This is a genomic window from Blastocatellia bacterium, assembly GCA_016713405.1.
In the GTDB taxonomy this organism is placed as follows: Bacteria; Acidobacteriota; Blastocatellia; order Chloracidobacteriales; family JADJPF01; genus JADJPF01.
Genome location: JADJPF010000011.1, coordinates 1 through 115343, shown reverse-complemented (window position 1 = coordinate 115343; position 115343 = coordinate 1). Strand labels below are relative to the sequence as shown.

96 protein-coding genes and 6 pseudogenes (1 of these 102 running past the window's edge) are annotated in these 115343 nt (G+C 34.7%); 43 read left to right on the top strand and 59 right to left on the bottom strand.

What is annotated here, in order from left to right; all coding sequences use genetic code 11:
• Both IPK14_15170 and IPK14_15165 read left to right on the top strand, forming a co-directional pair.
• On the top strand, positions 1 to 1234 hold the 3' portion of the coding sequence (locus IPK14_15170; GenBank protein ID MBK7994666.1) for a replicative DNA helicase. It extends 1403 nt beyond the left edge of the window; only the last 1234 of its 2637 coding nucleotides appear in the window; its start codon lies beyond the left edge, outside the window; the stop codon is at positions 1232 to 1234.
• Positions 1235 to 1516: 282 nt separating this feature from the next.
• Positions 1517 to 2377, top strand: a complete 861-nt coding sequence (locus IPK14_15165) for a zinc metalloprotease (GenBank protein MBK7994665.1) — start codon at positions 1517 to 1519, stop codon at positions 2375 to 2377.
• Positions 2378 to 2457: 80 nt separating this feature from the next.
• Here the strand turns inward: IPK14_15165 and IPK14_15160 are convergent, their stop codons facing one another.
• From IPK14_15160 to IPK14_15145, 4 genes are all read right to left on the bottom strand, one after another.
• Positions 2458 to 3546: a serine/threonine protein kinase gene (locus IPK14_15160; protein MBK7994664.1), complete on the bottom strand. Its 1089-nt coding sequence runs from the start codon at positions 3544 to 3546 to the stop codon at positions 2458 to 2460.
• A gap of 18 nt (positions 3547 to 3564) precedes the next feature.
• The gene (locus IPK14_15155) at positions 3565 to 4113 is read right to left on the bottom strand and encodes a sigma-70 family RNA polymerase sigma factor (protein MBK7994663.1); all 549 of its coding nucleotides are present in this window, start codon (positions 4111 to 4113) and stop codon (positions 3565 to 3567) included.
• Between the two features lie 119 nt (positions 4114 to 4232).
• Positions 4233 to 5372, bottom strand: a complete 1140-nt coding sequence (locus IPK14_15150) for an SDR family oxidoreductase (GenBank protein ID MBK7994662.1) — start codon at positions 5370 to 5372, stop codon at positions 4233 to 4235.
• A 186-nt stretch (positions 5373 to 5558) separates the two neighbouring features.
• A complete protein-coding gene (locus tag IPK14_15145) occupies positions 5559 to 8567 on the bottom strand; it encodes a TonB-dependent receptor (protein ID MBK7994661.1) in 3009 nt (1002 codons plus the stop codon).
• A 586-nt stretch (positions 8568 to 9153) separates the two neighbouring features.
• On the opposite strand from IPK14_15145, the gene IPK14_15140 reads away from it, so the two are divergent.
• Positions 9154 to 10965, top strand: a complete 1812-nt coding sequence (locus tag IPK14_15140) for a VWA domain-containing protein (protein MBK7994660.1) — start codon at positions 9154 to 9156, stop codon at positions 10963 to 10965.
• A 46-nt stretch (positions 10966 to 11011) separates the two neighbouring features.
• On the opposite strand, the gene IPK14_15135 is transcribed toward IPK14_15140, so the two are convergent.
• The 11 genes and pseudogenes from IPK14_15135 to IPK14_15085 all read right to left on the bottom strand — a co-directional run bounded on the left by IPK14_15135 (position 11012) and on the right by IPK14_15085 (position 22924).
• Positions 11012 to 11689, bottom strand: a complete 678-nt coding sequence (locus tag IPK14_15135; GenBank protein ID MBK7994659.1) for a hypothetical protein — start codon at positions 11687 to 11689, stop codon at positions 11012 to 11014.
• Positions 11656 to 12363 (bottom strand): hypothetical protein, encoded by a 708-nt coding sequence (locus tag IPK14_15130; protein ID MBK7994658.1) that lies wholly within the window; start codon positions 12361 to 12363, stop codon positions 11656 to 11658. The genes IPK14_15135 and IPK14_15130 overlap by 34 nt, the downstream gene beginning before the upstream one ends.
• 210 nt (positions 12364 to 12573) lie before the next feature.
• Positions 12574 to 13167: a hypothetical protein gene (locus IPK14_15125; protein MBK7994657.1), complete on the bottom strand. Its 594-nt coding sequence runs from the start codon at positions 13165 to 13167 to the stop codon at positions 12574 to 12576.
• A 44-nt stretch (positions 13168 to 13211) separates the two neighbouring features.
• Positions 13212 to 14690 carry a serine/threonine-protein kinase PknK gene (locus IPK14_15120; GenBank protein ID MBK7994656.1) on the bottom strand — a complete coding sequence of 493 codons (1479 nt, stop codon included), beginning with the start codon at positions 14688 to 14690 and terminating at the stop codon, positions 13212 to 13214.
• Between the two features lie 157 nt (positions 14691 to 14847).
• Complete coding sequence (locus IPK14_15115) at positions 14848 to 16182, bottom strand: glutamate-5-semialdehyde dehydrogenase (GenBank protein ID MBK7994655.1); 1335 nt, start codon at positions 16180 to 16182, stop codon at positions 14848 to 14850.
• Between the two features lie 35 nt (positions 16183 to 16217).
• Entirely contained in the window at positions 16218 to 17390 is a 1173-nt protein-coding gene (gene proB / locus IPK14_15110; protein ID MBK7994654.1) for a glutamate 5-kinase, read from the bottom strand.
• A gap of 19 nt (positions 17391 to 17409) precedes the next feature.
• Positions 17410 to 18228 carry a pyrroline-5-carboxylate reductase gene (proC, locus tag IPK14_15105; protein ID MBK7994653.1) on the bottom strand — a complete coding sequence of 273 codons (819 nt, stop codon included), beginning with the start codon at positions 18226 to 18228 and terminating at the stop codon, positions 17410 to 17412.
• Between the two features lie 70 nt (positions 18229 to 18298).
• Complete coding sequence (gene sat / locus IPK14_15100; protein MBK7994652.1) at positions 18299 to 19453, bottom strand: sulfate adenylyltransferase; 1155 nt, start codon at positions 19451 to 19453, stop codon at positions 18299 to 18301.
• A gap of 32 nt (positions 19454 to 19485) precedes the next feature.
• The gene (locus IPK14_15095; protein MBK7994651.1) at positions 19486 to 20502 is read right to left on the bottom strand and encodes a hypothetical protein; all 1017 of its coding nucleotides are present in this window, start codon (positions 20500 to 20502) and stop codon (positions 19486 to 19488) included.
• A gap of 79 nt (positions 20503 to 20581) precedes the next feature.
• Positions 20582 to 21907 carry a hypothetical protein gene (locus IPK14_15090; protein MBK7994650.1) on the bottom strand — a complete coding sequence of 442 codons (1326 nt, stop codon included), beginning with the start codon at positions 21905 to 21907 and terminating at the stop codon, positions 20582 to 20584.
• Positions 21908 to 22074: 167 nt separating this feature from the next.
• Positions 22075 to 22924, bottom strand: a pseudogene (locus IPK14_15085) (SDR family oxidoreductase).
• A gap of 44 nt (positions 22925 to 22968) precedes the next feature.
• Between IPK14_15085 and IPK14_15080 the strand changes: the two are divergent.
• The 3 genes from IPK14_15080 (at position 22969) to IPK14_15070 (ending at position 26005) form a co-directional block, all read left to right on the top strand.
• On the top strand, positions 22969 to 23568 hold the full coding sequence (locus tag IPK14_15080) for a class I SAM-dependent methyltransferase (protein MBK7994649.1): 600 nt from the start codon (positions 22969 to 22971) through the stop codon (positions 23566 to 23568).
• A 35-nt stretch (positions 23569 to 23603) separates the two neighbouring features.
• Positions 23604 to 24584, top strand: coding sequence for an aldo/keto reductase (locus IPK14_15075; protein MBK7994648.1), 981 nt, complete (start codon positions 23604 to 23606; stop codon positions 24582 to 24584).
• A 209-nt stretch (positions 24585 to 24793) separates the two neighbouring features.
• The gene (locus IPK14_15070) at positions 24794 to 26005 is read left to right on the top strand and encodes a protein kinase (protein MBK7994647.1); all 1212 of its coding nucleotides are present in this window, start codon (positions 24794 to 24796) and stop codon (positions 26003 to 26005) included.
• Positions 26006 to 26046: 41 nt separating this feature from the next.
• Here the strand turns inward: IPK14_15070 and IPK14_15065 are convergent, their stop codons facing one another.
• From IPK14_15065 to IPK14_15055, 3 genes are all read right to left on the bottom strand, one after another.
• Positions 26047 to 26874 carry a metallophosphoesterase gene (locus tag IPK14_15065; GenBank protein ID MBK7994646.1) on the bottom strand — a complete coding sequence of 276 codons (828 nt, stop codon included), beginning with the start codon at positions 26872 to 26874 and terminating at the stop codon, positions 26047 to 26049.
• A gap of 91 nt (positions 26875 to 26965) precedes the next feature.
• Positions 26966 to 27370: a peptide-methionine (R)-S-oxide reductase MsrB gene (msrB, locus tag IPK14_15060; GenBank protein ID MBK7994645.1), complete on the bottom strand. Its 405-nt coding sequence runs from the start codon at positions 27368 to 27370 to the stop codon at positions 26966 to 26968.
• Positions 27371 to 27394: 24 nt separating this feature from the next.
• Entirely contained in the window at positions 27395 to 28597 is a 1203-nt protein-coding gene (locus tag IPK14_15055; GenBank protein MBK7994644.1) for an MFS transporter, read from the bottom strand.
• A gap of 212 nt (positions 28598 to 28809) precedes the next feature.
• Between IPK14_15055 and IPK14_15050 the strand changes: the two genes are divergently transcribed.
• The 9 genes from IPK14_15050 to IPK14_15010 all read left to right on the top strand — a co-directional run bounded on the left by IPK14_15050 (position 28810) and on the right by IPK14_15010 (position 37682).
• Entirely contained in the window at positions 28810 to 29259 is a 450-nt protein-coding gene (locus tag IPK14_15050) for a universal stress protein (GenBank protein MBK7994643.1), read from the top strand.
• A gap of 69 nt (positions 29260 to 29328) precedes the next feature.
• Complete coding sequence (locus IPK14_15045; protein ID MBK7994642.1) at positions 29329 to 30255, top strand: universal stress protein; 927 nt, start codon at positions 29329 to 29331, stop codon at positions 30253 to 30255.
• A gap of 243 nt (positions 30256 to 30498) precedes the next feature.
• On the top strand, positions 30499 to 31743 hold the full coding sequence (locus IPK14_15040; GenBank protein ID MBK7994641.1) for an HlyD family efflux transporter periplasmic adaptor subunit: 1245 nt from the start codon (positions 30499 to 30501) through the stop codon (positions 31741 to 31743).
• Between the two features lie 39 nt (positions 31744 to 31782).
• Positions 31783 to 32448: an ABC transporter ATP-binding protein gene (locus tag IPK14_15035; protein MBK7994640.1), complete on the top strand. Its 666-nt coding sequence runs from the start codon at positions 31783 to 31785 to the stop codon at positions 32446 to 32448.
• A 47-nt stretch (positions 32449 to 32495) separates the two neighbouring features.
• Complete coding sequence (locus IPK14_15030) at positions 32496 to 33746, top strand: ABC transporter permease (GenBank protein MBK7994639.1); 1251 nt, start codon at positions 32496 to 32498, stop codon at positions 33744 to 33746.
• Entirely contained in the window at positions 33743 to 34951 is a 1209-nt protein-coding gene (locus IPK14_15025) for an ABC transporter permease (protein MBK7994638.1), read from the top strand. The genes IPK14_15030 and IPK14_15025 overlap by 4 nt, the downstream gene beginning before the upstream one ends.
• Positions 34952 to 34978: 27 nt before the next feature.
• On the top strand, positions 34979 to 36373 hold the full coding sequence (locus tag IPK14_15020) for a sigma-54-dependent Fis family transcriptional regulator (GenBank protein MBK7994637.1): 1395 nt from the start codon (positions 34979 to 34981) through the stop codon (positions 36371 to 36373).
• Positions 36370 to 37095 carry a PAS domain-containing protein gene (locus tag IPK14_15015; GenBank protein ID MBK7994636.1) on the top strand — a complete coding sequence of 242 codons (726 nt, stop codon included), beginning with the start codon at positions 36370 to 36372 and terminating at the stop codon, positions 37093 to 37095. Before IPK14_15020 ends, IPK14_15015 begins: the two co-directional genes overlap by 4 nt.
• Before the next feature lie 104 nt (positions 37096 to 37199).
• Positions 37200 to 37682 carry a GHKL domain-containing protein gene (locus IPK14_15010; GenBank protein MBK7994635.1) on the top strand — a complete coding sequence of 161 codons (483 nt, stop codon included), beginning with the start codon at positions 37200 to 37202 and terminating at the stop codon, positions 37680 to 37682.
• 4 nt (positions 37683 to 37686) lie between these two features.
• Here the strand turns inward: IPK14_15010 and IPK14_15005 are convergent, their stop codons facing one another.
• The gene (locus IPK14_15005) at positions 37687 to 38169 is read right to left on the bottom strand and encodes a hypothetical protein (GenBank protein MBK7994634.1); all 483 of its coding nucleotides are present in this window, start codon (positions 38167 to 38169) and stop codon (positions 37687 to 37689) included.
• Positions 38170 to 38357: 188 nt separating this feature from the next.
• Here IPK14_15005 and IPK14_15000 point away from each other — a divergent pair, with 188 nt between their 5' ends.
• Both IPK14_15000 and IPK14_14995 read left to right on the top strand, forming a co-directional pair.
• The gene (locus IPK14_15000) at positions 38358 to 39431 is read left to right on the top strand and encodes an energy transducer TonB (GenBank protein ID MBK7994633.1); all 1074 of its coding nucleotides are present in this window, start codon (positions 38358 to 38360) and stop codon (positions 39429 to 39431) included.
• Between the two features lie 317 nt (positions 39432 to 39748).
• Positions 39749 to 40591, top strand: a complete 843-nt coding sequence (locus IPK14_14995) for a DMT family transporter (GenBank protein ID MBK7994632.1) — start codon at positions 39749 to 39751, stop codon at positions 40589 to 40591.
• A 9-nt stretch (positions 40592 to 40600) separates the two neighbouring features.
• Here IPK14_14995 and IPK14_14990 read toward each other — a convergent pair whose 3' ends face one another.
• On the bottom strand, positions 40601 to 41482 hold the full coding sequence (locus IPK14_14990) for an ABC transporter substrate-binding protein (GenBank protein ID MBK7994631.1): 882 nt from the start codon (positions 41480 to 41482) through the stop codon (positions 40601 to 40603).
• 158 nt (positions 41483 to 41640) lie between these two features.
• On the opposite strand from IPK14_14990, the gene IPK14_14985 reads away from it, so the two are divergent.
• A complete protein-coding gene (locus tag IPK14_14985) occupies positions 41641 to 42858 on the top strand; it encodes a thioredoxin family protein (GenBank protein MBK7994630.1) in 1218 nt (405 codons plus the stop codon).
• Positions 42859 to 42958: 100 nt separating this feature from the next.
• Here IPK14_14985 and IPK14_14980 read toward each other — a convergent pair whose 3' ends face one another.
• From IPK14_14980 to IPK14_14965, 4 genes are all read right to left on the bottom strand, one after another.
• Positions 42959 to 43579 carry a hypothetical protein gene (locus IPK14_14980; GenBank protein MBK7994629.1) on the bottom strand — a complete coding sequence of 207 codons (621 nt, stop codon included), beginning with the start codon at positions 43577 to 43579 and terminating at the stop codon, positions 42959 to 42961.
• Positions 43580 to 43637: 58 nt separating this feature from the next.
• Entirely contained in the window at positions 43638 to 43970 is a 333-nt protein-coding gene (locus tag IPK14_14975) for an STAS domain-containing protein (GenBank protein MBK7994628.1), read from the bottom strand.
• A complete protein-coding gene (gene dauA, locus IPK14_14970) occupies positions 43957 to 45480 on the bottom strand; it encodes a C4-dicarboxylic acid transporter DauA (GenBank protein ID MBK7994627.1) in 1524 nt (507 codons plus the stop codon). Before dauA ends, IPK14_14975 begins: the two co-directional genes overlap by 14 nt.
• A 318-nt stretch (positions 45481 to 45798) precedes the next feature.
• Positions 45799 to 47730, bottom strand: a complete 1932-nt coding sequence (locus tag IPK14_14965) for a PAS domain S-box protein (GenBank protein ID MBK7994626.1) — start codon at positions 47728 to 47730, stop codon at positions 45799 to 45801.
• Between the two features lie 221 nt (positions 47731 to 47951).
• Here IPK14_14965 and IPK14_14960 point away from each other — a divergent pair, with 221 nt between their 5' ends.
• The gene (locus IPK14_14960; GenBank protein ID MBK7994625.1) at positions 47952 to 48956 is read left to right on the top strand and encodes a hypothetical protein; all 1005 of its coding nucleotides are present in this window, start codon (positions 47952 to 47954) and stop codon (positions 48954 to 48956) included.
• Positions 48957 to 49060: 104 nt separating this feature from the next.
• Here the strand turns inward: IPK14_14960 and hpnI are convergent, their stop codons facing one another.
• The 5 genes and pseudogenes from hpnI to hpnJ form a co-directional block, all read right to left on the bottom strand.
• The gene (gene hpnI, locus IPK14_14955; GenBank protein MBK7994624.1) at positions 49061 to 50224 is read right to left on the bottom strand and encodes a bacteriohopanetetrol glucosamine biosynthesis glycosyltransferase HpnI; all 1164 of its coding nucleotides are present in this window, start codon (positions 50222 to 50224) and stop codon (positions 49061 to 49063) included.
• A 41-nt stretch (positions 50225 to 50265) separates the two neighbouring features.
• The gene (locus tag IPK14_14950) at positions 50266 to 50643 is read right to left on the bottom strand and encodes an EamA family transporter (protein MBK7994623.1); all 378 of its coding nucleotides are present in this window, start codon (positions 50641 to 50643) and stop codon (positions 50266 to 50268) included.
• The gene (locus IPK14_14945) at positions 50636 to 51130 is read right to left on the bottom strand and encodes an EamA family transporter (GenBank protein MBK7994622.1); all 495 of its coding nucleotides are present in this window, start codon (positions 51128 to 51130) and stop codon (positions 50636 to 50638) included. Before IPK14_14945 ends, IPK14_14950 begins: the two co-directional genes overlap by 8 nt.
• Before the next feature lie 16 nt (positions 51131 to 51146).
• Positions 51147 to 52020: pseudogene (gene hpnK / locus IPK14_14940) on the bottom strand (hopanoid biosynthesis-associated protein HpnK).
• A 64-nt stretch (positions 52021 to 52084) separates the two neighbouring features.
• The gene (gene hpnJ / locus IPK14_14935; GenBank protein ID MBK7994621.1) at positions 52085 to 53542 is read right to left on the bottom strand and encodes a hopanoid biosynthesis associated radical SAM protein HpnJ; all 1458 of its coding nucleotides are present in this window, start codon (positions 53540 to 53542) and stop codon (positions 52085 to 52087) included.
• A gap of 138 nt (positions 53543 to 53680) precedes the next feature.
• Between hpnJ and IPK14_14930 the strand changes: the two genes are divergently transcribed.
• The 4 genes from IPK14_14930 (at position 53681) to IPK14_14915 (ending at position 58153) form a co-directional block, all read left to right on the top strand.
• Positions 53681 to 54340 carry a hypothetical protein gene (locus IPK14_14930; protein ID MBK7994620.1) on the top strand — a complete coding sequence of 220 codons (660 nt, stop codon included), beginning with the start codon at positions 53681 to 53683 and terminating at the stop codon, positions 54338 to 54340.
• Between the two features lie 61 nt (positions 54341 to 54401).
• The gene (locus tag IPK14_14925) at positions 54402 to 56060 is read left to right on the top strand and encodes a PAS domain S-box protein (protein MBK7994619.1); all 1659 of its coding nucleotides are present in this window, start codon (positions 54402 to 54404) and stop codon (positions 56058 to 56060) included.
• Between the two features lie 88 nt (positions 56061 to 56148).
• Positions 56149 to 57618: an NAD(P)/FAD-dependent oxidoreductase gene (locus tag IPK14_14920; GenBank protein ID MBK7994618.1), complete on the top strand. Its 1470-nt coding sequence runs from the start codon at positions 56149 to 56151 to the stop codon at positions 57616 to 57618.
• 157 nt (positions 57619 to 57775) lie between these two features.
• Positions 57776 to 58153, top strand: coding sequence for a hypothetical protein (locus tag IPK14_14915; protein MBK7994617.1), 378 nt, complete (start codon positions 57776 to 57778; stop codon positions 58151 to 58153).
• A 114-nt stretch (positions 58154 to 58267) separates the two neighbouring features.
• Here IPK14_14915 and IPK14_14910 read toward each other — a convergent pair whose 3' ends face one another.
• Both IPK14_14910 and IPK14_14905 read right to left on the bottom strand, forming a co-directional pair.
• Entirely contained in the window at positions 58268 to 60910 is a 2643-nt protein-coding gene (locus IPK14_14910) for an ABC transporter permease (protein MBK7994616.1), read from the bottom strand.
• Positions 60911 to 60939: 29 nt separating this feature from the next.
• Complete coding sequence (locus IPK14_14905) at positions 60940 to 61272, bottom strand: PadR family transcriptional regulator (protein ID MBK7994615.1); 333 nt, start codon at positions 61270 to 61272, stop codon at positions 60940 to 60942.
• A 169-nt stretch (positions 61273 to 61441) separates the two neighbouring features.
• Between IPK14_14905 and IPK14_14900 the strand changes: the two genes are divergently transcribed.
• From IPK14_14900 to IPK14_14875, 6 genes and pseudogenes are all read left to right on the top strand, one after another.
• Positions 61442 to 64762, top strand: a complete 3321-nt coding sequence (locus IPK14_14900; protein ID MBK7994614.1) for a CHAT domain-containing protein — start codon at positions 61442 to 61444, stop codon at positions 64760 to 64762.
• A 128-nt stretch (positions 64763 to 64890) separates the two neighbouring features.
• Positions 64891 to 66903, top strand: a pseudogene (locus IPK14_14895) (SAM-dependent DNA methyltransferase).
• 42 nt (positions 66904 to 66945) lie between these two features.
• Positions 66946 to 68200: pseudogene (locus tag IPK14_14890) on the top strand (AAA family ATPase).
• Between the two features lie 32 nt (positions 68201 to 68232).
• The gene (locus tag IPK14_14885; GenBank protein ID MBK7994613.1) at positions 68233 to 68499 is read left to right on the top strand and encodes a hypothetical protein; all 267 of its coding nucleotides are present in this window, start codon (positions 68233 to 68235) and stop codon (positions 68497 to 68499) included.
• Positions 68500 to 68759: 260 nt separating this feature from the next.
• A complete protein-coding gene (locus tag IPK14_14880) occupies positions 68760 to 69011 on the top strand; it encodes a hypothetical protein (GenBank protein MBK7994612.1) in 252 nt (83 codons plus the stop codon).
• A 4-nt stretch (positions 69012 to 69015) separates the two neighbouring features.
• Positions 69016 to 72030, top strand: a complete 3015-nt coding sequence (locus tag IPK14_14875) for a type I restriction endonuclease subunit R (protein MBK7994611.1) — start codon at positions 69016 to 69018, stop codon at positions 72028 to 72030.
• Positions 72031 to 72082: 52 nt separating this feature from the next.
• Here the strand turns inward: IPK14_14875 and IPK14_14870 are convergent, their stop codons facing one another.
• The 3 genes from IPK14_14870 to IPK14_14860 form a co-directional block, all read right to left on the bottom strand.
• Complete coding sequence (locus tag IPK14_14870; protein ID MBK7994610.1) at positions 72083 to 72304, bottom strand: hypothetical protein; 222 nt, start codon at positions 72302 to 72304, stop codon at positions 72083 to 72085.
• A 116-nt stretch (positions 72305 to 72420) separates the two neighbouring features.
• Positions 72421 to 72798 carry a hypothetical protein gene (locus tag IPK14_14865; GenBank protein MBK7994609.1) on the bottom strand — a complete coding sequence of 126 codons (378 nt, stop codon included), beginning with the start codon at positions 72796 to 72798 and terminating at the stop codon, positions 72421 to 72423.
• A gap of 58 nt (positions 72799 to 72856) precedes the next feature.
• Positions 72857 to 73531 carry a VTT domain-containing protein gene (locus IPK14_14860; GenBank protein ID MBK7994608.1) on the bottom strand — a complete coding sequence of 225 codons (675 nt, stop codon included), beginning with the start codon at positions 73529 to 73531 and terminating at the stop codon, positions 72857 to 72859.
• 166 nt (positions 73532 to 73697) lie between these two features.
• Here IPK14_14860 and IPK14_14855 point away from each other — a divergent pair, with 166 nt between their 5' ends.
• Positions 73698 to 74645, top strand: coding sequence for a site-specific DNA-methyltransferase (locus tag IPK14_14855; GenBank protein ID MBK7994607.1), 948 nt, complete (start codon positions 73698 to 73700; stop codon positions 74643 to 74645).
• A gap of 10 nt (positions 74646 to 74655) precedes the next feature.
• Here the strand turns inward: IPK14_14855 and IPK14_14850 are convergent, their stop codons facing one another.
• Positions 74656 to 76440 (bottom strand): hypothetical protein, encoded by a 1785-nt coding sequence (locus tag IPK14_14850; GenBank protein MBK7994606.1) that lies wholly within the window; start codon positions 76438 to 76440, stop codon positions 74656 to 74658.
• 264 nt (positions 76441 to 76704) lie between these two features.
• Between IPK14_14850 and IPK14_14845 the strand changes: the two genes are divergently transcribed.
• Complete coding sequence (locus IPK14_14845; protein MBK7994605.1) at positions 76705 to 77025, top strand: AbrB/MazE/SpoVT family DNA-binding domain-containing protein; 321 nt, start codon at positions 76705 to 76707, stop codon at positions 77023 to 77025.
• Between the two features lie 41 nt (positions 77026 to 77066).
• The gene (locus IPK14_14840) at positions 77067 to 77462 is read left to right on the top strand and encodes a PIN domain-containing protein (protein MBK7994604.1); all 396 of its coding nucleotides are present in this window, start codon (positions 77067 to 77069) and stop codon (positions 77460 to 77462) included.
• A 28-nt stretch (positions 77463 to 77490) separates the two neighbouring features.
• On the opposite strand, the gene IPK14_14835 is transcribed toward IPK14_14840, so the two are convergent.
• From IPK14_14835 to IPK14_14755, 17 genes are all read right to left on the bottom strand, one after another.
• Complete coding sequence (locus IPK14_14835; protein ID MBK7994603.1) at positions 77491 to 78663, bottom strand: hypothetical protein; 1173 nt, start codon at positions 78661 to 78663, stop codon at positions 77491 to 77493.
• Between the two features lie 15 nt (positions 78664 to 78678).
• The gene (locus IPK14_14830; protein ID MBK7994602.1) at positions 78679 to 78894 is read right to left on the bottom strand and encodes a hypothetical protein; all 216 of its coding nucleotides are present in this window, start codon (positions 78892 to 78894) and stop codon (positions 78679 to 78681) included.
• A gap of 31 nt (positions 78895 to 78925) precedes the next feature.
• Positions 78926 to 79945 (bottom strand): alpha/beta hydrolase, encoded by a 1020-nt coding sequence (locus IPK14_14825; GenBank protein MBK7994601.1) that lies wholly within the window; start codon positions 79943 to 79945, stop codon positions 78926 to 78928.
• Between the two features lie 92 nt (positions 79946 to 80037).
• Positions 80038 to 81252: an aminotransferase class I/II-fold pyridoxal phosphate-dependent enzyme gene (locus IPK14_14820; protein ID MBK7994600.1), complete on the bottom strand. Its 1215-nt coding sequence runs from the start codon at positions 81250 to 81252 to the stop codon at positions 80038 to 80040.
• Positions 81253 to 81277: 25 nt separating this feature from the next.
• Entirely contained in the window at positions 81278 to 82792 is a 1515-nt protein-coding gene (locus tag IPK14_14815; protein ID MBK7994599.1) for an aldehyde dehydrogenase family protein, read from the bottom strand.
• Between the two features lie 22 nt (positions 82793 to 82814).
• Entirely contained in the window at positions 82815 to 83108 is a 294-nt protein-coding gene (locus IPK14_14810) for a hypothetical protein (GenBank protein MBK7994598.1), read from the bottom strand.
• Between the two features lie 136 nt (positions 83109 to 83244).
• Positions 83245 to 83691: a hypothetical protein gene (locus tag IPK14_14805; GenBank protein ID MBK7994597.1), complete on the bottom strand. Its 447-nt coding sequence runs from the start codon at positions 83689 to 83691 to the stop codon at positions 83245 to 83247.
• Positions 83692 to 83699: 8 nt separating this feature from the next.
• Entirely contained in the window at positions 83700 to 83984 is a 285-nt protein-coding gene (locus IPK14_14800) for a hypothetical protein (GenBank protein ID MBK7994596.1), read from the bottom strand.
• Between the two features lie 225 nt (positions 83985 to 84209).
• A complete protein-coding gene (locus IPK14_14795) occupies positions 84210 to 87833 on the bottom strand; it encodes an IPT/TIG domain-containing protein (protein ID MBK7994595.1) in 3624 nt (1207 codons plus the stop codon).
• A 122-nt stretch (positions 87834 to 87955) separates the two neighbouring features.
• Positions 87956 to 88447, bottom strand: coding sequence for a methylated-DNA--[protein]-cysteine S-methyltransferase (locus IPK14_14790; GenBank protein MBK7994594.1), 492 nt, complete (start codon positions 88445 to 88447; stop codon positions 87956 to 87958).
• Positions 88448 to 88463: 16 nt separating this feature from the next.
• Positions 88464 to 89876, bottom strand: coding sequence for a DNA-3-methyladenine glycosylase 2 (alkA, locus tag IPK14_14785; GenBank protein MBK7994593.1), 1413 nt, complete (start codon positions 89874 to 89876; stop codon positions 88464 to 88466).
• A 130-nt stretch (positions 89877 to 90006) separates the two neighbouring features.
• Positions 90007 to 91788, bottom strand: a complete 1782-nt coding sequence (ptsP, locus tag IPK14_14780) for a phosphoenolpyruvate--protein phosphotransferase (protein ID MBK7994592.1) — start codon at positions 91786 to 91788, stop codon at positions 90007 to 90009.
• A complete protein-coding gene (locus tag IPK14_14775; protein ID MBK7994591.1) occupies positions 91778 to 92062 on the bottom strand; it encodes an HPr family phosphocarrier protein in 285 nt (94 codons plus the stop codon). The genes ptsP and IPK14_14775 overlap by 11 nt, the downstream gene beginning before the upstream one ends.
• Before the next feature lie 36 nt (positions 92063 to 92098).
• Positions 92099 to 92503 (bottom strand): PTS sugar transporter subunit IIA, encoded by a 405-nt coding sequence (locus tag IPK14_14770; GenBank protein MBK7994590.1) that lies wholly within the window; start codon positions 92501 to 92503, stop codon positions 92099 to 92101.
• A gap of 83 nt (positions 92504 to 92586) precedes the next feature.
• Complete coding sequence (locus tag IPK14_14765) at positions 92587 to 93393, bottom strand: CbbQ/NirQ/NorQ/GpvN family protein (GenBank protein MBK7994589.1); 807 nt, start codon at positions 93391 to 93393, stop codon at positions 92587 to 92589.
• Between the two features lie 104 nt (positions 93394 to 93497).
• Entirely contained in the window at positions 93498 to 95069 is a 1572-nt protein-coding gene (gene murJ, locus IPK14_14760; GenBank protein ID MBK7994588.1) for a murein biosynthesis integral membrane protein MurJ, read from the bottom strand.
• Between the two features lie 92 nt (positions 95070 to 95161).
• Positions 95162 to 95614, bottom strand: a complete 453-nt coding sequence (locus tag IPK14_14755) for a hemerythrin domain-containing protein (protein ID MBK7994587.1) — start codon at positions 95612 to 95614, stop codon at positions 95162 to 95164.
• Between the two features lie 148 nt (positions 95615 to 95762).
• On the opposite strand from IPK14_14755, the gene IPK14_14750 reads away from it, so the two are divergent.
• Complete coding sequence (locus IPK14_14750; GenBank protein MBK7994586.1) at positions 95763 to 96197, top strand: hemerythrin domain-containing protein; 435 nt, start codon at positions 95763 to 95765, stop codon at positions 96195 to 96197.
• A 46-nt stretch (positions 96198 to 96243) separates the two neighbouring features.
• Positions 96244 to 96804, top strand: a complete 561-nt coding sequence (locus IPK14_14745) for a Uma2 family endonuclease (protein MBK7994585.1) — start codon at positions 96244 to 96246, stop codon at positions 96802 to 96804.
• A 63-nt stretch (positions 96805 to 96867) separates the two neighbouring features.
• Here the strand turns inward: IPK14_14745 and IPK14_14740 are convergent, their stop codons facing one another.
• The 4 genes from IPK14_14740 to IPK14_14725 all read right to left on the bottom strand — a co-directional run bounded on the left by IPK14_14740 (position 96868) and on the right by IPK14_14725 (position 100394).
• Positions 96868 to 97221, bottom strand: a complete 354-nt coding sequence (locus IPK14_14740; protein ID MBK7994584.1) for an OsmC family protein — start codon at positions 97219 to 97221, stop codon at positions 96868 to 96870.
• A gap of 160 nt (positions 97222 to 97381) precedes the next feature.
• The gene (locus IPK14_14735) at positions 97382 to 98740 is read right to left on the bottom strand and encodes a TonB-dependent receptor (protein ID MBK7994583.1); all 1359 of its coding nucleotides are present in this window, start codon (positions 98738 to 98740) and stop codon (positions 97382 to 97384) included.
• Positions 98710 to 99945 carry a hypothetical protein gene (locus tag IPK14_14730; GenBank protein MBK7994582.1) on the bottom strand — a complete coding sequence of 412 codons (1236 nt, stop codon included), beginning with the start codon at positions 99943 to 99945 and terminating at the stop codon, positions 98710 to 98712. Before IPK14_14730 ends, IPK14_14735 begins: the two co-directional genes overlap by 31 nt.
• Positions 99918 to 100394: a carboxypeptidase regulatory-like domain-containing protein gene (locus IPK14_14725; GenBank protein MBK7994581.1), complete on the bottom strand. Its 477-nt coding sequence runs from the start codon at positions 100392 to 100394 to the stop codon at positions 99918 to 99920. Before IPK14_14725 ends, IPK14_14730 begins: the two co-directional genes overlap by 28 nt.
• A 151-nt stretch (positions 100395 to 100545) precedes the next feature.
• Between IPK14_14725 and IPK14_14720 the strand changes: the two genes are divergently transcribed.
• From IPK14_14720 to IPK14_14695, 6 genes are all read left to right on the top strand, one after another.
• A complete protein-coding gene (locus tag IPK14_14720) occupies positions 100546 to 102489 on the top strand; it encodes a serine/threonine protein kinase (GenBank protein MBK7994580.1) in 1944 nt (647 codons plus the stop codon).
• A 27-nt stretch (positions 102490 to 102516) separates the two neighbouring features.
• Complete coding sequence (locus IPK14_14715) at positions 102517 to 103446, top strand: site-specific DNA-methyltransferase (GenBank protein MBK7994579.1); 930 nt, start codon at positions 102517 to 102519, stop codon at positions 103444 to 103446.
• A 104-nt stretch (positions 103447 to 103550) separates the two neighbouring features.
• The gene (locus IPK14_14710; protein MBK7994578.1) at positions 103551 to 104159 is read left to right on the top strand and encodes a serine/threonine protein kinase; all 609 of its coding nucleotides are present in this window, start codon (positions 103551 to 103553) and stop codon (positions 104157 to 104159) included.
• On the top strand, positions 104141 to 104281 hold the full coding sequence (locus IPK14_14705; GenBank protein ID MBK7994577.1) for a hypothetical protein: 141 nt from the start codon (positions 104141 to 104143) through the stop codon (positions 104279 to 104281). The genes IPK14_14710 and IPK14_14705 overlap by 19 nt, the downstream gene beginning before the upstream one ends.
• Positions 104282 to 104330: 49 nt before the next feature.
• A complete protein-coding gene (locus IPK14_14700) occupies positions 104331 to 105704 on the top strand; it encodes an AAA family ATPase (protein MBK7994576.1) in 1374 nt (457 codons plus the stop codon).
• The gene (locus IPK14_14695) at positions 105677 to 106306 is read left to right on the top strand and encodes a hypothetical protein (GenBank protein MBK7994575.1); all 630 of its coding nucleotides are present in this window, start codon (positions 105677 to 105679) and stop codon (positions 106304 to 106306) included. Before IPK14_14700 ends, IPK14_14695 begins: the two co-directional genes overlap by 28 nt.
• On the opposite strand, the gene IPK14_14690 is transcribed toward IPK14_14695, so the two are convergent.
• Both IPK14_14690 and IPK14_14685 read right to left on the bottom strand, forming a co-directional pair.
• Positions 106307 to 106834 (bottom strand): HD domain-containing protein, encoded by a 528-nt coding sequence (locus IPK14_14690; GenBank protein ID MBK7994574.1) that lies wholly within the window; start codon positions 106832 to 106834, stop codon positions 106307 to 106309.
• Positions 106828 to 107076: a hypothetical protein gene (locus tag IPK14_14685; protein ID MBK7994573.1), complete on the bottom strand. Its 249-nt coding sequence runs from the start codon at positions 107074 to 107076 to the stop codon at positions 106828 to 106830. The genes IPK14_14690 and IPK14_14685 overlap by 7 nt, the downstream gene beginning before the upstream one ends.
• 211 nt (positions 107077 to 107287) lie before the next feature.
• Here IPK14_14685 and IPK14_14680 point away from each other — a divergent pair.
• The 3 genes and pseudogenes from IPK14_14680 to IPK14_14670 all read left to right on the top strand — a co-directional run bounded on the left by IPK14_14680 (position 107288) and on the right by IPK14_14670 (position 110861).
• Positions 107288 to 108818, top strand: a pseudogene (locus tag IPK14_14680) (RtcB family protein).
• An 821-nt stretch (positions 108819 to 109639) separates the two neighbouring features.
• Positions 109640 to 110407: a hypothetical protein gene (locus tag IPK14_14675; protein ID MBK7994572.1), complete on the top strand. Its 768-nt coding sequence runs from the start codon at positions 109640 to 109642 to the stop codon at positions 110405 to 110407.
• A 262-nt stretch (positions 110408 to 110669) separates the two neighbouring features.
• Positions 110670 to 110861 (top strand): hypothetical protein, encoded by a 192-nt coding sequence (locus tag IPK14_14670; GenBank protein MBK7994571.1) that lies wholly within the window; start codon positions 110670 to 110672, stop codon positions 110859 to 110861.
• 542 nt (positions 110862 to 111403) lie between these two features.
• On the opposite strand, the pseudogene IPK14_14665 reads toward IPK14_14670, so the two are convergent.
• Positions 111404 to 113455: pseudogene (locus tag IPK14_14665) on the bottom strand (recombinase family protein).
• Positions 113456 to 115343: the final 1888 nt, after the last annotated feature.

Here is a 115343-nt window from a genome sequence, read left to right as displayed (position 1 = left end):
AATAGATGGTTGGAAACGCCTTGATGAGCTAGATACTACCAGTCGCATAGCTTTGCCAAGACAACTTCCAGAAACAAATATTAAAAGCATGACTGATGCTGAACTAGCTTTGTTAGGTCACTTAATAGGTGATGGCTGTACTCTGCCGCGTCATTCAATTCAATATACAACTAAAGATTTTTCTTTGGCAGAAATAGTAGTTAATTTAGCTAATCAAGTTTTTGGAGATAGCCTTGCTCCTCGTATCAAAAAAGAGCGCACTTGGTATCAAGTTTATTTATCTGCAAAAGAACGACTTACACATAATAAGCGAAACCCTATTGCTGCTTGGCTAGATAAATTAGGAATATTTGGGCTTAGATCATATGAAAAGAAAGTCCCTAAAGAAGTATTTGCCCAGTCCACAGAAGGTATTGCTTGTTTTTTACGTCATTTATGGTCAACTGATGGGTGTATTAAGTCTTATCCAGAAAAAACTCATTATCCTAGTATCTACTATGCTTCTAGTAGTTTTGAATTATCAATTGGCATTCAGTCACTTTTATTGCGTTTAGGTATAAATGCTACTCTATCTTGTCACGCTCAGAAAAATAAAGGTCGTGATCAATATCACGTAACAATAAGTGGTAAAGCTGAAATTGAAACATTTCTAAATAAAGTTGGGGCAATAGGTCAGGATAAACCATTACATTCAAAAGTTATTTTAGAGCAGTTAGCATGTCAGCCTGCTAACACAAACCGAGATACTTTACCTGCTCAAGTTTGGCAACAACTAACGCCATCCATAACATCTTTAGAAATATCTCATAGACAACTACAAGCATCTTTGGGAATGGCTTATTCTGGCAGAAGCCTTTATACACAAAACCTTAGCTGTGAAAGAGCCTCTAAAGTAGCAAAAATAATTCAATCTGAAGAATTATCTATTTTGGCTGAAAGTGATATTTACTGGGATAAAATTGTTTCAATTGTGCCTGATGGCATCGAAGAAGTTTATGATCTTACAGTTGATGAATTACATAATTTTATATGTAATAATACATTAGTACATAACAGTATAGAGCAAGATGCTGACCTAGTTATGTTTATTTATCGGGATGAGGTCTATAACCAAACAGAAGAAAATCAAGGAGTTGCAGAAATTATCATTGGTAAACAAAGAAATGGGCCTATTGATACGGTTAGATTAGCTTTTATCAAAAACTACACTCGTTTTGAAAATCTCTATCAGTAAATTTACTTCTAAAACTTAAGCTGGAAAAAAGTAGGAAAATCCTGGAAATTTTCTGTCCACTTTTTCGCATCCTTGCGCCTTACATATCAAAAGCTAAAACACAGCTTAAAAATCTTATATAAAAAAGGCTTATCAGAAAAGGAAATCAAAATGACAAAATTTAAAGTAATGGCAATTCTTGTAGCAGTATTATTAACAGCAGGTATTTTTTTAACAACTAATAGTCAAGCAACTCCTAATGCTCAAGGCCCTGCAATGGGTAGTGAACCTACTACAGGTGAAATGGAAGATCCAAATGAAACCGTGCCATTTACTTTAGGCGACACAGAGTATGTAAACCAACGTGCATTTGTAGAAAGTGGCCGCCGTTGTGGTTCATATCTTAATCCAATCAAAATGGAAGCAGCCGAAAAAGATTTTCAAATCAAGTTAGCAGCATTAACTGAAGCTAACGGTGGAATCCTTCCTCAAGCTCCAAGAACATTTAATGTTTATTGGCATACAATCACCAAAGGATCAGGTGCGGCTAATGGTGAAGTAACAGCAACCCAAATTCAAAACCAAATCAATGTGTTAAATGCCGCTTTTGCTTCTACTGGTTTTTCTTTTAAGTTAACTAGCACTGATACTACAGTTAATAGTACTTGGTACACAATGACTCCAGGCTCAACGGCTGAAAAAAACTGTAAAACAGCCCTGCGTAAAGGTCAAAAAGGAGACTTAAATATTTATACAGCTAATCCAGGTGGAGGATTACTTGGTTGGGCAACATTTCCATCAAGCTATGCAGGCAGTCCAACAGATGATGGGGTAGTTTTACTTTTTTCATCTCTACCAGGAGGAAGTGCAGTGCCATATAACCTAGGCGATACAGGCACACATGAAGTAGGCCATTGGGCAGGACTTTTTCACACATTTCAAGGGGGCTGTGCAGCTAATGCTACAACAGGTGGAGATAAAGTAGCAGATACACCAGCAGAAAAAAGTGCTGCTTTTGGTTGTCCTACTGGTCGGAACACTTGTTCTAGCGCAGGTGTAGACCCAATTAAAAATTTTATGGACTATAGCGATGATTCTTGTATGGATCATTTTACTACTGGTCAAGCTACTAGAATGAATGACCAATGTAGTATCTATAGATAAAAGTTACGAGTAACAACCCTCTCAAACACAAAAATAAAAACAGGTCAAAAGCCTGTTTTTTTGTTTTGGCTAAATATCAATTACAAAATACTCTTAAATGCTTTAAGTAATTCATCTGCGCTTTGATATCTGTTTTGTGGAATGGTTATAAGAGCCTTTTGCAAGATTTTGTCTACTTCTTTAAATAAATTAGGTTGTAAAATGGATGGAGCAATAAAATTTCCACCCTTTACTTTTTTTGTAATTAGTTCTTGAAAATCACTGGTTAAAATAGGTAATTGTCCTGTAATCATTTCATAAACAATTACACCTAAACTGTAGATATCTGATGTCTGACTAAGATTATAGTTCATTAATTGTTCAGGAGACATATAGTTAGGTGAACCAATTATTGCTTCTTTAGATGTTAAAGCTTCACCCTCATTAGTAATTTGTCCATCAAATTCAAGTAATTTAACAATACCAAAATCTGCTAGTTTTATTATTTCCTTTCCATCTTGTTCACCAATAAGAACATTAGAGGGTTTGAGATCACGATGTAAAATTTTACGTTTATGAGCTAACTCTAAAGCACTGCATAAGGGTTCAAGGATTTCTACACACCTGCTTAAAGGTATTGGTGCAAATTCTTCTATGTAATCAGCTAAGGTTTTAGCCTTAAGGTATTCCATTACTATAAAAAATATTCCATCCTTATTTTGGCTAAATTCTAGGACTTTAACTATATTTGGATGAGACAACACCCAACCAACCCTAGCTTCGCGGCGAAAGCGTTTTACAAACTGTGCATTATTCTTAATAGCTGGTGGCATTATTTTAATAGCTACTTGATTGCCTAATAGCAGATGTTTACATCGAAAAACCGCACCCATTCCACCTGTTCCTATTAATTCTTCTATTAGGTAAGTATGATTAAATTCTGTACCTATCAGGGAATTAAAAAATTGGTCATTAGGGTTTTTTGCTTCTACCAAAATAGTTGTTTCTATAGGCTTAGTTTCTGATAGAAAATCATCTGCGCTTTCATGGTGGAAAAGTAAAGATTCTACTTCCTTACGTACAGCTTCATCTTGGCAATTATTTTTAAGATAAATTTTTGCTTGAGCAGGCTCTAAGTCTACTATTTGCTCAAATAGCGACTTAATTTGTTTCCATTGTTCAGTGGTCATTGATAATTACCTAGATTCCTAACTTAATTCCCTATGTAGCCAGGCCTTAGCCATTGCCCAATCAGTTTTAACGCTAGTTGCAGAGATTCCCAAGATAGCTGCGGTTTCTTCTATTGTTAAGCCACAAAAAAAGCGTAGTTCTACTATTTTAACTTGCATTGGGTCTATAGTTTCAAGTTTGCTAAGAGCTTGTTCTAAAACAAGTAGATCTATATCTTGAGTCATAATGCTTTTTGCTATTCCTGTTAAAGTTATAGCAAAAACTTCACCTTGGCGTTTTTGAGCATTTTTCTTACGAGCATAATCTACAAGCACCCGCCTCATTGTATTAGCAGCTATTGCCATAAAATGGGAACGGTTGGCAAAATTATTATTATCTTCTAATAAGCTTATAAATGCTTCGTTAATTAATGCTGTTGTTTGTAGGGTATGATTACTTCTTTCTGCTCGAAGATAATGATTAGCTAGTCTGTGGAGTTCTTTATAAATTATTGGTATTAATTCTGATAAAGCTTCTTGGTTCCCTTTCTGCCATTTTTCTAATAAAATAGTGACGGTATTAGACATTTCTAGTTTCTCTCAAGGGTGTTTTGTTAAATTAAGATAGAGGTCAAGCGCAGCACTTCCTATAGTAACTTAGTAGATAGATATTAACAAAACATCTTTTGCAAGGCTAAAAATTATTGTCAACGAAATTCTTTTTTTAAGGCATAACGAACTACAACAGGTAAATAGTCCCGAAAAGCTGGACAGCTAATTTTTGTATTTGATAAGGCTTTTCTAGTAGCACTATCATCAAAAACTTTTTCTGAAATTATATAAGGCATATGACGTTGGATTTGTTGCCAGGCACGGTGAAAAAGCTGTTCTGAACGCTTACGCATTGTGCCTTCCATATTTTCTATTAAGTTTGGTGTAATAATTTCTGGACGTGCTATAAGCTCTTTACCTATTTCTTTATTATAATCATTAAACTCTCTAATACAGCTATCCACCATTTCATACATATTAATGCTTTTATCAGGGCCTGCTGTTAAATGAAAGGTTTGATTAACAGTATTGGCTTGTTGAGCAATAGCAACAATTGCATCACAAACATAATCTATTGGAACAATATCTAGTTTTAATTCTGGTTGGCAAGGTAGAAAAGTTAATTGTCCAAAATAAATCCATTTCATCGGTTCATAAATTACATAAAAATGCGGGGTACGACCAGAAATAGAATCTCCAGCAATAATGCTTGGTCGATAAACAGTAATAGGTAATTCATCAAATGCTTTCCTTAAAAGCATTTCAGATTCATATTTTGACTGTTCATAGGTATTAAAAAAACTTTGTTCACAATCTAGTTCTGTTTCTTTGACTATGCCAACTCTATTACCAGCAACATAAGCTGTAGAAACATGGTTGTATCTAACTAAGTGTCCTAGTTTTTTTACCTGTTGAGCAAAACGTAAAATATTTTCTGTTCCAACATAATTAATACTTCGAGCTTTCTCTAAAGGCTGGTCAAATCTTGTATTAGCGGCAGAATGATAAATTTCATTTACTTGACTAGCTATAGTGTTATATTCGCTTCCAAGACCTAAGTCTTCTTTTTCAATATTTCCAGCTAATGCAACCACTCTATTTTTATCTTTTGAGTCAATATCTATAAAATCTAATATTTTTTCTCGTCTACTTACAAGTTCTATTTCATTTTCTGCTCTTAGCAAAATATAAATTATCGATTCTTTGTATTGTTTTAGTAGCCGTGGAAGCAATTCTCCAGCTAAAAACCCACTTGCCCCTGTAAGAAGTATTGCTGGCTGATTATTATTTAACATAAGACTTAAGTATTTCCTAGTAATATTCTCTAAAGTAGAAAATATTTATAATACATATTTTGATTTTGGCAAAGTCAAGTTAGTTAAAACACCTTAGTTATCTAAAAATAAATTTATTTTAGTAATGAAAAAAGTTAGGGTAGCAGCATTTTGCTACTACCCTAACTTTTTGTTTAGATAAACAAATTAAAATATATAACGAACACCAACTTGAGCTTGGAAAGGAGAACCAGCAGAGTTATTTAGAAGATAGCGTCCATTATTGTCACGTAAGCGACGGAAATTGATATTTGGTGCAACTTGTACTAATTGACCATTTTGCACAATGGTGCCTGGGCCAAATACTTGGTTAGCACCACCTACTTGAACATTATCAAACCCAAGTAAGTTAAACATTTCAATTGAAAATAAAAGTCGGCCACGTTCATTAGGAACAACAAAGCCTTTTTGCAATCTTAGACTGATATCAGAAAAACTAAAATTGCGGAAAGTGTTACGTTTAAACTCTTGACCATTGATAATGGGTCTTTCATTAATAGCAGTATCTCTATTTAAGTCAGTACCTACAAGAGCAGAAAAAGGTGTTGCAGAAGTAAAACGAGAAGTTGCAGAAATTTCAAACCCATATGGCAAACTATAAAGACCATTTAAGGTTAGTTGATGACGTTGATCTATGTTTGAGAAGTTATAATCATTTCTCAAATTAAATGGATCAGCATATTGTAAACCTGCAAAGTTACGTTCATTGTCATCATCAGAATAGTTTGTTGACAAGGTGTAATAAGTATCAAATACAAATTTAGATTTGCGTACATTAAGCGAGAAAGTAACAGCACGATAAAGAGAACGAGCAGAAGATTGTTGTGAGCGAATTAAAGCAAATCTTGGGTCTGGACGTGGATTAGAGAAAATACGACGACCTGTAGGATCAATAACTGGAGGGCCTAAGTTAACATCTAGCAAGCGTTGCAATCTTGTAGTATTAATATAAGCAAAATCAACACCAGCTAAAATTCCTGGAGCTATTTGATGTTCTACACCAGCATTAAACTGTACTGAGCGTGGATTTTGGAAATTTGGATCAAAGAAAGCTACAGTTAAAGCACTTGTTGGCCCGGCAAAAAGCTGTCTAAATTGTGCTTCACTAAAAATAGGTAGATTCCCTAGGGGCGCAGTGCTAAGATTAATTCCAACACTGTTAAAAGCACTAGCAATGCTAGCGGCCCCGTTTAAGGTGACACCAAAACCTACATCTAAATTACCACCATTATTAGTAATAGCTTGGTTATAAAGTAGTAGTGGGGTACGGCCATAGAAGAGACCACTACCAAGACGAACCACAGTTTTACCTTTATTGCCTACATCCCATGCAATACCTAAGCGAGGAGCAAATTGATTAGTTTGATCTGCAATTGTAGTTGCTTGAGGAGCGCGAAATTGAGGGCTAGTAGCAGGTAGTAAATCTGGGTTATAGTTAGCTTCATAACGAAAACCTGGTGTAATAGTAAGTCCTGGCAATGGTCGCCATTCATCTTGAACATAAATTGCTAATTCTTTTTGAGATGCAGCAAATGCACCACTACCAACAAATTGGCGAAACTGTCCTGGTCTACGTGCAATGAAATCTGCTAGAGTATCAAAACGATAAACACCACCAGCATCACTACGGAAAGTTTGATCAACAAAAGCTCGGTTAAAGTCAAACCCAAATTTGAAAGTATGTTTACCAGCAACTAAAGAGATGTTATTAGTTACTTGATAACGATCATCAAATTGTTCAACAGGTAAGAAGGCTCTTCGTCCATAAATAGCAACATTTGCACCATTATTACGAACTGTTACTTCAGGGCCTGTTCCATTATTCTCACGTGGTCTTTCTTCACGAGCAAATTGGAAGCGGAACTCATTTAATAATTTGCTAGAAATTATTGATGTTAGTTGAGTTACTATTGTATAGGTTCGATTTTTTTCTGTCCCATTGTTAGAAAGTGCATTAATTGTAGTGGCTTGGAGTAAGTCACCAACAGTTGTAGCATTTTCTGCATTATTATTACTATAATTAAAACGAGCAGAAAGGTTATTGTTGGTAAGTAGCTGATGATCAACACGTCCTAAAATAACCTGAGAATCATTAGTAGTGCTAAAATTTTCTTCTGGAGCAACACCTATAAGAGCTTGTCCGCCAGCAGTATTACGAACATTTTGAGTATCTAAGTTAGGAAAAAGAACTCTTACAGGTTGATTTACTTTTTGAAAATCAAAAGCACTAAAGAAAAAAGTACGATTCTTAACAATTGGGCCACCTATTGAACCACCAAATTGTTGTTGACGAGCTAAAGCTTGACGTTCAAAAGCATCTTGTGCAGTTAAGCCTTCATCACGGATTAAATAAAAGGCTGATCCATGAAAATCATTTGTACCAGATTTGGTAATAACATTAACAACACCGCCTGTTGAGCGTCCAAATTCAGCAGAGAAAGTATTACGAGCAACTTGGAATTCTTGAATTGCTTCTTGACTAACTGTAGGAGCAAAGCCAGAACGTTCCCCGCCACGAATACCACCAAAGAATGGTTGGTTATAGTCAGCACCATCAATGTTAATATTTATATTAATACCACGTTGTCCAGAAACAGAAAGACCATTACGAGTTGGTTCAACAGAAACAGCAGGAGTTAAGAGCAAGAAATCTTGGAAACGACGGCCATTAGCAGGTAAATCACGGATTTGTAGATCACCAATAACTTCTTGTGCAGAAGTACGACTGGATTCAATAGTTAAATCTGAGCCTGAGTTAACTTCAACTACAATACTAGTATCTGCTACATTAAGGCTAAAATTAGCATTTATAGAGCTTCCTAAAGTAACAAGCACATTCTGCATTGCAGAAGAAAACCCTGTTATTTTGACAGTTACTTCATAGGGCCCGGCTGGAACCAATGGCACAATATAAATTCCTGCATCATTTGTTACAGCTTCCCTAGTATAGTTTGTATTTACATTACGGACGGTTACTTCGGCTCCGCCTAGAGCAGCACCCGTTGTATCAAGTACCTGTCCTGTGATCTGACCGCCTGTTGCTGAAGATTGTGCAAAGGTATTTCCCTCTAACGCACAAAATATCCCTAGTAACAAAGCGACCGATACAGCTAAACGTATTAGGGAGCTAATCCCCCAGAGGTTAGCTGGTACCATAGTAAGTCCTCCTCCTCTAAAAAGGTAGAGTTAATTTTTATTTGTTTCATTGGAAAAATTTAAGATTTTTTTGCCAATATGTTTGATTAAAATGCGAAAGTCTGTTGCTATTATATTAATATCCATTGCAAAGGTCGAGTAACAAAAACGCAACATTACATAAATTTTTCGGCAAATCATTAAGAAATTGTAAATTAGGTAATCAAGTTAGGCGGATATTACTAGTAAGTTTAGTTGGTATACTATTAGTTATACTAATAAAGAGTTTATAGAGAAGATTTAGATTTGTTTTTGATTTATCTTTTATGAGGGAAGCTAAGTTGGTGTCAAAACTGCCGGGTTGTTTTGAGACCAACTCAGTAACGATATGTTAAACCTCTTGTCAATTAACGCGAAAAATTTTTGGAAATTGGGGAGTAAATCTGGAAAAATTTTCCAGATAAATTAAAAAACTTTTTCCTATATTAAATTTTTCCTAAAGAGAATAATTTAACATAGCCCAAAGCAACTTTTTTCTGTTACTTTAGCACTAAGAATTCTAAACCTTTACCCAATCCCTAAAAAATCCCTACTTTTTGAGGTTGTTATGCAAAAAAGTTGGTGGCCTATTCTTTCTTTAGTAATTAGCCTTACAATTTTATTTCCTTCATTTCTTAACCCAATTAATGTTTTAGCTCAGTCTCGCAAGGTGACTAAAACTAGTAAATTTACTCTTACATTACCTGCCTTAAATCTACTACGTGTAGAAAACCAAATAGGAAATATTAAAATCTCTGCTGGACAAAATAATAGTATAATAGTGCAAGCTATTTATCGTAATAATTCTAATATAGTTATTAAGGAAAAAGAGATCTATTTAGAAAAAGAAAGTGATCAAATTTACCTTAAAACTTTACCTAATCAGTCAACTAACCCTATAGATATAGAAGTATTAGTACCTGAAGGAATGAATTTACGATTATCTAGCAGTACAGGAAATATAGATGTTAGTCTAGCCGTTAATAGCTTAGTAGCAAATACTAGTAAAGGTAATATAAGCTTAAATTTACCTGAAACAATAGATGCAGATATTTCTTTAGCAAGTGGTTCTGGAATAGTTCGAGCAGAAAATTTACTTAAAACAACAACAAGTGCTACTAATTCTCCTACACGTTCTTTTTATAAACGTTTAGGCAAAGGTGGAGCAATAATTTCTCTTATTAGTGAACAAGGGAATATTACTTTAAGCAATAGTTATGTTAAGTCAAACAATATAGCTTCAACAAATACAACTCCAAGAAATATAAATTCAACACCTGCTAATATTTCTATCAGCAAACTTCCTTCGGATTCAACTGCAAACACCTCCACAAAACCTAGTCCAAAACTAGATGATGATTCTGCAAGTATTGTTGGCACAAATAAACCTAATAAAATTACAAAACCTGAACTACGTCGTAATGATGCAACAGATTCAACTTTAGCAAGCAATAGCAGTTCTTCTATTGCAAATAGTAATGATGGCAAAGATGCTAATAATGATGACGTAATTAGAATTGAATCCGAATTAGTAACACTTAATGCTAGTGCGGTAAATTCTTTTGGACAGCCTATAACTAATCTTACAGAAACAGAATTTTTACTTTACGAAGATGGAATAGAACAAGAAATAGTTCATTTTCAATCAGTTAATACCCCATTTAATTTAGTATTACTAATTGATTTAAGCGGTAGTCTAAAAGAAAAACTTAAGCTTATTCGTAAAAGTGCTTGGTCATTTATTCAAGCTACTCGTCCAGAAGATAAAGTAGCAATAGTTACTTTTAGTGGTTCAGCACGCTTAATTTGCCCTTTAACCAATGACCGAGAGCTTTTAAGACAAAAAATTGAAAGTATTAAAGATGCTGATGGTGGAACAAACTTTTATGATGCTTTAGAGCGTTCTTTACTTTGGTTACTACAACAAGCTCAATCAGAACGTAACTCAATTGTAATAATGACAGATGGAGTAGATAATGCTCTGCCCGGTGTGCCTGGCCGAGGTTCATTAATTGGTTTTAATGAACTGCTGGCTAAAATCCAGGAATCAGACACAATAGTTTTTCCTATTTATATTAATACCGAAGAAGAAGTAATAAATGAAACTGGTTTAGATGTTTCTGAAGCTTATTACTTATCCCGAGAACAATTAAAAACTTTATCAGATGCTACAGGTGGAAGTATATTCTATGCTAATAGACTAGAAGATTTGTCAGGATGCTATGAAAAAGTAGCAGCAGAACTTCGGACAATTTATAGTTTAGGTTATTATCCAACTAATTCAGCACATGATGGAGCTTTTAGAAAGATTCGTCTAAAAGCAAAGAAAGACAATGTTAAAGTAAAAACAAGGCGTGGATATTATGCAAAGAAATCTTAAAATAGTGGCAGCGCAGGCATCTTGCCCGCAGAAATCTTAAAATAAGTTAGCTAAATATTTGGGCATAAGCAGTATAGACTTCCTCTTTATTTTCCAGGAATTTAGCTACAGTATCTGGACTATCTAGCTCTTGTTTTAATCTATTGATCACGTCTATGGCTCGAACCATATGTTCAAGAGCTAGTGTTTCTTCTGCTTGTTTTTTTAGACATTCAGCTAAACCAAAATGGATCCGCCATTGAACTTCTAAAAAAGGAATAGTTTCTGATATTTTTAAGGCGTTTCGATAATTGGCTATAGCATTTTCAACAGAACCTACGCTAGCTTCAGCATCAGCTAAAATTATTATGCCTTCACAATAAGCAATCATCTCTTTTTGTTTAGCTAAACCATTAGTAATTTCCCGTAATTTATCTAAAATAGATGGGTCAGGCTCTATCATAAGATCTAATTTAGCAAGCTCTTTTGATACTGTTAATTGCCCCATCTTATCGTAAGTTTCCTGCATAATAGAAAAACTACGAGAAAGCATTTCTTGAGCTAGCTCAAAGTTTGGCTCTGCACTACGTAAATAACTTCGTCCTAATACATAATATTGATAGCCTTCCCAGTTACGCCAGCCATAGTTATGAGATATTTTAATTCCTTCATCTGCCAGGTCTTTTACTTTAGAAAGATTATTTTCAAAATCTAGTGACCAGGTAGAAAAAGTAAAACCTGACATTGTGCAAAAGGATCAGAAGCAAATTTAGCTAAATGATGTGCTTCTTCAATATAGCTTCTGCCTTTACGCCACTGTCCAGTAATATGTAGTAGATTGCCTAGTGTAGATAACGAGCGAGCTTGTAAGGATATATCTCCAGCTTGTTTAGATAATTCAACAATTTGTTGGAAAAGTGTCAAGCTTTCTGAAATAGGAGTAATACGAACTCTACACCATGCCAGATAAAACATCATATATCGTACACATTCTTCATCATTAATCTGACGTGCCAGTACTAATCCTCTGGAACCCAGGTTAAACCCTTCTGTGTTACGACCTGTCCAAAAACATAATTCTGTTAAAACCAAATATAATTGGGCTTGAAGTTCAGGAGCATTTAAGCGTTCAATAAATTCTTTTACATCTTCTGCTTCTGTTTGTGCTTCCTTAAAATTACCTAAACGCATTAAAGCAATAGCTCGTTTAAGCCTTGTTTGACCTGTCAAACGTCGATAATTTGTTACATTTATACTAGTATCTGCTTCTTCAGATAAACGATTTAAGGCTTCTTCTGCATAACGAGAAAGCCTAACGACTTCATCCATAGCCTGTTTACTTAAAGCTTGTTCAATTGCCGTTGAGCTATGTTTTAGAACCGCTTCCCATTCTCCAGCAGAATAAAAATGATAAGTCAAAGCACTACTAGTTACTTCTGCTTTTCCTACATTGAGTTTAGCTATTGCTAAAGCTGCACGAGAATGAAGCCTCCTCTTTTGTCTCTTAGGAATTTCATCATAAATAACTTGACGAATAGTTGTATTGTAAAATTGGTATTCATCCTTATTTGTTTCTTCATCATCTTGTAATAAAGCCTCTTTTACAGCCCTATTTAATAACTCTTCAAGCTAATTTTCATTAATATCTAAGATCAATTGCAGAAGTTCAAAACTAAAATTATCTCCAATTATTGCTGCTGCTGCTAATACTTCGCGTAGTTGTTCACTACAAGCTTCAAATTTATAGCGCACTACATTTGTCACCGTATCAGGTAATTTTACCTCATCAAATCCACTTCCATACCAAACAGAATTTTGAAAAACTATTTTTTGGCTACTCATTAGTAGCTTAATTACTTCTATTAAGTATAAAGGATTACCTCCTGTTAACTGATAAAGTATATCTACATCTTTTTGGCTAACTTCAATACATTGAAATATAGCTTGAAGTAAGGTATTAACTCCTTTTTTATCAAAAGGATGTAGTTCCATTTTCTCATAATGAATATATTGTGCTTGTTTAATTAGCCAAGAGCGAAAAGGATGTGTTTTAGATTTAGTTTCTTCTGAATGAGACCCACCTATAAAATAAAATTTACGTGTTTCTGTAGTTCTAAGTAGATAGCCTACGAACTCAAGACTTAAAGCATCTGCCCACTGTATATCATCTAGGATCATTACAACAGTACGATTTGGGGCTAGTGAAGTAAAAGTACTAGCCAAACTAGCAAAAAGTTGCCATTTTTCTTGACTATTAGTCTCTGGAACTAAAAGTTTACTATCTCTTTTGCTGAATTAGCATTAATAACTGAACTAGCATTAATAAAAGGATTAGGCATACTCTTAAGCAATCCTGTAGAAACTAATCCTGTTAATAACTGCTTAAATGTTCTTAATGGTTCATTAATACTACCACCATAATCAAAAAATTTACCTAATAAAACTACTGCACCTTGTTCATTTGCCCAATCTCTAAACCTGGTTAGCAGTTGTGTTTTCCCAAGTCCAGGACTACTAATAATAAACATTGGGTTTGCTCTACCCTCACAAGCTTGGAGAAATCCATCTTGTAGCCTTTTTACTTCCTGTTCTCTTCCAATATAACAATTAAAATTTGGCTCTAGTTGTGATGCTACTCTTGTTCGTACAGATAAAGGATCTTCTACCCTAAAACCTGCACTGGAAGTAGATAAAATAGCCCCTTCATTAAGTGAATTAAATAAACTATCAATTAATTCTCTGGCTGTTTGATAGCGTTTAATAGGTGTTTTCTCTAAAGACTTTAGTATAATATTATCATATTTACCTAGTAATTTTGGATTTCTCTGGGATGGTGGGTCTGGATCTGTATGAGCATGAGCCATCATTACTTGCATACTACGCTCAGATTGAAATGGTAATGTGCCTGTAAGCATTTTATAAAGTACTACTCCTAGCGAATAAATATCTACACTATGAGTAATAGGTTCGCCCAACACAGATTCAGGTGCCATATAAAAAGGTGTACCAAAGATTTGCCCTTGTTGGGTTAAAGAAACTGCTTCCTGTTCATTAGCAGCACTAAGACGAGCAGTACCAAAATCTAAAACTTTTATCTGCTCCTTACCTCCACTATCTCGGCAAAGCATTAAGTTTGCAGGTTTAATATCACGATGAATAATACCTAAGCTGTGAGCTATATCTAAGGCTTGTGCTACAGGATATAAAATTTCCCAAGCTCTTTGAGGTGTAACTATAAGTTTTTCAGCTAAATATTGTTCTAGGGTTTGTCCTTTAACAAACTCCATAACCATAAAAAACAAACCATCTTCTGTACTATTAAAATCATAAACAGCAACAGCATTTGGATGAGCCAAACGACGGACGGCTTGAGCTTCACGACGAAACCGGGCAAGCATTACAGAATCCTGGGTATGTTCCTCAGAAATAATCTTTAATGCAACTGTGTCACCTATTCCTAAATGTCGTGCGCGAAAAACTGCGCCCATTCCACCTTGGCCTAACTTTTCTTCTATTTGGTATGTACGGTTTAATACTTTCCCAATTAAACCAGTCCAAATATCTGGTTTTTCTAATTTATTTTCTTTATTTTCTTTATTCTCTTTGTTTTCTTTGTTCTCTTTATTACGTAAGGAAGGACGAATAGAGTTATCTCTTGGAGCAATATCAACTACAGTAGTTCCATCAGCAGGACAGAACTTAGTATTATCCGGCCATTGTTTGCCGCACAAGCTGCAAACTTTCATCTGTATGACTCCAAAAATGAGATTTATATTTACTAATTTTTTAGACTTAAATTTTACAAAAAAGGCTAATCGACATAACTAAAGTGTTATTAGGAATCTTTATATATTACTCGCCGAAAGAGTAGCAGACAACTGAAAGCTTGCAAGAGAAATCTTCTTATTTTTGTAAAATTTTATGCTTAAACTCTCTAGCATTAACTCCACTATAAGTAGCAACTATTTGTCCCGATCCATAAAGCTTATATTTATAGGAAACAAGTCCTTCAAGTCCAACCGGGCCACGCGCATGAAGTTTACTTGTGCTAATACCTACTTCTGCACCAAACCCATAACGAAATCCATCAGCAAATCTAGTAGAAGCATTATGATAAACCCCTGCTGAATCAACACTATTTAGAAACATTTCTGCTGTTTGTTTATTCTCGCTAATGATTGAATCTGTATGAGAAGAACCAAAATTATTGATATGATCAATGGCCTCATCTAAAGTATTAACTATTTTTATTGATAAAACTAGATTGCAATACTCTGTTTTCCAGTCTTCAAGGCTAGCTTCCTTTATTTCTAGTCCTTTTAGTAACTCCTTTGTTAATAAACAAACTCTTAACTCAACATTTGCAGCTAAAAGCTGATCTGCTAATTTTGGTAATATATCTCTAGCTATGTCTTTGTGAATAAGCACTGTTTCAACAGAGTTACAAGCTGATGGATATTGAGTTTTTGCATCATTAACTATACTAATAGCTTTTTCTATATCAGCATCTTTATCAATATAAATATGACAAAGTCCTTCAGCATGCCCTAAAACTGGAATACGGGTATTATTTTGGATATATCTAACAAGCTCATTTGAACCACGAGGAATAACTAAATCAACATAAGAATCTAGTGCTAGGAGTGCGTTTATTTGCTCGCGTTCTGTTACTAACTTAACGCTAATTGTTGGTATTTCTGGAAACTTGTCAAGTGCTACTTTTATTGCTTTTACTAGTGCTAAGTTGGAGTTGGCCGCTCTTCGTCCACACTTTAAAATAACTGCATTACCTGACTTTAAGGCTAAAGCACTAATTTGTGTTACTGCATCTGGCCTGGATTCAAATATAACTAGCAAAACTCCTAGAGGGCAACTTACTTTTTCTAGTTCCAGTCCATCATCCATCAAGGTTCTAGCCAAGATTTTTCCTGTAGGGTCATCTAGTGCAGCAACAGTTCTTACACCTTCAATCATTCCAGCTAATTTAACTTTATCTAATTTAAGCCGGTCAAATAAGGATTTAGCTATCTTACCGCTGGCAACTAGGCTACTAGCCTCTTTTTGATCCAACTCATTAGCAGCTAAAATTTCATCCTGTCGCTTTTCTAATTCTTGAGCAATAGCTAATAAAGCTTGATTTTTTACTGAAGTATTAGCTACAAGTAATCGACGAGAAGCTATTTTAGATTCCTTTGCTATTTTGCTAACTTCATCTGTAGCTAAATTAGGTGTAGTCATTATAACCCCTTATAAATCATAATATTAATAACTAACTAGCTTAAAATAACAATATTATCTCGTGTTATTAAAGCATCATAATTTTTTTGTGCTACTAAATATTCAATCTTATCTGACTGGATACCAATTAATTTTTTTGCTTCCTCACTAGAATAATTAACTATTCCACGAGCATATTCTAAACCTGACTCATCAGTAATACTTACAACTTCTCCACGATCAAAATTGCCTTCTAAATAAACAACTCCAGCAGGCAGTAAAGATGCTTTTTTCTCTAATAACGCACTCTTAGCACCACTATTAGTAACAACTGTTCCTGTAATTGTTGAAGCAAAAGCTATCCAACGCTTTTTACTAGATAAATGACTAACAGGTAAAAAAACTGTCCCAACAGCCTCTCCTGCTAATACTCTATCTAATATTCCTAAAGCTTTACCATTAACAATTACTGCTAATCCACCAGAGTTTATAGCAATTCGAGCAGCTTCTATTTTAGTTTTCATCCCACCCCTACCCCTAAGACCAGCACCCTCAGCTATGGCTTCAATTTCAGGTGTAATTTTAGGTACTACAGGAATTAATGTAGCATCTTTATCTTTTGTAGGATTACTAGTATATAGTCCATCAACATCAGAAAGAATAATTAACATATCAGCAAAAATTTTACTCATTACCAAAGCTGATAATTTATCATTATCTCCAAAAACAGGTATTTTTCCTTGCTCTGCTGTTACAGTTCTTTCTAGTTCTAAAGTAGAAACCGTGTCATTTTCATTAATAATGGGTACTACACCCATTTCAAGTAGCTTTAATATGGTATCTCTAAGATTTATATAGCGAATCCGATTAGTAAAATCATCTTCTATAAGAAGTATTTGTGCAGTTATTACACCTAATTTTTCAAAAGCATCTTCATAAACTGACATTAAGCGGCTTTGTCCAATAGCAGCACAAGCTTGTTTTAATATTAATTGTTTTGGTTTTTGAGGGAGTTTTAAGCGTTGCGCACCTAGCCCAACCGCACCAGAGGATACAATCAGCACCTCTTTATTCTGCTTACGTAGGTTTGCAACAGATTCTATTAAGTTATAAATACGCCCTAAAGCAATTGTGCCATCATCCCGCATAATTACATTAGTACCTATTTTTATTACTATTCTTTGGGCATTGGTAATATGTTTTCTTATTGCTTCATCTAATTTATTCATATTAAGTTAGTTAACTGTTTTATTTTCCTAAATCTCCTGCTACTTTAGCGGCTGTTTCAACACCTCGTGCTAGTACAGAACGAATACGTCCATCTTCTAAAGCTAAAATACCAGCAATAGTGCAGCCAGCAGGAGTAGTAACATCATCCTTTAATGCTGCTGGATGCTTGCCTGTAACTAAAACCATTTCTGCCGCGCCTAAAGTCATTTGTGCAACTAGCTCTGTAGCAATACTTCGCGGCAAGCCTCTCATAACTCCGCCATCAGCTAAAGCTTCAATAATTATATAAATAAAGGCTGGCCCGCTTGCAGAAAGTCCTGTAACTGTATCCATATGTTTTTCTTCTAATTCAGCAAAACGCCCCATAGTAGAAAAAATTTCTTTTGCCAATGCTACATGCTCATCTGTTGCTGTAGTTCCTTTTGAAACAACTGTCATACCCTTACCAATAAAACAAGGTGTATTTGGCATTGCTCTTAACACTGGGCAATCTGTTCCTATAATATTTTCTATAAAATTTGTTTTCGTTCCAGCAGCAATAGAAATAACTAATGGATTATGCTTAAGCGCAGATTTTGAAACTAAAGAATTTGCTATTTTTTCAATATCTTTAGGTTTAACAGCCAAAATAACAATATCTGCTTTTTCTGCTACTGCTATATTATCTGTTAAACATTCAATTCCAAGTTCATTTTTAACCTTTTCTGCGTGGGCTTTTGTACGCACAGTAGCGCAAATTTGGTTTGGCTCAACCACTTTAGAGCGCAACAGTCCATTTACTACAGCACGTCCCATTGTCCCTAAACCCAATACAGCTATATTTTTATCAGCTAACATTTGTTCTCCTAAAAACTAAAGTTGTATTAATTAAACTTTTTTTAAATTTAATTAATACAACTAAAAAGTATTACTGTTTCATTGAATCTATTAGAATTTGTGCGACTTCTGGACGGGTAAATTCTACAGGTGGAATTTCTCCTTGTTGCAACATATCTCTTACTTTAGTTCCGCTAAGGAAAACATGATCATTGCTAGTATGTGGACAAGTTTTAGCCGAAGCCATTGCACCACAACGACGGCAAAAGAAAGTATGGTCAAAAAACATAGGTGTAATTGCTAGTGCTGCTGGGTCAAACTCATCAAAAATATAATGAGCATCATATGTGCCATAGTAATTTCCTACGCCGGCGTGATCTCGGCCAACAATAAAATGTGTACAACCATAATTTTTACGCATAATTGCATGAAAAATAGCTTCTCTTGGCCCTGCATAACGCATTGCTGCTGGTAAAACAGAAAGCAAAGTATGTTTTGCAGGATAGTAATTTTCTAGTAAAACTTCATAACAGCGCATCCGAACATCTGCTGGAATATCATCAGATTTTGTTTCCCCAACAAGTGGATGAAGTAACAACCCATCAACAACTTCCATAGCACATTTTTGAATATATTCATGCGCACGGTGTACAGGGTTACGTGTTTGAAAAGCAACTATTCTACGCCATTTCTTTTCAGCAAAAGCCTGTCGGGTTTGTGTTGGAGTAAGCCGATATTCTGGAAAAGAGACATTTAGAGGATGATTTACAACTTTAACATCTCCTGCTAGTAAAACTTCGCCTTGTTTATAGAGCGCGTTAACACCGGGATGTGCTTCTTCTGTTGTGCGGTAAACGTGTTGTGCTTCTTTTTCCTTATCATAAGTATATTTTTCTGTAAGCGTTAATACTGCTAATAAATGCTCTGAAGTTTGATAAAGAGCTATTTCTTGACCTTCTTTATAGCCATCAGCAACTTCTTTGCTAGTAGACAAAGTTATAGGGATTGTCCAGGGCAAACCAGATTTTAAGTGCATATTCTTACAAACACTTTCGTAATCTTGTTGACCCATAAAACCTGTTAAAGGTGAAAATGTGCCAATAGTAATCATTTCCAGGTCTGATACTTCTCTAGCATTTAAGACAATTTGCGGCATATCTTTAGCACGAGAGATTAAGTCTTGTCGTTCTTCGCCCACTACTTCTCTATTAATTAGTTGTCCCCCGTGAGGTTTAATTGTTTCCATTTACTTGCAACCTTCCTTATTAATATTATCTATTAAGAATATTTTCTTATTGGCATTTTTATAAAAGGCCAATAAGCTTTTACAAATAATTTCGCAGGCTCAAACGCTTCTGCAAAACCAATATTTTCAACTGTTTCTGTTTCTAGCTCTAGTTTTTGTGATGCTAAAAATCTTAGGTAAAAAGGCCCTTGGTCAACTTTGTAGGTTTTTTCTATATTTATAATTAAGTTTGTTTCCTTAGAGTTAAGCTTTATTTGGGAAAAATATTCTACTCCCATCAAATCTTTCTTTGGCTTAAATTGATATATAGCTTGATTACAATAAATTGTTTTACCCTCATCATTTAAAACCATCAAAAAAGCTTCTGGCTCATTATTATTTTCAATAATGTAGTAAATTACTGTTTGCTCTTTGGGATGAACACGTCCCCAATGCCATCTTTTCATATCCTTGTGCATTGGTTGAGAGCCATAATTGTGATCATGATAGCCAATTGCTTGCAAAGCGATTTTACGTTTTTTAATTAATCCAGTAATAGTCAACTCTCCGTGAACTTGGCAGCGAGGCGCGACACAATTCCAAATATGTTCACTTGTTTTTGACGGCCAATTTATAGAAGGGAAAAACTCTGGCTTAAAAGCTATTTCTCCCTCTACTTTTCTACCCCAAAGAGCTAAATCATTGATTTTAATCAAAAAACCTTGCTCTTGATCATAAGTTAGTAAATTATTTCCTACTTTGACATCCACTTTACTTTCAGAAGCAAAAAAATTTTTACTAGTATATTCACTTAATATATAGGCTATGGGGCGAGCATTTTCATAAAGACAAAAGTAAAAAGCTACATGGTTGCTAGGATCTGCTAAGCCTTTTCCTTCCTCTAATTGGACAATTTTTTCATTATAATAAGGAGAAAAAGGTAGACCATAAAAAAAAGTGACTACAAAACTATAACCATTATCTGCAATGGCATCAAAATACCACCATTCATAAGAACTATTGCCTAATTTATGCCAAACATCATCACTAAGATCAGAGATAATTTTCATAAACAAATTAAGAAGATAAAAGCCTGTAAGAATTATTTCTTACAGGCTTTTAAGCAAAATCTTTATTTAACTTAATAATTTATAAGCTAGAACCAGCACTTGCACTTTTATGATGTACTGGTGTTTCTGATGGTTTAACAGCCTTTTCATCTTTAGCTGTTGTGGTTTGACCATTAGATTTTAATACTTCTAAAGCTTTCTTTAACTGAACATCATCGGCTGTAGGCTTTTCAATAGGTAGTTGTGGGCTTTCTACTTTAGCTTGATCATCTTCTTCTGCTTCATTATCTTCTGGTAGAATTTCTTCTGCTACAACTGCTTTTGCTTCAACTGTTGGAATAATTCCTGGGCTTTCCTTTAGAAAAGCTACCCCACTTGGATCAGCATATCTACTAATAGTTAGTAACATTGCAGAGCCATTTTTTAATTCAAATAATTTCTGTGTTGAACCTGCTCCAAAAGTCTTTTCACCAACAAGTTCACCACGTTTATTTCCTAAAATCGCGCCTGCAATTACTTCACCTGCATTTGCTGTACTACGATCAACTACTAAAGCAATTTGACCATTAAAAATAGCTTTGCTTGCATCAGCTTCAAAGGTTTTTTCTACAGCATTTTTATGGCCTATAACTTTTGCAAGTGTACCAGATTTAACAAATAAATTTGCTACCTCTACACCTGTTTCAATCGAACCATTAGCAGCACCACGCAAATCTAAAACTAGCTTTTGCATACCTTTACTTTGAAGTTCTGCTAATTGTTTTTTAATTTCTGCTGCTTTGCCATCAGCTAAAGAAGTAACTTTTAGGTAAGCAATGCCTGATTCTAAAATATTAGATTCAATTGCAGGTTGGTTTACAACTGCACGTTTAATTTTGGTTTTATAGGCACGGCCACGACGAAAAACTTTTAATTCAAGTTCTGAAGCCGCTTGTCCTGATAATAGTTCTTCTGCATCATATAGGGTGATATCTCTAGTCGGTAAAGTATCAATATACTCTATAAAATCTCCTGCTCTTAGTCCGGCTTGCTCTGCTGGTGAGCCTTTTAAGGCAGAAACAACATAAATATAGCCTGATACTTTAGAAATAATCATACCTGCGCCAGCTAAATCTGTACGGGGGGAATTAAATTTCTTTACTTGTTCTGGACTTAGGTAAGCACTATAAGGGTCTAACCCATCAGCTAAACCACGTAATGCACCGATTTTAACTTTTTCTAAATCTGGCTCATCAACATAATCACGTACAATATGACGTAGGACTTCACTAAAGATCCGCATTTGTACATAAGGATCCCCTTTAGCAAAAACGTCCTTATGAACTGAAAGAAAGCCGCCAACTACAGCATAGAATGCTATGGCAGCCGATAAAGCAACAATAAGAAGTTTTCCTTTTAGCGACATTCGCCCCCCTAAAGAAAATAGGTTTTTAATTATCAAAATTAATATAAGTTTTTGATGCAGTTATCAAATAAGCTGTTGTGCTTAATTTGGTAGAGTGCTGCCCTGATAATACACCATCAACAAGCTTAGCTGCAAGATTTGAAAAATTATTAATTTCCTACCTGTCCTTATAAAGAGCTATCCAAATTAGTTAACTCTTTGCTAAGTTGCCAAAGCCTTTTAGCTATCCCTTCATCATAAGAAATAGGTTTAGAGTTATGTTGCTTTTTCTTAATAAAATATTTGCCTGTCACCACTTGAACTTCTGTAGAACTAGCTAAATAAATGCTAGTTTCTGCTCCTTCTTTATCACTAATAGAAAATATTTTTAAGTATAGTTGTATAAGCTTTCCAATTAGTCCTTTATTATTTATTCCAAAATTTGTACCTACTACCCCAGGATGTAGCGCGTTAGCAGTAATTTTTGTTTTAGATAATTTTCGAGCTAACTCATAGGTAAATAACACATTAGCTAATTTAGACTGGCAATAAGCTCCCCAACCAGAATATTTTTTCTCCTTGTAAGTTTTCAAAATCAATATTTCCATTTTCATGCGCTACAGAAGATACATTAACTACTCTAGCCGCCTGACTAGCTTTTAAGCTATCTATTAGTAAATTTGTAAGTAGAAAATAATTTAAGTGATTTAAGGCCCAGGTCATTTCAATATTATCTGGGCTTAACTCACGAGATAAAAATAAGCCTCCTGCGTTATTGACCAGTACGTCTAGCCTAGGGTAGGAGCCAGTAAATTGTTTAGCTAGTTTATGAATTTCTTTTTGACTAGTTAGATCTGCTGCAATAAAATCGACTTCGCTATTAGCAGTAAGTTTTTTAATTTCTTCTACAGTAGAAGCACATTTTTCTTTACTTCGGCTAACTATAATAACTTTTGCACCTTGTTTAGCTAAACTTTGAGCCGTTACTTTTCCAATTCCAGATGTAGCTCCGGTGACAAGACAAATTTTTTCTGCCATTGGTTTAGAAGAAGAACTCATAAAATTTTCCTGAATTAATAATTATGCACCTAGTAAATACTCTTAACTCATTATCAAATCATCCTGATAAATTAAAGTGGGATCAAAAATATTTAGCTACAACAAAAATTAATTTTCTACCCCACCCAATTTTAGATGAGTTAACTAAATTATCTTTACCTTCGGCACCTGTTCTAGAATTAGCTTGTGGATTATCTGGCAATGTTTTATCACTAGCAAGCCTAGGCTACAATGTTGTAGGAATAGATATTTCCGAAGTAGCATTGCAGTTACTATCTAAAGTCGCTAGGGAAAAAGTTTTAGAGTCAAAAATAACACTTTTACAAGCAGATTTGTCCCACTGGCAAGCGGAAAAAAACTCTTTTTCGCTAGTTTTGGGACTAAAATATTGGGACAGGTCTTGTTTTCTATCTGCTTGTAAGTCAGTAATTAAAGGCGGTTTTATTGCTTGGGAAACTTTTAATCAAAAACATTTGTGTTATCATCCCTCCTTTCGTTCTGAGTGGTGTTTAGAAGGTGATGAACCAAGAAAATATTTGCCAAAAAACTTTTCTGTATTGATAGAACAAGACATTGATAATGGGCAAAATGCTACTCGTCGTCTAATAGCAAAACATTATTAAACTAATAAATACTCTTAAGGAGCAATATTAAAGCTATGAAATATATGAACTTAGGGCGTTCTGGTTTGCAAGTCTCTAGAATTTGTTTGGGTTGTATGACTTTTGGTAGCAAAAAATGGCGCGAATGGGTACTAGAAGAAGAAGATTCCCGCCCTATTATTAAAAAAGCTTTAGATTTAGGAATTAACTTTTTTGATACAGCTAATATGTATTCTCTAGGTGTAAGCGAAGAAATTGTTGGACGTGCCTTAAAAGATTTTGCCCATAGAGATGAAATAGTATTAGCTACAAAAGTATTTTTCCCTATGAATGAACTTCCAAATCAAGGTGGGCTGTCTCGTAAACATATTTTTGCTTCTATAGATGCTTCTCTTAAAAGACTAGGAACAGATTATGTAGATCTTTATCAAATTCATCGTTGGGACTATAACACACCAATTGAAGAAACTATGGAAGCACTTAATGATTTAGTCCGGGTGGGAAAAGTCCGTTACCTTGGAGCTTCTAGTATGTTTGCATGGCAATTTGCCAAAGCAATTTATCTGGCTAAATCAAAAGCTTGGAGTAATTTTATTAGCATGCAAAATCATTATAATTTAGCCTATCGTGAAGAAGAAAGAGAAATGCTTCCTTTATGTAAAGAAGAAGGTATTGGAGTCATTCCTTGGAGTCCGCTGGCTAGAGGAGTGCTTTCTGGAAATCGTTCTAAAGATGGTCAAAGTAAAACCCTTAGAGGAGAAACAGACGATTTTTCTAAAAAACTTTATAATCTTGCATCAGACTTTGATATTGCAGATAGGGTAGCTCAAATAGCTGCAAATAAAAATGTTAGCCCAAGTCAAATAGCAATTGCTTGGCTTCTAAACAAACCCTCAGTTGTGTCACCAATAATTGGAGCAAGCAAAGTATCACAGCTAGAAGACATTGTAGCTTCCTTAGATATTAGTTTAACAAATGAAGAAGAAAGCTTTTTAGAAGAACTATATCAACCCCATAATATTTTGGGACATAGTTAATCAATTAATTTTTATTTAACAGCTTGATTTTTTGCCTTAAATTGTGCATTCATGGTGTTAAACAAAAAATCCAAAACTGGTAAGATCAAAAAATCTTCTGTTATCAAAAATTTTCAGAAAAGCTAATTTTTTCATATTTTTACCCAGTTAAAGCTTATGTTATACTCTGACATTTAAATCAACTTGAGCTATCAAGGAGTTTATCTTTAATGACTGAACAAACTGAACAACTAGCAAGCGGCAGTGTCCTGGCTAACAGATACACTATAGTAAAATGGCTTGGTGGTGGTGGGATGGGCAATGTTTATCTTGCAACGGACAAGCATTTAGCTGAAGCTCAACGCGCTGTAAAAGAAATGATAGGCAAATTTCCTGATGAAGCATCCCGTAAAAAAGCTGTAGAAGACTTTAAACGTGAATCTAGCGTACTTTCAAACTTAGAACATCCATCTATCCCTACAGTTTTTGACTACTTTGCTGCTGGAGAAGGCCGCTACTATTTGGTCATGAAATACATCCAAGGCCGGGATTTAGAACAAGAATTAAAATCCTCAGAAACCGGCTACCTACCTGAAGCTATCGTAGTTGATTGGGCCATTCAGCTTTGTGATGTGTTTGATTATATTCATAACCTTGATCCTCCTATTATTTATCGTGATATGAAACCTGCTAACGTAATGCTAGATACTAAACTTAAGAGGGTTATGCTAGTAGACTTTGGTATTGCTCGAACAGTTACACCGGCTCAAAAGAATGTAACTGCAATTGGAACAATGGGTTATGCACCTCCAGAACTTTTTGCAGGCAAAGTTGAACCTCGTTCAGATCTTTATTCACTTGGTGCAACAATGTTTCATCTGTTGACAGGAGAAGATCCACAATCAAATCCTTTGCTACTTTTTGACTTTTCCCGTTTTCCTCGACCAATGCAAATTAATCCTAAATTAACTAAAGGGATTGATGAAATAATTGGTAAATGTGTTTCACATAAACCTGTAGATCGTTTTAAGTCTGCTGCTGAAATGAAAAAAGCCTTAGAAAGACATAGGTATAATTTAGAAAATGCAGAAATAATTACCGAGGAAAAACCTGTAGAAGGGATGCTTAAAATTATTCATAGCATTTCTGGTGCTTCATTTTCCTTTTATATTAAAAAGGAAGCTAATTTAATTGGTCGTAATGATCCTGCTCGTGGAATTACTCCAGAAATTGACTTAGGACAATTTGATAGCTCTGGTAAAATTTCCCGTCGCCATGCAATGGTTCATTTTGATGGTAAAGATTTCTTTATTGAAGACTTAGGGAGTGCTAATGGTAGTATGTTAAATGGTGCAGTTTTACCAGCACAACAACGTAAAAAACTTAATCCAGGGGATCAAGTTTATTTAGGTGAAACAGTTCTTGAATTTACATTTAAGTAATTATATTTGGTTATTATAGCAATAATAAAAAAGAGTAGTAATTAGTTACTACTCTTTTTTATTGTTAAAATTGTCACTTCTGGTGGAACACAAAATCTTATAGGAATAATACTAGTACCTACACCACTACCTACAAAAAGATTTTTGTTATTTTCCTTAACATGCCCAATAGCATAGCGTTCACCATATTTAGAAGGAACTATAGGTCTACCCAATAAAGGAAGTTTTACCTGTCCACCATGAGTATGACCAGCCAAAGTTAGGCTTATTTGCTCTGGAACTTCAGGAAAAATATCTGGATTATGTGTTAAAAGCAAAATGGGGTTATCGTCTTTAGTTTCTTCTAAAGTCTTATTTAAGTCTACTTTTCTTGTCCAAAAATCTGCTAGACCGGCTAACCAAATATTTTTTTCATTTTTACTAAAACTAATTGAACTATTTTCTAAAACAATAATTCCAACATCTTGCAAAGCTTTTCTTACACGTTCTCCGTTATACCACCAATCATGATTACCTAAAATAGCTACTATTTTTTCTGCCTTTAAGCCTTTTAATAGTTCTGCAATTGGTTCAGGCTCAATAAATTGGCCTCCTTTTACCTTTGTACTTACTAAATCTCCTAGAATTAGTACTAAATCAACTTTTTCTTTATTCGTTTCTGCTACTAAAAAAGAGAGTTTTTCCAAATTTATATGAGGTGAACCAACATGCAAATCTGTTAAAATAGCGATTTTTAAGCCGTCATGTTCTTTATGCCAATTCTCTAGCTTTATCTCAACTTTTTTAATTGCCAAACTATTAGGCTCAAACCAAAATGCCCAACTAGCTAAGATAAAACCTAATAAAACAAAGATTATTATAAATACCATAAATAGTTTTTTAATCCTTATTCTAATTAACTTTTTCTTAGTTAAAATTTCTAGTAGTTCATTTTTAGTTAACTCATTAGCCATAAACAAGTTAGTCTGATTTTTTAGGAACAAATTTTAGAGACACAGAATTAATACAATAGCGTAAAAATGTAGGTGCTGGGCCATCTTCAAAAACATGCCCTAGATGAGCATCACATTTGCTACAAGTTATTTCTTCTCTAACCATAAAATGGCTATAGTCTTTTTCTACATGCACACTGTCTTGTGTAATAGGCTGCCAAAAACTAGGCCAACCGCTACCAGAATTATACTTAGCATCAGAATTAAATAATTCATTACCACAACAACTACATAAATAAGCTCCTTCAGCTTTATTATAGTAATATTCCCCAGAAAAAGGTGGTTCTGTGCCTTTTTTACGACAAACTTGGTATTGTTCAGGGCTTAATTCTTTTTTCCATTCAGAATCTGATTTGTTAATTTTATCAGACATAAGTAACTTACTCCTTAAAATTAATTATTTTTTTCCTTGAGCAATTTTCATTGCTTCAGGTAAACGTCTTAGATAAAGCATTGCTAGGGTGCCTAGTATTGGGCCTGGAGCTAGTATAACAAAGGCATATTGCCAGCCAACAATTTTTTCCAAAACTCCTACTAATTTAATAGAAACCATAGTAAGTAAAAAGCCTAGGCAAGTTTGTAGTGTCAATGCAGTCCCAATATATTCAGCCTCGCCAAGTTCAGTAACACAAGTAGAAAACTGTGCTGAATCTGCCACAACACTAGCCCCCCAAATAATAGCCAGAATTATTAGCCAAACAGGATTAGCATTAAAAAGTAGTCCAATAGTTAAACAACACAGTCCGCTAATTACCATAGCTAAAGAAGTTACTAAAGTTCTACCAACTCTATCAGCTAAAAAACCAGCCCCAACACAGCCTAAAGCACCGGCCCCAATAACTAAAAAAGACCCATATTCGGCCCATCTGTTTTCTTGTCCTTGAAAACTAGCTCTTAACATTATTGGCAACCAAGTCCACATTGCATAAAGTTCCCACATATGACCCAAATAGCCTAAGTTCGCTAGTCTAACACCTCGATTACCAATAATTTTTCTTACTTGCTTAAAATCAAATTTTGCTGGAGCTAAAGCATAAGGCCCATCAGCAACAAAAAATAGTACAATCAATGCCCCAAAAGCAGCCAAGAAAGAAACCATCACTCCATTATGCCGCCAGCTTTCAAACCCTATAGCATTAATTAGATAGGGAAAAGCTTTTCCTAAAGTTAAGGCTGCAATTAAAACTCCAATAGCTAAACCTCGCCCAGCACGAAACCAACTTGCCATTATTTTCATTGCTGGCGGGTAAACTCCAGCTAAACAAACTCCTGTTAAAAACCTTAGCATTATTGCCAAACTAGCATCATTAGCAAACAGAGCTAAAACAAAATTAAAGCTTGCTCCAAGTAAAGCACTAATAACTAGAAAACGACGAGTGTTAATAATGTCTGACAAGTTAAATAAAGCACTAAAGAGCGTTCCAACAACAAAACCAAGTTGTACTGCTAAAGTTAGCCATGTAGACTGAGATTCTGTAAGCTTCCATTCAATTTGTAAAGCAGGCAACATAGCAGCAGTACTAAACCAAAGCGTCATCCCTAGAAGCTCTGCAATTGATAGTAAGGCTAAGGTTTGCCATTGTTTAGTATTTTCACTCATAAATGTTTTATAAATTGGGGAATTTTCCGCAGCTACTAATTGCGAAATTTTTCTTGAATAAAGATATTTGCGCATTATAACTCAGTTAAGTAGTTGTTTTAAGTCTTGGCATATATTTTGCTGAAAACTAAGTTAATAAAATTAGATAAAATTAGGGTCAATAAACTTAACAGTGCTAAAAACCTGATTGCACTAACAATTAAGGAGTCCTTATGGCAGTTTTAATTGCTACGGATGGATCCCCTTGTAGTGATCTTGTTATTGAAAAAGTAGCTATGCGTCTATGGCCTATTGATAGCGAGTTTCGTATCATTTCTGTACTTGAACATTCTGCACTTGGTTCAATTAGTGTTGGTGAGTATTCTTTAAAACTCAGTGAAATGTGGGAAGAAGTACGAGCTAGTACCAAACTTATTGCAGAAGCAGCAGCAGATACTTTATCTAGTAAAGGATTGAAAGCTTCTTATGTAATTTGTGAAGGTATTGCAGCAGAACAAATCATTAATGAAGCAAAAGAATGGGGAGCAGATTTAATTATGCTTGGAACTCATGGAAGAAAGGGACTAACTAAATTCTTACTTGGTTCAGTTGCTCAAAAAGTAGCAATTCATGCTCCTTGTTCAGTTGAAATTGTTCGTAAAGTGCAAACACCCACAAAATAACCTCCGACCTAATCATATAACCTAAGTAACTAAACCATTTAATTAATAAGAAAGGCTAAGGGTAAAAATATGAAAATCTTAATTGGCTATGATGGATCGGAAGCTTCTACAGCAATGTTAGATGATTTAAGACTAGCAGGTTTACCTAATGATACAGAAGCATTAGTTATAGCTGTTGCAGAAATGTGGCTGGTTCCACCGCCTAGCTATGGACTAGCACAAACAGAGTTTACAGATACTTTTCAACTTGATGTTCGATTGGCAACAGAAACAGCAGAAAAAGCTGTAGAGCGACTAAAAACATTATTTCCTGGATGGACAATTTCACTAGAAACGGCTATTGGCGCACCTGCTAGAGAAATTCTTAAAAAAGCGGAAAGCTATCATCCAGATCTAATTATTGTTGGTTCACAAGGTTTATCAGCAGTTGGAAGATTTTTTCTTGGCAGTGTTTCACAAAAAGTAGCTACAGAGGCTCATACTTCTGTTCGCATTGCTCGCGGACGTGTTCAAGAGAGTGATGAGCCTGCAAGAATTGTTATTGCTGTTGATGGCTCGCCTGAATCAAATGCTGCTATTCGCTCAGTTGCAAATCGCAATTGGAATAAAGGCTCTGAAGTAGTTTTACTAACTGCTACTGGAAATATTGAGCCTAAAGACTATAAAGCTATTTTAGGCTTTGTTGATTCTTCTGACTCTAAACCTGAAGTTAAGGCTGAAGCTGACCAATTATCTAGCATTAAACAAGTGCTAGAACAAGCTCTTGAAGCTCAGCTAAAAGCTAACGGATTAAGCGTTTCTACTATAATTAGAACAGGTGATCCTCGTAAAGTTATCTTAGAAGAAGCAGAAGGTTGGGGTGCAGATAGTATTTTTATTGGCTCAAGAGGCTTTGGTAAGATTAAAAGATTACTTTTAGGTAGTGTTTCTACTGCTATAGCTTCTCGCGCTCATTGCTCAGTTGAAATTGTTCGTCTACCAGAAGAAGCTAAATAATCATTTGTTTTATTATTCTGGGAGTGCGGGCATCTTGCCTAAATACAAGATGTTCGCACTTTAGAATAATAATCATTGTACGATTGCGTACATTTTTTTGACCGGATCTGTACAACTTAAAATCAAGTAATTACTAGAACTGCTATTAAATCCATTAGTTACCCTTTGGTACACACCTTGCAGTTATTATCAATATCTCTATAAAAATTTTTATTTTTATTTAACTTTGCGGAGATATTAACAATGGATCTTCCACTTGATCAAGACTATAAAAGTAGGCAAATAGCGCGTCAAATCCTAGGTTCTTTACTGGTAATTTCTTTAGTAGTAGGAATTTTTTCTTTTGCTTGGAATTGGCTTACACCTACGATTAAACGTGTCCGCATCCGTACAGCATCAGTTGATCGAGGTGCGATGCAGTCAACTATTAGTGCTTCAGGTGTTATTTTACCTGAATTTGAGCAAGTTATTTCTAGTCCAATTGATGCTAGAGTGCTAAAAATTCTTAAACGTCCCGGAGATAAAGTAGCTAAAGATGAAGCGATTTTACAACTAGACACTAATGCTTCTATTTTAGCTTTAGAAAAAGTTAATCAAGAACTTTCCTTAAGAGAAAATCGACAAGAAAAAGCTAAACTAGCATTAAATGAAAAAATTAGCCAACTTCAAAGCCAAGTAAAACTTAAAGAGCTTGATAGAGAAGCCTTAAAAAATCAAGCCCAACAAAACCAAAAACTCTTCCAGCAAGGTCTTTTAGCAGAAAATCTTTATAGACAATCAGAACTTTTAGCCGCCAAAGCATCAATTGAGCTAGAGCAACTAGAAGAAGCAAAATTAAATGCACAACAAGCAAATAACACAGAAATAGCTGGCTTAAAGTTAGAAACCGACATTTTAAGAAAAGAGCGTGACGAAGCAACACGACTCTTAGAACTTGCTACAACTCGTGCTAACAGCGATGGAGTAATAACTTGGGTTGTACTAGAAACAGGTGCAACCATCCGCAAAGGTGATGTAATTGCTAGAATTGCCGACCTAAAAAGCTATCGTGTTGAAGCTACTACTTCAGATATTCATGCCAAAGAAATTTCAGTTGGACAAAAAGTTAAAGCAAAAATAAATGATGATTATTTGTCAGGCTTTATTGCTAGTGTTTTACCAACTATTAAAGATGGTGCAATTACTCTAGCTATTAGTTTAGAAGATAAAACTAGCTCGCTACTACGTGCTAATTTAAGAGTAGATGTCCTAATAATTGCTAGTGAAAAAGATAGCGTTTTAAGAATAAGAAAAGGCCCATTTGTTAATGGTGATGGCAAACAAAATGTTTTTGTTGTTCGCGGCGAACTTGCAATAAAAGTGCCTGTCACAATTGGAATAGCTAATTTTGATACTTATGAAGTAGTAGACGGCTTATTAGAAGGTGATGAAGTAATTATCTCTGATATGCGCGACTACCTACATTTAGCAGAAGTAAAACTAGAGTAAAAACAACCTCCAGCATTATTAAATTAGGAGATTAATTAAATGATCAAATTAGAAAATATTGAAAAAGTTTACCGTACTTCTCGCGTTGAGACTGTAGCCCTGATGAATGTTAATTTAGATGTTAAAGAAGGCGAGTTTATTTCTGTAATGGGGCCTTCGGGCTGTGGCAAAAGCACTTTGCTAAATTTAATAGGGCTGCTAGATGCTCCAAGCAAGGGGCAAATTTTTATCAATGAAAAGGCTGTAACTAGCTATCAAGACAAGTATTTAGCTAATGTTAGAAATCAGGAAATAGGCTTTATTTTCCAAAGTTTTCATCTAGTTAATGACTTAACCGTAGTTGACAACGTAGAAATCCCTCTGCTTTACCGTAAACTTTCTAACTCACAACGTCGGCAAATGGCACTTAAAGCTTTAGATCACGTTGGTTTAAGCTCACGGGTTTTTCATTTTCCTTCCCAACTTTCAGGCGGACAACAACAACGAGTAGCAATTGCAAGGGCAATTGTTGGACGACCTAAAATTTTACTAGCCGATGAGCCAACCGGAAACCTTGATAGCAAAATGGGTGAAGAAATTATGAATTTGCTGATAGGTCTTAATGAAGAAGAAAAAACAACTATTGTAATGGTTACTCATGATAAGCGTATGGCGGAAAGAACTAAGCGAATTGTACGCATTTTTGACGGTCGCCAAGTTAGCTAACCCTTGATTATTAAACAAAATAACAAGAAATATAAAGAGAGGCAGAAATGTTAAAGAACTATGTAAAAATTGCTTTTCTAGTGCTTAAACGAAGAAAATTTTTTACTTTTATTAGCCTATTTGCTATTAGTTTTACTTTGGTAGTTTTAATTGTTGTTAGTTCAATTTTTGACCATGTGCTTGCACCAATGGCTCCAGAAATAAATAAAGATCGTAGTTTAACAATGTTTTTTGCTGAAATTAAGGGAAAAGACTCCATTTGGAATGGTAATCCTGGGTATAAACTGCTAAATGATTATGCTAGAAACCTGCCAGGTGTTGAGTTAATGAGCATTCATTCAGAATCTAGCCCAGCAATTTCTTATGTACGAGGTCAAAAAATTGTTTCTGCTCTTAAACATACAGATGGAGAGTATTGGAAAATACTACAATTTAAGTTTTTAGCTGGAAGCCCAATCACAACCGAAGATGAGAAAAATGCTAATTTTGTTGCAGTAATAAACCAAAATACCCAAGAAAAGTTTTTCCCTGGTCAAAGTGCTGTTGGTCAACAAATAGAAGTTGATGACCAAAAATTTCAAGTTGTTGGTGTGGTGGAAAATGTCTCTCAACTACATAATTCAGCTTATGCAGATATTTGGGTGCCACTATCTACTAGTAAAAATGCTGCTTATAAAACTGAATTAATGGGTAGTTGCATAGCTACTCTACTAGCAAAAAGCAGGGCTGATTTTCCAGCAATAAAAGCTGAAATTGCTGCACGAATGAAAACAGTTGAGTTTCCTACAGAACTTAAGAAGGAATACGAGCAAATAAGTTGCTTTGCTGATACAGCTTTAGAAGTTCTTTCTAGAGAAGCTTTCAATTCTGTAGAAGCTAATCCCAATCCAAGCCGTTTTATAGGCATTTTGCTTGGCCTTATGACTCTATTTATGCTACTGCCAGCAATTAACTTAATTAATATTAACGTTAGTAGAATCTTAGAGCGAGCATCTGAAGTTGGTGTACGAAAAGCTTTTGGGGCTTCGTCTCGAACACTTGTAGCACAATTTATTACAGAAAATTTGATTTTAACCTCCCTAGGTGGTTTGCTAGGTTTTGTTGGCTCAATGTTAACCTTACAGCTTATTAACCATAGCTCTATTATCCAATATGGAAGTTTCCAAGTTAACTATAGAGTTTTCTTTTATGGAATAATTATTACAGTATTTTTTAGCTTATTTTCTGGAGTTTATCCAGCTTGGCGAATGTCTAAACTTAACCCTGTAGAAGCGTTGAAAGGCGGTAGTTTAAGATGATTAAGCAACTTTTTAAGATTGTTTGGAATAGAAAACGAGCTAATTTTTTAATTATATTAGAAGTTTTTATTTCCTTTTTAGTAGTATTTGCTGTAATGGCGTTTGGAGTTTACTTTGTAGATATTTATACTTATCCTCTAGGATTTACTTATCAAGATGTTTGGTCAGTTAGAATAAATAGAGGTGCATATAGTTCAGATGAGGATAAGCTTAAACAAATAGAAGTAATTAAACAGCTTATGCAATCAGCAAAAGAATTTTCAGAAGTTGAATCAATTGCAGGTGTTAATACAAATGTTTTTGACAATAGCGAAAGTATATCCTCTTTTGATTATGCAGGTAAAAAGCATGAACCATCTGTAAATTTTGTTACAGATGATATGGCTAAAGTCTTGGATATAAAACTTTTAGAAGGTAGATGGTTTAGTAAAGATGATGACGCAGAATCTACAATACCAATAATAATTAACCAAAAACTAAGCCAAGAGCTTTTTGCTAATGAATCTCCTATTGGTAAAGTTATAAATATGGGATCAAAAGAAGAACTTTATAAAATAGTGGGTTTAGTTTTAGATTTTCGAGACGATACAGAACTTGTAGCTCCAAAAAGCTACATACTTATACGCAATAATATCAACATCAAAGACGCTTCAAGTATACGAATGCGATTTGTACCAAATTTTATTATTAAACTTCGTCCAGGAACAACCGCAGCTTTTGAAGAAAAACTAGCAAGAAATTTTCTTTCTATTGCTAAGGATTGGTCTTTTAATATACAAACACTAGAAGACTTGCGTAATAAAAAAATAAAGGGGATTTTATCGCCAGTTTTAGCAGTTGCTATAGTTGCAGTTTTTCTAATGATCATGGTTGCATTAGGGCTTAGTGGAGTGCTTTGGCAAAACGTCACTCAACGAATCAAAGAAATAGGCTTACGTCGGGCCAATGGTGCAACAAGAGGAAAAATTTATTACCAAATTCTAGGAGAATTGCTAGTAATAACTTCTATTGCCTTAACAGCAGGCACTATAATTGTGATTCAGTTTCCGCTGCCTGGCTTTTTTGATTTTGTTACAGCTAAAGTTTATATAATTACAATTTTGTTGTCCTGTGGAATAATTGCTTTATTAACTATTATTTGTGGATTATATCCAAGTTCTTTAGCAGCACGTATTCCACCAGCAGAAGCACTACATTATGAATAATTTTAATTATTTATATTAGGTTTATTTATGAATAAGACAATTTTGATTATAGATGATGACCAATCTGTAACCACGTCTCTAGCATTATTGCTTAAACAAGCGGGTTATCGCTCAAAATCTGCCTATTCAATAAATGAGTCATTAGAAAAACTTGATAAAGAAAAATTTGACCTTGTTTTACAAGATATGAATTTTTCACGGAAAACCACTGGTGAAGAAGGCTTAGACTTACTTTCAGAAATTAAGCTTAAGTATCCTTCTTTACCAGTAATTTTAATGACTGCTTGGGGTTCAATTTCTTTGGCTGTAAAGGGAATGCAGGCAGGAGCAACAGATTTTATTACAAAACCTTGGACTAACCAGCAATTAATACAATCAATTAGAACTGTTTTAGAACTCGCAGACGCAAGCCGAGAACCGCTAAAGAAAAAAGCCATTAGCCGAGAGGAGTTAGCCGCTAACTATAATTTAAGCAAGTGTTTAGGTGAAAACACTGCTCTATTGCAGGTGTTAGAAATCGCTAGCCGAGTTAGTGCTACAGATGCTTCAGTTTTAATTACAGGTGAAAGCGGAACAGGCAAAGAAGTTTTAGCCGAAGTCATACATCAAAATAGCAATCGCCGCAATAAGCCTTTTATTAAGGTTAATTTAGGAGCAATCCCAGTTACACTTTTTGAAAGTGAAATGTTTGGACATGTTAAAGGTGCTTTTACTAGTGCGATGCAAAACCGCAAAGGACGTTTTGAGCTAGCTGATGGAGGAACAATTTTTTTAGATGAAATTGGAGATTTAGACCCTAATTCACAGGTTAAACTGTTACGCGTCCTCCAAGATCGTACCTATGAAGTGTTAGGATCAAGCCGAACACAAACCGTAGATGTAAGAATTATTGCTGCTACTAACCGACCTTTAACAGAACTAGTAACTAAGGGGCTATTTCGAGAAGATTTGCTTTATCGACTAAATTTAATTTCACTGCATTTGCCTGCTCTTCGTGAACGATCAGACGATATTGCACTGCTAACAAAGCATTTTATAAAAACAATTGGAGCAAATTACTATCGTGCAGATTTAACAGTTAGCCAGGACGCGCTTAAGTGGCTTCAAGAACTGCCTTGGCCGGGAAATATTCGCCAACTGCGCCATGTTATTGAGCGAGCAATTTTAATCACTAATAATCAAACCTTGCAAAAAGAAGATTTTGCTTTTTCCTTAGATCTTGAACAACGTGAACTAGAAAAAGCAAAAACTAGCGATGCGTTGCCAGATGTTGGAAGTATGACTTTAGATGAAATAGAAAAAGCAATGATACTAAAGAGCTTAAAACATCATTCAGGAAATATTTCTAAAACTGCTGAATCTTTAGGGCTTACAAGAACTTCTTTATATCGCAGATTTGAAAAATACGGGATTAAAGTTTGACGCTACGCACCAAATTTATTTTGTATTTATTGCTACTTCACACTGTCTTTGTCGGGCTGTCTTTAGCCGTCTTTTTCTTCTACCCTATTTGGCTATTTTTCCTAGAAAGCTTATTTTTAATCACCCTACTTTATGGATTGCGCTTAATTAACTCTTTTTTTGGTAGCTTAAATTTAATTAAAACAGGAACAAAATTTATTGCTGAACAGGATTTTACATCTCGTTTTCCTGAAGTTGGACAAGAAGAAATTGACCAGCTAATTAACGTTTATAATAAAATGATTGACCAACTAAAAAATGAACGAATTCAACTACAAGAGCAAAACTTTTTTTTAGATAAAATTTTGGCTGCCTCGCCTTCAGGAATTTTAATTTTTGATTTTGATGGAAAAATTAGTTCTGCTAACCCTAGTGTAGAGAAGATTTTACAAAATGCAAAACAAGATTTAATAGGAAAAAGCTTAGAAGAGCTAAATAAACCTTTTTGCCAAGTTTTACCAGAAATAGACACCTATCAAGCCAGCATTATCTCTTTAGCCGCAGGTAGACGTATTAAATGCCAACGTCTAGAGTTTTTTGACCGAGGTTTTCCAAGACATTTTTTCTTACTTCAAGAGCTAACCGAAGAATTACAACAATCAGAAAAAGCAGCCTATGAAAAGCTAATTCGTATGATGTCGATGAGGTTAATAATTCAATTGCTGCAACAAATTCGCTGCTAAATTCCTGTCTTAATTATAAGGATCAATTAAATTTAGATGACCAAGAAGATTTTGAAACAGCATTAAAAGTTATTATTTCCCGCACTGCACAACTTAACACTTTTATGAATAGCTTGGCTGAAGTTGTACGCTTGCCTAATCCAAAACTCTCCGCCACAAATGTTAAAGAACTGCTAGAAACCCTAGAAATTCTTTTGCGCTCAGAATGTCAAAAACGCTCTATTGATTGGCATTGGGAAATAGTAAAAAATCTTAAGCCTGTTGAAATGGATAAAATTCAAATGCAGCAAGTTTTTGTTAATATCTTAAAAAATGCTATTGAAGCAATTGAAAACAAAGGCTCTATTACAATTAAATTAGGTGAAAATGATCAGGGCAGTTTTGTCACGATTATTGACACTGGCAAAGGCATTTCATCTGAAGTACAAGCAAAGCTTTTTACTCCATTTTTTACTACTAAAGACAATGGTCAAGGAATAGGTTTAATGTTAGTAAAAGAAATACTAAGCAACCACCATTTTAGCTTTTCTTTAGAAAGCGATATAGGCGGGCCAACACAATTTACAATATTTTTTCAAAACCATTAACTTGCTAGCTGTTTGGTATTTTTACGCCTTTTGTATATTTTTTCCAAAAATCAGATTTATAAATTTCTACATCTTTTTTCATAGGCTTGCCCTTAAAACTTTCTAATATATCGCCTGATAAAAGTCTTCCATCTATAGGGCAAAGAACTTCATCAGTAGACTTTGCAAATGTAAAAATTTCTGTGCAAGAAATCGTTTTTTCATCTTTTTCATGTGTTTGCATTTCATGGTCATTAAGGCCATCAAAAGTATATTTGTACTCACTTTGACAAATTATTTTTTCTGTGTCTTCTTGATAAGTTCCAAGATAGCCAACAACTTTTTTTATATGATCTCCCCAGTCAGAAGAATAAATTTCGGTAAAAAACTTAAATTTACCTTGGTGTTTATTTTCTGCTTCAAGCTCTAAATAAACCTGGTCACAAGCATTTTTTGTTGGCTCATTTTCTGGAAAATATCTAACAATTGCATAAATTTGTTTGCTCATAATTTAATTTTTCCTAATTGATTTTACTCTTATCTAATTAAATACAATATTTTAGAAGAAACTTCTAAGATTTTCTGGAAAATTTTAAGATTTTTCTTTAGAAGTTGGGAACAAAATTTTTCTCTTGGTGTCTGATCAACCCAAACAACAAAGCAATATAATTTTAATTAAATGTGGAGTAAGTCTTTATGCAAAAACTATTTGTACTATCTTTTGTCGCTATTATATCAGTATTTTTCTTTCAAACACTTTCATTAGATATTGTTAATGCAGAAACTAAAACTGCTGCTACACAAAGCATTATCCGACGTTCAGAAGGTGTATTACGCGGTAGTGCCTTAAATAGAACCGCGCCAGAATATCCAAGAGTCGCCAAGGAACAAAATGTTGAAGGTGATGTAGTTATTGAAATTACCATTGATGAAGAGGGCAAAGTTAGCAATGCACGTGCAATGTCAGGTCATGAATTATTAGTTGATGCTGCACTAGAAGCGGCTAAACAATGGACATTTAAGCCTACTAAATTAAATGACCAAGCTGTAAAAGTATCAGGAATATTAACATTTCGCTTTAAGCTAGGTAGTTTAGCTGAAAGTACAACTACACTTAGTTCTGATGCAAGCCAAACAGATGAAAATATTGTTAAGCGTTCTGAAGGTGTAATTCGCGGACTTGCTACAAATAGAGTTTCGCCAGAATACCCAAAAGAAGCTAAAGAACAAAATGTTGAAGGCGATGTAACAGTTCAAATTATTATTAATGAAGAAGGCAAAGTTGTTAGTGCTAAAGCCTCTTCTGGACATGAATTATTACAAGATGTTTCTGTTACTGCCGCTAAGGGATGGACATTTAAGCCTTTTGAATTAGATGGTAAAGCTGTAAGAGTTTCTGCTGAATTATCATTCCGCTTTAAGTTAGGTTCCTTACAACAAGATTTAGCATCCAAGGGCGTAGATATACCTATGCCAAGCATTATCCGACGTTCAGAAGGTGTTTTACGTAGCAATGCAATAAATAAAGCCTTGCCTCAATATCCTGCTGTAGCAAAAGCCGCAGAAGTAGAAGGTGATGTTGTAGTAGAAATTACTATTGATGAAGAAGGCAAAGTTGCTCTTGCGCGGGTTGTTTCAGGTCATCCATTGCTACAAGCAAGTGCTATTGTTGCAGCAAAAGAATGGACATTTAACCCTACTTCAATAGATGGTAAGCCTGTAAAAGTCTCTGGTGTACTAACATTTCGTTTTAACTTAAATAACAAATAAATACTCCATAAACTAAATAAAATGTAAGATCTCGAACCTTAAACTCTAGCGGGGCGACATAGTTTTTTCTTAACATTAAATGACTATGCACGCCCTGTTGGGCTTCAGAATTCAAAATATTAATTTATTTAGTTTACGCTGTAGTTAGTATTAAATCTTTTTGGCGGATAAAATAGTTGCTTCTCAACATAGAAAACCTATATAAAACTACATTTTAAAATAGATAAAAATGTTAATCTCTATATAGGAAAAGCCTTATTTCAGACCAAAAACAAAATAATATTCCTTTAATTGCTTATTTATCAGTAACTTTTGCTATGCTAGTTTTTGCAGGTGAATCTATTTCCTTAAGACTAGCAGCTAAAGCAAATTTCTCTACAGGGCTAATAGCTTTTGCTCAATGTACAATGGCTGCCATTATTCAAATATTTTTTGGTGGTAGATTTTCTAAAGTAAGTTGGAAAGCCTGGTGGCCTGCGCTTACGCTTTCTGCCCTAAGTGGTTTATCATTTTATTTAGCAATTCGTGTTGCTCCAGTAGCTTTAGTAGGCTTAATTGAGCCGCTTTCATTACTACCTTTAATGTTTGCACATCGTTTTATACAAGAACGTAAATTAACAGCTAAAGCTCTTATTTTTCTGGTGTTACTCGTGATAGCAAGTTGTGCTACAGTTGGACAGTGGCCCGAAAAACTTTCTACTTTAGCAATTTTAATTAGCTGTGTTGGAATTGCTAGCACAGGTCTTTCGCTTGTTGCAGGTGAAGTTGTTAAAAAAGATGCTATTCCTTCTTTTGTCTTAGCAATGCAAACAGTTTTAGCAATTCTTTCTGCAATGCTAGTAATTTTCCTAGGCAACTCCTCTTTAGGTGGTCAATCTAGCAATTGGCTAGGAAGTTTAGCTGTTGGTGCAGTTGTTGGTTTAATAGTTAGTTTAGCTGTTAGCTCTTTATATTATGGAATGCAACATTTAGGAGCGTTAAAGGCTGGAACAATTAAAATTCTCCGGCTTCCTGTTGTAGCTCTTTTTGGATACATTCTTATTAATGAAAAAGGGAGCGTTGCAAGTGCTATTGCATTAGTAATGGTAGTAATTTTCTCTATTCTAACTATAAGATTTAGCAGTAACACATCAATTAAAGCTTCAATTAAAACCTCTTAAATTTTCTATTTACAATTTTTTTGATGCTAGAAATTCTTTTACAACTTCGCCTATATCTTTATGGTCAATATCAACCAAACCATTAAGCTTTTGAATTTCCTTTTCGCTAATTTTTCCTGCTAATTTATTTAATATGTTTTGCAACTCTGGAAAGCGTTTTAGAGTCTCCTGATGGACAACCGGCACGGCTTGGTAGGGTGGAAAATAATTTTGGTCATCCTCTAACATAAACAAATCCAGGCTAGCAATTAGTCCATCAGTTGAATTACCAGCAATTAAATCTACCTGTTTTTCAGCTAATGCTCTGTAAGTCAGGGCCAGATCCATTTCTTTTGGTGCTTGCTTAAACTTCAATTGATATTTTGCAGCAAAGCCAGCAAAACCATCTGCACGGCTTACAAACTCATAACCAAAGCCTGCTTGCCAGTCAGAAGTATATTTTGCAGCTTGTGAAATAGTAGTTAAATTAAGCTTTTTCGCCTCTTCGCCACGAATCAAAATAGCAAAAGTATTGTTAAAACCTAAAGGCTCGGCCAATGTAGCATTAAATTTATTTTCATAGGCTTGTTTTGTGGTTTGATAAACCATTTTTGGGTCAGTTTGTGCAGGTTCTTGTAGAATTGCCATTAAAGCTGTCCCAGTATATTCAGGATAAATATCAATTTGATTAGCAATTAAAGCTTGATGACAAACTAATGTCCCACCTAAATTAAATTTTCTGCTAACTTTTTGTCCTGTGCTAGATTCAATATGTTGCGCTAGCAGTTCAGCCAAAATAATTGATTCTGTAAAATTTTTTGAGCCTATAATCAAATTTTCTTTGCCACCACTTTGACAAGAAAGAATAAAAATCATCAGTAAAACTAATAGTGAATAAAATACTTTTTTCATTTTTTAAGTAATCCTAGAAAAATGTTGTAATTATTTATACCAATCTATAATAAATCAATACATTATAATTTGGGTATGGTAATTTCCTAGTAAAATAATGAATATTTTTTAGAACTTCTGAGTTTAATGACAACAATAAACAAGAAAGAAGGATAAAAATGAAATATTTGCTACTAACAATTCTCTTTTTAATCTCTTTTTCCCTATCTACGTTTGCACAATCTCCATTTTACAGCTTAGATTTTGATAAAGCTTGCTTAAAAGCTAAAGAAGAAAAAAAGGTTGTGCTTATAGACTTTTTTACTACCTGGTGTGGCCCTTGCAAAAAATTAGATGCTACAACCTGGAAAGATAAAGATGTAATCAACTGGTTAGAACAAAACACCATAGCATTAAAAATAGATGCTGAAAAAGAAGAATCTCTAGCCGAGCGTTATAAAGTCTCAGCTTATCCAACAATTGCTATTATCAGTCCTGAAGGCAAATTACTAGATTCAATTGTTGGTTATCGTGAACCCACCGCCTTTTTATCTAATGCTAAAGATGCTTTAGCAGGAAAAACCGCTTTAATTAAAGCAAAAGAAGAATTTATACAAAATGCTAATGATCCTTCAATAAGAGACAATTATGCAGGAGAACTTGCTAGAGTTGGTCAATACGAAGAAGCTTTAACCCATTATTTATGGTGTTTTGATGAAGGGCTAAAGCATGAGCCAAATTATGCAGGTGTGCGTACATCATTTTTACTTAGTTATATTGCTAAATTAGGTCAAAAATATCCTCCAGCTTCAGAAGCTTTGATTGAACGTAGCAACAAAGCAGAAAAACAGTTAAATGATGTTCAAAAGATTGAATCTAATGAAACTCTTCTCTTCTTAGCATATGATTTTATCGCTATTAACAAATACTTAGGCAAAGATGGCACTGATCGAAACTTGTCATTTTATACAAAAGTTAAACAAAACAATCAAAAATTGCTAGAAGCTAGTTTGCTAGACAGTTTATTAGATACTTTGTTAGAAGCTAAACGCTACAATGACATTGTAGAAAGTGCAGGAAATACTCTTGAAAAAATAGAAAAAAGAATAGCTCTATATAGTAGATCATTGGAAGCTTATAAGGAAATGGAGAACAAATCAAAATTAACAAAAGAACAACAAGATACACTAGCTTCAAACTTAAAAAGATTGACAACTCGTGAGAGCGTAAAATACTTTACGGCTTTATTAGGTGTTAAAGACTTAAAACAAGCTCAAACTGTTGCAGAGAGAATAATTAGTTTTGATTCCAGTAAAGAAACTTTAGCTTTACTCGCACAAAAAGCCACTGAATTTGGGCAAACAGAATTAGCCAATCAAATTTCTTCTAAAAATTAGCTAAGTTATTAGCAGCTAATAAACTTTTTCCATCCATATAGCTTACTTTTGATATAAGCTATATGGATGGAAAAAAATAAATGACAGACAAAATTATTTTTTAATTATTCTCTCCTTCATTATTATTTATTTTATGGCCTATTCTTTCATCTACTTTTTCTACCTTTCCATCTAATCCCATCAACAGCATTTCCACATCAAGATCAGGATGTTTTTCTTGAATTATATCTGTTAAAGACTCCATTTGCTCTTTATGAATAGACTTTTCTTTATCTGGCTCTTTATCTAAAGCTTCATAGCCTAAAATTACTTTATATGCTCCACAATCTCTATGATCCATAACAATAACTTTATGGATGTGGTGTAAATTAATGGCTACATCTACTTGATCTAAAAAAGTTTGTTCCCAAGTAGGAAATTTTTTATTGTGCGCACCTAAAGAAGCACCAGCTAGCATTACATGATCATAATGGTGTGAGAGTCCTCGACTAGTCATATAGTTTTCTGTTTCATTAGTTAACCTGTAATCAATACAACTTAGTAGTAAAGCTTCTGTATTTCCTGTTAGTATTAAACTAGAAGATTTTGCTTTAATTGCTGATAAAGTTTCTGCCTCATCAACTGATACTTTATTAAAACTAGCTGCTTTGCTACTTATTCCCATAGAAAAAAGTAAAAGCAAGCCTAGTCCTAATGCAAGATTTTTTAATTGTTTATTCATACCCTTATTTCTCCTGCGATATAACTTTTTTAAATACTTGCAAATTTTTTAGCAGTTTCTATATTTTACTAGTTTCTAAATAAGATATACCTTCTGTTTTTTGTTCTGTTTTTGAGTTTATATTTTTAGAATAAGCCCATGCTTGTTCTAAAGCTTTACTAAATTTTCTACAAATAAAGATACTGTTTTCTTGATTATGTATTCCTGCTTTAGCTAATACAGATGCAGGTTGTTTTTTTACTCCTGCAATAATAACAAACACACCTTTTTCTTTAAGTAATTTTAAGACTGACTCTAAACTAACTAACCCTGTTGCATCAATTATTTGAACAGCACCTATATAAAGTATAATTATTTTGGTATTTTGACCAATAACATTAATAGTAGACATAGCTTTTTGTGCTGCACCAAAAAAATAGTATAATTTCATAAAGTATGGTATTAGGTGGGAGCGGTTCTTTTAGTCTAGAACTTTTTTCAGCAAAAATATTAACTTTTGAGGTTTCTGCCATCCGGTGCATAAATACTAGTGCAGATAAAACTAAACCTACACTAACACCTATAACCATATCAAAAAACACAGTCAAGAAGAAACAAATTAATAAAACTACTATATCACTACGTGGGGCAATTTTAGTTATATGAACAAAATGTTTAGCCTCGCTCATATTCCAAGCAACAAGCAGTAATAATGCGGCTAGGGAAGCCATTGGTAAATAAGCAACTAAAGGCGCAAGTAGTAAAACGGCTAAAAGAACAAAAACTGCGTGTATAAAAGCTGCAATTGGAGAACGACCACCAGAACGAATATTTGTAGCTGTTCTAGCTATTGCACCTGTAGCTGCAAATCCACCGAAAAAAGGGCCAACTATATTACCTATTCCTTGTGCTAGTAGTTCTGAATCAGAGTTATGCTTTTTATTAGTCATACCATCAGAAACTACCGCAGATAAAAGAGATTCAATTGCTCCTAGTACAGCTATAGCAAATGCAGCGGGAAGAAGTTCACGAATTAAACTTAAGGAAATACCTACAGCTTGACCATCTGCCCCCGGCAAATGCCAAGGTAATAGCGGCAGTGGTAATGCTCTAGGAATTCCTGCATATTCAATACCTGCTATAGTGTAAGAAAACCGCGTTCCAATAGTCGCCACATCAAAGCTAGGAAAAATTTTCTTTAAGATGAGCGCGATAATTGCAGCAAAAGCCATTGCTACTAAAGGTGATGGAATTGTTTTATTGATTTTCGGCCAAAGTAGTAATATTGATAGTGTTATCAGACCTATAGCAAAATCTGTTAGTCTTATTGTTGGTAAAGCAGTTATTAAAGCCAAAACTCTCTCAGGAAAATGTTCTGGCATATTTTTAACTGTTAAACCAAGAAAATCTTTTAATTGAAGTACTCCTATAACTACACCTATTCCAGCCGTAAACCCTGTAGTTACTGTAGTTGGAATATATTCAATAAACTTCCCTAGCCTAGCTAAAGAAAAGCAAACTAGTATAATTCCAGCTAGCAAGCTAGCTAATACAAGCCCACCTAAGCCATATTTTATTGTGATTGGGGCAAGGATAACGACAAAAGCCGCTGTTGGCCCAGAAACTTGAGTTCGTGAACCACCAAGTAAACTTATTACTGCACCAGATATTACAGCCGTATAAATCCCATATTGCGGAGGAACTCCACAAGCAATAGCTAAAGCCATTGCTAAGGGTAGAGCAACTATTCCTACCACGATACCAGCTAAAATATCTGTTTTTAATTCTTTAACCGTGTAACCTTCTTTCAAGGCTTCCTGTAAGGCATAGGCAGGTTTTAGTTTATTATTTTCATTTTTTTCTTCTGGAATTTTGCTAAAACTTAACTCTGTTTTATCTTCCGCTTCAAACGATATATCCATAAATACTCCAAGCTACCATAGCATTTTCTCTAGCTCATTAAAAAATTTAATTGTTAGAATTATTTATCTTCGGTTTGGTCGAAAAATTAAGATAGGTAGATTTGGCAACTTGTTGATAAAAATGCGGTTATATTTACTATTACTAGGCATAATTTTCTACTAATTAAAGCTTAATTCTACTAATTAAATTTTAGTAGTAAACCAAAGCAATAGTAACTTTTTAGAAAATTTTAGGAAATCAGATAAAAACAGTTTTTTTAATAAGATTTTAGGAAAGAAGAAGGTAAAAATTTTACCCTTGTTTATTAAAGCAAAATTTTAAGTTAAAAGCTCATTTGTTATAGCATAACGAACTATTTCAGCATTGTTTTTTAACCCTATTTTTTCTAGTAATTTACTACGATAGGTACTAATAGTTTTTATACTTAAACGCAGTTCCTTTGCTATTTCTGTTAGATTTTTTCCTGAAGCAATAAGACAAAGAATTTGAAATTCTCTATCTGATAAATTTTTGTGTAATGGTTTTTCTGTATCAGCTTTTAGCTCAAATATTAATTGTTCAGCTACAGACTCACTTATATATTGGCCCCCTTCAGCAATTTTTTGAATTGCTTGAATTAATTGTTCTGGCGCACTTTCCTTGTCTAAATAGCCCGCTGCACCAACTTTTAATATCCTTAAAGCATAAGCTTCCTCTGTTTGTGTACCTAAGATTAAAATCGGTAATAAAGGAAATTCTACTTTTATCTGTTTAAGTAAATCTAAACCATTTTTACCAGGTAAAGATATATCCATTACTAGCATATCCCAAGGATAATTACGTATTTTTTGCATTAATTCTTGACCATTGCTTGCTTCACCTGCAACAACTATGTCTGGAATCTCTGCTAAAATTTGTTTTAAGCCTTCTCTAACAATTGCATGACTATCAGCAATTAAAATTTTAGTAATTGCCTTTTTGCCTTGTTTGTTGCTAGTAGTTAAAGGAAAAGATCTTTTTGTATTTTCTGAGTCAATAGACAAAAAGCTTTCTTTATTAGCTTTTTTAGGTAAAGCAATGGAAATTAGCAGAGTTAGTTTTTCGTCCTGTTGCTTGATTTCTACCTTACCCCCTAATAATAAAGCTCTTTCTTGAACGCTAAATAAGTCTAAAGAAAGATTTGTTTGTTTTGAAAAATCAAAATTACTGCTTGTTAACTCAAGGAAAAGAAAGCTTAAATCCTCTGATTGATAAATATTAATATCTATTTGATTTGTTAGTCTAGCTAAACTACTTAAGCTTTCTTGTAAAATTCTAAAGACAAAAATTGAATAGGCTGAATCTAGTATTATTTCTTCAGGAATATTTAGATTACATTCTATATTTGTATTTTTTTGAAATTGTGTAACTTCCCATTCAATGGCACTTGTTAAACCAAGGTCATCTAGTGCTTTAGGTCTTAATTCTGTAGATATTTTATCTACTGTTTGCAAAGATTGTTCAATAAGAGCTTTCATTTTCTCAACTTTTTTTTGTAATAGCTCTTGGTTAGCACCTAATTTTTTATATAGCCAAGCAAGTTCCATTTTTAAGGCTGTTAGGACTTGCCCAATATCGCTTTGGATTTGACGAGTTATGTTTGCTCTTTCTTCTTCTTGAAGTGCTTGTAAATTTCTAGAAAAAAGCCGCAATTTTTCTTTAGTTTGTCTAAGCTCACTTTCTGCCTTTTTGCGTTCTGTAATATCTCGTGCAATGGTTGATGCTCCAATAATCTTGTTACTAGCGTCTTTTATTGGAGAAACTGTTAAAGAAACAAATATTTCCTTACCATCTTTACAAATTCGAGTAGTCTCAAAGTGTTTAACTTGTTGGCCTTGGCGGATTTTTTCCAAAATTTCTATTGCTTCATTAGCTCGATCTTTTGGAGCTAAAATAGCTATAGATTTACCTAATATTTCGTCTGTATTATATCCATAAAGCTTTTCTGCTCCAGGATTCCAATTAGTTATCACACCTTCTAAAGTTTTACCTATTATTGCATCTTCTGAAGATTCAACAATTGCAGCAAGTCGAGCTAGGTTTTCAACAATTGTTTGTTCAGTTGCAGAGCCTTTTTTTATTAGCTCAAGTAACAAAAGATCTTGTATTGAAACCACTGCGGCAAGATCTTTGTCATGTTTATGAAGAACAATTCTTTCTAGCCCAAAAGCTACTTTATAAAGATTTTCTATAGGCTCAAAACGAGCTTTGCTTATTGGTAGTCGTATCATAATTTTATAAAACCTTAAGTTAGAATTATACAAAATATGTATTTTATATAAAAAGCTATAAAAAAAATATGTTTCTAATACTATAGGTGGAAATAAAGTTGTCCCGGTAAAACTATGATAGTTTTTTTTATTTTTTTACGCGTCAACAAGCAAAGGGAAATATCTATAGAATATTTACAAACACAACAATTTTTAAAAAGGCGTGTAAGAAAGGGAAAAGTATGTTTAAGTCCGTTAGTTTTGAAAACATAAAATATGTTTTCTTTTATTTTTGTATTGTTATATCAATAATTTTTGTTCAATTTAAGCCGGCTGTAGCACAAATATCTGATAGCTTTGACACCCTGCTAAATGTAGAAGTTGTAGAAGTAAAAGATCAAAAGGCTTTCTGCAAAAATGGAGTTGTTGTTGATTTTTCTGAGATTAAAAACCAACGTCCTGTTGAAGTTAGAGATATATTAAGAGCAACTGGTGTATTTACTTCTACAGAAACATTCCCTAGCTTAATTAAAGCTGATTGGACACGTGTAGAAAAACGCCGAGATATTACTTTTCTTGGCCCCATTCAAAAGGTGGTTGAAAAAGGCAGTAATCAATTAGAAATAACCATTTTTAATCAACCAATAGCTATAAATAAAGATGTATTTATGGCTGCAAATTTAAAGCAAGGCACTATAGTACTTATCACTATAGAAAATACTCCTCAAGGATTTAAGACCATTCTTGTTGATAACTTTAGCGTAGGAAAGTTAGTTACATTTGGAGGAAGAATTACTGCTATTTCAGGAAATACAGTAACACTTGAAGGAGGCTTTACAAGCACACTTTCACAACAAGCTGTAGATTTTCTTAAAATAGTAAATTCATTTACCATTGGAGCCAAAATAAATGGTGTACTAGAAAAAGCACCAAAGAAAAATAAAGTATTAAAATTTATGGGGGAAGGATCTAAATTCCCTGGGCCAATTCCAGAAATTATTACATCCTCATTGCGTGGTAGAATTCAAGAAATTGATATAGTTAATAGCACTATTACTGTTTTTAACCAGAAGTTAAAAGTCCCTTTTTCTACTCCTATTATTTCTGGTACAAAAAATATTATTCTTGAAGATATAGATCTAAACAGCATTGAAGGTGCGTTTATTGATCTAGGTCAATTTGGAATAGGAAATAGTGACCTTCTTGACTACTCTATAGTAAGAAACATAAATATTATTAACAAATAAATCATATGTTTAGATCGTGTTACAAAATATTTATAAAATTTATTAATGGGTAAAACTATATTAATTCCTTATCCTTGCTTTTTTGTAACACGATCTAAACAAAACTACTTTTTATCTGCCGAAACTAATCGCCCTCCACTTGTTAAATAAAATTTATCTCCTCGCCAATAAACTGTCCTCCCAACAAAGCTAGCCGCCCAAACTAAAAAGCTAAATAAATCCCTAATAGGTAAAAGGTAAAAATAACGTTTTATTCTATGATCGCCTAACCAAGTCCCACCAACTAACCACGCAGCTAAAGACCTTACAATTAAAGCTAGTAGCGCGACTACCCAAGCTAAATAGCTATTTACAAAACCTAGTAATAAAACTAAGGAAAAAAATGTTGTAAAAGTAAAAACCAGTCCAACATAACCGCCTGGACGAGAAAACTTAACTCCTCTAGCCCAACGAATTTGATGCTTAAGAAAATCACTTAGCTTATAATTCGGTAACACGGTATCAACTACACATTCAGATAAATAAACTTGATAGCCTGACTTAGCTGCTAAATTACCTATTAAAAAATCATCTGCTAAATAATCAGCAATAGCCGCAAAACCACCAAATTTTGCTAAAACCTCTTTTTTTATTGCAATCGTTGAACCAAGAGCAAATTTAATCCCTTCTAATTGACGTGCCGTTAAAACACCTAAGATAAATTCCCCGGAAATTCCTAAACCTTCCATCAAAGCAGCAAAATTAGTGCTACCAATTGCACGATAAAGACAAGTAACCACACCTATTTTTTCATTTTGCAATGGTGAAACTACTGTTTTTAGGTAATCTTTTGGGACAAAAATATCGCTATCACTTAGTACTAAAATTTCATTTTCTGCACACCCTAGCATATTATTTAAGTTACTAACTTTAGCGTTAATGCCTATGCTGATTTCGCTAATTACAAGTTTTATTTGAAGTTGTGGAAATTCTGTTTGTAGCTGTTTAATTAAATCTATTGCAGGGTCGGTTTTATCACGAACACCAAAAATAATTTCATAATTTAAATAATCTTGATTACAACAGCTTACCCAACAATCATAAGCTCTTTCATCTATCCCGCGAACAGGTTTTAAGATAGTAATAGAAGGTGTAAAAGTAGAGTTTTCTAATTTTTTTTGTGAGTTAAAAAATTTTGCGGCACTATAAATGCAAATTAAGTGGTAAATAGCAGAAGCAGTTACAAGTAAAATTAGAGTCCAAAATAAGATCAGCGTTAGCCAGTTCATTTGTTTAAGTTATTGCAAGCAATATGCTTGCGCTCCCAGCCTTATATAACAAGAAAAACTACACCAAGGCAAACAAGTAGCGTTCCCATTAACCGCCCTCGGTCTATTTCTTCGTTTAAGTAATATTTTGCCCCTACTGTGTTTACTACATAGCTAAGTGCTGTAGCAGGACTAACTAAGCTAATTGGGGCCCAGGATAACACTGTAAGCAGTGAAAAAAATGCTACAGCCATACAAGCAATTCCACTTATGACCCAAAGATTGGTCAATGTACGACGAGCAACACCTAGCAGCACCTTAATTTTTAGCGTGTCAACTTCGCCAACTTGCTTCATTCCACGACTAAGCAAAATATCTCCACAAGAACCACCTAGGACAATTATTATAATTAATACTATAGTTTCTACAGGTTTAACCATTTCCAGCATTATCAGCTATCCCCTCGGTAGAAGTTTTTTGATCTGTTCGGGCCTGACCACGCGCTACAAGCAAAACTCCAAAACAAATTAGCAAGATCCCAAACCAACGTCTGCCAGAAACCTCTTCTTTAAGCATTAACATAGCTAAAACAGCAGTAATAATGTAACTAAAAGAAGTGACAGGCAAAACATAGCTAAGATCAGCACGAGAAAGCAGGGTAAGAAAAAGCACAAAGAAAGTGGTTTGCAGGGCTAAACCTAATAAAAAGTAAATATTTGTAACCGTAGCCATCGGCCAAGCCCCATAAATTGCCCAATCTGGATTAACAGTTGCAACAAGTCCCATTAAGTGAAAACTTAAGCCGCTAGCTTGTGCCATATCAAAATTAGTCATTAGCTCAGCAACTTGTTTCATTCCACGAGTTAACAAAGCGTCCCCAAGCGAGACAGTAAAAACAGCTATTATTATTATTGGGAGTAATTTCATGCTTAATTTTAATTACTTAGGCAGAAAATTTTCTGCTTATTTCCTTCTCAAGGTCAAAATAATTGATTAGCTCAAAGGCGTGATCTTTTAATTTAGCTTGTACTTTTTTACTTAGCAATGCGGCTAGTTCGGCTCCACCACCTAAATTTGTAGAATTACCAGCTAACTCTTTTATTTCAGGGTGACAATAAATTTCATTTATTTCTGTGTTAATTTGCGGGAGTAGTCCTAGCCAAAAATCTTCTGTCATTGCACCACTTTCTAATAATCCATAAACCCTTTGTGTTGTAGCAAATCCACGCCCTTGCAGTTTACTTTTGGCACTTTTACATAGAAGGCTAAAAACTGTCCACCAAATTAGTTTCATCGCTAAATTACGACGGCGCAAGCGCAAAGTATGTTTTAAGGTTTCTTGCGGTAATCTAACACGCTTTACTTTATATTTTTCTGCTGCTTCAACCAAAATAGAAAAACTGTTGGGTGCATATGTAAATGCAAATGCCCATCAATATGTGAAAAGGAAGACCTGTGCTAGCAAATTTTTCCACTTGTGCATAAATTTCTTTTCGTAGTTCTACTTGAGCAGCAGAAGAAAAATAATATTTAACTCCTGTAGCAAAAGGATCTGTTGGAAAATTACCTGATTTATCAACTCAATTTGGGATTTCATTATGAGGCAAAACCGAACGCCCACAAATTACCACTAAGTGTAATCCTACGGCTAATTTAGGGTGAGCGCGAGCAAGTTTAACTGCTTCATCAAAGGCTGCTTCACCAACCATTAAACTACAACTAGTTAAAATTCCTTGCTCAAAGGCTTGAATAATTGCTTGATTAACTGCTATGGAGTAACCAAAATCGTCAGCATTGACGATTAATTTCTTTTGCATCTTGTAACTATAATTGGATAAAGAAGTAGAAAAAGACTTCTTTCTACTTCTTAGATAAATTTAACTAAACACCTTTATGTGAAGTGCCAATTTGAGCTTGTTGGGCTTTAACAAACTCTTTTCGTTTAGAACGTAGTTGTAAAAATTGTTTTGCTTCCTTATAAAGTCGGCTGCGTTCATCGCTATCAAAAATTGCTTTGCTGACAATTCGAGCAACTACACGAGGACGAAAATAATATTCATCATAAAAACGTTCTACTTGGCGCATAATTTCGCCGCGAGTAATTCCTGGAAGTTCTGCGTGTGGTAGTTGATGGCCTTCGTCGTCAGTCATTTCATTTTCAATTAAAATGCCTTTTTCCTTCCATTCATCATACATTTCTGTGCCTGGGTAAGCGTGGGCAATAGAAACTTGGATGGTTTCGCAGTCAATTTCTTTTGCAAACTTGATAGTTCTTTCAACTGTTTCTTTAGTCTCACCTGGCAGGCCAAGAATAAAATCGCCATGGACAACTATGCCAAGCTTTTTACAGTTTTTCATAAACTTGCGAGCCATTTCTACATTTGTGCCTTTTTTAATATTCTTAAGAATTTGATCATCGCCTGACTCAAAGCCAACAATCAAGAGCCGACAACCTGCTTCTTTCATAGCTTTTAGTGTTTCATAATCGGTATGAACGCGAGATGTACAAGACCAAGTAAATTTTAGCGGCTTAAACTTTTCACAAATTTCTAAAACTCGTGATTTACGCCAAGCAAAAGTATCATCATCAAAGAAAATTTCCTTCATATTTGGGAAAAGTTCAAGAGCGCGTTTGACTTCTGCTACCACATTATCAGAACTACGAGTGCGCCAAGGATGTCCGCTCATAGTTTGAGGCCATAAACAGAAAGTACAAAGTGCAGGACAACCTCGCTCAGTGTAAAAAGCAACGTAAGGATGGAGTAAAAACGGGACATTGTATTTGGTAATATCCATATCACGAGCATAAATTTCCGTTGCAAAAGGTAGCTGATCTAGGTCATGAAGCGGTGGACGGTCTGGATTATGAACAATTTCATTATTCTTAATGTAGCTAACACCTTGAATTTCTTCTAATGGCTTGCCAGCAGCAAATTCTGTTACACTAAAGTCAAACTCTTTGCGACATACAAAGTCAATCGCAGTAGTAGCGCGTAAGGTTTCTTCAGGTCTAACAGTTACGTGTGGCCCAACAAAAGTAATTTTTTGATCCGGTTTATTTGCCTTCATCATCTCAGCCATTCGGATATCATTATGAATTCCTGGGGTGCTAGTAAAAACTACTACAAAATCATAGTCTTTAGCTATTTCCAAGGTTTCTTTCATACTTACGCCGTGTGGGGGAGCGTCTAACAATCGGGACTCAGGAATCATTCCTGCTGGATAGGCTAACCATACTGGATACCAAAATGACGCTATTTCGCGTGTTGCAGGCCATCGGGAACTAGCACCACCATCAAAGTTTTCAAATGAAGGTGGATTAAGTAATAAAGTCTTCATAAATCTCCTTACCGTCGCATTTTACCTAGCTTAGTTTTCAAGAATTTTCTATTTTCTTACTTGGCTTATCTTGAAGTATAATCGTGCTATCTTAGCACAGTTGTTACAATAATTAATCCAAGTTAAGAAGAGAAAAAAATGCAATCTTTTAAACAAGTTATTATTTCTATATTGGCAGTTTTAGTCATTTTAGGCTGTAGTTTAGTAAAAGGACAAGCGAGTTCTCCAACTTCACCACAGGAGATCTTAACACAATTAAATCAACGATTTACAGCTATAAAAGATTATCAATGTCAAGTTGTAAGCACTAAGTATAAAAATGGAAAACCAAAACAAGATGGTCATAAATATTATTTTAAGAAGCCTCAATTAATTCGACTAGAAGTAAACATTGGCAAAGATAAAGGCGCGGTGGCTGTTTATAATAAAGCTGGTAAGGTACGCGCTCATGCTGGTGGTATATTAAGTATTATTACAATTACAATGGAACCAAATGATAAAAGGTTACAAGATGGTGATGGAGGCACCTTTGTTACTAGTCATTTAGGAGGAACAATTAAAGATATAGAAAAGGCTGTATCTTCAGGAAATGCAACCCTTAGTCAAGTTAAACTAGACCGCGACTATTACCAACTACAAGTTGATCGCAATAACAGACGAGATATTATCTTGATTGACACTCAATTAATGTTACCAATAACCTGGGACACTTTTATTGATGGAAAGTTAAACTCTAAAACCGAATGGAAAAGCTTGCAAGTAGATATTGGTGTGGCAGATTCACTTTTTAACCTCTAATTTTGGTGTGGCAGATTCACTTTTTAACCTCTAATTAAAGTTTTTTAGTAAGTAAAAGTATTTGAAAGAAATAAGTAAAAAATTAAAGCAGGATTTATCTAGTTCTAGCAATGTAAATATAGGTTTGCAGGTTTCTAAAGAAGAAATTACTGCTGCCTTAAATGGACTTGTTAGGGATTTTCTCCCACCAGCAACTTTTATTCTTAGCTTACTTTATGTAGTTTTTGCTGTAGGTCATATTTTTGTACTTCCACCACCTATAAATAAATGGCTTTTTTCTTTAGCAGCATTAACAGCAATTACTTTTATAAGTATTAGCACTTACAACAGAAAAAAAACTCTTTCCTTAAATTTAGTTAATCCTCTTTGTTTTCTTATTGCTGCTATGATGTCTATAAATAGCACAATTCATATTTATTTAGTACAAGAGGCACAACAAACAACTAATTTTATGTTGTTAGTTATTGGTATAGGTAGTATTTTTCTTTCTGTAAGATGGTTTGTTGGAACTTTAATTTTTGTATTAGGTAGCTGGGCCGGTGTAGCTTATTTCTCTACTCCTTCGCCCTATTGGGTGCATTTTGGATTTGCTTTGTTTGCCTCCGTATTCTTATCTATAGTAATGTTTAGAACCAGACTTATTAATTTTACTCACCTAGAAACTTTACACATTCAAGACCGCTATCGCCAAAAATTATTAGTTCTTAAACAAGGTGAACTGGAACAAGTCCTAAATTCATTAACTACTAGTGAAGCTTATACAAGATCAATCATTAATAATATGCTAGTTGGCCTTGTTACTTTATCAAGTCAAGGTTGTATTGATTCGTTAAATCCAGCAGCAGAAAAAATGTTTGGCTATCAAGCAAAAGAATTAATTGGTCAACACATTCAAGCACTTTTTTCTAAACGCTCTATAGGCAGTAGTCTTGAAGATTTTCTTAAAACTTATCTAGGTCGTATTACCGAAATAAATGCTATAAAGAAAGATGGAAGTATTTTTTTGGCAGAGTTCTCCCTTAGTGAGTTTCGTGTAGATCATAATATTTACTATAGTGGTCATCTTAGAGATATTTCTGAGCAAAAAGAGGCAGAGAGAGCAAAAACAGAGTTTGTTGCTACAGTAAGCCATGAACTTCGCACGCCTCTAGCCTCTATTTCAGGGTCTTTAAGCTTATTATCAGCCGGGTTTTTAGGTGAGCTTTCTATAGAATCACAAGAAGCAGTAGAAATTGCAGAACGTAACAGTAAAAGGCTACTTAACCTAATTAATGATATTTTAGATTATGAACGACTGGAAAAAGGCACTTTGGAGATGCACTTTGAAGAAGTATCCATATTATCTATAGTTTCACGTGCAATAGAGACTATTAAGGTAGTTGCAGAAAAAGAAGAACTTAAAGTAGAAGCACATATTTCTGACACTGTAGTTTATGCAGATGAAGACCGTTTAGCACAGGTTTTAGTTAATTTATTGTCAAATGCAATAAAATTTTCTTTACCAAATGGCAAAATTGTCGTTTCTTCTCAACAAGTTAACAATAAATTAGAAGTAAAAGTTATAGATTTTGGTCGAGGTATTCCAACTAATTTTCATGGGCAAATTTTTGAACGTTTTAAGCAAGTAGAAGCAAATGACTCTCGTAAAAAAGGTGGAACGGGCCTTGGACAAGCAATTTGTAAAGCAATTATTGAAAAACATAATGGTCAAATCGGGTAGAAAGCCAGGAAGGTCAAGGAAGCACATTTTGGTTTTCTCTACCATTAAAATAATAACAAAATAACAGCTAATTTTAGGAAGTATAACTATGGATCAATTAAAACATTTTCAAGTAGCAATTATTGGTAGCGGTTTTGGCGGACTTGGAACAGCAATTAAACTTAAGGAAGAAGGAATTGATGATTTTGTAGTCTTAGAAAGAGCCAATGATGTAGGCGGCACTTGGCGAGATAATAGTTATCCAGGCTGTGCTTGTGATGTGCAATCTCATCTTTATTCTTTTTCCTTTGCTCCTAATCCTGATTGGAGTCGAATGTATTCACCTCAAGCAGAAATTTGGGCTTATCTACGCCGTTGTGCTGAAAACTATAAAATTTTGCCTCATATCTGGTTTAGTCATGAAGTTACAAAAGTTTTTTGGCAAGAGGAAAGAAAACATTGGCTTATAGAAACTTCCCAAGGTTCGCTTACAGCTAATATTTTAGTAGGTGCTATTGGGGCTTTATGTGAACCATCGCTGCCAAATTTAGCTGGTTTAGAAAATTTTCAAGGAAACCATTTTCACTCTGCAAGGTGGGATCATAATTATGATTTAACTGACAAAACTGTTGCTGTAATTGGCACTGGAGCATCTGCAATTCAATTTGTCCCAGCTATTGAACCTAAAGTTAAAAAACTATATTTGTTTCAACGCACTCCACCCTGGGTTATTCCTCGTCATGACAGAGCAATAAGCGATTTTGAGAAAAAACTTTTTAGGCAATTCCCCTTTACCCAATATTTAATGCGTATGCTAATTTATTGGATACGCGAAATTTACGTTATTTATTTTCGTAATCCTTGGGTAATGAATATAAATGGTTTTATTGCTGTAAATCACCTAAAAAAATCTATCCAAGATCCACAATTAAGAGAAAAACTTACGCCTAATTATGTAATAGGGTGCAAAAGAATTTTAATTTCTAATGATTACCTTCCATCACTTGCCAAACCTAATGTTGAAGTAATAACAGAAGCGGTTAAAGAAGTTGGTCAAGATTCAATTACTACCAAAGATGGAACAACTAGAAAAATAGATACAATTATTTTTGCCACAGGTTTTCATGTAACAGATTTGCCTTTTGCCGATCATATTTATGGTAGAGAAGGAAAAACCCTTGCTCAAACTTGGCAAGGTAGCCCCAAAGCTTATTTAGGAACGACTATTTCAGGCTTTCCAAATTTCTTTTTGCTACTTGGCCCAAATACTGGATTAGGTCACACATCTGTTGTTTATATGATTGAAAGTCAAATTGCACACGTCTTAAATGCAGTTCGCTATATGAAAAAGCATAGTGTTGCAACAGTTGAACCCCGCAAAGAAGCACAAGATGAGTTTGTTTCTGAAGTTGATAAAAAAATGCAAGGGACGGTTTGGACTGCTGGCAGATGTGCTAGTTGGTATCTTGACCCTACGGGCCGTAATTCAACGCTTTGGCCCAGTTTTACTTGGAAATTTAAACAGCGCGTAGAACCATTTAACCCTGAAGAGTACCTAGTTAATAGTAAGGGGAAATAATGTTATTTTTCCTTTTTGGCGATAAAAAAAGCTGTTTATCGATACAAGTTAAAAAATATAGCCCGCTATACTAGACAATCATTACCCGTCTAAGTAGACTACTGGCGACAAACAACTAAAATACTTTATAGCCAATTCTTTAAGGGGAGAACAAATTATGATAACCATCAAACTCAAATCACTAAAAAACTTAAAAACTATAGCTCTTGCCGCAGTAATGATGCTTGTTATGACAGGTTTTTCTGTCAGTCATGCCAAATATGCTAAATTTATGGAAGAATATTCCTTCACAGTGACTAATAACACTGGTAATACAATTAAGAAGATTTTAGTGTCTGAAGATGGTAGTGATTATGGTTATTTTGATATTGGAAGCGGGATAAAACCCGGTCAAACGGTCAAATTAGTTTGGGATCAATCTACTAATGGTGAAGCTTGTGATCAATATGTTAAGGCCGTTTATGATGATGGTTCAGAATCAGAAGCAGCTAAATTTAATTTTTGTGAAAATGGTGTTGACTTAGAGTTTGATTAATTATCTATAACTGATTCAAAACAAACATTTTCTATTAATTTTCAAACATTGAGTAAAAATTAAAGGCTAAGTAGATAATCTTAAACTACTTGGCCTTCTTAGTTTTAGAAACAACTAATCACAACGAAGTGCAATTATTGGGTCAACTTTTATTGCTCGCCGTGCTGGTAAGTAGCTAGCAAGTGTTGCAATTAGAATTAAAAATAGTGGGATTATTATGTAAGTAATTGGATCTGTTACACTTACTTGATAAAGCAAACTACCAAGTAATTGACTTAACCACCAAGCAACAGTTAAACCAATCACTACACCTATAAAAACTAGCTTTAAGCCTTGTCCAATAACTAGTTTTAAGATATTTGTCTCGCTAGCACCTAAGGCGAGACGCAGTCCTATTTCTTGTGTACGTTGGGCAACTGTATAAGAAAGCACTCCATAAACTCCTACAATTGCAAGAATTAAAGCCAACATTGCAAATAAACTAAATAAAAACATATTGTAGCGAGAACGTGCTAGCGTTGTGGCAACTAACTCTGACATAGTTGTAATGGCAGAAGTAGCCTGATCTTTATCTAGCTCATAAACGGCTTGGTTAAAGGCTGAAACTAGTGCAAATGGGTCGCCTTTAGTTTTTAGAACAAAATCCATACGATATTGTGGGTGTTGTGGAAAAGGCATATAAATATCAAGACGTGTAGCTTCCCATTCACGGTATCGGACATCTTTAACCATTCCAACAACTTCCATCCAAGGGCGGTTAGATTCTGGCGGGCCAATTTTTAGCTTTTTGCCTATAGGGTCAAGACCGGGCCAATACTTTTTAGCTAGCGATTCACCAATTATTACAACATGTGGGCTATCTGCTTTATCTTGCTCAGTAAAATCACGTCCTTTTAAGAGTTGAATACCCATAGTTTGAAAATAATTTGGGCTAATGGTTTCAAAATTTGAAGGAGGGTTATTTTTATGTTCGTTTAAGCTTTGCCCTTCAATACTAAATGGATAATCCCATCCTACAGTTCCAGACAAAGGACGCATTAAAACACATCCAGCAGACTCAACATTAGGGAGAATCTTTACCTTTTCATAAAGCTGTTCAAAAAAGATCCTTTTTTTATCTTTGTCAGGATATTTTCCTTGATTAAGAGCAACCCTTAAAGTCAATATATTCTTTGGGTTAAAGCCAGCATCAACATTTTGTAATTTATAAAAGCTTCGTCCCATCAAACCAGCACCAACCATTAAAATAACAGCAAAAGCAACTTCAATAACTACCAAATAATTTCTAATTTGATGAGTCTGTGCGCTTCCTAAAAGCCTTGTCCCACTTTCTTTAAGAAATTCGTTAACATTAGTTTTAGCCGTTTGCCAGGCTGGGACTAGTCCAAAAATTATTGAAGTCAACAAAGAAGTTAAAAAAGTAAAACCTATTACTTGAAAATCTAGTTTTACATCTGCAATCCTAGGAATATCTGCTGGTGCTAATCCAACTAAAGCTTTTATTCCAATAAAAGCTACTAATAGCCCTATTGTTCCACCAATTAAAGCTAGCAATAAACTTTCTGTTAAAAGTTGTCTAATTAAGCGAAATCGCCCCGCGCCTAAAGCAACCCGAACAGCAAATTCACGTTGACGACTAGCCGCCCTAGCCAATAACAAATTGGCTACATTAGCACAAGAAATTAGCAAAACCAGCCCAACAGCACCTAGCATTACTAAAAATGCTTGCTCTGTACTACCAAATATTACTTTAGTTAAAGGAATTAAAATAATACCAAAACCTTTATTTTCTTTTGGATATTCTTGTCCAAGACGTTCTGCAAGTGTATTCATGCCAGCTTGGGCTTGGCTAAAACTCATTCCAGCCTTGATGCGCCCAATTGCTCTTAAAACTCGAAAATCCCGTTGCTCCGTCCATCCATCAGGGCTAGGTGTTAGCGGCGACCAAAGTTCAACACCGCTTGGAAAATCAAACTCCCTTGGCATTACTCCAATTACTGTCATTGGTTCACCTTCAACAGTAAGTTTTTGACCAATGATTTTTGGATCTCCTCCAAATTGCCTTTGCCAAAGTCCATGGCTAATAACTGCTACTGGTGCTGCTCCTTGACGCTCATCTTCTGCTGTAAAATCACGTCCTAAAGCCGGGCTAACTCCTAGCAAAGAAAAGAAATTAGCCGAAGTAAAAACACCTACTACTTGTTGTGGTTCTTCTCTACCCGTCATTGTCCAATCAAAATTAACCGAAGGTAGCACAGCAACTTGCTCAAAAACCTGATTTTGTTTTTGCCAATCTAAAAAATTTGGATAAGATGTCTCTACTTGTTCGTGTCCAGTGGTTAAATTTGTCTCCCAAAGCATTACTAAATCTTCTTGTGCCTTAAAAGGTAGTGGACGCAGTATTACATTGTTAACAATACTAAAAATAGCACTTGTAGCACCAATTCCTAATGCTAAAGCTAAAATAGCAACAAAAGTAAAGCTTGGTTTATTAGCTAACATACGTAAGCCGTAGCGGAGATCTTGATAAAAATTTTCTATCATTTCTATTCCTTTTGCTTCTCGGCAATCGCTTTTTACCTTTTGCAAATTCCCAAAACGCCGCATTGCATCTGCTTTTGCTTCTTCAGCACTCATTCCAGCAGCAATATTATCTTTAATGCACATTTCTAGATGAAATTCTAATTCTTCATCAATTTCTTGATGCACTTCATCTTTTTTCAAAAAGCGTTGCCAGAAGTTTTTTATACTAAACATAAAGTTTATTCTCCTAGGGTGCGCTATTTTTAAGCTGTTTGCATAACCTTAGAAATTGCTATAGAAAGTGCTTGCCAACTATTAATTTCTACTTCTAATTGTTGTTTACCTAAAGCAGTTAGCTGATAGTATTTTGCCCGACGATTATTATCAGAAAGTCCCCAGGACGATGAGATCCACCCTTTTTGCTCCATTCTATAAAGTGCAGGATAGAGCGAACCTTCTTCCACTTTTAGAACATCTTCAGAAATTTCTTGTATTCGTCTTGCAATTGCATATCCGTGTAACTCATTACGGGAAAGTACCTTTAATATCAGCATATCCAAAGTCCCTTGCAAAAGCTCTATTCTGTTATCAGACATTGGGGTGGCCTCCTAGAATATCTAGGGGAAATATGACAAAACATACCTAGACTGTCAAGGGGAAAAATTTCTAAGGGTTTTCTTTGGAACAAAATTTAGAAAATGGGTGTCTAGTGAATCTATAAAATTGACAATTTTTTAATAAATCAAAATTTCAAGGGGAACTGTTATGGCCGCAACAAACCTTGGTTTTAAGAAAGTTCTATTTAAAAACAAGTTAGCATTTATTTATTTAAGCTTTTCCATTGCTTTAATACTCTGTTTTTCAACTAATTATAATGCTGCTACTAATGTGCAAAGTCCTCGTCTTCTAGAAACTAATAAAGCTATTGAAGAAAAGTTAACCTTTAAGGAAAAGCATGTTTATAGAGTAGCTTTAGCAAAAAAAGATTTTCTACTTGTTACTTTAGAGCAAAAAGGAATAGATGTAATTATTCAAGTAATAGACCCTAATGGACAAAAGCTAGCCGACGTTAACAACCTATCAAGCCCTTTAGGTCAAGAAGCGTTGGTAATGATTGCAGATCTTGAAGGCGATTATCAGTTGATAGTAAAGGCAGCGGATGAAAAAGTATCTGTTGGGAGCTATGAAATTAAAGTTCAGGAAAAACGCCCATCAACCCAAAAAGATGCTGCACTATTAGAAGGGCGTGAATTACAAGCAACAGCAGATTTTCTTTATGCACAAAATACCAAAGAAAATTTTCTTGAAGCTCTAAAACTTTATCAACAATCTGTAGAGCTTTTTCAACTAGCAGAAGATAAAAAAGGCCAAGCTAGTTGTTTGCGAGGTGTAGCACTTTGTTATTACTCGCTAAATGAAAACTTAAAATCAATAGAAAATTATGAAAAATCCCTCGCGCTTTGGACTGAACTAGGCCAACGCTATAGCCAAGCAGCAACTTTACTTGCAATTGGGGGTGTTTACTACATTATAGACGACTATCAACTTGCACTTAGTTACTATGAACAGGCTCTACCAATTTGGATAGAAATAAAAGACCGATATGGTGAGGGCTACACTTTAGCAGCAATTGGTAACGCTAAAGTTTCAACAGGCGATTATTTCAAGGCTGTAGAATGTTATTATCAATCCATCCAAGCTTATCAAGACTTATCTAACTTAAACGCAGAAGGCACGGCTAGATTTAGTTTAAGCAATGCTTTTTATTTGTTAGGTGAATTAAACGAATCTTTATCTAACTATCAGCAAACTCTAGCACTTTTCCAAACTACCAAAGATAAAAAAGGCCAGGCTAGCACTTATACAAACTTAGGCTTAGTTTATGCAGGGTTAAAAAATAAAGATTTATCCTTAGACAATTATAATAAAGCAATAACACTTTATCAAGAACAAAACGAGCCAATAGCAGAAGCTTTTACTAGGCTTGGTGTTTCTGCATCACACTTACTTTTTGAAGAACATGACAAGGCTTTAGAAGTTGGCAATCAATCCTTGGAAATCTTTCTAAAATCTAAAGATAGACGAGGTGAAGCTATTGCATTAAGCAATATTGGGCGAGTTTATTTTGCTTCTGGAGATAAAGAAAAAGCTAAGGAAAACTACCAAAAAGCAATTGATATTTTTCGCTCTCTAGGCTATCGCAGCGGTGAAGCAGCAATGCTTTATGGGCTAGCGAGTGTTGCCCTAGAGCTAGGAAATATAAATGAAGCTCAAAGCCAGATTGAAGCAGCACTTAAAATTGTTAATTCTTCTACTCTAAAAATTACTGAGCAAGAAATTAAAGAATTTAATTTTACTGCCCTACGTAGCTATTTTGATCTTTATATTGATGTTTTAATGCAGTTACATAAAAATAACCCTAATGGAAGCTATGATTTACAAGCATTCCAAGTAAATGAACAAGCTCGCGCAAGATTTTTACAAGACATTTTAACCAGCATTCGCCCAACAATTAGCGGAATAGATTCACAACTTCTAGCTAAAGAACGTAAAGTTAACCAATTAATTAGAAATAAAACCCGTAGCCAAATGAAGCTTTTAAGTGCTGAATATACAGCAGAACAGCTAACAAGTGTCTCTAAAGATTTAGAAAAATTTGCTAAGGAATATGAAGTAATCCAAGCTGAAATTAAAGAAAAATATCCGCGTTATGCTCAACTGATGTATTCATCGCCAATAGCAACTAAAGACCTACAACAACGCTTAGGCAAAGATACTATTTTATTAGAATATTGGCTTGGTCAAAAATACAGCTATCTTTGGTTGGTAACACCTGACAAAGTAGAAAGTTTTGAACTTCCTGCACGTTTTGAAATAGAGCAACAAGCTAATAAATTTCATCAACTTTTACGCGCTCGTAATGACATAATTCGCTATTACAAAGGAAAGCCTATAAATCAATCTACTACACACAACTTAACAAAAGACCAAATAAAAGATTTGGCTAAACTTTTAGCAGAAGGAAAATCATTAAATAAACCTTTATCGACAGAAGAAAAAGATGCCCAAGCAGCAGAATTAGCTAACACATTAGGACAAATTTTGCTCCAACCTGTAGCAACAAAACTAGCAAAATCAAAGCTTTTAATTGTTGGCGAAGGGGCTTTGCATTTTATTCCTTTTGCAGCATTGATTAATCCAGGAGATGAAACTAAAAAAACGCCGCTTTTGGTTGACCATGAAATAGCCTATTTGCCAAGTGCTTTATCATTTATTGCTTCACAAACTACAAATAACGAGCGTAAAAACTTAAAGCCTTCTGTAGCAATTTTCGCTGATCCAATACTTTCAGTTGTAGACAACAGATTAAGTAAAAAAGCTCTAAAAGATAAAGAAGAAAACCAACAACCACCAAGTATTTTGGTATCCTTAAAAGATCCTGCTCGTCAATCTGTAGAGCTAGCTTACCGAGCAGCAGAAGACACAGGAATACTAAATGAAGACTACCGCATTCCCCGTTTGCCAGTTGCCGCACAGGAAGCCAAACAACTTGCAACTATTTTAGAAAAGCCAAAAGAAATCCTTGAAACTGCAATGACTCGTAACATCTTGTCTAGCGAGGAGTTAAAGCAATATTCCATTTTGCATTTTTCTAGCTATGCTTTTATTAATAGCAAACATCCTGCAATTTCAGGTCTTGCACTCTCGCTTTTTGACACAGTTGGCAAGGAACAAGATAACTTCTTAAGACTAAAAGACTTATATAACTTAGAGCTACCTGCTGATTTGGTAACTTTTAGTGCTGGCGGGACAACCCTAAATGGAGAAGTAAGAGCAGAAGGATTTTATGCTCTAAGTCGGGGTTTAATGTATTCTGGTGTATCTCGTACAATGCTAAGTTTATGGACGGTTAATGAAGATGCTCGTGTTGAATTAATGAGCAAGTTTTATCAAGAACTGCTAAAACAAAAACAATTAAAACCTTCTGTAGCTTTGCGTAATGCCCAACTAGCCATTTTAGAAGATAAACGCTGGCAATCACCTTATTATTGGGCTGCATTTATGGTAGTAGGTAACTTAGACTAATTAATTTCAAGTCTATTTTTTTAATATTTCGATGGAGTGTTGGCATTTAAGCTATTCTTAAAATGTTTAGGGCAATATAATATTTTTACTTCAAAGAAAATATTCCTAAAAATAGAATAAGAGCGCAAATGTCAACACCACAAGAACTTAGCAATTTTATTTAGCAAATAGCCGACCTTCTACGCGGACCCTACCGCCCACCACAATATGAACGTGTAATGCTGCCTTTAACCGTGCTACGCCGTTTTGACTGCCTACTTGAATGCACCAAAAACCAAGTCTTAAACACCTATGAACGCTATAAAACACAAGATAAATTATCTGATTCACTAGATTCAATACTTAATAAAATTACTGAGCAGAAATTTCATAATCGTTCACAATTAAGCTTTATCAAGTTAAAAAATGACCCTGACAACATACAAACACATCTTGTTAGCTACATTAATGGGTTTTCTAAAAATGTTCGTGATATTTTTGAATATTTTAAGTTTGCTGATGAAATCCAGTTAATGAGTGATGCTAATATACTGTATTTAGTAGTAAGCAAATTTTGTGATGTTGATTTACATCCTGACAAAGTAGACAACATTGCTATGGGATTGATATTTCAGGATTTGATCCGTCGGTTTAATGAACAGGCCAATGAAACAGCAGGTGATCACTTTACCCCGCGTGAAGTTATTCATTTAATGGTAGATATTCTTTTTACCTATGATGATGATTTTTTAACAACTCCATTTATGGTACGAACAATGCTTGACCCTACTTGTGGCACAGGTGGAATGCTAGCAGAAGCACAAGAATATTTAAGTAAATATAACCCTGAAGCAATACTTCAAGTTAATGGACAGGATTATAATGGTCGAGCTTATGCTGTTGCTGCTTCAGATATGCTTATCAAAGGAAGTAAAAACAGCCAAATTAAGTTTGGAGACTCATTAATTGATGACAAGTTTTTTGGAGAAAAGTTTAATTACCTAATAGCTAATCCTCCATTTGGCGTAGATTGGAAAAAGCAACAAAAAGAAATTGTTCAAGAACATGAAAAGCTTGGGTTTGCTGGGCGATTTGGTGCAGGGTTGCCACGTGTAAATGATGGCTCATTGCTATTTTTGCAACATATGATTTCTAAGTTTGAAACTTATGATCCAAGTCCAGAAGACCCTAAAAACCGCAAAGATGGTTCACGCCTAGCGATTGTTTTTAATGGCTCGCCATTGTTTTCTGGTGGTGCTGGTTCGGGTGAAAGTAATATTCGTAAATGGATTATTGAAAACGATTGGCTAGAAACCATCATCGCGCTACCTGAACAAATGTTTTATAACACTGGCATTGGAACTTATATTTGGATAGTAACCAACCGCAAAGAGCCTCAACGAAAGGGCAAGATCCAATTAATAGATGCTCGCGCACGCTGGAAGCCTATACGCCGCAGCCTAGGAGATAAACGCCGTTATTTAGGCGAAGATGATATTGAAACAATTGTTAAAGAATATGGAAATTTTGCTGAAACAGAAACTTCAAAGATTTTTGACAATGCTGAGTTTGGCTATACTCGTGTAACAATTGAACGTCCAATGCGCTTACGCTTTCAAATTACACTTGAGCGCAAAGCCCAATTTTTAGACCAAGTTCCACATTTGCTAGATGATATTCAAGCAATTGACAAAGAATTAGGGCGAGAAGTTTACTTAAATTGGAACGAAGTCCAAGAGCGAGTTAACAAGGTTTTGTCTAGCCATTCATCAAAATGGCGTGCGCCAGAGCAAAAGTTTTTCCGTGCTGTTTTTGCCGAACGCGACACAGAAGCCGCGCCCGTAATTTTCAAACGTGAAACAATCAAAGGAAAAAAACAACTAACAGAAAAAGATCCCTCTAATAAACTATCTAATGACTCTCAACAACAGGTTATTTATGAACCAGATAAAGAGTTAAGAGTTTTTGAGAACATATCATTAAAAGAAAATATAGAAGATTATTTTTCTCGTGAAGTATTACCGAGTTTGTCAGACGCTTGGATAGATCATACAAAGGATGTTGTAGGCTATCAGATAAACTTTGACAGCTATTTTTATGATTACGTTCCAGCGTTGCAAAATACAAGCTCAAGTTCTTTAAAAAGCCTCAAATACCATTGATGGCAAAGAGCTAAAAACACGTATTGCTATAGAGGAAACAAAATGATTGTTAAACAATTACGGTTAACTAATGTTCGTGTTTTTCGTGAAGCAGAATTTAATTTTCAACCAGGATGAACTTGCTAGTTGGGGTCAATGGCGTTGGCAAATCAACTGTTTTGGATGTGTTGCGTATATTGTTTTCACAAATATTGTATTCTCCAGTTATGCCAAGACTTCTAAGGTTCAAAGGATAAACCTATTAAATTTAAAGATAGTGACATTTCTGTAAATTCTATAAACAAAGGTTTCTTGAGACTAACATTGTTTGTAAGATTGGGCAAACAAAGTTTGAATATCCAGGCAACTATTACAAAAAATCTTATGTTGCTTACACACAAGAAGAAAGACAAAAAAAAGCCCTAGCTAATAATGGCTCAATAAGTGTTGATTCAATGGAAACTCTTGAAACTGAAATACAAAAACAAACTTTATTAGCTATATTTTTCTCTCCTCATCGCTCTATTCTTAATTCAACTAAACTACAACTAAAAGATGATATATCTCCTGCACATGCTGAAGCACTAGAAGCAAGACAACTTAAACTAAAAGACTTTGTAGACTGGTGGCAAGCTCGTAAAAAACTAGCTGAAGAAGGTTTAGGATCAGGCCAAACAATATTAAATGCCCTAGAGCAAGCTGTTACAGAATTTCTTGGTTGTTCTAATTTACACGTTGATGAGAAAAAGAAAACTTTGTTATTAGAAAAATCTGGTGTGACACTAGATGTAAAACAGCTTTCAGATGGTGAACGAGGCGTTTTAGCCTTGGTGTTAGATTTGACCAAGCGTTTAGCCGAAGCTAACCCCTATTTGGAAAACCCTGCCAAAGGGGGAAAAGCCGTTGTGCTGATTGATGAGCTAGATTTGCATTTACATCCAAAATGGCAAAGAACTATTGTTGATCAGCTAACTAAAACATTTCCAAATTGTCAGTTTATTGCTACCACACATTCACCCCAAATTATTGGTTCTGTAGCACCAGAAAATGTTATTTTGCTTGAAGCTGGAAAACCACCAGTTCCGCCAAACCAATCACTAGGAATGGACACTAATTGGATACTTAAGTTCTTAATGGAAACAGATGAGAGAGATTCTAACTATGAATTGGAACTTGAAAAAATTGCAGAAATGATTGAAGCTGAAAATTATGAGATAAGCACAAAAAGAATTGATACTTTGAGAGAACAGATTGGTGAATTTCAGAACTTGTAAGATTGCAAACTAGAATAACCCGTCTTAGTTTATTAAAAAAATGAAACGAATAAAAAAAAGTAAAAGCCCCAAAGAGTTGGAAAAGTGGAAACATGAACAACAAAAAAAAGGCTTAAGTTGTTCATATGATAACATGGAAAGATCTGTTAAAAATGTAGTTCACAACAGTTTAATAAAAGAACAAGGAAGCATTTGCTGCTATACAGGAATACGTATAAGCGTTGACTCATCTCATATTGAGCATTTAAAACCACAAACTATTTGTGTTGGTAATGAAGATGTGGAATACAACAATTTGTTAGCTGCCTATCCGCGCCCCGATCCTAGAAATCTAGTACACTAGATTGCGACTTTGGAGCGCGTAAAAAGGCTGATTGGTTTGATGAAAATCTGCTTATTCACCTTTTCGATCCGATTGTGAAAAACATTTTACTTTTGATTTAGAAGGAAAAATTGCTGAAGATAATGAAGAATAGAAAAAAGTAAAGATAGAAGTCTTCAATAAAACTAAGAAAGAAGCAAAAAAAGTTAGAATTAAAAAAAAAAGTTAGCGGCTATGAGTGCTAAAAAGAAGAAGACAAACCAACAAAAGAAACTGTAAAAATGTTAGGACTTAATAATAAAATTCTTATTTCAATGAGAAAAAAGGCTATAGATGAGTTTCTTTTTCCAGAAGAAGAAGAATTTTCTGAATCAAAAGCAAAAATGATGTTAGAAAATATAATGAATAGAGATAATCAAGGAAATTTTCGCCCTTACTGTTTCGTACTTTTTCAAGCTTGCCAAATATACATTAAGGAACTTAAAAGAAGCCGTATTAGACGAACTTCCATTCATCGACAAAATCAAGATTAATTTTATGCAAGATAAAACTAGAGAAATAGCTTTTGAAAGTGTGATTGAAGCTGATTTGTTGGCTAGTGGATATGTTTCTCTTAAATCAAAAGACTTTGATAAAAAATTAGCTATTTTTCCTAGTGTGGCACTAGATTTTATTCGTAATTCTCAACCTAAAGAATGGCAAAAATTAGAAAATTTGCTTGGCAATAATATTAATAAACAAATCTTAAGCGACTTATGCAAATGGATGGATACTTATGGAAGTTTGGCTACGCTAAGACATGGCTTTAAGTGCTATGGTCGGACAATCAAAGTAGCTTTTTTTAAGCCTGCACACGGGCTTAATGCCGAAATAAAAAAACAATACGATTCAAATCAAGTTGGAATAACTCGCCAGCTACATTACAGCGAAAAAAATAATAATTCTATAGATGTAACTTTAAGCATCAATGGCATTCCTATTATTACTTTAGAGCTTAAAAACCCAATGTCAGGCCAGACGGTTGAAGATGCAATTACACAATACCGAAAAGATCGTGACCCACGAGAACCTATTTTTGAATTTAAGCGACGTACTTTAGTACATTTTGCTGTTGATACAGAAAATGTCTCAATGACAACTAGGTTGGCAGGTAGCGCGACCCAGTTTCTACCGTTTAACAAAGGCTTAAACGGTGGTGCAGGTAATCCAATTGACCTACAAGGCCGCAACTACCGCACAGCTTATTTATGGGAAGAAGTGTTGGAACGTGATAGCTTGATGGATTTGTTAGCCAGATTTCTACACGTTGAAATTAAACACGTTCGCAATGATGAAGGCCAAAGGTCAAAACGTGAGGAAATGATTTTTCCTCGCTACCATCAATTAGAAGCTATAAGAAAACTTGTTGAAGCAGCAAAAATTGATGGTGTAGGACATAATTATTTAATTGAACACTCAGCCGGAAGCGGGAAAAGTAACACTATTGGTTGGTTAACCCATCGCTTATCATCGCTACATGACGATAAAGACCAACGTATTTTTGATAGCGTTATTGTAGTTACTGATCGAACAGTTTTAGACCAACAATTACAAGATACAATTTATCAATTTGAACATCGCCAAGGTGTAGTGCAAAAAATTGACGAAGATTCACGCCAACTTGCTGAGGCTTTAGAAAGTGCAGTTCCAATCATTATTACAACTTTACAAAAATTTCCTTTTGTTACAAAACACTTGCAAAAAATGGCTAAAGAACGTGGTGAAATGGGCGGCGGAGTTCTACCAACAAGGCGTTGTGCAGTAATTATTGATGAGGCTCATAGCTCACAAGCAGGGGAAACAACTACAAAGCTAAAAGGTGTTTTAGGCGGCGAAGAATTAGTAAAAAAAGCTCAAGAACAAGCCAAAGAAGAAGGCGAAGAAAATATAGAAAAGCTATTTCGCCAGATGGCTGAACGTAGCCAACAAGCTAATCTAAGTCTTTTTGCTTTTACTGCAACACCAAAATATAAAACGATGGAAATATTTAACGAGACTTTTCACCTCTACACTATGCGACAAGCAATTGAAGAGGGTTTTATTATGGATGTGCTTAAAAATTACACTACATATAAAACTTACTATAAATTGCTTAGAAAAAGTGAAAAGGATCTCAATGTAGAGCGACGAAAAGCGGCTAAATCCCTAGCTCGATTTGTTAGGCTTCATCCATATAATTTAATACAAAAAGCAGAGGTGATGCTTGAGCATTTTTATTCTGTAACACGCCATAAAATGGGCGGTAGAGCTAAAGCAATGGTGGTAGCAAGTTCAAGGCTTGAAGCCGTGCGTTATAAACAAAATTTTGACCGCAATATTATTATTAAAGACTATCCAATAAAAACATTGGTCGCTTTTTCTGGTGTAGTAGAAGATGATGTAGTGCCAGGAAAAACTTACACTGAAGAAGCAATGAATAAAGGTATTAAAGAAAAAGAGTTGCCAGAAGCCTTTGCAACACCACTTTATCAAGTTTTGTTGGTTGCAGAAAAATATCAAACAGGTTTTGACCAACCATTGCTACATACAATGTATGTGGACAGAAAGCTTGGAGGGCTTCAAGCTGTGCAAACTTTGTCGCGGCTAAATCGCACCCATCCATTAAAGGAAGATACTTTTGTACTAGATTTTGTTAATGAAAGAAAAGAAATTCAGGAGGCTTTTGCACAATATTATCAAGGTGCTGAAATGGGCGAAGAAGTAGAGCCTTCAAAAATGTACCAAATTAAAGCAGAGTTAGATCAAGCCAATATTTATCTTAAAGAAGAAGTGCAAAGGTTTGCAGCAATTTATTACAAACCAACACAGCGTCAAACAGCCTTAGATCATCGCTCTATGAACGCAACACTTGATCCAGCAGTTGACCGTTTTAGAAATTGGCAAAAAACCGATGAAGCAGCATCAGACCTTTGGCGAAGCAAAATTAGTGCTTTTAGAAATTTATATGTTTTTCTAAGTCAAATTATTCCTTATCAAGACTCAGACGTAGAAAAGCTTTACACTTTTTTGCGCTATCTTGTTGCCAAATTACCAAGACGTAAAAGCCAACAAGCTTATCAATTTAATGAAGAAGTTCAATTGCAATATTATAGGCTACAAAAAATTAGCGAAGGCTCTATAAGCTTAATTGATCATAAAGGACACCCTTTAGATGGCCCAACATCGCTAGGCAGTGGTATTGTAAGAGAAGACTCTATAACTTTTTCGCGCTTGATTGATCAAGTAAATGAGCGATTTGGTACAAATTTTAATGAAGCTGACCAATTATTTTTTGATCAAATTGTTGAAACAGCAATAGAAAAAGAGGATTTACAAAAAGCAGCTAAAGTAAATCCTCAAGATAAATTTGCTTTATTTTTTAGCACCATGTTAGAAGATTTGATTGTTGAAAGAATGGATCAAAATGTAGATATTTTTGTCCGTTTTATGAACGATTCCAACTTTCAAAAAACTGTTTCTAATTGGTTAACAGCTAAAGTTTATGAAAAACTGCTAGAAGATGATAAAAAATAAACCCATCCTTTAAGTTTTTAAGCTCTTAGAGCAAACAAGTTTTTTGTGTAGACTACCAGCCTATTTCAACTAAAAGCTTGCCGTTTTTAACCGTTACAGACTTTAGAAATGTGTTAACAGCTTTATCCATAGCGGTTTCATTTTTTAAGGGGATAGCCTTTTCAGCAAGTTTTTCAGACATTTTTTTTTCTGCCATTTGTTTAATAGGCTCATTTAGCTGATCAGGAAGTTTGTCAAAATCTAATTTGGTAATTTTTGCATTGCTTAAGCGCATTACTTTTTCTTTTGGGTCATAAGTAATACTTACAAAAACGGTTGCTGTGCCTGTAAAAGTAGGTTTTGGCGGTGCTTCAGGTTTCTTTTCTGCTACTTTTTCTGCTACCTTTTCTGCTACAGCAGGAGCTTTTCCTGGTTTAGGGGTTTTCCTGGCAAATCAGGTGCTTTTTCTGGTTTGTCTAGTTTTGCTGGTTTATCTGGTAAATTTGGTTTATCTGGCAATTTTGGGCCATCGCCAGCAGGCACAGCCAAAATATCTACTTTAAGCCCTATTTGGTCTTTTCCTTCTTCAAGCAGTACAGTTGGATTGCTAACAGTTAACTCTACAGGTGATTTTTCTTTATCTTCACTACCTGGTTTAAGTGGAAATTTTCCTTCTATTTCTTTTTGAATTTCTTCTTTGGAAAGCTCAAAGGTAAAAGAAAGAGGTTTTGAACAAGCTACTATCAGTAAAAAAACAAGAATTAACGAAATTTGTAAAACTCGTGTCATAAAATATCTTCTCCATTAAATTTTTAAACATTTTTCACTTAGTATTAATTCCGAAATATTAATTTTTCTCTGTTTGAACTTCACCTTGAGCTTGGGCTTTTTTTAATGCAGCACGTTCGCGTAAATATTCAATAACTGCTGGCAAAATAGAAATAAAAACTACAACAATAATTACAGTTTCAATTCTTTTAGTAATTTCTGGAAAAGCTTTTCCTAGAAAATAACCTAGTAGGGTCATACTAAAAATCCAGCCAATTCCACCAAAAATATTATAAGTAGCAAATTTTCTATAAGGCATTTCTGCCGCACCTGCTACAGTAGGCGCAAATGTCCGAATAATTGGCACAAAACGAGCTAGCACAATGGTCTTACCACCGTACTTATCATAAAAACTTTTAGCCTTCATTAAATGCGCTTTCTTAAAAAACATTGAATCTGGCCGCGAATAAAGCGTCTGGCCGGCTTTGCGACCTATTGCATAGCCGGTTGCATCCCCAAGCACAGCAGCAATAGACAAAGTAATTAATACTGTCCAAATATTTGCATCTAAACGACCTAGAGCAACAAAAATCCCTGTAGTAACTAGTAAAGAGTCACCAGGCAAGAAAAACCCTGCTAAAAGTCCTGTTTCGCTAAAAATAATAATAATTAAAACAAGTAAACCACCCGTAGTAACTAGATATTCCACATCCCGCAGTTTGTGAAATAACTGTATTAAGTCATTAAAATCCATACTTTCTCCGAAAAATATTTGTTAGGAAATTTATTGAAAAGATTTCATAGGTTAACACGAACATTAAGAATAGAAAAACTGGCTTAAGACAGAAAAAACCTATTGTAGGCTTAAAACACTTTTTTGCTAAAATTTCATCATTAAATTTAGGAGATTTTCAAAAATAATGTTAAAGCTAAATAAACCAAAAGCCCCAAGAAATAGGACTATTGAGCTAACTATTAATGAAAAAGAATTTTATAAAAAACAACTTTGTTTGCTCTCAAGTAAAACTACTGTTGATAAAATAATTAATCAAATAATTAATCAAAATAGTTTTATTGCAATGGATTACTTGCCTGAAAATTCTGTTGATTTGCTATTTTTGGATCCCCCTTATAATTTAAGTAAAACTTTTAATAGCAATTCATTTAAGGAATGTTCTACCAATGAATATATAGAATGGTTTGAAAGCTGGTTTGTTAAGCTGCTTAAAGTTCTTAAATCTACTGCCTCGGTTTATATATGTGGTGATTGGCGTTCAAGTGCTGCAATTTTCTTTGTTGCAGAAAAATACTTAAAAATGCGTAATCGTATTACTTGGGAACGTGAAAAGGGACGAGGAGCAAAGGCTAATTGGAAAAACTGCTCGGAAGATATTTGGTTTTGTACTGTTTCAGACAAATACACTTTTAATGTTGATGATGTAAAAATGAAAAGAAAAGTAATTGCCCCATACAAAATAGAAGGTAAGCCTAAAGATTGGCAAGAAAGCGAAGAAGGAAATTACAGGTTAACTCATCCTTCAAACCTTTGGACAGATTTATCCGTCCCCTATTGGTCAATGCCAGAAAATACTGATCACCCAACACAAAAGCCTGAAAAACTGCTAGCTAAAATAATTCTGGCTAGCTCTAATCTAAATGACTTAGTTTTAGACCCATTTCTAGGCTCTGGCACAACTGCTGTTGTAGCAAAAAAGCTTGGACGTAATTTTATAGGCATTGAACTAGATGAAACTTATAGTTGTTTAGCTCAAAAACGTTTAGAGCTTGCAGAAATAAATAACTCCATCCAAGGCTACAAGGATGGAGTTTTTTGGGAAAGAAACACTTTTTCAAAGCAAAAAACTTAGGTAAGTTTAATTATCTCCAAAAATAATGCCAATTGTAATCAAAAGTAATATTTTTTCCTGGCTCAAGTGTAGTTTTCCAACTAATTTTTCCTACACCATTAAATCTATTCCACCAGGACGGCCAATTATAAGAATAATTGTTATAGCCCGATAAACCTAAAAAACTATCATCTTCTAAAACATTGATAGCTTTAATTTCACCTGTATTTGAAGCACTGTCAACATTACCTAATACATAACGAGTTATCTCTAAGTAAACAGGCTGTTTATAAAGATTTGTCAAACTTACAGAGCTAGCTATATCACTACGACTATAATCATCACCATTCCAACGCACTGCATTTGGAGTCCGTTTTGATTCAGTTTCAGTCTTTTTAGCTAAAATATTGATGGCTTTGGTAATCTCTAAATCTGTAGTTGCACCAATAGAAGTATAAGTAAGTAATCCTTCTGCTAATACTGAATCATTAGAAGTAATCAAGGCTGGTGCTGTAGTAAATGGATGTGTCCCATTATTAGTAATTCTAATTTTATGTGTTGCTTTTGGGGTTTTCATTAGCCGAGCAAGTTCTAATTGTTGTTGGCTACTTATATTTCTAGATAGTTCTGAAGGTGGGGAAAAAGGTAAATCGACTACGTAAACATCTTTATACTTAAAAGTTTGTTCTGCTAGAGTGACAACCATTCTTTCACCTCTTTTTAAGCTAATATTTTTAAGCTTAAATACAAAAAGATCTTCTGTTTGTCCTGCGTTTTGAAAATCTGGGCCAAGATCCCCTGTTTGAGTGCTAGAATTAGTCGATTGATTTGTAATAATACGCTGGGTAGTTATATCATTATCTCGACCATCAAAAGAAAAGTTATTGCTGCGAGTAGCATTGCTATAACCATCTCTCCGGCTATTATCAAAATAGTTTGAAAGTTGAGCAATAGATTGTTGTAAGGACATTGGGTCAAGGCTGTTTTCAAAAACAAATGTTGGAACTCCTACCACAAGATTAACTGATACATCATTTAGATCTGCTAATTCATTTAGCAATGTAGCTTGAAGTTTAACTACTGCATTTCCATTTCCATCTAAATTAACTCTATAACTAGGAATCCAGCGAATACCTTTTTGTACATAAACCAAACCCACTTTAGCCGAGGGAGCAAGTTTTTGCTTTCCCCAATCAAGTTTTAAGGACATTTGGGTACGCAGTTCTTCTTCTGTTAGCTTAGTATTAAATGGATTTTTGAAAGTAATATCTTGTATTTGACTGATAGATAAGACTTTAACACCATTATTTGTTTTTAATAGAACTAAACCAGACTTTTGAGCTAATTGTTCTGGGGTATTAACACTTGAAGTTGCAGCAAGCTCTTCTGATGTACGTGTAGGAATACTTAATATAGTAGCTTGATATTGAATAGGATCTTTATCCTCAACCCCCTTTTCTGTAATTAAAACTTCTGAGCCTATGTTAGCGGCTATTAAGGACTCAATATTAAGCGCAGTTCGTTCAACAGAAATCTTTCTAATTCCAGTGCTTACACCAACTAATTTAGCATTTGGATCAATTGAATAAGGCCAAAAAGTCCCTAAAATAGGATTAGGTATATAATCTAGTACCACATTTCCATTGCTGTCGGTTGGCAGATTTTCTTCGTGCAAAACAAAAACATGCCCGTCTTTGAAAACAGAAATTTCTTTGATAGAAATTTTCCGCGAATCAGCAAAAGCATTAGTAATATTTGCTAAATTAATTATTAGGACAAGGATAAATAAAAATAAGTAGCTAGAGAATTTTTTCATAACTGACTCCTAAGCTTAAGTTTACTTACAGAACATTATGAGGAACTATAAGGTTGTATTTTGTAACTATCAAACAAGTAATTTTTTGCTAGTCTTTAATTTTAATCTCAACATACCTTCAATTGTAAGGTTAAACCCAAGAAAATAGCTTATAGAAAAAGGAATATTTCAAAATGTTTGCCCTTTAATGTTTATTCTTTATAATAAATTTCATTAATTAGTTTGTTAGATTATCCAAATTAGAAAACAAAGTAGGAGGAAATTATGAATCTTTCCAAAATAAGCCAACGCCGTCAAATTACAATCCCAAAAGATATTTTTGAAGATATGAATTTTCATGAAGGTGATTATGTAGAAATAATTCGCGCTAATGATGATGAATTAATACTTAAAAGAAAAAAAATTATTGATATAGCCAAACAAAAAACTCAACTTGTTTTTCCTCAAGTTCCTTCTTATGAAGAGAGAATGCGTTTACTCAAGTTATTAGAAGCTAATGCAACTGATGATAGCCAAGATATAGATTTAGATTTTATTAGAGCTTCCCGCACTAGTAAAGATTCTACTATTTCTTTTGATGAGTAAACACGAAATATTTATTAGATACAAATCACTGTTCTTATATTATGAATGGAACCGCCAAAAACCCTTTGTACCATAAGTTAGAAGAAATAAATACCTTAGCAAAATATAAAAGTATAATTTCTACACCTATTTATATGTGTGAAGTTAGTTTAAGTGAACTTTGTTATGGAGCAGAAAAATCTTCCATTTCTTCTAACATCTATAACCGCATTGCTACTTTTAGAGCCTTAGTTCCTTGCTTGTCTCTAACAACTGATTGTTGGGAGTTACATGGCAAAGTTAAATGGAACATTAAAAAAAGTGGAAAAAACATAGCTGATTTTGACCTTCTTATTGCTTGTGTTGCCAAAACTTATAGTTGTATTCTTGTAACTAATGACAATAACTTTAATAACCTTCCTTTAGGCTTTATTCAAGTAGAAAATTGGGCTAACTAACTAAAAAGATTCCTTTTCTAGCTTTATCTTACTTAATATTTCCTGCTAATATTTTGGCTAACTTAATTGCAGGGTCTTTTTTATCGCCTTCCATTACTCCACCAACATTTTTTCCTTTAATGAAAATTACATAATGAGAGCCATAAGCCTCTAAATGGTAGGTTTTAGGGTCGGCTGAAACTTCATTGAATTTACCAAAGGAAGACATAGAATCTTGGTATTGTTTTACTATTTCTTCAGCTTTATCTGGACTAGCGTTTTCCATAGTAAAAGCTGTTAATTCTACACCATCAATTTTATAACGTGCAGAATAGACATTCTTAAAGAATGCTTGTCCAAAGGCTGAATCAGGAATAATTGTAAAAGAATTGGCAACTTGGTTGTCTTTTGGAAGCGGGTCAGCAGTGGCTAAAGCATCTTTGCTTTCTGGAAGTTTTTCTGCAATGGTTTTAGCAATGGTTGTGGCTGCTTGTTCTGTAGACTTTTCGCTATCAGAACCAATTACACGAACATAATATTTTCCTTTCCAAAAAAACGCGCCATTGCTTTCAGTATAAGCATCATTACCAATTTTTGCCGAGTTAGGATGTGCAGGACGTTCGGCAGAAAACACGCCTAAAGCACTTTTAGGTGAAGTCATATCATAGAGTTCAACTTGAATAAAACGGTTAGCATCTGCATCAGCAACAAAATCAGCCGCTACAAGTAGTTGAAATTCATAGGATTTATAGAGATTTTCCCGTCCATCTACTTTGTCATAAAGATTTTCTGTAGTAAAGCGTTCTAGCTGGCCTCGACGTTTCCAGGCTAGGCCAGCAATTTCAGCCGGAACAAACTTATCTTCTTCATTAGATCCAGCATTTGTGCTATTTGCATTTGTGTTATTGCTAGCTTCACCTTCATAGCTACCTTCCGCGCCTGTAGGCTCACCATCTAAGGAAGCCGCCCGACGATTGCCGCGACGCTCTCCACCGCTAACTTGTACACCTTCTTTTTCACCTTTTTTATCAAGTAGTTCTGGGTCTAGGCGAAAAAGATCTGGATTATAGCGGCGACCTGATACATTAATAGTTACACCAATACCTATAACAATTACTAAAATGACATAACGTATAAGTTTTTCATTACGTGGTGGAGGATTAGGACGTAAATATTTACGTTGTGGGATTTTTAATTTTTTTCTTAAGTCATTCCAGTTCATTAAATTAGCCCCTTCCTAATTTTTAGCAGCCGGCTTTTGAGGCGGCTTGATTTTTTCCTCTATTTCTACTAAACGTTTATTAAAAGTAGCTAAAACTTTTCTAATTGGCTCAGGTAAATCTGTACAATCTTCACAAAAAAATCTAGTTGCATGACTATTTTGCACAGCATAATCATACATTTTATTACAACATTTACAACGCCGACGTTGCTTGATATCTTCATCGCTCATAAAAATTTATCTCTTTTCGCTTAAATAAAAACTAATCTTCTATTAACCCAATATAGACTTCTCCACAACCACCATCTAAATATCTATATAATTTTGCTTGCTTTGATGAATGCTTACAATCAAATTTATACGGCATTTTTTCAAAATCAAATAAATAGTGAGCATTTAGCAAATGGCCTTTTCTATTATTTACATAAACATCCCCTTCAATTTTTACCTCAAAGAAATCATTATTATTTACCAGTAATGTTGGAACAGCTAATAGTTTATTACCCCAAGTATCTGTTTTTCTAGGTTTTTCAGTTCGTAAAACCCCTAGTTTTGCTACTAGATCTTGTTTATTAACAAAATGCTCTAAATAAGGTTTGGTGGTGGTGCAAAAATTTTCAACACATTTAGCCATTGTTGCCATTTCATCAGCAGGACAAGCAAAAGTGTAGATTTCTAGTTTACGAAGATATTTTTGATACTTTTTAGCTAGTTTTTCTAATGCTGCTGCAACAATTATTCCTCCTTGAGAATGAGCAATAACTATTACTTTTTCTTTTTCTTTTAGAGCTTTAGCCAGATTTTTCCTTACATATTTAGCAGGTTCGCTAGTCCATTCTAAGGTTCTGTCAAAAATACATTCTATTAAATCCATTCCTAAACCATTAGTTGGATTAAATAAAACCGTGATAGGCCGCTTAAATAAGTCCCTCAGCCTTTTACCATTCCATTTAGCCACTTTTTCATTAGTTGCAACTCCATTAACAAAAAACCATGCTTCTTTGTTTGCTGTTTGGGCGGAATCATCACATTTAATATAAATACTCTTAGGCTCTTTAAATTGTAGTCTAGGGATTAAAGCATCCTTTAAGTAGCTTCCCAGCCTACTTAATTGTCTGAAATTATCTTTCTTTAGGATTTTGTATTCTGAGCGAGGTGCGTTACAGTGCCAAGTGTTAGTTTCACCAAAAACTGCGGTTATATTCTTCCAAGGGCGTAGCGAAACGCTATCACTAAAAATCAATATATCTCTAAGTAAATCTTGAGTTTTTCTAATTAACATAACTTTTTATTTGGTAAGTAATTGATTAAAAAACAACTAGCCGCCAACAAAAGGCAGCTAGCTTATAAACAAAAATTAAAAACTTAAGTTTTCTAGCCAACTGCACCTTTGCGGCGATGTTGCCAGTTGTGAACAAACTCTGCTACTCGGTCATAAACCGTGTTTAGCACATCTAATTCTGGTAGATAAACTATTCTAAAATAGCCATCTTTAGGATCCATACCAAAACCAGAGCCATGAACAAATAAAACGCCTGTTTCACGTAGCAGGGACAAAACAAATTGCTCATCTGTAGCATCACCAAGATTTTCCATTTGTGCCATTAAATAAAATGCTCCTTTAGGGATAGTGCAGTTCATACCTTCAATAGCATTAATTCTTTGGCAAGAAAGATCTCGTCTAGCTCTAAAACGCGCCATCACATCATCTAAATAAGCATGATCGCCGTCTAAAGCCGCAGCGACGGCATGTTGTGGAGGTCGTGCGCTACAAAGGCGAGCATCAGCCATTTTGTTAATTCCAACTCTTAAGTCAGTCATTAAATGAGGATTGGAAATTTTCATCCAACCAACTCGCCAACCTGGAGCTAAATAAATCTTGGACATACTTTCAAAAGTAATTACAGGAACGCTTTCATCAACTAGGCTAGCAATTGGCGGGGCTTGTTCCTCATAAGTCATACGCCAATAAACTTCGTCTGCTAGGATAAGCAAACCTGCTTGATTAGCTACATTAAGCACTTCTAAAAGATTTTCTTTGTTATAAACTGCGCCTGTTGGGTTGTTTGGATTAATAATTACAATTGCACGGGTTTTGTTAGTGATTAAGGCTTTTATATCGTCAATAACTGGTTGCCAATCATTTTTAGGGTCAAGTTTATAAGAGACTTCTTTTGCTCCAAGTTTGGCAAGTATTGCTGTATAAAGTGGATAGCCGGGAGAAGGTACTAAAACTTCGTCGCCTGCTTCAAGCATTGAGCTAAGTACAATGTCTGCTGCTTCGGATGCTCCAGAGGTGATAATTACATCATCTGGAGACATTTTAACTCCTCGTCTGACTGCTTCACGGGCTACAGCTTCGCGGGCTGATGGAATACCTGGCGAAGGGCCATAACCATTATTTCCATCTCGCAAAGCTTTTTCTACAGCTTCAACTAGATGTGGAGGTGTGCTAAAGCCATAAGGAACCGGATCACCAACATTAAGATAAAGAACTTGACGACCTTCGGCTTCTATTTTTTTAGCTTCGCCAACAATATTACGGATGGCGTAAGTAAAATTTCTTGTACGTGTTGCAGCTTTAATCATTGTACTTAAACTCCTAACTTAAAAATTAATTTTGCCAATCATCGATTTGCGCTTTTTGTAATTTGCCACTGTAATCAATATAAATTGACTTCCATTCTGAAAACAGGTCTAAAGCAGCCGTGCCAGCTTCACGATGACCATTACCAGTATTCTTTGTACCGCCAAAAGGCAAGTGAACTTCTGCGCCAATAGTAGAAGAATTGACATAGAAAATTCCTGTGTACATATCGCGCATTGCAATAAAGGCTCGGTTAACATCTTGGGTATAAATTGCAGCAGATAAGCCAAATTCTACACCATTGCCGATTTCAATTGCATGTTCTAATGAATCACAAGGAATTACAGAAACAACTGGGCCAAAGATTTCTTCTTGTGCAACACGCATTTTAGCATCAACATCACCAAAAATAGTAGGCTCAACAAAATAACCATATTTATGGTCTTCGCCGGTTAATCTATTTCCACCTACAACCAATGTAGCTTTATCTTCGTTTTTGCCAATTTCAATATATTTCAACACTGTATTCATTTGATTTTCATTGCAAGACGGGCCGACTTCTACAGATTCATCTAGCCCATTGCCAACTTTTAATGTGCGAGCGCGAGCAGCAAATTTTTCTATAAATTCTTTATAGACTTTTTTATGTACAACCACACGACTTGCAGCAGTGCAACGTTGTCCAGTAGTTCCAAAGCCGCCCCAAATCGCGCCTTCAACCGCTAAATCAACATTTGCATCATCTAAAACTATAATGACATTTTTGCCGCCCATTTCTAAATGACAATGCTTAAAGTCTGGTGCAGCGGCTTCGGATACAACCCGACCGACTTCTACAGAACCAGTAAAAGAAATTAGACGCACATCTTTGTGTTTCATTAAAGGCTCGCCAACAGCACGACCACCACCATTAACTAAATTAACTACGCCTTTTGGCAATCCTGCATCGGCTAAGGTTTGCACTAAATTAACACTAGAAAGCGGAGTATAAGTAGCAGGTTTAATCACAGTAGTGTTACCACAAACTAAAGCAGCCATTAGTTTCCAGCTAGGTATTGCCATAGGAAAATTCCAAGGTGTAATCATCGCGCAAATTCCTACAGGTTGACGAATGGACATAGCAAATTTATTAGGCATTTCAGCCGGAGTAGTTTGACCATAAAGCCGACGACCTTCGCCACCCATATAAAAAGACATATCAATAGCTTCTTGAACATCGCCACGAGTTTCTTTTAGCACTTTGCCCATTTCGCGGGTCATTTCGCGGGAATAAGCTTCTTTACGTTCTAATAAAAGTTGTCCAGCCTTAAAAAGTATTTCGGCCCGTCGTGGTGCTGGAGTGAGTCGCCAAGAGTTTGCCGCTTCTTTAGCGGCAGCAACAGCCATATCAACATCTTCTTGGTTAGAATCTTGAAAACGTCCAATTAATTCGCGGGTGTCAGCAGGGTTAATATTATCAAATGTATTTCCTGATTTAGATGGCACCCATTCGCCATTAATATAATTATTATAAGTTTGTACTGCGGATTTTTCCTTAGACATAAAAACTCCTCTAAAATATAAATTATTTAACTTCGGCTGCTGCATTTTGTAATTTATGGCATTTTATACAGGAAAACTTAATATCTTGCCATTTTTCTGGGTGAGTAGCTTTAATTCTTTTATCTGGTTCATTTAGCCCTGTTTTAGGGTCATGACATTCTAAACATCTTTCACGTGGTGTTAGATCTTTAATGCCTTGATGTTGTGGAATTGAAAGCAATGTAGGTTGTGGATGTTTACCTTTAATGGAAAGAATTATTAGGAAAGAAACTACTGCAATACAAATCGCAGCAAAAAGCAAGTCTCGCTTTTTCATAAAAAACTCACTAAAAATTTTATTATTTGTTGAAAAATCGAAATTTATCAGCAAAGCCTTGGAGTGTCAAGCCAAGGGCGAATATCACACACTAAGTAATATTGATTAGCATTAGTTCTGGTGAGCTTATTTTTGCTTAACTAGCCTTCTTTTCTTGCTCCAATTGTTGAACACGCTCATCCAACCATAAAATATCACTATTCAAATCACCAAGAGCTTTTTGGGTGAATCTACGTTGGTGATTAAATTCTATGATAAACTTATCAAATTTGGTGTTCAGTTCTTTAATACCATTATAAGCACCATTTATGCTAATTGTGTCTATTTCATCACTATTCTTAAGATATTGTACATCAGATTTAATATCAGCTATATCTTCTTTAATTTGGGCAATGTCTGCTATTGCTCCATCAACTTTAGTTTCTAGCTTGCCAATATCGGCTATCGCTCCATCAACTTTAGTTTCTAGCTTGCCAATATCGGCTATCGCTCCATCCACTTTAGTTTCTAGCTTGCCAATGTCTGCTATTGCTCCATCCACTTTAGTTTCTAGCTTGCCAATGTCTGCTATTGCTCCATCCACTTTAGCTTCTAGCTTGCCAAGCTTGCCAATTCTAGCTTGCCAATGTCTGCTATTGCTCCATCCACTTTAGCTTCTAGCTTGCCAATATCGGCTATCGCTCCATCCACTTTAGCTTCTAGCTTGCCAATATCGGCTATCGCTCCATCCACTTTAGTTTCTAGCTTGCCAATATCGGCTATCGCTCCATCAACTTTAGCTTCTAGTTTAAGCTGGTTATCCTCTAGCTTGGCTTGGCCTGTTTTTATTTCCTTTATTTCGTTTATTAGTAATTGAAACATTTCTTCTACAGTCATAGTGTCAACTTCCTATATCTTTGCTTGCTCTTATGTAATGGTATCTTACCAAGATACTTTGGAATTGTCGATAGCCTCCCTATATTAATAAACACTTAGGTTGCCCATTTTTTTATTACCAATAACGAGTTTAAAAAATTTTAGCCTAGAGATTTGATTCTCTAGGCTAGCAGGCAAAATGCCCTTATTAGGGGTATGTTTTAAGTTTCACTCAAGGAAAATATACTAATTGGCTAGCTTAACAAATCTAACAGAAGCAAAGAAACCAATATTCTTGACAACATAAAAATTACCTTTTTTATCAACAGCTATCTTAGAAGCAAAGCCTAGGCCAGCTTTTGTAGCTAACCCTTCATCACCTTTAATATCGATTTCACCATTACCAGCTACAGTATTAATTATATTTGTTGTAGCATCAATACGACGCACTTTAACACCAAACAAAACACCAGAAACTGTAATATTATTTCCTACTGCAATAAAAAGATTTCCTGCCAAATCAAAGTCTAAGCCATTAACTATACCTAACCCTGCTTGGCTCACCAGCCCACCATCGCCAGACATTTCGCTAGAATCCTTACCAGCAACAACAACTATATTACCTGTTTTTGTATCAAGTTTTCGGATAATACCTTTACCTTCAGCGAGTAAAATGTTATCTGATTTATCAATAGCTATTTTGGTAAATGGAGCAAGTTGACTGGAAACACTAGTAATAATATTTGTTTTTGCATCGATTTTACGTAAAGATCCTGTAGATGTAACTATGTAAATGTTATTTTGGCTATCTACTGCAATATCAAAGATAGAACTAATACTAGCTTGTAAGGCATTAGCATTATCGCCAGAATCCTTTTTTCCACCTTTACCAGCTATAGTAGTAATAATGCCTGTATTTAGATCAATTTGACGGATGCGGCTGCTAACAGCAAAACGGTTATCTGCAATTAATAATTTATTTGTACTAGTAATAGCTAAAGCTTCAGGAACAGCAATAGCGTTAATAGCTAGCCCTCCATCACCTTCATCAACAGTATTACTAGTATCTTTACCTAGAATAGTGGAAATAATTTGTGTGTTTGGATCAATTTTCCTAACTAAACCATTGACAGGATCTGCCAAATAGACAGCATCATTTGGAGCAACAAGAATATCCCTAATAGAGCCAATAGAAGCAAATTGTGCAGCAATATCATCACCAACTAAATTAAACTTCTTATTACCAGCAACCGGAGTTGCTTCACCACTGCTTAAATTAAGGCGATAAGCAAATTCTGAACCTATAAAAAATAAATTGCCTACACCATCTAAACTTAAAATTCCTGATAAGTTGACATTACTCAGGATAGGAAAATTACTAAGTTTAATGTCTATATTTCTAATAATACCTGTATTTAAATCAACTTGTGAGATTGCTCCTAAAGCTTTTTTGCTACCATCCTCTAATTTTATAAGTGGCCCTCCATCCAATATAAAAAGCTTACCATCATTAGTAGTTATTGCAGATCTAGGAGAATTTAACCCTACTTTAGTAGCTAATTTACCATTTCGTTTATTGAAATTCTTAACACCATTACCAGCTATAGTGTTAATAATTCCAGAAGAGTTAATTTGTCTAACACGTCCACTAGTTGTTTCTGTAATAAAAATATTGCTATTGTTATCTACATCCACATCTACAGCAGTCCCAAAACCTGCTACACTAGCTGGGCCACCATCACCACTAAATTTATTTGAGCCATTTCCAGCAATTGTTGTAATTATTCCCATGCTATCAATACGACGTAGACGAGTTTCTTCTAAAACTAATAAATTCCCATCATTGTCAAAAGCTAGATCTTTGAGATCATTAAATCCTGCTTGTATGGCTGGGCCTCCATCGCCACTAAAACGCCTTCCTTTTGCACCAGCAATTGTTGTAATGACATTAGTTACACTGTCTATTTTCCTTACACTTTGTGTTAAAAAATCTGCTACTAGTAAATTGCCTGATTTATCAACAACTATACTAAATGGAAGGAGTTGAGATGTAGTAGCTAAAACACCATCTTCTACAGATGAACCGCTACCAGCAATTGTAGTAATTACACTTGTTTGTTTATCTACTCGACGAATGCTTGTAGATTCAAAAATAAATAAATTGCCATTGCTATCTGACACTACTCCTTTTGGTGCAATTAGGTTACTTGTAATAGCTAAACCTCCATCGCCAGTAAAGATCTGACCACCAGCAATTGTAGTAATTTCACCAACAGCCAACATAGATACTGGTTTAGATGTTATATCTAATGGACGTTGTGCGAGTCCTCCACGAGTTAAAACAGAAAGTGTTAATTTACCAGGTATATCTTGTGCAACTGCACGAAAGCGAATTTCAGTAGCACTAATAACTTGAACATTTGTAATAGCTTTTCCACCTAAAACCACTTGGCTTTCTGGAGCAAAGTTTTTGCCAGTTATTGTAACTTCCATATCTTCACTTAAATTAATTTGAGATGGACTAACTGATTGAATTTCTGGGGCAGCAACAGAAACAATGCTTAATGCTTCTGTTTCATTAGCCCCACTATCTAAAACAAAAGCTTCTGAGCCTTTTATAGTAACGCTAATAGGTTGTTGAAATGAAACTTCAGGCTGTGCAAGTTGAATAGCTTCAGTTGAACCAGAGACGACTATTTGAACACTTTTTTTATCAACTACATAAATATTACCTAATCCATCAGTGCTAACAGATTGTGGAGTATCAAAAAGAAATCCTTCGGTTGATTCAGCAGATAAATTACTTGTTTGGCTGCCACTTGCTACGCCTAAAGTAGAAACCACTCCAGTAAAAGCACCTTCTTGGCTACGAGTAAGTTCAATTAAACGTACTCGGTTATTATCTTGATCGGCAACAACAAGTATCTGTCCATTATTATTAAGTGCAATGCCTGATGGACGATGAAATTTTGCACTACGCCCAACGCCATCATTTAACCCAATTTGACCCGGCTCACCAGCAACTAAAAAAAGCTTTCGTCTAGCAAAATCAGCAAAATAAATTGCATGGTTATCCGTATCAGCAATGTAGAGATTACCCCCACCATCAGTAACAACTCCCCTTGGACTACTAAGCAACACATCATCAAAACTAGTTGCACCATTAGCATCAAACATTGGTAGTCCAGGTGAACCTTTGCCTAAAATTGTTTCTACTTGTTTATTAAAAGCTATTCTGCGAACGCTATGATTAAGAGTATCTGCAATATAAATTCCACCATTAGCATTATTATCTATACCAATAGCGGTTGGCCCGGCAAATAAAGCTTCTTTAGTTAAACCATTAAGATTTCCTGCTACACGAGGTTTACCAGCATATAATTCTAGCGGTGCAGTTAAGGCATCATCAGCCCTTAAAATAACATTTTGTAGTGGGTTGGAAATATAAACTCCGCCCTGTGAATCAAGTTTAGTGTCACCAGGAACTTTAGCACCTTTTACTTTTTTTATTTTTGCTACTGCAACAAATACTGAAGAAGTTGCGCCCCCGCGCTGTGCTGTTATAGTAGCAAAACCAGACTTTATACCAAAAACTTCTCCTGTAGTCGGATTTACTTGAGCAATATCTGGACTACCTGATTGCCAAGTAGTACCTTCACTAGCATTATTACCATCATTATCTACAGTAGTTAAAATAATACGATTTCCTTCGTTAACTACAGGATTACGCTGTTTTATACGAAAGGGGTTTTCGGCAGCTTTTGAAGTAAAGAAGTTTTTAGTATTCGTAGTCAAAGAAAAATCGCTGGAAGCTAAAGAAATAAATGATGTTATTAGCAGTAGAGAAATAAAAAAAAGCTTTTTATTCATAAACTTTTTCAGACCTTTTAGACAAAATTCTTGGTATTTACTAGATGACGCGCAAAAATTACAAAAATTCTATCATTTATTTTCGGAAAATTTTCCTAATTAGCCCTAAAACTAATCTAGGTTTACCATAAAGCTTTTTGTCTTGAATTTTCCAAATCAAGTAATGCTTTTTTTCTTGGTAGTCCACCACCATAACCCGTAAGACTACCATTTGCACCAATAACACGATGACAAGGAACTATTATAGAAATTGGATTACGTCCATTAGCTAAACCTACGGCACGAACAGCTTTAATATTCCCTATACGAATAGCTAGTTCTTTATAAGAAATCGTTTTGCCATAAGGAATTTTTGTTAATTCTTGCCAAACTTGTTGTTGAAATTTTGTCCCTAACATTAAAATTGGTAGATCAAATTCTGTTAACTTACCTTCAAAATATGCTGTAAGCTGCTCCACAACTTTAGGAAATGGCTCAATGCTGTCATTTGCTACCCATTCAAGACTGGTTGGATCAGCATTGTAAGATTCCATATATAAACCTGTTAAAGAATTTCCATCAGAAGTAAGCAAAATTTTTCCTATCGGACTATTAAAATAACTGTAGTAATTCATATTTTTCCTTTCTAGCTTAAACAAGTGAATGCCAAAGATGTATTGCAGCATAAGCACGCCAAGGTTTCCATTTTTCAGAAAGTTCTAAAACTCGCTTGGGGTTGCGTTCATTAAGAGCTTTATAAATCCCTAAATCCGTATGAAGAAAAGCATCAGGCCAATTAAGCACCCTCATTGCAATATATTGTGCAGTCCATTCTCCTATGCCTGGCAATTTTTTTAATTCAGTTATAGTATTAGCAATATTTACTCCTGGCTCTAGGATAATTTCTTTTTTTACTATGGCTTGAGCAAGTGCCAAAATAGCATTTGCTCGTGAAGCAATTATGCCTAGGTTTGTAAGTTCTGTTACTTGAAGACTTGCAATTTTGTTTGGAGTTGGTGATAAGTGAGTAAGATGCTCAAATGAGGTTTCTAGCTTTTCGCCAAAAGTATTAACAAATCTTCTAGCTAGTGTTGTGGCAGCCTTTACACTTACTTGCTGCCCTAAAATCCCTCGTACCGCTATTTCAAAACCATCAAAAGCCCCTGGTACACGTAGCCCAGGATCTTTAGCAACCTCGCCTAAATGGGCCGCTATTTGTTGTGGTTCAGTACCTAGATCAAAAAGCCTTTTAACACGTGCAAGCACTTGTAATAATACTGGAGCAAGTGAAGTTGAAAGTGAAACTAAAAGCACAAACTCATTTTCAACAGGTTCAACCTTAATCCAGCCACGATATTTTTTATAAGCAACTGTTCTTAAATAAGAGTTATTTTCTATTAATTCAATCCCGCTTAAAGACCGTTCGGAAAGGAATTTAAGCAATGCTTTCCAGTTAAACGGGGGACGATAAGCTAACTCACAAACTAATATTTCATTGTCAATTTGATCTGACCTATTTTTACGTAAGTTAGTTGGATTAAGATTATATTTTTCCTTAAAAAGAGTGTTAAAACGTCGAAGGCTATTAAAACCACTAGCAAAAGCTATTTCTGTGATCGATAAATTAGTATCAGTCAACAAACGTTTAGCAAACAAAAGACGTTGTGTCTGAGCTAATTCAATTGGAGAAACTCCAAATTCACTTTTTACAACACGTCGCAGATGTCTAAGGCTAATGCCCATTTCCATAGCCAATTCATCTAAAGGTTTTTCTACAAGTTCACCATCTTCAATGCGACTAGCAATCATGCTAGCTAGTCGATTGATAGCATCAACATGAGCCTTTCCCGGTGCTAACTCTGGGCGACAACGCAAACAAGGCCGATAGCCTGCTTTTTCAGCCGCTGCTGCACTAGGAAAAAATGTGCAGTTTTGCGCTTGTGGAGTTTTCGCTGTGCAGACTCTGCGACAATAAATTTTTGTGCTTGATACACCAACAAAAAATATTCCATCAAAACGGCTGTCATGCGTTAATACAGCTTTGTAATAACCATCAAAATTCATTTCCATAACTTTATTTCCTGCCTCTTTACTTATGGAAGCAGTATAGATTATTAATTTATTTTTTACTGGCCGTAATCGGACTTGGAAATAAATTTTCCTGGAAAAAAAGTAATTTTGTTTACTAGTAAAATTACTTTAGATTTGCATAAAAAGAAGGGAATCGGCGAGCAAGTTCTTCACAAATATATTCTTCTATTTCTTGAGCTAATGACATTTGCAAAGCTTTTTCAAAAATTTCTTGCGCATCGCTAAGTCTAATAGCTTTTATAGCATCTTTAATTAAGGGAATTGCAGCAGGTGTCATGCTTAAATGTTTAATTCCTAAGCCTAATAAAACTACTACATAGATTGGGTTTGAGGCCATTTCACCGCAAACATCTAGCAAAACCTTACGTGCTTGTGCAACTTTTGCCACCCACATCAATGATTGAAGTACAGCAGGATGTAAAGGCTGGTAAAGATAAGCTACTTGTTTATTATTACGATCTATTGCTAATAGATATTGAATTAAATCATTAGTGCCTAAGCTTAAAAAGTCAGCTTCTTGGGCAAGTTGATCAATAATCATTACTGCTGATGGAACTTCTATAGTTACACCTAATTTAATATTTTGGTCAACTTCAACACCTTTGTCTGTAAGCTCTGCTATTACTTCATTAATAATTTTACGAGCATACCGAACTTCACTAGTAGATGTCACCATTGGTAAAATTATTTGTACATTTTTACGTTGTGAGGCTCGCAAAATCGCACGAATTTGAGTGCGAAACATTGGTTGGTTTTTTAGTGCTAGGCGAATACCTCGAAGTCCCAATGCTGGGTTAATTTCAGATTCTATTCCAGTTAGCGACATCGACACTTTATCTTCACTAAGATCAAAAGTTCGGATTGTCACCCCATTTTCTGCCGTTGATTCAGCTAAACGTTGATAAATTTGGTATTGACCATCTTCCGAGCCTGCTTGAGGAAGCATATTTGTAAAAATAAACTCTGAACGAAATAGGCCAATTCCTTGCGCTCCATAGCGTTTTACTGCATCTAGTTCAGAAAGTAACTCAACATTAGCCCTAATGGTTATTTCTTCCCCATCAGCGGTAATTGCTGGTCGACGAGATTGAGCAAGTAAAGTGTTGAAATTTCGTCGTTTTTGTTCTTGAAAAGCACGATAGCGTTTTATTGTTGCTTCTGTAGGGTCAAGAATTATTAGCCCTGCGCCGCCATCAACAATAGCTGTGTGGCCTGTTATTTGACCATGTTCGGAAAAATCTACTCCAACAATAGCAGGTATTCGCAAACTACGAGCAATAATTGCTGTATGTGAAGCCCAACTTCCTGCATGTGTCACCATTGCAATAATATGGCGCATATCAAGTTCTGCTAGTACGCTAGCAGGTAAGTCTTCCCCAATAACAATAGAGTTAAGAGGCAGGCGGTAACTATTGCGTTTGCCTAACAAAGCATCTGTTAGACGACGGGCTACATCCTCAATATCACTACCACGTTGGCGCAAATAACGGTCAGAAATAGAAGCATAAGCAGCTAGAAAGCGATCTAAGACTACTTTAACTGCCCATTCAGCATTAACAAACTGTTCTGTAATGGTTTTTTTTATGTCTTTGAATAATGCTTTATCTTCTAGCATTAAAAGATGAGCATCTAAAATATAGGCGTGTTGACTGCCTAACTCCCTTTCCATTCTCGCTTTTAGTTCATTTAACTGTTGGCGGGCAATTATAACAGCACGGTTTAACCGACGGATTTCTTTATTAACCTGTGCTGGCTCAATATGTTGAAGTAGGGCCTGGTGTCCTTGAGAGTCCAAATATAGTATTGTGCCAATAGAAATCCCTGGACTAATAGCTAGTCCATGTAAGGTAATTTCCTTAGAAAATTCTCTTGCGCTAGAAGACATCCCCTTCTTCCCCAAATTTATTATTAATTAGGTCACAAAGTGCGCGTAAAACTCGCTCCTCGTCTTCGCCCTCGGCAGAGATAATTAATTCTGTCCCTTTAGATGCTGCTAGTAGTAATACACCTAAAATAGATTTACCGTCAACTGATTGTTGATTATCTGCTCGTGCAAGCTTAACTTCTGCTTTATATTGATTAGCTAAATTAACTAATCGTGCTGAAGCACGAGCATGTAATCCTAGACGATTAATTACCGTAACATGTCTTTGTTGCATAGCTAAATCTTATTACATTTCCTTTTTTTACTTTATTTAGCGTTTTGGTGCCATTACTTCACTAGCAATATAAATATTTTTCTGTCCCTGTTCTCTTACTTTTCCAGCTAATATGCTTAAGCTTTCATCTTTTTGCTGACTAGCTAATTTTATTATCATAGGTAAGTTTACACCTGTAATTATTTCTACTTTACCAGGTTGGGAAAAAGTCATAGCAACATTAGTAGGTGTGCCTCCAAACATATCTGTAAGAATTAAAACCCCGCTACCTTGATTTACTTTTTTTATTGCTTGTTCAATTTCCTTTAATCCTTGCTCTAATTCATCATTCCATCCAATAGAAACAGCAATAATATGTTTGATTTCGCCAACAATCATTTCTGCTGCTGTCACCAACTCTATAGCCAAACGGCCATGTGTAACAATAATGCCTCCAACCATTTACTTTCTGCCTCGTAATTTTAATTTATTTTGCTAACAATAAGTCTTTTAGGCTATTTCCTAATAATAATATTACTATTTTTCTAAATTACTGTTGTAACAATTTCTTGAATACTTCGTTGTAACTCTTTGTCATCAGTAATTGGACTAACTATCGCTACTTCACAAGCAACTTCCGCGCTTATTCCTCGGCTAATAAGCTGAGCAGCATAAATTAGTAGTCTTGTAGAAATACCTTCTTCTAGTCCATGACCTTTAAGATTACGCACCTTTTCGCCTATTTTAACAAGGTCGCGGGCTGTTTGTTCATCAACTCCACCTTCGCGGGCAACAATTTCCATCTCTATGTTTGCAGGTGGATAATCAAATTCAATACTTACAAAACGTTGTCTAGTAGATTGTTTTAGGTCTTTTAATACACTTTGATAACCTGGATTATAGGAAACTACTAAAGAAAATTCATCAGGAGCCGTTAAAATTACAGAACGTTTTTCTACAGGCAAAATGCGTCGATCATCTGTAAGCGGATGGATAAGTACAATAGTATCTTTACGAGCTTCAACAACTTCATCTAAATAACAAATTGCACCGTGTTTTACTGCTGTAGAAAGTGGCCCATCGTGCCAAACCGTTGTTTCACCCTCTAAAAGAAAACGTCCAACTAAGTCCGTAGCCGACAAATCTTCATGACAAGCAACCGTAACTAAAGGACGTGACAACTTCCAAGCCATATATTGAATAAAGCGGGTTTTTCCACATCCTGTTGGGCCTTTTAAGAGTATAGGCAATTTAGCTTGATAAGCAGCAGTAAATATTTCTACTTCGTTTTTAACAGGTAAATAAAATGGTTCATCAATAATGTGATATTTCTCAATAGCTTGTTCTCTCATGCGTCCAATAATAGCAGATAAACATCGATCAGCAAAGAAGATACAGCTTAATTATAGCCTAGAATTTATTATTTGTTTTATATACCACTATTAGATTAACCTACTTAATTTTTAGGTAAAAAGCGTTTTAGTTTGCTAGGCAAAAAGCGTTCAACTCGTTTAAGGACGCTACGAGTTTGAGCTATACCAAAAATTGTAGTTAGCACAAAATAAGTTACTCCATAAGGAGCTAAAACTAAAATTCCTGTTATTATTGGGTGTTGAGAGCCTATAAAAAACTTTACACCTAAAGCTACTAGTGCAGCAAAAGCGGCTGAAGACCATAGTTTAGCACCATTTGCCCAACCTAAAGCTGTTTTTCCAATTCGTTTAGTTAAATTTTGACGTAGCAAAAATAGTTCTAACCATCCGCTAATTCCTGCTGCTAGAGCAATTCCAACCGTTCCCCAAGAATCATCTACTTTTAACCAACCTGGTACTTTTAACGCAAAAATTATGCCTAGTAAAATTGACATGCTAATACGAATAATAGCAAATTTTAATGGTGTTCGGGTGTCGTGTAGAGCATAAAAGGTTGATGAATAAAGTCGCCCAAGCGTAGCAGCTAATAACCCTACAGCAAAAGCTGCTAGCACTGTCCAAACATATTTTGTATCAGACACAGAAAATTTTCCTGTTTGATAGATCGTAGCAACAACAACATCCCCTAAAGCTAAAAAAGCCATAGCCGAAGGGATAACAAAAAAAGCTATTTGCTGTAAGCCGTTGTTAAGTTTCTTTCTTAAGATTTCTGCTATTTCTTCAGTTGTGCCAATAGCACTAGACATTGCTGGAAGTTCTGCCGCAGATACCGACATTCCAAATAAACTTACTAGTAATGTGTAAAGTATTTGTGCATAAGTTATTGATGAAACTGCACCTGGAGGAAGTAAGCTAGCTAATAAATTATCTGTGTAACCGCTAATTTGAACAACTCCACGAGCAATTACAACAGGAAAAAAGTTTTTAATCACTTCTCGAACAGAATCTAGACGAAAATTTACCCCTAAATGTAATCGTTTTATCAGACGAAAGACTACTGGAAGTTGAATAATAAATTGTAATGCACTGCCTACAACTAAGGCCCAACCAACTTTTATTGCTAGGTCGTCTATAGCAGTAGAGCCACCAAAAGCAAGTAGTGCGGCAATTTGTGCAGCATTCCAAACAACAGGAGCAACATAGGAGAGAAAAAATTTACGATGGCTATTAAGTACACCTAAACACCAGGCAGATAAAACTAGTAGTCCTGTACCAGGAAAGAAAATTTGTACAAGTCGAATGGTTAATAACCTTTTAGCACCTTCAAAACCTGGTGAAATCAAATCTATTAGCAAAGGTGTAAAATAAACGCCTAAAAGTACCAAAATAGTTGTTATTAAGGTTAATAAAGAGGCAACAACCCCAGCTAAACGGTTAGCTTCTTCCTCCTGCTCTTTAGCTAGCAACCCAGAATAAACTGGGATAAAAGAAGCTGAAAGAACGCCTTCACCAAAAAGATTTTGTAGAAAATTAGGAATTTTTTGCGCTGACTTAAAAGCATCCCCAGCATCAGAATTACCAAAATAAGAAGCAAAAATTCTTTCCCTAATTAGTCCAGCAATTCGGCTTAAAAATATTCCTAGTGCCACTAGCAAAGCACCTGCACTTGAATCTTTCCTAGACGACGTTTGAGAAGATGGTTTTTCAATAGGTTGTGTAGTGTTTTGATTTTCTTTTGACAAGGAAGTTAATTATTCTCCAATAATTCTAAAAGTTGTTTTAGTTCTGATTCTGGTAGATTTTCTTCTACTAAAGCAAAAAACTTGTCTTCTTCAAACCTAATATGCTTATAAAGTTGTTCTCCAAACTCATTAAGTGTTCTAAGGCTTGGCAATTGATTTTCTCGAACACAAGATTTTAACTCATCTAAGCGACATCTTAAGTCTAAATGTTCTAGAAGTAGTTGAGTAATTTCCCCAATATGATCTTTAGAATATCTTGCTAGCTTAGGAAGTAAAATTTCTTCCTCTTTACGAAAATGTTTTACAAGTTCTTCTTCCCAAAAAGAAAGGAATTTTTCCACAACTTCTTGAGTGGGTAAAGTTATCTTTTCACTTCCTAAATAACGTAAATTATAGGCTTGGACTAGTGCAAGATGATGCTCTCGTGAGAGCGAAACAAGGCTTTTATGTCGCTTCATTACTTTTCCTTTCTACTAGTTTACTAAATAGCTAAAATTAAGCACACTTTCTATTTAGTAGGGTTTTATTTAATAGATTTATTATTTAATATTACTTCCAAGCTAATTATTAGAAATAATCTTTTAAGTTTTATAAATGGGAGGGGCTATGTCAATTGTAAATCCGCAAATTATAGAAACACTTAAACACCAACATAGAATTGTTATAGATATGGCTACAAAAATACTTAATTCAATTAATAAAGATTCTCAAAATATAGATGATATTAGCATTTCTTTAAGAATCTTAGCTGGAAAAGTGCGTGAACACGTAGGATTAGAAGATAGAGAAATATACCCTCGGCTAATGATCTCTAGTGATAGCACTATTAGTAGCCTAGCCACAAAATATAAACATGATATTGGTGGACTTTTACCTAAATTTAATTTTTATATGGAAAACTGGCTAGATAAAACAAAGATTAAAAACAACTTAACAGATTTTATTAAAGATACAAATGAAATATTAAATGCTCTTTTAACAAGAATTGAAACCGAAGACAAAGAACTTTATCCATTAATTGATGGCTTAAGTGAAAAATAAACTAACTTTTCTTAACCCTAATATTAGCTCTAAAAAAGGGGATTTTATGTCAACAGTAAAAACTTTAATGACAGCAGATGAATTGTTAAAACTTCATGGAGATGGGTTTAGATATGAATTAATCGAAGGAGAACTTAAACAAATGTCCCCAGCAGGTGAAAAACATGGTGCTGCTATTGGCAGATTTACAAGTTATTTTGGTTACTATGTTTATGAAAATGATTTGGGTATAGTTTGTGGTGCAGAAACAGGTTATAAACTCAAATCCAATCCTGACACTGTAATAGCACCTGACGTTAGTTTTACTAGGAAAAGTCGTCTTAAAGAAGAAGAGTTAGTTGATAAATATTCTACAGTTGCACCAGATTTAGTTGTTGAAGTTACTTCACCTGATGATTATCCAAAAAAAGTGCAAAGAAAAGTTAAGGCTTGGCTTGATTTTGGTGTTTTAGTTGTTATTACAATTAATCCAAATAAACAAGCTATTAATGTTTTTCGCCCTAATTCTAATGACATAACCCTAACAGAATCAGACACTTTAGTTTTAGATGATGTAGTTAAAGGATTCTCTTATCCTGTAGCTAAACTTTTATTAAAACAAAAATAAACTTGAGCTAACTAAAAACTTAGAAAAAGGTAGTTTTTAGTTAGCTCAAAAATAAACTCTTGATTAATTTCCAGCAGAAATTTCTGCAACAAGTTTAATAGCACATTTAATTGAATTAGAAATAAAGCAATTTCTCTCTGATTTTTCTAAAATCTTCTCAGTTTTTGTTTTATCCTCAATATTTTTTAATACTACTTTTGGAGTAAGTGTTACTTCTGTAAATTCAAAAGTTTTAGCTCCAGCAGGTCTTTCTAGCTTTCCATTTGCTTGACAATTAAAACTAATAAATTCTAGTTTTGAAATTTCTGCAATTGCTAGAAAAGTTAGCATAAAACAGGAATTAATTGATGCTAAAAAAAGATGTTCTGGTGTCCAAATCCCGTCTTTACCGTTAAATTCAGGTGGAGAGGAAGCCATAATTGGCGGTAAAGTACCAGAACTTAGTTGACCCTCTTTTCCTGCTAACCAACTAAGATCCACTTGATAGAAATGTTCTGTTTGACTCACTTAAATTATTCTCCTTATTCATAATTACAAAAAGCTAATAACAACGTTGTTATTAGCTCTTACTAGAAATTTAGAAATTAAATCTAAAACCAAGTTGAAATTGACGAGGAGCAAAAGCACTTTGAAAACCTTCCCTTGGTGCAACAAAACGTCCATTTTCTTGACGTGGTAGATTAAAATTGCCTTGAGCATCAGGAAAAAAGACATTATTTACTTGGTTAATATTTACAGTATTAAATAGATTAAATACCTCTAAAAAGCCTTGTAAGCGGTATTTTTCACTAATTTGTAAGCTACGAGTTAGCCTAAAGTTAACATTGTAAAAACCAGGTGTAATACCAGCATTACGACTTATGCCATTAGGACGATCTCCAGCCGGGTTATCTCCATTTTGGTCTAAATCTATGCCAGCTAATAAATTATAAGGATGGCCTGATTCTAAAGTAATTATGGTAGAAACTTGAAAATCATGTAAAATTTTATAACGACTGTCATTAAAATCAACCGTCGCAGAAGCAACAAAACGATGTCGTAAGTCTTGAAGTGATAAACTTCGCTCATCCCCTGGTTTTAATGGGTTATTTGGTGGTTGAATATCAGGGCGTATGCTGTCAACTACATTATCAATAGATTTAGAAAATGTATAACTTGCTAAAAAATTAAAGTTTTTAATTAGCCTACGTTCTAAAGAAATAGTTCCAGCATGGTAATAGCTATCAAAAGCTGATTGAAATTGGATTATGTCGCCTTGACTTGGATCATTGCGGCCTATAATTGCACTTGTCATAGGGTCATTAGCAATAGGTCTAACTATAGGGTTAATATTTCGTGAGCCAGTTAATTTAGCACCTCGAACATAGATATAACTTAGCTCAATAGCAGTATTATTATTAAGTCTGTAATAACTGCTTAAGCCTGCTTGTTGAGTGTAGGCATTGCTATAATCAGGTTGAAAATTAAATGTTTGGCTAAGTTGAGCTATAAAAGGAACTGTTGAAGGAATATTTTGAGAATCAGCAAAACGATGATTAGGCAAAGAAAAAGGAATTATTGAAAAAGGAAAAGGAAACACAACAACTTTATAGCTATTACGAAATAAAGTAGCCGTCACACCATTTGCAACTACAGGAGAGCCAAAAAATATCCCATAATTAGCACGAATTTGTAATTTAGGAAATTTTTGTGGACTAAAAGCAATAGCAATACGAGGACTAAAGTTGCCATTATTGTTTGGAATAGCAGTCACACGAGAAAAATCATAACGCAAGCCTAATTTTACAAGTAAATTTTCTTTCAATCTAAAATCATCTTGAATAAAGGTAGAAAAAAGTTTTGTTTGAGTTGAAACATTACTGTTTCCAAAACCTTGAATAAAAACTGCTGGTAAAGCTAAACTTGTTAAAGGTAAATTAGCAGGAAAACAGGAAATAAACCTGGCAACAAACCAGAAAAGGCAGTCAAGAAATTATTTTGCACACTAGATCTAACTGTAGGGTCAAAAGTTGCTAGCCCATCAAAAAATGGAAGTCCTGGAATACCTGAAGCTTGAGCAAAGTCTATTGGAGCAAAGACGGCTAAACCGCCTTTAAGAAGTTGTAAGTCTGTTTTATCTCCAATGGTATTAAAAAATGAAAAATCTCCTCCAAATTTAATTTGATGGCGATCTCGAATTAATGAAACAGTATCAACAAGCTGAAAAAAACGTCCATCGCTAGGTTGTGGTAAAACAATATTACGGCCAAAAATTGCACGTCCTTGATCAGTAATAAGTTGAGTAGCAGGATTATTAACATCCACAGGATCAACTTTTTGAGTTAGTCGGCCATAAAGAAATCGTGCTTCATTAACAAAATTAAGGTTTGTATTTGTGTAAATATTATTAGCAGCAAAACTATAATCATCTAAGCGTTGAATGCCGCTAGAGGTTTCACTAACAAAGCCGCCAAGTACGTCTCCACCTGTTTCAAAACTACCATTATATTTATAGCCTCCATTAAAACGGACGGCTAGACGGTTAAAAGGTGAAAGGTTGATATCGCTACGTGCTAAAACTAGGCTATTTCCAATAGAAAAAGGGATTGCTCCATTGCTAAGGGGATATCCTTGGCGACGTGCTGAGGCTACAACTTGATCACTAATTGACACAATTGTATTTTGTTTAACAGAAAGCCGCTCAAATGAAATAAAGAAAAAAGCTTTGTCTTTTTTAAGCGGGCCGCTAAAAGTAAAACCGTTTTGATATTGGCGAAAAGGCACTTTTTTAGCAGTAAACACTTCTCTAGCACTAATTTTGTTATTGCGAAAAAAGCCAAATACACTGCCATGAAAATCATTGCTACCTGTTTTAGTAACAATATTGATTATTCCTCCAATTGCCCGGCCAAATTCAGCAGAATAACCATCAGACACAACTTGAAATTCTTGTATTGCTTCCTGGCTAAAAGTTGTACGTACTGCACCATTAGGGATATCATTATTGCTTATTCCATCAATAGTAAAGTTATTTCCTCTTGCAGTTTGACCATTAAAAGAAATTCCTGAAGTCGCTGTTGTTCCATTAGGAGGGATTCTATCCATCACCGCTCTAGCAACTGTTAAAGTAAAGTCTAAGTAATTTCGTTGGTTAATTGGCAAACTACTAATTTTTCTCCAGTTATATTTGTACTGCTTTCTGTGCGTACAGTAGCAAGTGTTTCGCTATTAACTGTAATAAAATCTGATGTATTGCCTGGTTCTAGCTCAATGTCAACAAGTGCTGTAGTCCCAACAGTTAAAATTAATGTTGTTGTAGCAGTTGAAAAACCTGTTGATGTTACACTAAGTTTATAAGTACCTGGTGGTAGTTGTGTTGCTTGATAAACCCCACTGTTAGATGAATTAGTAGAAAATACTAAATTAGTGTCTTCTTTTTCAATAGAGATTAGTGCATTACTAATTACTGCTCCTTGACTATCTTTTATTACTCCTGTAATGGCTCCAGAAGTTGCTCCTGATGATTGAGCTAAAGCAGCAGTATCAGCAATTAGTAGTAAGGAAATGGCAAAGCTTAATTTAATTAACGGTTTGTATAATCTAGTAAACATTGTAGTTATTCTTTAGCTGATTTAATGATTAGCTAAAAGAATTATATTTTAATTTAGAAAAAGACTGACATAAAATTTGCAGCCCTAACACATAAAAGTATACTATTTATATTTTATTAAGTGCATTTTTATTTAATCAAATCAACTAATTATGTTTAATTCCTTACAGCTTATAGATGAAGTATTAGATGGGAAATATCGTATAGACAAGCAACTTGGTCAAGGTGGAATGGGGGCTGTCTATCTAGCTACTCATCTTGGGACAAAGCGATTAGTCGCGCTTAAAGTTATTACGCCTCAATTTATGAGCAATACTAGCTTTGTAGAGCGTTTTAAGCGTGAGGCTGAAGCTATGGGACTACTTCGCCATCCAAACGTTGTAAATATTAGTGATTTTGGTTTTACAACCTTTCGAGATGACACACTTGCTTATATGGTGATGGAATATCTAAATGGTAGTAATTTAGGTAATTTAATTAAACAAAAAGGAAAGCTACCCCTAGAGCTTATTACTGATATAGTTGAGCAAATTTGTTTGGCAATTCATACAGCACACCTTCAAGGAATAATTCACCGAGACTTAAAGCCTGATAATATTTGGTTAGAACCAAATGGACGCGGTGGCTACAATGTCAAAATCTTAGACTTTGGACTAGCTAAACTACGGCCCAATATACCAGCAGGAATAATAAATAAACCTAGAGAAAAAAATCCTATTAAAATATCTCTTAAAACTTCTTCCAAAACTTTAGTTAATACTTCTTTAACCGAATCCGTAACCCTTGCCAATGAAATTACGCTTCAACCCCAGAAAAATGAAAAAGAAGATTCTCACGAAAGCGAGACAAAAATTATTCAGCCTCGCTTGACAGCTAGTAATGATAGCAATAGCACTAATGCTGATAATAGCCTTACACAAGTTGGGGATGTGCTTGGAACACCGCTTTATATGTCGCCTGAACAATGTAGCGGAGAACAAAACTTAGATGGACGATCAGATATTTATAGCCTTGGTGTCATTATTTACCAAATGCTAGCAGGTGAAACCCCTTTTCAAGGTAATATTTATACTTTAGTGGTTCATCATACAACTACCCCACCACCACCATTACAACAAAAAAATATTTTAATTTCTGAACCCATAGCCAATTTAGTTATGTCAGCATTGGCAAAAGATCCAAAAGATCGTCCGCCCGATGCAATGGCATTTGCAGCAGCATTTCGAGCCAACGCTAGTGGGGAAAGTGCATTCTTGCGTCAGGCAATTAGTTTATATAGCGAGCATTTTTTTCCTTTTGTTCGTGTAGCTTTTCTTGGTTATAGCCCAATGATATTTGGGATTGTAGCATTTTTTATGGGAATGCTAATTCCAGCATTTCATAGGCTTGAAATAATTCTTGCTATTATTATTTTCTTTTATCTAGCACAAATTATTAACAATGCGGTTACAGGTAGTTTAATTGTGCGAATGGTGGCACATTTTATTGAATATCCTGCAATTGCTTTTGATGAAAAGGTTGTTTATCAGGCTTTTAGGCAAAGATTTAAGGCGTTTGTTATCAGTTCTTTAGTTGCGCACAGAGCCTTTTTCCTTTATGTTGCAATTCCTATAATAGTTAATTCTTCTTTGCCAATAAACCCTAATACTTGGGCTTATTGGGTAATAACTTTAATTTTAATAACTATAACAGGCTTAACACTTAGAAAAGACTTTTTAGCGGGAAAATGGCTTTATTCTCCCGTCACGCTTTGGGAAAACCTAGAAGGTCAAGCTGCTTTGGATCGCTCTAAAGCTTTAGTAGAAAAACTAGAAGGTAGTATAGGAAAAATTTTTCCTTTATTTGTATTTGTAATGATAAATGTCTCAATTTTAGCAATTATGCTGGGTTGGTCATTTATTAACCATATAAGCTATAGCCGTACTTCCTCAGATATTGCCATTGAAATAACTACTGTTTCTTTAGGAATTATTTTAAGTATTGTTATTTGTACTCTACTTTGTCCAATAATTGGAATAGGTTACGCGCTTTTTTACCTAAAAGCTCGTCAAGCAGGAGGAGAAAAGACCTTTTCCCCAAACGATATAATGATTTAAAACTTCCTTAATTAAGGAATTTCCAAAATGATTGATAAATATCTTAATAAAATCATAAAAGGCGACTGTATAGAATTATTTAAGTTAATCCCTGATGAAAGTGTAGATATAACTTTTGCAGATCCTCCATTTAACCTAAAAAAAAAATATAACTCCCATAAAGATAGCCTTATTATCCAAGATTATTTAGATTGGTGTGAACAATGGATTAAAGAAACAGTGCGTGTAACTAAACCAACAGGATCTATTTTCTTACATAATATTCCAAAATGGCTGACGTATTATTCCTCTATGCTTAATAAAATAGCTGATTTTAAGCATTGGATTTGCTGGGACGCACCTACTATGCCGATGGGAAAAACCTTGCAACCCTCACATTATGGAATGCTTTATTATGCAAAAGATACAAAGAAAAATAAGTTTTATGAAATTAGATATCCACATAAACGTTGTCGAAAATGTAATTACCTACAAAAAGATTACGGAGGTAAAAAAGCTGCTCTGCATCCTTTTGGGCCTCTTGTTTCAGATGTATGGACAGACATTCACCGAGTTAAACATAACAAATATCGAGATGATCATCCTTGTCAACTTCCATTACATCTTTTAGAACGTGTTATTTTAATGTCAACGGATGAAGGAGATATTGTATTTGATCCATTTTCAGGAACAGGAACTACAGCAGTTGCAGCTAGGAGACTAGGCAGAAATTACCTTGGGTTTGAACTTGATGATGAATATGCAAATATTTCTATGAATAAATTGACTCAAGAATCAGCTAGCTCCAAAATAGGAAATTCCTGGGTGAGCTATTTTTTAAGTGGTATTGTAACTTTAAGAGATAAAGATTGGGAAAATATTTCTCAATACTATTTAATTCCAAACACAGCAAAACAAGTTGATTGTGTTGAAATCAAACTAAAAGATATTGAACAAAGTTGCATATGTCCATCTTAGGCTTATATTTTATGACTTTGTTTTCCTCTCTAAATAAGTTATAAAATAGCCAACAATTAAGTTTACTTCAAAAACACTATCAAATATTACTTAAGAGCAAAAGAATGAGAGAATGTAAGCAATGCCGTAGTTGTTATGACGATAGTTTAGAAATTTGCCCAGGCGATGGCGAGCAGTTACATTATTCTTTGCCCATTTCTACAATAATTAATGATACTTACCAATTAACTAATCTTTTAGCTCATGGTTCAATGGGCAGCGTTTACCGTGCTGAGCAACAAGGACTGCAACGTCCAGTAGCAATAAAAATACTTAATCCTAAACTTTTAACAAGCAATGTTGCCCGCGAACGTTTTCGCCGTGAAGCTTTAGCTGCTGCAAGTATAAAACACCCAAATATTATAGCGGTTTACGACTTTGCAACTACTAGTAATGGGCTTTGTTATATAGTTATGGAGCTTTTAGAAGGGCAAACTTTAGCCCAACGCTTAAAAGTTGAGACCAAAATAACTGTAAACGAAGCTGTAAAAATTACTTTAGAAGTTTGCGAAGCTCTAACCCAAGCTCATAGTCGGGGAATGATTCATCGAGACTTAAAACCTTCTAATATTTTTCTGTCTCAAATTGGTAACGACACAGTAACTAAAATTATTGATTTTGGGCTAGTTAAATTAAAAGAACGCACTAAAAAAACATTACTTCAGGAGCTTTAATTGGCTCACTACATTACACAGCCCCAGAACAATTTCGCAGCATTGAAATAGATGCTCGTGCTGATATTTATGCTTTAGGAACGATTCTTTATCATATGCTAACAGGTCGTCCCCCCTTTTGATACTCCAAACAAAACGCAGCTAATTTATCAGCAATTAAATGCTAAAGCTTTGCCACCTCATCATATTGTTTTTGATATTTCTCCACTTATAGAAGCGGCTGTAATGAAAGCGTTGGAAAAAGATCCCCAAGCGCGTTTTCAATCAATTACCGAGTTTGCTGCTGCACTAAAACAAGCTCCAAAACGTAACTTGCGCCGCACAGTAGGAATGTTTATTTCCCTACCACTAGATAAAAAAAGTAGCCCTACACCAGAAACAGAACTCCAACAAGCTACACAACAAGCCCTATCTTTTGAGCATTTTGTAGCACGTAAAAGAGAACGTGCTAAACTACGTCAAGCTTATGAACAAGCAAGCGAAGGAAAAGCTATTGCACTCTTAATTGCTGGTGATGCAGGAATTGGTAAATCACAACTTTTAAGTCAATCTCTAAAAGAGTTTCAAGAAACAGGAACTCTTTGCTTTTTTGGTCAATTTACCAACAATGTAACGCCTCTTTGGTCACTTCTAAATATAAAACCTTATTTACAAGAACTATTATCAGATACAAGTAAATTCCAAGAAATTTTTGGTTCAATTGCAGCAAATGTGCAAGAAGAAATTTTAGAGATTTCGTCTAAAATGCCAACAGCCGCGCTATTTCAGCCTAAAGTAGAAAATCGCTCAGAAAAATCTTCTGAACTGCTAGCACAAGTTTTTTTGCAGCTATCACAAAAACAGCCAATAGTAATTGCTTTGGACGACCTGCATTTAGCTGACGAAGCTAACCTTAATTTTTTAATATATTTAACAAGTATAGCAACCTATAAGCAAATACTTTTTCTTTTCACTGCTCGTAGCCAAGAGCTAGCACGTCCAGAAAATATGGTAGCTAATTGGTTAGATAGAATGTCAAATCAGCGTCAATTACAAAGATTAGCCCTAGGGCCGCTAGCCGCTAGCGATGTTCGACAACTAATAGAAAAGATTTTTTCACCCATTGTTATTTCAGACGAAGCTATAACTAAACTAGTAACAGCAACTGAAGGAAACCCATTTTATTTAACAAATTTGCTACGTTTAATGCTCTCAGAAAGCCAAATTAGCTGGGATGGTCAACAATGGATTACAAATAGCTTGATGACTATTAAAGTACCTGAAACCGTAGCACGATTGATTGAAGTACGTTTAAGCTTTTTGCCTGTAGAAAAGCGTCAAGTTCTGGAAAAAGCTAGTATTTTAGGAGAAACTTTTGGGTTTGAAGTTTTAAGAAAATTTGTTGGACTAGATGAAGACACGCTCTTAAAAATCCTGGATGATTGTTTGCGTTATGGGCTAATAAAAGAGGCTCGTATCCCTGAAGGGGTTCAACAGAAGACGACTATTACAGTTTTACTCAATATGTACTTTATCAAGTGCTTTATGAAAAATGGTCTGATATAGAGCGTAAAAACCAACATAAAATTGCAGCAGAAATTTTGTCTGAACTCTCGCAGGAACAAAGCTTAAATGCTTTTGCAGCTAGACAATTTGAGTTAGCCAAAGATATAGAACAAGCCTTTTGTCATCGCAGCATTGCAGCTAACCGCGCCTGGCGTGCAGGTGAAGTAAATTTAGCTAAACAGCAACTTAAAAAAGCTCAAGAGTTAACAGAAAAGCTTCCTCAATTGGAAAATCTGTTAGATTCAGCTACAAACTTAACAGAAGACAATAAAATATTAGCTTCTAATTATTGTGATTATTTAATTTTGTTTGTTGATTTAAAAATATATGACACAGTTGCACAGGCTGAAGAATCGATGGAACTTGCTGTTAGGCTTGCACAAAAACTTGGAGAAGCAATTTTAATTGTTCGTGTGTTGGTTGCTGCTGGACATTTTCAACAAAGCCGCAATGATTATATTGCAGCACTTAATTACTTTGAGCGAGCCTTAATGCTTTATCAGCAAACAGGAAATAAATCTCGCTATAACATTATTTTAGAACAAATAAATACACTTAGAGCTAAAACTAAGCCTCAAAAATTAACTGAAGATAGTTTTTAACTATTCTTGAAAAGGTGCTTGTTTAACTCGTTGATTAAATTGCAGATATTTAACAAAAAATCCTGTGCGTGATTTTGGTCTAATTTCCGCTTGACGACTAAGTAAAGCTGCAATTTCAGACTTAAAATTAGGACGAGGATAAAGCAACACAACTTTTTCAATAGTTTCTTTGTCTAGCTCGTCAAATCTATTACCAATAACATCAAAGGCCGCGCCTTCGTGCAAAAGATGAGCTTCTGCACCAAATTCTAGCCCTACAGTAATGTTTAGATGAAGGCTAATGGCTTCTGTAACTTTGTGGCGTAAATTGTCCGACAAGGCTTGTTTAGCCAAAAAATCTTCAGCAATTTTTGAACCTTCTACAGCAAAACACTCTGTTAGTGGGTCTTTTTGCCAATATTTTTCCGTTAAGCTTATGTCATGAAGCAAGGCAGCTATATAAAAAACTTCTCTGTTGTAATTTATGCCATCTCTTAAAGCTAGCAATGCTCCCCAAGTATAAGTTCGCAAACAATGATTAACTAGCATAACAGATGAAACTGAGCGACAAAATTCTTCTGATGCTTTAACAACGTCTGTTTGTGAAACTTCAATATCTTTAAGTCAAGCTTTTTTATATCTTTAGCAGTTAGTCCAAGTTTTTTCTGAAAGTCTTTTGTAAAAAGTTGCAACTGCATTTTTATAGCAACAAGACTTAACTCTAAACAATTGGAAAAACTCAGCTTACCTTTAGTTTCTTTTGCCCATTTATATGTTCCTATTTTTGCCATAAACACCTTAATAAAAATTTTTTGGTAAAAGCTATCAAATTTCTTGCCAATGTCAAATAAATAAACTATCCTTTTTTGGTCGGCTGCTAATAACCACTTAAAACCCTTGATTAAGGTGATTAAAAAATCACACCTAATCTTATTGTCTTTTAAGCAATCAAAAATTTTGCTTAAAAAAATCCTAACAATTTATTAAATATTTGGAGTCCATATGGCTTTTAAGATGGAAGATGTACTTTTGCGTTTAGACAAAGTACGAATTAGCATAAAAAATCCTTTTCAAATACCTATTACACTATTTGCTAGAGAAGATGTAACTATTGGTATGGAAGGGGTTAATCAATTACTTGAATTTATTTCTTTACAAAAAACCTTACAAGAACTTGGTCAAGATTTTTTTGGAAATAAAGATAGTCAAATCAAAGAAATTATTCTAACTCCAGATTTTCATAAAGGGTCTGGAATACCTGTTGGAACGGTAGTTGATGCCCAAGGTTTTGTTATTCCTCAAGCTATTGGAAATGACATTTGTTGTGGAATGCGTCTTTTAGTAACTGATTTAACACAAGATGAGTTATTAGCTAATGAAAAACAGGTTGAAAAACAACTTCGAGCAATTTTCTTTCAAGGCAAGCGTCAACTACCTTTGTCATCTCGTCAACGCCAAGCATTGCTTAAAGAAGGCTTGTGGGGACTACAAGAAACCTCTAAAGATAATGCTAATGTTGGTTTATGGAATTATTATGACGCACAACAACAGATGCAGGATCTTAACTTTGTCCATTTCCAAGGAGTCTTAGAAGCAAAAAATACTTTTGCTTTTGATGATTTTATTCAGTCAGCAAATGCGACGGCTGGTTATGATAGTCAAATAGGCTCAATTGGTGGTGGAAATCATTTTGTAGAAATTCAATCTATAGCAGAAGTTTTTGATGGTACTACGGCTCATATTTGGGAGTAAAACCTAGTCAAATTACTATTATGGTGCATTCAGGTTCTGTAGGTTTGGGTCATTTAGTAGGGGGACATTTTCGAGATCGCGCTAAAGAAATTTTCCAAAATCAATGGCTCATCCTGAACATGGATTTTATCCTTTGCCAATCGAAGGGCGACATAAAAATATGGCTATAAATTATCTGGATGCAATGAAAAATGCTGCTAATTTTGCTTTTGCTAATCGTCTTTTTAGGCTTAATGGTAATTGCTGCCTTTTCTCAAATACTGGGTCGCAAGGTTTCAGCTAAATTAATTTATGATGCACCTCATAATTTGATTTGGGAAGATGAACCTTCAAAGGAAATTATTTACATCGCAAAGGTGCTTGTCCGGCTTTAGGCGTTGAACCATCGATAAATAGCCCATTTTGTTATACAGGTCATCCAGTAATAATTCCTGGCTCTATGGGTGATTCAAGCTATTTAATGGCTGGTCAGGGAAACATAACAGCTTTATCAAGTGCTTGTCATGGTGCTGGTCGTGCTGTTGCACGAGGTCAAGCGCGAAATATGGATCAAGAGACTTACAAAAGTGTTGTAGCACCTCTTAAAGTTGTAACGCCTATTGATCCTAATGATATAGAAGTAAAACTACGACAAGATATAATGGCAAAATACCAAGATAGACTTAAGGAAGAGTCCCCGACTGCTTATAAAGCAATAACTCCTGTAGTAAACACGGTTGAGCAAGCTAGCATTGCTCGGCGTGTTGCTCGTCTTAGCCCTTTAATGACTATTAAAGGCTAGGTTTTCACTTTTTCTAAGAACAATGTAGGAAATTTTTAAGTTTTCAGATTTAATTATAACCTGTAAAATGCAAAGAATTTCCTACATTAAAAACCAATAGTTAAATCCATGGAAAAAAACTCTTCTACTTTAAAAACAAAATCTCTAACCTCTTTTTTTAGTAATAAATATGTAATTGTGTTAGGGTTTATTTTAGTTGCAATATTACGTTTTATTATTGTTGTCAAACAACTATAAACACAGGTGATACGCTTCGCCATATTAGTTGGGGATTAGTTATAAATAAGCTTATGGTTATTCAGCTATTAATCAAAACCTAATTGCTTTTTATCCACAATTAAAGTTTGTCGCTTGGAACCATTTGCCCTTTAACTACCCTATTTTGGCATTAGTTTTTGATCAAATAGTAACTTATATTTATCCAAGTCTTTTTTGTATAAAATTTGCACTAACAATTATTGAGTTTTTTAATACTTTATTAGTTAAAAAATTAACTAATAATTGGTTGTTATCTTTTGCTTATTGGGCATCACCTATATCTATTTGGTGGGTTTTAAAGGGGGGTTCATTTTGACCCTCAAAAAATTATATTTATTTTTTTAATTTTTTTGCTAACTCTAGGAAAAAATTTGTATATTTTTTTAGTGGTTTAGTATTTAAAGAAAAATTAACTGCTATGTTTCTTCTTCCTTTTTTCTTACTTAAGAAAAAAAAAAACACTTTAATAACACCCGCAAGAGAAAATAAATGAAGTAAAAAAAGGAGTTAAAAAAAAAGGGAAAAGAGTTTTCACGCATTAAAATAAAAAAGTAAACTAAAAAATGAGACCACTAAAAAGTTTAACACTAGAAGCAATAGTAGAAATACTGACAGAAGAATTTAAGAAAGTGCCAGATAAAAGAAGAGCCAAAAGCGTGACATGGGAAATGCACGATGTATTAATGGCGGGGTTTGCAATGATGTTTTTTCAAAACGAAAGCCTATTAGAGTTTCAAAGAAGAATGAAAAAGAAAAAACCAATAAGGAGGGTGGTAGGGAAATTATTTGAGAAGATAAGGCAAGTGGGATGGGCCAAAAGGTGGGTAAGTGAAATAGAAGGAAAAGACTATTATACAATAGCCCTAGATGGGAGTGAGTATTTTCATTCATTAAAAATAGAATGTGAAGGATGTTTGAAAAAAGAGTATGTAAAAGGAATACCGCATTATTCCCATATGGTAGTATCAGCAACAATAATAAAAAGTGGAACACATCAAGTATTGCCATTGGATGTAGAAGAAGTAAAAAATACATATGGGACAAACAAACAAGATTGTGAGATCAATGCAGGAAAAAGACTGATAGAGAGAATTAGAAAAGAACATAGACAGCTAAGAATATGTATAATAGGAGATGATATTTACTCACATGAGCCATTTATAGAAGATCTAAGAGAAAATAGGTGTGAATTTGTCTTAGTGGCGAAAGATACTTCACATCTTGAGTTAGCAGAGCAAATACAGCAACATCAGTTGCAAGGATTAATTGAGCAAGGAAGTTGGACATCTCAAGTTGGTAAAAAATTAGACATTATGAATATAGGATTCTAAATCAAATTGATTTAACCAAAAGTAAAAAAGTAAAACTAAACTACTTTGAAGTTTGGGAACGTGACTCTTCTAATAACTTACTCTATCATAATAGTTGGGTTACTGATTTTACTGTTACTAAATATAATGTCTGTGAGCTTTTTCTCATTGGTCGTAGTCGTTGGAAAATTGAAAATGAGCAATTTAATATCCAAAAAAATCATGGTTACCATATTACTCATAATTATGGTCATGGTCAGCATAATTTATCCATGATTTTTATTTGTTGAATTTATTAGCCTTTATTTCTCACTTAATTTTGGAGATGGGTACTTCTCTTTATCACGAGGCTAGAGGTTCTCTTTCCAGACGTGCTTTTTGGGGCGATTTACGCACTCTTTTGATCGTATTCTTTTTACTTCTTGGCACTCTTTACTTACTTTTTATGGATGATTCTGTTAATTCTAGTCCTTGACTTTGTTATGCTCAGGCCGGAGCAACTCTGTAGCGGCTTTCTTTTAACCTTTTTAACCTTTCTTTGTCTTTTTTCTTTTTAGCCATTACTTATCTTTTTACTTGATTTTGTGAGTCATCTCTTGGCTCATTACTATATTTTTGCCTTATAACTTTATTTGACTTATTTTTCTGTTTTATCTTTTACTCACCGGGAATTGCTGACTTTAATAAAACGTGGCCTTTTTTTCTTACTAGCTTTTATTCCCACTCTTTCTTTATTTTTTATTACTAATCCTTTTCAATTACTTCAATTTTGCTTGCGCTTTTTAATCCATTTTTCTTTAATTTTTTTTGACAAGGGGATGTCGTTTTATGGCTACCTAATTTGGATGATATTTTTCAAACCAAATACACTCATGGCTTGCCAGCTATACTTATTGCATATAGATTTCCAAAACCAGAAAGATTAGTAGAAATTATTACACCTCTTATTTTTTTTAGTTTTTCTAAAAACCGTATCCCAAGCACAACCTTGGTATTTGATATGTCATGTTGATACTCCTAAGAAAAATGCAAGTTGTGGAGATTGCCACTCCAAAGATCTCTAAACATCTGTAAGGTAGTGGCATTATTAGGAAATAACCAAAGGCCAGTAACAGGATCTTTAGCAACAGAGATAGTGCCATTATGGATACGGTCATGAAGCCAATGTTTAGGAATAGAAAGAGCCTTAGCTATTTGAGTAACAGTAAGAAAACCAGCAATACGCCTAGGATGGATTGAGTAGCTTTACGAAACACTCCATGTTTAAGACGAACACTGCGTACAGTATTTTCTAAAACATAATCCTTCATTGGGGATCTAAAGCCTTGGTCAGTTAAATATTGAGCAATTTCTTGGTCAGTTTTTTCTTCAGCAGTAAGTTGAAGGATAAGTTCTTCCACTTCTTTAAAAAAGGACAATCTTTCAAATGAACCTACTGAAACAGCTACTTTCAAAGTAGTAGTCAAGCCACCCTTCCAAACAATACGAGTTTGAATCTGATCTGGAGCAAGACGATGAATAACTATCTTATCAATAATGGCCCGCAACAAAGCTTTTTTCTGTTGCTGAGATAAAATTTGTTCTTGCCAAAGCTGAGGAAGTTTTTCACCAATTGAACCAAATTTTTCTTTCAACTCAGCACTAAGCAAAAAGGGTTGTGAAGATTGTTCTTGGAATTTATTGTGAAGGCTTTCAGCCTGTTTTAATTGGCGCAAAGCTGTTTCCCATCTTTGCTCAAGTTCTGATGCTACTAAACGGTTATCTGGATCTACACGATTAAATTGTCTTTCAGCTAAAGCTACTTGAAACCTCAATCTCTCTATTCTTGACAACGTGCTTTGGTAATCTGCTCGTCAGTTTGTTGTTTTGCCAACAAAGCCTGTGAATAGGAGTCAAGCTCTATGGGTGATAAAGCCTGGAAAAATGCCTCAACTACAGCTTTGTCAATAGGGTCAGCTTGTATATTTTGGCAAACTCTTACTCCATATTGCTGACGTAAAGCATTGCACAAATATTGTGTTGAGTGCTTGTACTGAACCATCATTTTATGGCCACACTCACCACAATAGACTAAGCCGTGTAATAGAGCTTTTCCTTGTCTGGGTACACCTCTAGTTTTATTGCGATCATACTCAGCATAGTTATCTTTAAGCATAGCCTGTATTTTCTCAAAAGTTTGCCAGCTTATATAAGCTGGATACTTATCATTAATTCTTATTTTCCACTCTTCAATAGGAAGTTTCCTTTGGATTTTATTATTGGTAGATGAAACTTTAGCTGTCATCCTAGTTTTACCATAAACAAAGGCCCCAGCATAAGCTGGATTTTTTAGAAATAAGATGATAGCCGCAACACTAGGTTTTCTCCATACTACATCCCCAAACTTGCTTCTACGAGGAATTAATAGTTGGTGATGGTTAAGGAAGCGTAAAACTTTGTTAGCAGACTTCTCCCGCAAAAAGTGCTGAAAATTAACTCAATGCGATTTTGAACCTCTTTATTAGGATCTTTCTCTACTCTGCCCAAAGAATCTCTTTCAAGACCTGTAGGTAAAAATAAAGCAAGTTCTCCTCTCTCTGCTTTGTTAAGTAAACCTGCATACATTCTACTTCTAATAGTATAAAGCTCTAACTCCGAAAGTTGCCCCTTTAAACCTAACAACATTCTACCATTAGGAGTAGATGGGTCGTAAATTCCATCCCTATCAGCAATTAGACAGCCTTTCCATCCACATATATCTAGCAAAGGATAAAAATCAGAACAGTTACGTGACAAACGAGTAACTTCAGAAGAAAAAATTATCCCTACTTCTCCCAAAGTTACTTTTGCAATTAGTTGTTTAAAACCTTCTCTATGTTGAGTGCTGGCTCCTGTAATACCTAAATCACAATCTACTATTTCTATATCATCTGCTCGCCATCCTAATTTTATAGCTTTATCTTTGAGAGCGTATTGGTAGTTGCAGACTTTCTTGATTGCTTAATACTTGGTGAAGAGTTGATTGACTTGAATATAAATTATCGCTTTTCTTGCTAAATGCTGAGTTGTAATTAATTCCGATTTGTTCATTTATAACCTCCCCCTAAGACCAAATTTAAGTCTTGGATAATTTGGTTTCGGATTTCTTTTGGTAGTTTTTTCCAGACTTCTGTTGGTTTGACTGGCATAGCACCTCGCACTCTTGGGCTAATTTCAAGAACTCTTCCAAAGATTCCTGAGTTAGCTTTGTCCTAATTATTGGCACTTGTGTTACGAGGTTAGTTGAGCAGACTTCTATCTTCAATATCATGTGCTTTTTATATGACACATACACATGACTTGCTCCTGTTCTTGAATTACTTATGTATATTATTGGAAATCTTCTTCCTTTTAATGGATGCATTGGATCTGTAACTTCTATTTCTGTTACATCCAATAATGGGTCATTGAAGGGGGTATTAAGTTGATGGATCGTTCGTTTGGCACTTTATTGCCGTAACGCCTCTACAGCCCTACTCCAGCGTTTATCCTGCTAGCACTAAATCTAATCTCCCATTAAACTTACTAATCAAAAACACTAGTAGCGAAACATCTCCATCAATACTTTGGCTAATATCAATCGGGGTTAGTAATTCCAAATCTCCTGGCTGTAGATGGAATAAACTGCATTAACCTTCTGCATTAACACTGAGTAAGCTTAATGGATTAAACTCAACTCCTGACGCATAACTTTAAGTACGAGTAGAGGATCCAGAAATAGTATTGACCTTTGCTCAATTTCCTGTGTCATTTCTGCTGTTAATGGATGGAAGCTTTCTTTTAGTCTAAACTTCCCTTTGCACAAATAGGCGTAATGCAACAACAAAAGACTCAAAACAAACACCACCAAGCCAAAACCATCAATACTTTTATCAGATTGGAAGCATTAAGGCTTTAACATACTTGTCTTAGCTCACTTACATCGTTTCTAATACGACTTTAAGAAGCTTTATCTCTAAGCTCTTTAATTAGAGTTTCAGTTTTTGCTTTGGCTTTTGCTCTCATTTTTTCCTAGCCTAGCGCTTCTTTAACAATAATGTTTTTTGCTCTTCTTGTTGCTGTTTTGAAGCCTTCTAAGATTAAGCATCCTACTAGCCCCCAGCTCTATAATAAACCCTCTGAAATCTCTAACTTATTATCCTGCTTTGCTTAAGAGCTAACCCTGTGGATTTTATTACAGCAAAACTCTCAACTCTCTATTTTGCAAACTACGAATTTTAACTTCCTACTTCTAATGAAAATTCTGCTTTAATTTCTGATGGTACTTTTGGCATAAAATATTCTCCCCATTTAATTTTCCAAATCAAATTAATCTAGTTGTTTATAACTATTACTATAACTATAGTTATTACAATTAATTATAGGTTATTTAAGAATAATGTTGGCATTATTGAATTGTTATGTAGGCCAATTTTTTTTTTTGTAAACTTAAATTAATATAATAGCTTTTAATCAACTAAATTGGGTTAAGTTAAGTTAGGTTAATTTCAGTTGTTGCTATCCGTTAGAAACATTGCTGCTCAAACTCATCAACTATTGATTTAAGTTCTTCTATCCAATCTCCATTATGAAAGTAGCTTATAAACCAATTGGCTTCATTAACTCTTCCTCTATCACAATGGGAACATCAGTTTAGGGCTCTACTATTCGCGGTGTAACTTACCAACATCTACTAGCTCTACTTTCATCCAACTAATAGTTTTTAGTCTAGTTTCGCCTTTTTCTTACTAATAAGCTATCTTGATTAAAAAATTATTTGTATTAATTCCTAGATGCCTACTGATTATCTAAATGGCTTCTCTACTAGTTCTACTACTTCTTCTTTTGTACAACTCGGTCTATTTGCACATTCATACTTGATATGATACTTAAACTATTTACTTGACCTAACATAATAACATCTCCATATGCTAACAACTTCAAGATCTGTTTATTTTCC

Coding starts and splice junctions, on each gene's coding strand:
- IPK14_15025 (MBK7994638.1), top strand. CDS start 33,743: ATGATTAAGCAACTTTTTAAGATTGTTTGGAATAGAAAACGAGCTAAT.
- IPK14_15155 (MBK7994663.1), bottom strand. CDS start 4,113: ATGTCTAATACCGTCACTATTTTATTAGAAAAATGGCAGAAAGGGAAC.
- IPK14_14930 (MBK7994620.1), top strand. CDS start 53,681: ATGCAATCTTTTAAACAAGTTATTATTTCTATATTGGCAGTTTTAGTC.
- proC (MBK7994653.1), bottom strand. CDS start 18,228: ATGTTAGCTGATAAAAATATAGCTGTATTGGGTTTAGGGACAATGGGA.
- IPK14_15165 (MBK7994665.1), top strand. CDS start 1,517: ATGGAAGATCCAAATGAAACCGTGCCATTTACTTTAGGCGACACAGAG.
- IPK14_14910 (MBK7994616.1), bottom strand. CDS start 60,910: ATGTTTAGTATAAAAAACTTCTGGCAACGCTTTTTGAAAAAAGATGAA.
- IPK14_14740 (MBK7994584.1), bottom strand. CDS start 97,221: ATGGCTTCCTCTCCACCTGAATTTAACGGTAAAGACGGGATTTGGACA.
- IPK14_14830 (MBK7994602.1), bottom strand. CDS start 78,894: ATGAGCGATGAAGATATCAAGCAACGTCGGCGTTGTAAATGTTGTAAT.
- IPK14_14985 (MBK7994630.1), top strand. CDS start 41,641: ATGAAATATTTGCTACTAACAATTCTCTTTTTAATCTCTTTTTCCCTA.
- dauA (MBK7994627.1), bottom strand. CDS start 45,480: ATGGATATATCGTTTGAAGCGGAAGATAAAACAGAGTTAAGTTTTAGC.
- IPK14_15160 (MBK7994664.1), bottom strand. CDS start 3,546: ATGACCACTGAACAATGGAAACAAATTAAGTCGCTATTTGAGCAAATA.
- IPK14_14840 (MBK7994604.1), top strand. CDS start 77,067: ATGAATGGAACCGCCAAAAACCCTTTGTACCATAAGTTAGAAGAAATA.
- IPK14_14745 (MBK7994585.1), top strand. CDS start 96,244: ATGTCAACAGTAAAAACTTTAATGACAGCAGATGAATTGTTAAAACTT.
- IPK14_14790 (MBK7994594.1), bottom strand. CDS start 88,447: ATGAATTACTACAGTTATTTTAATAGTCCGATAGGAAAAATTTTGCTT.
- IPK14_14720 (MBK7994580.1), top strand. CDS start 100,546: ATGTTTAATTCCTTACAGCTTATAGATGAAGTATTAGATGGGAAATAT.
- IPK14_15145 (MBK7994661.1), bottom strand. CDS start 8,567: ATGGTACCAGCTAACCTCTGGGGGATTAGCTCCCTAATACGTTTAGCT.
- IPK14_15120 (MBK7994656.1), bottom strand. CDS start 14,690: ATGAAAGTTTGCAGCTTGTGCGGCAAACAATGGCCGGATAATACTAAG.
- IPK14_14710 (MBK7994578.1), top strand. CDS start 103,551: ATGAGAGAATGTAAGCAATGCCGTAGTTGTTATGACGATAGTTTAGAA.
- IPK14_14965 (MBK7994626.1), bottom strand. CDS start 47,730: ATGATACGACTACCAATAAGCAAAGCTCGTTTTGAGCCTATAGAAAAT.
- IPK14_15135 (MBK7994659.1), bottom strand. CDS start 11,689: ATGTCAGGTTTTACTTTTTCTACCTGGTCACTAGATTTTGAAAATAAT.
- IPK14_14815 (MBK7994599.1), bottom strand. CDS start 82,792: ATGTCTAAGGAAAAATCCGCAGTACAAACTTATAATAATTATATTAAT.
- IPK14_14835 (MBK7994603.1), bottom strand. CDS start 78,663: ATGAACTGGAATGACTTAAGAAAAAAATTAAAAATCCCACAACGTAAA.
- IPK14_14850 (MBK7994606.1), bottom strand. CDS start 76,440: ATGAAAAAATTCTCTAGCTACTTATTTTTATTTATCCTTGTCCTAATA.
- IPK14_15005 (MBK7994634.1), bottom strand. CDS start 38,169: ATGAGCAAACAAATTTATGCAATTGTTAGATATTTTCCAGAAAATGAG.
- IPK14_14675 (MBK7994572.1), top strand. CDS start 109,640: ATGAGACCACTAAAAAGTTTAACACTAGAAGCAATAGTAGAAATACTG.
- IPK14_14950 (MBK7994623.1), bottom strand. CDS start 50,643: ATGGTTAAACCTGTAGAAACTATAGTATTAATTATAATAATTGTCCTA.
- hpnI (MBK7994624.1), bottom strand. CDS start 50,224: ATGAACTGGCTAACGCTGATCTTATTTTGGACTCTAATTTTACTTGTA.
- IPK14_14980 (MBK7994629.1), bottom strand. CDS start 43,579: ATGAATAAACAATTAAAAAATCTTGCATTAGGACTAGGCTTGCTTTTA.
- IPK14_15035 (MBK7994640.1), top strand. CDS start 31,783: ATGATCAAATTAGAAAATATTGAAAAAGTTTACCGTACTTCTCGCGTT.
- IPK14_15020 (MBK7994637.1), top strand. CDS start 34,979: ATGAATAAGACAATTTTGATTATAGATGATGACCAATCTGTAACCACG.
- IPK14_15075 (MBK7994648.1), top strand. CDS start 23,604: ATGAAATATATGAACTTAGGGCGTTCTGGTTTGCAAGTCTCTAGAATT.
- IPK14_14900 (MBK7994614.1), top strand. CDS start 61,442: ATGGCCGCAACAAACCTTGGTTTTAAGAAAGTTCTATTTAAAAACAAG.
- IPK14_14860 (MBK7994608.1), bottom strand. CDS start 73,531: ATGGATTTTAATGACTTAATACAGTTATTTCACAAACTGCGGGATGTG.
- IPK14_14690 (MBK7994574.1), bottom strand. CDS start 106,834: ATGCTAGTTAATCATTGTTTGCGAACTTATACTTGGGGAGCATTGCTA.
- IPK14_14770 (MBK7994590.1), bottom strand. CDS start 92,503: ATGGTTGGAGGCATTATTGTTACACATGGCCGTTTGGCTATAGAGTTG.
- ptsP (MBK7994592.1), bottom strand. CDS start 91,788: ATGTCTTCTAGCGCAAGAGAATTTTCTAAGGAAATTACCTTACATGGA.
- IPK14_15045 (MBK7994642.1), top strand. CDS start 29,329: ATGAAAATCTTAATTGGCTATGATGGATCGGAAGCTTCTACAGCAATG.
- IPK14_14915 (MBK7994617.1), top strand. CDS start 57,776: ATGATAACCATCAAACTCAAATCACTAAAAAACTTAAAAACTATAGCT.
- IPK14_15030 (MBK7994639.1), top strand. CDS start 32,496: ATGTTAAAGAACTATGTAAAAATTGCTTTTCTAGTGCTTAAACGAAGA.
- IPK14_14875 (MBK7994611.1), top strand. CDS start 69,016: ATGCAAGATAAAACTAGAGAAATAGCTTTTGAAAGTGTGATTGAAGCT.
- IPK14_15070 (MBK7994647.1), top strand. CDS start 24,794: ATGACTGAACAAACTGAACAACTAGCAAGCGGCAGTGTCCTGGCTAAC.
- IPK14_14775 (MBK7994591.1), bottom strand. CDS start 92,062: ATGCAACAAAGACATGTTACGGTAATTAATCGTCTAGGATTACATGCT.
- hpnJ (MBK7994621.1), bottom strand. CDS start 53,542: ATGAAGACTTTATTACTTAATCCACCTTCATTTGAAAACTTTGATGGT.
- IPK14_14865 (MBK7994609.1), bottom strand. CDS start 72,798: ATGACACGAGTTTTACAAATTTCGTTAATTCTTGTTTTTTTACTGATA.
- IPK14_15000 (MBK7994633.1), top strand. CDS start 38,358: ATGCAAAAACTATTTGTACTATCTTTTGTCGCTATTATATCAGTATTT.
- sat (MBK7994652.1), bottom strand. CDS start 19,453: ATGGAAACAATTAAACCTCACGGGGGACAACTAATTAATAGAGAAGTA.
- IPK14_14715 (MBK7994579.1), top strand. CDS start 102,517: ATGATTGATAAATATCTTAATAAAATCATAAAAGGCGACTGTATAGAA.
- IPK14_15115 (MBK7994655.1), bottom strand. CDS start 16,182: ATGACTACACCTAATTTAGCTACAGATGAAGTTAGCAAAATAGCAAAG.
- IPK14_14975 (MBK7994628.1), bottom strand. CDS start 43,970: ATGTCTACTATTAATGTTATTGGTCAAAATACCAAAATAATTATACTT.
- IPK14_14725 (MBK7994581.1), bottom strand. CDS start 100,394: ATGTTTACTAGATTATACAAACCGTTAATTAAATTAAGCTTTGCCATT.
- proB (MBK7994654.1), bottom strand. CDS start 17,390: ATGAATAAATTAGATGAAGCAATAAGAAAACATATTACCAATGCCCAA.
- IPK14_14990 (MBK7994631.1), bottom strand. CDS start 41,482: ATGAAAAAAGTATTTTATTCACTATTAGTTTTACTGATGATTTTTATT.
- IPK14_15050 (MBK7994643.1), top strand. CDS start 28,810: ATGGCAGTTTTAATTGCTACGGATGGATCCCCTTGTAGTGATCTTGTT.
- IPK14_15065 (MBK7994646.1), bottom strand. CDS start 26,874: ATGGTATTTATAATAATCTTTGTTTTATTAGGTTTTATCTTAGCTAGT.
- IPK14_14845 (MBK7994605.1), top strand. CDS start 76,705: ATGAATCTTTCCAAAATAAGCCAACGCCGTCAAATTACAATCCCAAAA.
- IPK14_14960 (MBK7994625.1), top strand. CDS start 47,952: ATGTTTAAGTCCGTTAGTTTTGAAAACATAAAATATGTTTTCTTTTAT.
- IPK14_15140 (MBK7994660.1), top strand. CDS start 9,154: ATGCAAAAAAGTTGGTGGCCTATTCTTTCTTTAGTAATTAGCCTTACA.
- IPK14_14880 (MBK7994612.1), top strand. CDS start 68,760: ATGTTAGGACTTAATAATAAAATTCTTATTTCAATGAGAAAAAAGGCT.
- IPK14_14795 (MBK7994595.1), bottom strand. CDS start 87,833: ATGAATAAAAAGCTTTTTTTTATTTCTCTACTGCTAATAACATCATTT.
- IPK14_14870 (MBK7994610.1), bottom strand. CDS start 72,304: ATGCGCTTAAGCAATGCAAAAATTACCAAATTAGATTTTGACAAACTT.
- IPK14_14855 (MBK7994607.1), top strand. CDS start 73,698: ATGTTAAAGCTAAATAAACCAAAAGCCCCAAGAAATAGGACTATTGAG.
- IPK14_14755 (MBK7994587.1), bottom strand. CDS start 95,614: ATGAAGCGACATAAAAGCCTTGTTTCGCTCTCACGAGAGCATCATCTT.
- IPK14_14945 (MBK7994622.1), bottom strand. CDS start 51,130: ATGAAATTACTCCCAATAATAATAATAGCTGTTTTTACTGTCTCGCTT.
- msrB (MBK7994645.1), bottom strand. CDS start 27,370: ATGTCTGATAAAATTAACAAATCAGATTCTGAATGGAAAAAAGAATTA.
- IPK14_14765 (MBK7994589.1), bottom strand. CDS start 93,393: ATGAGAGAACAAGCTATTGAGAAATATCACATTATTGATGAACCATTT.
- IPK14_14800 (MBK7994596.1), bottom strand. CDS start 83,984: ATGACTGTAGAAGAAATGTTTCAATTACTAATAAACGAAATAAAGGAA.
- IPK14_15040 (MBK7994641.1), top strand. CDS start 30,499: ATGGATCTTCCACTTGATCAAGACTATAAAAGTAGGCAAATAGCGCGT.
- IPK14_15095 (MBK7994651.1), bottom strand. CDS start 20,502: ATGAAAATTATCTCTGATCTTAGTGATGATGTTTGGCATAAATTAGGC.
- IPK14_14750 (MBK7994586.1), top strand. CDS start 95,763: ATGTCAATTGTAAATCCGCAAATTATAGAAACACTTAAACACCAACAT.
- IPK14_14825 (MBK7994601.1), bottom strand. CDS start 79,945: ATGTTAATTAGAAAAACTCAAGATTTACTTAGAGATATATTGATTTTT.
- IPK14_14920 (MBK7994618.1), top strand. CDS start 56,149: ATGGATCAATTAAAACATTTTCAAGTAGCAATTATTGGTAGCGGTTTT.
- IPK14_14820 (MBK7994600.1), bottom strand. CDS start 81,252: ATGATTAAAGCTGCAACACGTACAAGAAATTTTACTTACGCCATCCGT.
- IPK14_15080 (MBK7994649.1), top strand. CDS start 22,969: ATGCACCTAGTAAATACTCTTAACTCATTATCAAATCATCCTGATAAA.
- IPK14_14685 (MBK7994573.1), bottom strand. CDS start 107,076: ATGGCAAAAATAGGAACATATAAATGGGCAAAAGAAACTAAAGGTAAG.
- IPK14_14905 (MBK7994615.1), bottom strand. CDS start 61,272: ATGTCTGATAACAGAATAGAGCTTTTGCAAGGGACTTTGGATATGCTG.
- IPK14_15090 (MBK7994650.1), bottom strand. CDS start 21,907: ATGTCGCTAAAAGGAAAACTTCTTATTGTTGCTTTATCGGCTGCCATA.
- IPK14_15010 (MBK7994635.1), top strand. CDS start 37,200: ATGAATAGCTTGGCTGAAGTTGTACGCTTGCCTAATCCAAAACTCTCC.
- IPK14_15055 (MBK7994644.1), bottom strand. CDS start 28,597: ATGAGTGAAAATACTAAACAATGGCAAACCTTAGCCTTACTATCAATT.
- IPK14_15150 (MBK7994662.1), bottom strand. CDS start 5,372: ATGTTAAATAATAATCAGCCAGCAATACTTCTTACAGGGGCAAGTGGG.
- IPK14_14995 (MBK7994632.1), top strand. CDS start 39,749: ATGCTAGTTTTTGCAGGTGAATCTATTTCCTTAAGACTAGCAGCTAAA.
- IPK14_14810 (MBK7994598.1), bottom strand. CDS start 83,108: ATGAAAAAGCGAGACTTGCTTTTTGCTGCGATTTGTATTGCAGTAGTT.
- alkA (MBK7994593.1), bottom strand. CDS start 89,876: ATGAATTTTGATGGTTATTACAAAGCTGTATTAACGCATGACAGCCGT.